A 110,006-nucleotide genomic window follows, 5' to 3' on the forward strand; every position below is an offset into this window, starting at 1 on the left:
ATATGGAGGATATGTTTCCAATTTCTTCGGCTTTTCTTTTGGAGTGCTAGCTTTACTGATTATTCTCATAGTAACAGGGAGACCGATTTTTTCAGGGATAACTTTAAGCAATATACTGGTATTATTATATATGGGTATTTTTATAAAGGCAATTGGTTATATATGCTATCTTGGTGCTATAAAGGAAACTTCAGCAATAACCGCATCAATGGTATTTTTAATAAAACCTGCATTGGCCACTATTTTTGCCATACTTATACTGGGTGAAAGTATAAAAATGAATATGGTTATAGGAATAATATTTATAATTGCCGGATCTTATGTTAAATTTAGTGCAGGTAAAAAAGAAAGTAGAAAATTAGCATCATGACTAAAATTGCTCAATTAAGTATACATGTCTAGTCAACAAAATAAGTAAATATCTCTTGATCTTAATATAGTATAGAATAATTATTTTAATTAAAGTTAGGTGTTATAATATGAATATCAGAGATCTGGAATATTTCGATTCTCTCTGTATAACTAAAAGTTTCACTAAAACCTCCAGACAATTTTATATATCCCAACCTTCTATAACTATGGCACTTCACAGACTTGAAAAAGAGTTGAATACAAAACTTATAATAAGGGATCATTCCCAAAATCAGATATCACTTACGAAATCTGGAGAAGTTTTAGAAAACCACATCAAAAATATATTATTTGAAATAAAAAAAGCTAAATCAGAAATATCTCGAATAAATGGTGACAAGATAAAATTAGGAGTTCCTCCTATAATAGGTGCATACTATTTTCCACTAATTTTAAAAGATTTAGTTAAAAATGGTTTGGATAAATGTTTCACTTTAGTAGAAACAGGCTCTGTAAAAATGAAGAAATTGCTGTTAAAAAGCGAGGTGGATATATCTTTTATAGGATCTATAGCTCCTATAAAAGAGAACACAATCAAATCCTATGTTTTAACAAGAGATGAATTTGCCATCTGTATAAATAGGAATCATCCTTTAGCTAAAAAAAGCACCCTAGATTTCAAAGAACTTTCAGGGGAAAAATTTATTTCTCTAGGTGAAGATTATGTACACAATCAGGTGTTAAAAGAATTATGCTACAAAAATAATATATCCACAAGTTATTTTTATAATACAGATGAAATTCAAACTGCGAAATCTCTTATAGCATCAGGCTTTGGAGTAGGATTAATGATACGTAAATCTGTTAAAGATATAGATACTATAAAGACATTATCGCTCAAAAATCCTATATATTTTTATATATCATTGGCATTTAAAAAAGATCATCATATGGTTTTACAAGAAAAAAAGATCATAAATATAATACTTAATTCAAGTAAAAAAAATTGATACTTGCCTTTATGCCGAGGATGATGAATCCCCGGCATTCAAATGAATATATAAAATATTTATTTTAGTTAAAGTTAGGAGTTGCAATTATGAATATTAGAGATTTGGAATATTTTAATTCTCTCTGCATAACAAAAAGTTTTACCAAAACTTCCATAGAGTTCCATATATCTCAACCTTCCATAACTATGGCTTTACATAGGCTGGAAAATGAACTGAATACGAAACTTATAATAAGAGATCATTCCCAAAATCAAATATCATTAACTGAATCAGGAAAAATTTTAAGAAGTCATATTAATAATATATTATTTGAAATAAAAAAGATAAAATCTGAGATAGCAAGAATAAATGGCACTAAGATAAGGCTTGGAGTTCCCCCCATAATTGGGGCATATTATTTCCCCATAATTATGAAAAACTTGATTAAAAACAGATTGGATAAATGCTTCAGTCTTGTGGAAACCGGCTCAGTAACTATGAAAAAACTTCTTATCAAAGATGAAGTAGATATGGCACTTATAGGATCTATTGAACCATTGGAAGATGACATTATAAAATCATACGTTTTGACAACAGATGAATTTACAGTTTGCATAAATAAAAATAATCCTCTAGCTAAAAGGAATAAAATAGATTTTCAAGAACTTTCAGGAGAAAAGTTTATTTCTCTAGGTGAAGGATATGTACATAATCAAGTTCTTAAAGATCTCTGCGGTAAAAACAATATATCAACAAAATATTTTTATCATACAGATAAAATACAAACTGCTAAATCTCTCATAGCATCAGGATTTGGGGTGGGGTTAATGGTACGTGAATCTGTTAAAGACATGAATGATATAAAAGCATTATCTCTCAGGGAACCCATAACCTTTTATATATCATTGGCATTCAAAAAAGAGCATTTTATGGTTTTGCAGGAGAAAGAAATTATAGATATAATACTTAAATCAAGCAAAAATTAAATATTATATCTTAAATATTTTCCTTAAATTACCAGCATAATAAAATTCACTTATGCACATCCTATTTATATAAGGTTATGTCAATATGTAAAAGTTATTAAATGTTTTATGTTTTTAATCAAGTGATTTTTAGGTGCGGTGAGGTTTTCCCATAAGGAATGCCTTTATCCACTGAATCCTAAAAGAACTTATCCAGGGATGTAAAATTGCTAAGCTTCCACTTCATGAAGTGTGAGCTTAGCAATGACAGCCATTGGATAAACTAAAATGTTATTTCTAAAATATATTGATACTTGCCTTTATGCCGGGGATGATGAATCCCCGGCATTTAAGTTTTCATTTAATTTATATCTATTAAAATATTCTTATTTTAAATTATTTAATTACAGGACAATTAGATTCCCTTGCTTTGGAGAAAGTCACGAAGTAAATTCATGCAGACATTCTTTCTGTATTCTGCTGAAACTCTACCTCTGATAGGGACAATTGCCTTATCATATGCTGCAAGATAATCTTCCTTGACAAACTTTGCCTCTTTTATGGTCTTACCTATAAGCATTGCATCAATATCCTTACGTCTTAACACCACATCGCTTACTGCACCAAATGCTGTCATGCAGTTAACAATCTTACCATTTTCTATATTAATAACAGCAGCAAAGGATACTCTGGAAATTGCCAGTGCATTTCTTGCGCCTACTTTTTTATAATAATAATTGTCAAGACCTGTTTTATCCATAAAAATCTCAACCAGCAGTTCATCTGGCTGAAGCGAAGTTTTATTTCTTCCAAGATAAAATTCAGTAATTGGAATAACACGTTCACCTCTGCTGCTCACAAGACGCAGTTTGGAGTCTGTAGCAAAAAAGATGAGTGCACTGTCTGCTTTGGGCGATCCATTACAGATATTGCCACCAACAGTACCAAGATTACGGATTGCCGGTGCTGCAATTTGTGATGCCGCTTCCTTTAAAATAGCTGGAGCCAGTTCACTTTCAATAATATCCGTGAAGGTACATGAAGCACCAATGCGAATATATTCTTCATTCTCTAAGATTTTTTTCATTTCAGGTACTTTATTAAGGAATAAATATGTGGCATTTTCATTTTCTTTAATCATCAAGTCAGTGCCTCCAGCATAAGGAGTAACATTCTCCTTTGTGCGGATGTCCAATGCTTCTTTCAATGACGATGCCTGATAACCATTTACCATAATCCTTTTCCCTCCTTTGCTGCTATGGAAATCGCATTAACTATGGCATTATAACCGGTGCACCTGCAGAGGTTGCCGGAAATACCTTCACGAATCTCTTCTTCCGTAGGATTTGGATTTTTAGCAAGTATACATTCAGAAGCAAGTACCATTCCAGGAATACAAAAGCCGCATTGTACGGCACTTACAGAAGCATATGCCCTGTCAATAACTGCATAGCGTTCAGTTTCGCGATAACCTTCAATAGTCATAACAGTACTGCCTTCAATGCTGCCCATGGCTACCATACAAGAGTTAACCAATCTGCCGTCAAGAATCACAGAACAGGCACCACATTCGCCTTCCTTACAGCCGCACTTTACACCTGTAATACAAAATTCATTTCGAAGTACATCAAGCAGCCTCTGATTTGCCCTGGCGGCAGATGTAACTTCCTTACCGTTAAGAATAAATTTTATCATTATTTAAGCACCTCCTGTAAAACCCTCATGGTATCTTCCGGTGTAAATGGTGCCTTGTTCAAGTTTACCCCAAGTGCATTTTCCATAGCTTCAACATAAGCTGGAGCAGCACCAACAAGAGGAAGTTCACCTGCACCTTTTGCTCCATATGGTCCGTGAGTATATGGATTGTTGATAATTTCAGTCACCAGATTTGGCACATCCACTGCTGTAGGAATAATGTAATCACTGAAGCTGTTATTTCGGATCATACCTTTATCATTGCAATTCATCTCTTCCATGGAAGCATAACCAATTCCCTGAAGATAACCTCCCTGCATCTGACCAAGTATAATATTCATATCCACAGGAACACCAACATCAAAAGTTCCCCATGCTCCAAGTATCTTTGTAGTTCCAGTAAGAGTATCTACTTCCACTTCAATGACATTAGTGGCCCAGGAATAAGTTGGATAAGCATCTCCATGGAATTTTTCAAGACTGAAGGGAATTACAAAATCAGGTTCAATAAAATGTTCCTCTATAATTTGTTCTTCTCCTGATTTCCATTCTTTCTTGAGTTTCTCTGCTGCACGCTGAAGCAATCCTCCCACTGTCATCAAAGAACGACTTGCTACAGTAGGGCCTGAATCAGGCACAAGATCCGTGTCCGGATTTTGAATTAACACTCTATCATAAGAAATCCCAAGGGTATCTGCAACAATTTTACTAAAAGTAGTTTTTAGACCTTGTCCTATATCCGAGTTGCTTGCCAGAATCTCCACAGTATCATCCGTATTTTTTCTGATCTTCACAACAGCCTTAATAAGGTCACGTTCTCCACTGCCGGTAAAACCACATCCATGATAAAACAAAGACATGCCAATTCCCCTGCGGTATCGTCCCGTCTGATTCTTGTACTGCTTGCGCTTTGCACGGTAATCAGTAAGCTTGTCAATCTGCTCGATCATTTCAGGCAGAGGTACATGGAAATGATATTTACCACTTGTAGAAGTAGCATCACCCTGCTTAACAATATATTTTTCTTTAAGTTCAAGTGAATCAATACCCATTTCTTTTGCAATATGATCCATCATCATCTCTACTGCAAAGAAAGTCTGAGGGGCACCAAAACCACGGTATGCACCGCAAGGTACAGTATTTGTCTTAACCGCACGTCCAACAACGCGAAGATTGTCTACGCGATATACACCGTTTGCACAAATCACACCACGCTGTAAAACAACTGGAGAAAGTGTGGTATATGCACCGCTGTTAAACAGAACATCTATATCCATCCCTGTAATTTCACCATCTTTAACAGCTACTTTATATGTGCAGATAGATGGATGACGTTTTGAAGTAAACTCCATATCTTCCCGTCTATCAAATATTACCTTTACCGGTCTATTTGCCTTTTTTGCAGCTACTGCAACCTGACAGGCAAGTATGGAGGGAAATGCTTCCTTGCCTCCAAATCCACCACCGGTAACATCCTGAATAATTTGAACATCCTTTGTTTCATATCCCAATGCCTTTGTAACTGCACCGTGAACATAATATGGACACTGCATAGAACCACGTACAGTCATTCGTCCTTCATGTGGATAGGCAATCATACCCTGTGTTTCAAGATAAGCCTGTTCTTGATAGCCAGTTTGGAAAGTCTCAACAAAAACATTATCAGCTTCTTTTAAAGCCTTATCCGTATCTCCTTTTGCATAGCTGTAATTAAAGAAAACAGTCTCAGATTTACGCATGTCCAGAACAGGTACTTTTTCTTCATATACTACAACAATCCCATTTAAAATTTTCTTAACTTCCTTAAGATCCGGTCCCACAACCATCAAAATGGGATCACCAACATATTCTACAGTATCCTCCACATAAACAGGAGTGTCATCAAGAACCACATGAACACGATTTACACCTGTTACATCATTTTTATCAACAACACAATAACCCTCAGGTAATTTAGGAATAACAATATCTTTAATACGTGCTTTTGCCTTGGCAGAGTGCAGCAGTTTTCCATAAACCATGTCGTCCATTACACGATCATCCACATATAAAGCACGGCCGCTTATTTTAGAATCATGATCTTTTTTCTTTACAGATTTACTTATATTTTCCATACAGTACCTCCTATACATTTAACTTGCAAGTGTCAAATAAATAACTCAGGATAAAATTTAATTCTCCATATAGTCCATCAGCCTGCTATAATCTTCCTTTGTATCTGCATCTATCATGCATCCAAGATCCTCCACAGGAACTGTTACTACCTGGTTTTCAAATTTTCTCCATATCTCCCTGAGACCTCCTTCTCCATTAAATCTAAGAATACAATCTATACACCTCCAGGAAATCAAGGGTGGATGTTTTCTATGTCCATCAATAGTAGGAAAAGCCACCATGGCATGTGTCTTGCACATGATCTCTTTTATCCCGATGAAAGTTTCAGTATTAATGGCCGGCATATCTCCTGGAAGAAGATAAAAAGCATCGCAGCTGTCCAATGAAGAAATACCAATTTTAACGGATGCCAGCATATCTGTGTCTGCATATTTTCGGTTATATACAAATGTTAACCGAGAATTATCATATTTATCACACAGCAAAGCTTCAATTTCTTCACCGCGATATCCCAATACTACAATGAGTTGATTTACACCAGCATGAAACATACTTTCAACACTGTGCTCAATAATGGTTTTTTCTTTCAATTTTAAAATGGGTTTAAATGCTCCCATACGACTGGATAAACCTGCAGCCAATATAATGCCGTTGATTTTCATTCAAATACCTACCTTTCTACACGGGCCAGTACTACGATGATTTCCTTTGTATACTATTTATTTTCTTGATTTTTTATAAAATGTGTCTTTTAACGGAAGCTGAGAACGGAATTTGCCATCCAACCTGTAATAAGCATGAGAACAAGCCGGTGCTGTGGGAATGAGACATAATTCTCCACATCCTTTTGCTCCATAAGTTTCAGGAATTTTTCCTTTGCTCTGTACAAGAATAACTTCTAGTTCAGGAGCTCCCTTTGATCTCATAAGTCCAAGCGTACCCAGCTTTGTCTTAGGGTATCCTTCCTCGACTTTAAATTCCTCTGTCATGGCATAACCTAATCCCATAACAATACCGCCTTCAATCTGTCCTTCAACGGACTGTATATTCACAGGTGTTCCCACATCATATGCAGCTACTACCTTTTCAACTTTCCCTTCACTATTAAGGATGACAACCTGTGCTCCATAACTATAACTTACATGACTGATTGGATTTTCTTTTATAGATCCCATTGGATCTGTCTTTGCAGAATACTCTCCATAAAATTCTTTACCCTCTAAGTCAGTCAGCTTTAATCCCCTATCCAATTCAGTTTTTAATTTTTCCGATGCCCGCCTTACAGCTTCACCAGTTACCACAGTCTGCCTGGAGGCTGTGCTAGTTCCTGAATTAGGTGTACGAATGGTATCCGCCCTTTCGTGGACCACAAGAGCAGGATCTATACCAGTCGTTTCACACAATACAGTAGCACACATTATTCCAATACCCTGTCCCATACATGCTGCTGAAGTCCGAACATGAACTTTTCCATCCTCAATAGATAAAATACAGCGCCCAATATCCTTATTTCCTACACCTGTTCCACTATTTTTAAATGCTATAGCAATACCTGCATATGGATTGGACTCATATACATCCTTAACGGCTTCCAAACATTCTGTCATAGCAACACTTTCATCCGCTACCTGGCCATTTGGCAATACCTGACCAGGGCGAATTGCATTACGATAACGAATTTCCCATGGTGAAATGCCCACCATTTCTGCCAATAAATTTATATTATTTTCAGTGGCAAAGCAGCTTTGTGTCACGCCAAAACCTCTAAAGGCTCCTGCCACAACATTGTTTGTATAAACTGACATTCCAAATATATCAATGTTTTGGTAGTTATATGGTCCAGCTGCATGTGTACATGCTCTTTGCAATACAGGTCCGCCAAGGGAAGCATATGCACCTGTGTCTGCAATAATAATTCCTTTCATACCCGTCAAATAACCGTTTTCATCACAGGCTGTTGTAAATTCCATTTCCATTGGATGACGTTTAACATGATAATCCAGACTTTCCTGCCTTGAAAACTTTACTTTCACCGGTTTTTTCGTATACCATGCCATTAACGCAGCAAGATGTTGAACACTCATATCTTCCTTACCGCCAAATCCGCCTCCAACAAGCTTGGTTTGACAATGGACTTTTTCTATTGGAATCTGAAGCATATTTGAGATTTCACGTTGTTCATCATACACAGACTGTGAACCAGAATACAATAAAATACCATCTTTTCCTTCCGGCATGGCAATTGCACATTCCGGTTCCATAAATCCATGTTCCTGAAAGGGTGTCTTATATTTTCTTGTCACCACGTATTTAGAATTTTTAATTGCTTCATCTGCATTACCACGCTGAAGAATGGCACGGCTCATAACATTTCCATCTTCATGGATTAAAGGTGCATCTGCCTTTAAGGCATCTGTTGGAGAAGTAACCGGTTTCAATTCCGTGTATTCTACTTCAACCAGTTTACATACTTCATCCAGTTTGTCCTTATGATATGTTGCTACTAATGCCAATGAATCCCCTACATATCTGGTGATTCCACCTTCAGCAATCATTACATCCCAGTCCTGCTTTATATGCCCGATAACATTATTGGGGACATCCTTTGCCAATAAAATTTTCACACAATCAGGATGAGCTTCTGCTTTACTGATATCAATTTTATTTACAACAGCTCTTGGATATTTGGAACGAACTGCTTTTGCATAAATCATTCCAGGCAATTCAATATCATCTACAAAGACACCTGTCCCATTTACTTTTTCTGCTGCATCCATACGTTTAAATCTCTGTGCCATTCCCAATTTACTTGGAGCAGCTGGAATTTCAAGATTACCTCTGAAATATTCTGCTGCCATTAAAATAGCTTCTTCAATTTTTTTATAACCGGTACAGCGGCAAATGTTCCCATTGATTGCTTTTTTTACTTCTTCCTTCGTCGGATTGAAGTTGACATCCAACAGTGATTTTGCACAAATTATCATTCCTGGAATACAAAAGCCGCACTGAACTGCACCTGCTTCTCCAAAACAATATTCATAAACCTCTTTTTCTCTATGACTTAATCCTTCAACAGTTAGAATCTGCTTTCCTACAAATCTTGATACTTTTTGTACACAGGCTTTTACAGCTTTTCCATCCACTAAAACAGTGCATGTTCCACATGCTCCTTCACTGCACCCATCTTTTGCAGAAGTAATTCTCAAATCATCTCTTAAAAAAAACAATAAAGGTTTGTCAATGCTGGAAACTACATCTTTACCATTAATATTTAGGGTAAACATAAATAACCCTCCTGCTTTATAATAGTTTAACAATTTGTTGTTACAATTATTATAAAGTAGAGGGTTAATTTCATCAAATTCTTTGTCAAAAGAACTTGCTTGATATGAAGTTCCAATTTCTAAAATAGTCTGTCAAATTCATCTTTTGCATATTGGCGTACCTTTTGTTCAAAATGTTGATATTTCTCCAAAAATGATCTGCCTTCTTTTGTCAAAAAAGTTTTTCCACCCCTGCTTCCTCCATGTTTTCTCTCAACCACTGCATATCCCAGTTCTTGTTCCAGCTGATTCAACATGTTCCATGCCTTGCTGTAAGATAATGCAATATGTCTGCATGCACTTCGTACGGAATGTGTTTCATTAATTAAAAGCAAAAGCAATTTTGTTCTTGAATTAAAAAACATGGCTTCTTTTTCAATACTTATTCTAACAAAGGGATGTAGAATATGCTGATTATGTCTTTTTAAAAGTTGATCCAATCGATCAATATCATCCATATCATGAAGAATACCTTCATCTTCTATCTCCATCCATTGCCTTTCGACTCCAATACTTTTAATAGCTCCCCTCATTCCCATATTCCCATTATATTTTAGAATTTCAGGGATCAATTCAGAAGATATCAAAAGAGGATGACCGGTTTTCCCATGATAGGATGGTAAAATCACCTTTGCACCACATTCCATCATCCTTTGAATGGTCTCTGGTGTAAACATGGGGATATTCACCGGATTGAATATTACCTGATCACATTTATCCTGTAAAAAATTCAACCCGATTTTTGCAGAATCAAACATCTGTGAGTTTTCATACTGCTGATTTTCCAAAAATATAACTCCATAATCAGCTAAGTCATGTTCAATTTCCTTGGCCTCGTATCCGGTGATCACCACAATCGGTGAAACTTCAACCTGCTGAAAGGTTAAAACAATTCTTTTTACTGCAGTAATGGAACCAATTTTCAATAGTGAATATTCTCCATTACCTTCTGATGTTTTCCCTGCTGCTACAATTATACCAGCTGTTGTTTTCTTTTCATTTTTCTCTATATTCATACCTCTTACCCCGTTTGGTTAGTGCCAAATTTGATCTACCCTATTTTAATTTTATACATTAGTTTAATAATTTTCAACTTATCTGTATATGTCAATACTAAAAACCTTATGACAATTTTTAGTCGTAAGGCTTCCATAAATAAATTTCATTCCTTTATAATTTTTTATTCTTCCTACAGATCTATTTCATCAATTCTGTTGGTATATGGCAATAACCGCCTGGATTTTTTTTCAGATACTTTTGATGGTATTCTTCTGCATCATAAAAATTTTCAAGTGGCAAAATCTCAGTTACAATTTCCTTTTTATAATTTTTTTGCTGATTTTTCTTGGACTCTTCTATTATTTTCACATCTTCCTTATCTATATAGTAGATTCCCGTCCTGTATTGATTTCCCCTGTCATTTCCCTGTCTATCCAGCAAAGTTGGATCTATTGCCTTCCAGTACAGCTCCAGCAATTCTTCAAGCCCTATGATTTCAGCATGGTATTCCAAAAAACAGACCTCTGCAAATCCCGTGCCGCCGCTGCATACTTCTTCATAAGTAGGATTTTCTATATTTCCGTTTGCATAGCCCACTTTTGTCTTTAACACGCCTTTTTTATGGTCAAAGTAAGCCTGAACTCCCCAAAAACATCCTCCTGCAAATACAATTTTTTTCATGAATCATTTCTCCTCTCCAATTTACATATATTTTGTTATTTGTAAATCTTACCAGTAATCATAATTAATATACCAAGTTATAATTATAATTTTTTATCTTTTTTAGTGATATTAATTGCTACAATTGCCAAAGTCGATAAAATTACAAATATCACGGAAATTGAAATAACAGAAAAGAGCCACTCTTTAAATGGTAATTTAAAAACTACATTTAAACCATATAATGGTGTTACAAATATAATATCAAACAATATACTTATTATAGAAAACTTAGAAAGACCAACTGCAACTTGAGCATTTTGATTAAAATAAAAAACACAGGCCTCTGCCTGTGTTTCCATTAAAATGAAAATGAACATAATAATTTACCCTTGCAGTAACATTGTTAAATGCCAATCTATTATTTTTTAGATATTTCATAGTTCTTTGTGGAAATTTCATATAACAAATTGATATTGCCCAGGCAAGATCCATTTTATTATATCCAATTATCATTTTATTTCTTTAACCCTTCCCACAATTCCATCCTCAAGCATAACTTTGATGCCCCGAGGATGAACCTGTGAATTTGTAAGAATCCTTTTCACTACACCCTCAGTTAATTTTCCTGAACGCTGATCTTGTTTTTGTACAACTAAAACTTTTATCCCCGGTTTTATATTGCTTCGTCTTGTTCCATCCATAATATTACTCTTCCTTCTTTATTTTTTTATATATCTTCACCATACACTCTGTATATATTGGTGTATTCAATAAATCAAATAAAAATTCCCTCCGAACTCATAGTCTGAGGGAACTTTAAAATCAAACATTTTAATAAGCACATTACTTCCATATACGGCCTAACACTATCTTTCTAGCTAAGTTAAAATTTTTATAATTTTATGGTTCTGGATTCACCCTTCATGTTATAAAATGTTGCTTCAGCTTCATCTGCACAGAAGATCTGGAAAATCGGATCGCCAACACTATACATTTTTCCGAGAGAAGGCATGACATCCAATGCTGCGCGTTTTGAATCCTCAGTGGTGATAAAGGTTGCCTTACCTTTTAATCTCAGCCATTCAGCAGTTTGAGATGTAGTAGATATCTCAAATTTAGGATTGGCTTTCAACTGTTTGTAAACATCTTTCTGGTTATTTGTAGAAAAGCAGAGTTTACCCTTGTATTCCATTACAAATCCAAATGGTCTAACCTTTGGTGTAGACCCATCCACTGTAGCAAGATAAAAAACATGATTGTCTTTTAAAAATTGTAAAACTTCGTCCATATTCTTTTTACTCCTTTCAATAATTGATGATATTTAAAATGGCAAGATTATATGTATTATTCATGAGGGTTCTCCTTTATCAAAAACGCTGCAACCATTTCTATACCAGGAGCTGTAAATTTATCTTTCAGCACGAATCTTATATTTGCCAATCCCTGAATAATCGAAAAATAGAGAATGACCATTTTATAAGCATCTCCATAAGCAAATTGCCCTAGTTTTTACCCTCTGTCAATCAAATGTTCTGTTTAATTTATAAGTATCATATCCTTTTCTATGAGCTGCTACATCTTTGGCATGGATATCCCCTTATAATAAATATATATTCATTATAATCTGAATATTAGTTTTTGTCAAATTATGAGAAAAACAAGCTTCTTCAAACCTTCTTATTACCATCATTAGATTTTAAAAATTGAGCATACCATTATATTGACATCCTCGGTCTATAATGATAGACTTACATTACAATAAGTCTATTATTATAGACCGAAAGGAGATATATTATGGAACAACTGAAACTTTGTGAAAGCGAATACCAATTTGCAAGTATTGTTTGGCAAAATGAACCCCTTGGCTCCGGTGAACTTGTAAAACTATGTAATAAAATCCTTGGCTGGAAAAAATCCACCACCTATACCGTTTTAAAAAAACTGTGTCAGCGTAAAATATTAAAAAATGAAAACGCAACAGTGACATCAATTGTAAAACAAGAGCAAGTACAGAGATTTGAAAGCCAGCAATTTGTGAACAGGACTTTCAACGGTTCCCTGCCTCAGTTTATAACAGCTTTCATGAATGATAAGAAATTGAACAGAAAAGAGGCTGAAGATCTGAAGAAACTAATCGACAGCTATGAGGAGGAATAAAAATGAAGCTTTTTTTACAGAAATTATTTATTGATATAGTGAACATGAGCCTTACAGCAAGCTATGTGATTTTGTTTGTTCTGGCCGCACGACTGCTTTTAAAAAAAGCTCCTAAAATTTTTTCCTACAGCTTATGGATAGTGGTTCTGTTTCGGCTAATCTGCCCCTTTTCTTTTTCCTCTGCTTTCAGTTTACTGCAAAAACAGGTTTCAAACTCAGGTAAAATAGAGTATATTCCTTCAAATATTGTGATGATGCAGCCTCAATCCTCTATTGGAATAAATGAAATGAGTTCAACCGTAAATACTTCCCTGCCTGTTTCCATCAATAACAGTGCCAGCTTCATGCATACAATTTTATTTGTTTCCTCCCTTACCTGGGTTCTGGGCATTGTTTTTCTGATGATTTACAGCATAATATCTTACCTACTGTTGAAACACAAGCTATGTACAGCCATACTTGTAAGAAATAATATATTTGAATGTGAAAACATTTACTCTCCCTTTGTCCTTGGATTTGTAAAACCCAGAATCTATGTGCCCAAAGGACTGCATAAAGAAGAGACAAGTTATATTGTAAAACATGAACAAATCCATATAAAAAGATTTGATTATCTTATAAAACCTGCTGCATTTCTGGTATTGTGCCTTCACTGGTTCAATCCTCTTGTATGGATTAGTTTTGTACTTATGAGCAAGGACATGGAAATGTCCTGCGACGAAAGAGTGTTGAAAGAACTTGGCACTGAAATAAAAAAAGATTATAGCACCTCCTTATTATCTCTGGCTGTAAGTAAAATAACTATAAACGGAAGTCCCCTGGCTTTTGGAGAAAACAATACAAAAACCAGGATTAAAAATGTACTTAATTACAAGAAACCTGTTTTCTGGGTGTTTTTAGCAGCTGTAATTATCATTGTATGTACGTGCATTGGACTTATTACCAATCCTTCCCCTATGTCAAAGGAGAAAAATAACTTTGCAGCAAAAGTATATAAATACAAAACGCCCTATATAGGTGACAACAACAAAGTGGTTAACATAGCAAAGGAACTGCCTGTACCAGAAACATTAAGTCATGCAAAAGTACAGCTTTTTACTGATAAGGAACCCTATGGCATGCAGATAACTTACCAAACCACAAATGACGTGAAGGAATCCTTTTTAAGAAAGGACAATCAAACCATTTTTGATGAAAATGCTGCTGTAATATTTGCCCTGGTGGGCAACGCCCAGTATGTTAACTTCGTCATTTCAACTGAAGGACATTTTAATCGTATAATTCAACGAAACAGGACTTGGGCAAACAACGTTATGGCCAGTGACTTATGGAAAAGCTCTGCTGATTTTAAAGGATTCAACAGAGTGTATAAAGAAATAATGAATAAATTTACAACTATTTATTCTCTACCTGTTTTGCTTGAAAGCGGTAAAAACACAAATATTAAAAGTGTAAGTGATGTACCTCCAACAGCCATTTATGATGAGGTAAAAAGCAATAGTGAAATTTACTATATATATAAAAAAGATGGAAAATATTATATAGAAAAACCCCATGAGTTTATAAATGAAATCACAAAAGAAAAATATGGAAAGCTTCATACACTTATTGTATCTCAGAACCTCTATGAAAATATGAAGCAGGAAGTATCCCTTGATGCCAAAAAATATTTCCTGAAAAAGACTCTTAAAGACAGCTGCATTCTTGATAATGATGGTTTAATCAACACTGGTAGCGAATTGGCAGATAAATTTATATCTGACACCCAAAATGGTAAAAAATCATCCATTAAAATTATTCATTCCTCAGCAGACAATTATATAGATATCACCAAAGTAATCTATGACGGCAAAAACTACTATGGTGTTAAATATATCCCAGCAGATTACTTTACAGGTACTCCCAGCTATTATTATGAATTTAGATTTAAATATATAAAAGCTCTGGATTTATCAGGCTATAAATTTGTGTACTTGTTGGAAGATAACAATGAAACCTTTAAGGATATAAATAATAGCATGCTCTCTAGAAACTCCAAGGACTGGGTGGACTCTCATTTTCTCTATGCTATAACAAAATAAATAAGTTTCAACATGTGTAATCATCCTGACTTGTTGAAACTTAGGTTCAGTTTCAACAAGATTATATTTATACTTATTATACAAAGGGCGGTTTTTTAAACCACCCTCTAATAAAAATATCTTTCTATACTTAAATTAACAAAGTGAATATAATTTTTGACAAATAATCATATTTGTAATTTCTTATCTATATTTATTGCCAACTTTCATAATGAACTCTTGTTTCATCAAATCTATCTATAAAATGGTTTTTCTCATCATCCGGGTATCCTACTGAAATTAGTGCAAATGGCTTAACACTATTCGGAAGATTGAATAACTTGCCTACATAATCCTCTCTCTCCTTAATAGATGCTACTCCAAGCCAAACTGCTCCAAGTCCCAGATCCGCTGCTTCTAAAAGAAGATTTTCTGCAGCTGCACCCATATCCTGTGGTACACAACCTGGAACTATCATCTTTTCTGTCCTTGATAAAAGGACAAAAGTAACTGCTGAATTAGCAACCATCTTTGAATAGTCACTTGTCTCAGATAATTTATTTAATTTATCCTTGTCCTGAACAACGATAAATTCCCAGGGTTGTTGATTTACTGCTGATGGAGCCTGCATTGCAGCCCTTAAAAGTTTTTCTATCTTTTCTTTTTCAACTGGCCTGTCTTCATACTTTCTTATACTTCTTCTCTTAAAAATTGTTTCCATTTTACTACCTCCATATTTCTAATTAATTTATTTACTTTCACAATTATATACAGTTAGCAACTAATGATAAATTTCTTTTCCAACTTAAGTGGATTATAAGAAAGTTTAGCCTTCCTAAGCCCTTCTATACCTAAATCTTGTTCTCTATTTATTATCTTCACATCACTAAAACATTGATCTATAAAAGTTTTATTAATAAAACTGTAAACTCCTTTGTAATTCACATCTCCTTTTTCCACATGAATTACCGCCAATTTATCATTGAGCTTTTCTCCCAGACTAAAGGCTACTACCTCATCCTCTACATAAACCGCTATTCCTTTTAAATTAAACTGCTCTATATTTTGAACAATATCTTTTATAGCTGCAGTTTCATAATAAATCATTTTATCATTATTATTGTTTTCACTATACCATTTTTCTGCAGCTCTTATTACCCCATGGATGACTTCTTCTCCTGATATCTCTTTTACTTCATAATCATATTCCTTGATAAAAGAATTATAATGATTTTTCTTTCCATGAAATTTCTTTCCCGAAAGTTTTATTAATTTCTCCGTTTCGTATAAATAATCAAAATTATCCCTATCTTCTTTAATATACATGCCCTGTTCTTCTACACCTAATGCCTTTATTTTTTCTATAAAATCCTCTTCCAAATCTTTAAATATATACTTCATTCCTTTTTCACTTTTATATTTTAATAGATGTTCTAGTATATCTTTTAAATTTTCCATTTTATACCCGAGGGGTTGCATAAAGTGATAATTTCCTTGAAAATCCTTTTTCTTTATAATCAATGCACCTTTATAGATTTCATACTGAACATCACAAGCATCTCTCCATATATATAAAGTAGTAAATGAATACTCACAACTTAAAAACTTATAAGGATATATATACTTTTGAAACAGATCTTTATCCTCTAAGGTAATCTTCTTAAAATTCATTATATCAACCTTCCATATATTATTTTCAATCACATATTTTCTTGGAAATAATTTAATTAGTTTTTATTAACCTAACTTTATTTTTTTATTAATTTGAGCTGCTATCTGATTTTCAACAAAATATTTATTAAAACATGAATTTCGTCTTCATCAAGGCTTTCCATCATTTTATCCACTAATTTTTTAATTTTCAAATCTTCAAAACCAGCTATGCATTTTCCCCTCTCTGTAAGAAATACATACTGCACTCTCCCATCTTCCTGACATTGTCTTTTATAAACACAGCCCAATTTTACAAACTTCTTGACCATCTCTGTAATGGATGGTTTAGATAGATTTAAAATTTCTGCCAATTTACTAACTGTAATACAATCATATTTGCCAATTTTTTTTATATACTCAATTTGGCGAAGTGTTAATTCTGACATATTAAGTTCATCAATTAATTTACAGGAACACTCTCCTTTTATTTTCATAAGTCCGCTGTAGGTTTCATATAATTTCTTTTTATTATCCAAATTATCACCTCGTTAGTTAATTAATTAGTTAGGCCTTACCTAATAATATATTAAGTCCTATTATATAACTTGTCAAATATATATTTTTTACATTAAATAATTATTTCAGCATTAATTTTAATTTCAGCAATTTTGCCCATTATACTTTTAGCATCATTCATATTATATTTAAACAATGTAGAAAGATTTCCACTAGAATATCCCCGAACTCTTTTTCTAAAAATAAAGGCATGTCAAAATTCTTTTCGATACGAATACACTTATTCGTACATATTCAATCTGCGGAGCCGGAAATAAGGTTTTTCATTACGTATAGTCAAGCTGTTTTTCAGTTCTACATCTGCATATAGGATTTGTTCCCTTTCATTGGCCTTTTCTATAACGTCTCCATTAGGATCGACTACAAGAGACTGTCCGATAAAATTCATATTTCCCTCTTGACCTACCCGATTGCACATTGCAATATAGACGCTGCTTTGCATTGCCTGTACACGGATCTCCCACTCAAACAGTTCCAGTGGTTCTCCTTCGATATTTGCAGTAGGTATCAAAATCAGATCTGCACCCCGGGCAACACAGGTTCGAATACTTTCCGGTAGATGACGATCAAAGCATATAACAATACCGATCTTTCCAAAATATGTATCATACACTTTAAACCCATCATCAGAAGGAGTGTAATAATCCTGCTCATAAAAGCATTGACTTTGCATAACATGTACCATCTTAGATATGCCCTGAAGCTCTCCTTTTCCATTGACAAATAGCGAAGCATCGTAATTCATGCCGTTTTCCTGAAGATATACATTTGGAGATGCCATAATGTTCTGAGCCTTGCATTTAGACGCTATCTGCTGAATATACTCATGATGGATAGTTAGCAAATATTGCTGACCATTCCGATTTTGATATTGCGGAAAAAAAGGGTAAAGCTGAAGTTCAGGGAAAAAGACCAGATCGGCTTTATTGGACGCTGCCAGTTCAATGGCTCGCAGTGATTTTTTCAGATTCTGTTCTATGATATTTTCCATTTCCATCTGTGCCAGTGCTATTCTCATTAAAATTCCTCCCCTATTTTTATTTTCATCATTCCTGAATTGACACTTCTCACAAAGAGAAGCTCCATTGCATCAAGCCCAATTAATTTTATACAAATTTAAGATGAGATTCACAGTAACATGCAAACTTTAGCCTCTCTATTTTAAAATTCGCATTTGCCAGTATCTTAGGCCAACATTTAACATAATCTATTATTTTATCTTTACTATCATTTGATAGACTGTCCCAGGATGGCATCGAAAAATCAGTTTCCTTTTTTTTCATCAGCCAGTATTCATGTTCATATTTTGCTAGAATATTTAATTCCTTTTCTGTAAATTCAATGATTTCAGGCTTTTCTTTTTCAGATACAGAGATTAGGTCATAGTAAACTTTGTATAGTATATCAGGAATGTGCCTTATATGATCTCTAATGGAGTTTTTTTGACCTTCACTAAGGGCCATCCAGTATTTATCCGGACTTAAATCAACTTCATCTTTGCTTTTGTGAATCATTATATAACTATAATTAAGAGCCACAGAAAGCTGCTCAACTTTTTCATTAAAAAATTCATCCCTCATCAAATGGCGAAAAAACTCATCTTCATCCACATGAAGTCTTAATTGATCCTTAGGAGGTAAATAAGATTGTTCCCATTTTTTTGCATTGGTTAACCTGCTCATTTCCAATATGGCTTCCATAGATCTTGATTCATGTTTATATCTGCTGACTTTCAAAAGTGCCCGCAGTACACCTTTGTCTATCTGTGCTTCTCCTCTTTCATTTATAAGATGTGGTACCTTGTGTTCCAGCAGAGATCTAAGCAGCATGGCTCTACGAATGATGAATAATTGATCCCAACGCTCATCCGTTTGATTTGGTCCTAGAATATTTACGTAACCTCTTAGTCTGCTTATAAAATCCGGACCCTTTGCGCTTTGAAATTCTTTAAAGAATTCTCTATATTCAGTTTTATTCTCAATATCTTCTCCGCAAAATTCTTTAAATGTACTGCTGGTACCTCCTGCAAATACAAAAATAGCTTTTCCAATAGGATGAATAGAATTATCTTCTCTAAATATGCCGTCCTGCATAGGTGCTAAAAAGTATTTTAGCCATCCCAGTTTTTTTTCAAAAGTTGAATCAAATTCATCAAAAAACACTAGAGGAATCTTCCCTACTAAAGAAATATCTCTTATTTTATGAAAGCTTATAATTAAATCCGATAATGTTTGAAATTGAGATAAATTAAAATCTAATTTTTCAATTAAATTTGGAGCTACACAAGACGCAACCTCTGTTACCCCAAAGGATTTTCCAGAACCTGGCGTTCCAAATACAGCAATAGAAAGAGGTCTGACCGTATTTTTAGAAAGAACATATTCGGACATAAGATTTTTAATACTCTTATAAGCTTCAAATTCATCTCTATCAACAGTTTTTAATTTACCAAATTGAGCTATGGGTATATATTCAAGAGCACTTTCTTCACCGTTTTTAACAATATCATAAGCTATTTCAGCCAAATTAGTAGAACTTTTATCTTTGATAATATACCAGCATGACTGACAGTTAGGATTGCTTAAACTAGGCACTTGAACGTCCTGTATATACTCTTTATATATGAAGTCATTTTCTCCTTCACTGAAAATTAAAGGATTAGGAAAAATATTTTCTACGATATTTTTACCAAAGCCATACATAAAGTATTTTTGTGCGGCTGTAATTCCCTCACGTATACCATCATCAATTGATTTGTCAAGAGATCTGTCTTTAAGCTTTCCCAAAGCAACAGATTTTGCAAGTCCAGCAACAAAACAAGAAGTCAGCCCATACATTTTACCTTGAGTTTCTTTTATAAAATCGCCTTCAAATGCATATGTCAAAAAATATAGTTGGGATTTAGCTTCTCCTTTATTTCTATAATAGTATATAGCACCTTCTAGACCTAATGGTACAATTAGGTGATTGCACTTCGACAGAAAAGTAAGAGTCGGGTTATTTTTTATTTGCCAAACAAAATCCAATGCCGTTCTTTCCCATGAAAGATTTTTACTTATGTTAACTTCCTTCGAACGCAGATCATCTCCATTTATAACTACTATAGTGTTTTCCATATGGAACTGTTCTAAATGTTTCCAAAGCTTAGTTGATTTAGAGGGATCATCCATTTTATATATAATCGTTGGATGATTGCCAGGCTCTTTTAAAGCTGAAGGCCAAAATTCTTCATTATTATTAAAACCATTATTTTCATCATCCAGTATAACCATACTGGCATTTTTATCATCATCTATAATAGGAAACAATTGGGGATCATTAAAAAGTATTTCTGTAAATCCTAAAAATTCCTTTACCCTATATACTTTATTTCTGTCTTTATCCTTGGATGTTGCAGGGAAAAGACCTAATTGTATAGTAGAGCTGAGAAGTCCCTTTGGTAAATGGTCTTTAGCATAATCTATTTTAGGAGAAATCACATTGGCTCCTGTAGATAATGCTACGAGTTTAGCTAAAAGTAAAGACTCTCCTTCAACTGTTCTATTATATATATGTGGATACTGCTGCCAATTCAAGTCACTGATATATTCATTGTTGATTTGCCAAAATAATAAGTTTACGCATACATCACCTGATACAACAATATTAAAATCCCTGATTTTCATAGCTGTAACTCCCTCTTTCGTTTATTTATAAAATTCCCCTTAATTATAACCCTATTGATTACTTTGCGTCATCAATGTTTTTTTAATAATTTTATAATTAATCCATACATATCTTCTTAAGTACATCAATTGCGCCTAGAGCCATGTCATCATTGTTGGCAATTACACAATAAGTCTGGAACGAATTATATTTTAATATTGAATATCATTTGCTGCATGATTCCAGTCCATCGGATTATCTGGAAAAAATATATAATGATCCACTGTTTAAGCAGTATCCATTGAATATGCTGTACAAACTAAAGACCACGGAGCAATCTCAAAAACATCATCCGGAAGGACGTTATGATGTAGTATTTTTCTGGCCTTGCCATATTTAAATTTACTCAAAGATTATTTACTTTCTCCTTTCTCACCGTTAAAGCAATTTTAATAAAATTCTTCACTTAAACCACCCTTTCTGATTGGCAATGACCTCCAGTAACCCCTACCTGTCAATAAACATATCATAATATCACAAGTTTATTCTCCCGCAATCAAATTCATCACATCACGCCGCATGCTTTGCGGAACTTCTTTTGTGGGCTTACCCAAGCGAACAAGCATCTGAATAGTGCCTCCATCTGGAACATAGTCATGATGAATGCTGCTATATGGCTCTTTCATTTCGGGGTATTCCTCCAGAACTTGACTTAGCGGCTGCATAACCAATCCCAACCGATGTGCTGTCAGTACCAATTTACTGTAAAGCATACCGCTTTTGATCTGACTGGAACGACTATTGTCCTTTGTAATAATCAGGGCATAGGCCGGTGTGTTATCTACCGATGTCCGGGTAGACTGAATAAACATATCCGATGCAGCTTTTCCGCTGTTCATGGATGGAAAGAGTGTGATCAAGCCCTGTGCAAGGTGCCGCATGATTCCCGAAGTACCCTGCCCCTCAACAGAAAAGCCATAACGATATTTGTTTTTCTGGTACTCATTAGAGCGAAAAATGGTTTCCGATTCCTTCATAACACGACTCACGCCAGCTTCGATGGTGGCTCCCTGCATTGCATAGCCGTTCAGTTTATCCATGTTTTCTCTATCCTGAAAAATTCTTATCGACATATCCGCATCGGCGTTGACACCTTTCAAGTGATTGATCTGTTCAAAAGTTACCTTAGTTGACATATATGCCATCCTGTTTGTATCCGGTAAAAACATGAAATCATAAAGAGGATTGCTTTGAGGACTCGTCTTTGTAATCGTAATTTTTGCCACCGGTTTGATTTTCATGCTTTCCGATAGTTTTTGCTCATTATAACCGCCATCTGGAAACAAGTCTATTGCAGTTTGATACCCTAATTCATCTCCGGCTATATTGACATACTCCAAAAAGGTACCTTGCGTAACCATCATTTGCCGTGCAAAAGGATCTACCTCGCTTGTCAATCGTTCACTGTCAGCGTATAAATAAAATACCATGGGGTTATTCTTGTCGAGCCTGATTTTCCACGGCTGCATGTTATGGCCATTTGAGGACAATAGGCCATGAGCCACAAGGCGTATCCTGGGATCGTGGAATTTTTGCGAGTAGGTCTTCTGCCAGGGATCCAGATACTTTGGTTTTTCAAAAATCCCGCTTATGCCCAGCAGGGATGCAAAAATGATAATAAGTAGTGCTCCAGCACATGAAAATATAATGACCATTGTTTTCTTTACCTTCCGATTACTCATCAATGATTACCTCCTTATAATATCTCATTTACAAAGTATTATAAACCCCTTGTCATAGCTATTCATACATAGAATACATATATCACGTCCTTAAAGAATCCACCTAGTTTATTGTAACCTATTCAGTAGTAGTTATGCTGTTCCGAGTTTGCTCTAAGCAATACTGATTTTTTTGATATATAGAAATGAAGCACTGTAAAACTAACTTGAAAAATAATTTTGCAGCACTTCCCTTTGAATTTAGTTCTCTTTGCTTTTTTCCCAAAAATTCAGATGTCCAGCTGTAAAAAGCTCTGCCGCTTTTGCTTCCCAGATCACCGGATCCAACTTTACATGGAAAACAAATTGACTTCTTTGAATATTTAGTATATTATATATTTATTAATCAACATTGTATCCAAATTTACTTCTTATATAAAGTAAGGTGATTTGATGTATACAGAAAATACAGTATATATAGTGGGTAATGCAAAAACTAATGTTGATAATGCTATTACCATTAGATTCAATTCGTTCTATATAGGTTTTGTGGTAGATTTAAATACAGATAAGATACTTGATTTGAATTCGTCTTCCACATTGAAGGCTACTGATGAATTTATAAGATCCCTTTTAATTAACAGAAGTCTTAAGGTTTTTGATAATGAATTAGAAAGACAGGTAATAAAAAGATATCATGGCTCCTCTCAGAGGGCCATCATTGTAGCTTATAAAGACGGAATTAAAAAATATAATGAAATCAAAAAAAAATATTTTTAATTTTACTGTTTTATTTATGATAAATAAGCTGCCCTTATTTTAAAGTGAATGAAAGCCAGTAAAAGCACTATTAATATTGTGCTTTTACTGGCTTTTTTATATTAATTTACAGGAGGTCATCTTAATGAAAATAAAAGATATAAAAATGAAAAAAATATCCGTTCCACTGAACACACCATTTAGAACTGCACTGCGCACTGTGGAAAGTATAGAAGATATTATAGTGGAAATATACACGGACACAGATAATATTGGTTTTGGAGAAGCTCCACCCACCGGGGTCATAACAGGAGACACAATTGGTGCAATAAAAGGGGCCATAGAAGATCACATAAAGAAGTCCATCATAGGTATGGATATAGAAAACTTTGAAGCTATAATGCAGAAATTAAACAGCTGTATTGTAAAAAATACCAGTGCAAAAGCTGCGGTGGACATAGCACTTTACGATTTATACGGTCAATTGTATAATACACCATTATACAAACTGCTTGGTGGATTTAGAAAAGAAATAACAACCGACATAACTATAAGCGTAAATGAACCTGAGGAAATGGTAAGGGACAGCATAAGTGCCATAAAAAGAGGATATAAAACTTTAAAAATAAAGGTAGGTGAAGATTCAAAAAAAGATCTGGAAAGAATGAAAGCCATAAGACAAGCTGTGGGATATGACATTGCCCTTAGAATAGACGCCAATCAAGGATGGAAACCTAAAGAAGCAGTAAATGTATTAAGAAAGATGGAGGACGCAGATCTTAAGATTGAATTTGTAGAGCAGCCTGTTACAGCACATGATATAGATGGATTGAAATTCGTTACAGACAACATATCCATACCGGTTCTAGCAGATGAAAGTATATTTTCTCCTCTGGATGCTCTAAATATTCTACAGAAGAGAGCCGCGGATCTAATAAATATAAAACTCATGAAAACAGGTGGATTATACAATGCACTAAAGATATGTTCTCTGGCAGAAATATACGGAGTTGAATGTATGATAGGCTGTATGCTGGAAGCAAAAGTAAGTGTAACAGCCGCAGTACACCTGGCCTGTGCAAAAAGCGTAATAACTAAAATAGATTTGGACGGTCCTGTTTTATGCAAGGAGGATCCAATAAAGGGAGGAGCGGTATTTAATGAAAGCAAAATAACGCTTACAGATAAACCGGGACTTGGCATAAAGTCAATACTCTATTAAAATTTTTCAAATTAAATTTTCTATATATACTAAATTCAGGAGGTAAAAAATGAGTACAAAAAATTAGGGGATGGAAAATATGCTGTACGAAAAAATAATGAAGTCAATTGATTTAAAAAAACTTAATTGTGCCTTTATGGTAGAAAATCTTAAAACAGGAGAAAAAATTGCTTACAACGAAAACATAGTAGTACCTTCGGCAAGTCTTATAAAGATACCCATAATGATGGAAATATTGGAACTGGTTAAAAAAAGTGATCTTTCGCTTAATCAGAGAATAACAGTTAAAGATGAGGTTAAAGTACCCTTCAGCATACTTAATCTTTTGGAAAGCGGAAACAGCTATACTTTAAAAGATATAATCACTTTAATGATAATACAAAGTGATAACACTGCTGCAAATATATTGATGGATATTTCAGGTATAAGTAACGTAAATAATTATATTAAAAATCTGGGACTTAAAAATACTGTACTTCAAAGGAAGATGATGGATTCAGATGCAAGAAAAGAAGGCCGGGAAAATAAGACCACTGCCGCTGATATGGTAAAGTTCTTTGAAATCATCTATAAAGGTGTAAAAATTGGCAATCCTTACAGTATCCTAATGAAAAACATATTGATCTCTCAATTGGACAACAGTGTTATGAGACTTTATATTCCAGACGATACCCTTATTGCACATAAGACAGGAGATTTAGATGGAATAAGTCATGATGCAGGCATAGTATATCTTCCCAATACGGATTACATTTTCTGCGGTCTTACATGGAATGCCCCTACTAACAACCTAGCACGGGACACCATTGGAAGAATTTCCAAAATAGTTTACGATCATTTTATAAACCAGAAACAGTAATTTACCTTACCTCTATTTCCGGAACTTTAACCCTTAAGATTGCCACCTATGCCTGCACACTGGAAATAGGTCATGCAATGTTCAGGCATGACCTCTGGATCTTTTAATTTTATATGATAGAACTCTCAATTCACAAAAAAAGGTGTACGTATATCTCCACCCTGATTTTGTTTTTCTCTTTTGCCTAGAGTTTTCAACAACCTGTGCCTTACTCACACCCTTTTACCATATCGGCAATGGAATAATCTGATGAACCTGTAATTATCTTGACATTTTTTTGAAAGCGTTCGTATCTAAAGCAGCAGTAGTCGAGAAAATCGTCACCGCTGTAATGTCTAATCATGGCCCATACCATCCAAAGCAAATCCTGCGCTACCATATAACATTTTATTTTTAATACTTCTGCAGGTGTGGGAAATTTTCCATAGTAGTCCAAAAGAAAATATTGAATTGCCTCTTGGGTTAATCTGGATTCAAGAATATACGCAGCTACATCCCAGCTTGGGTCGTTCATTCCAGAATATTCCCAATCCACAAGGTAAGTTCTGCCATTGTCATCCACCACAAAGTTTTCGGGCACTGTGTCGTTATGACAGGGAACAAAAATTGTATCTTTAATATTTCTTTTCATAAAATCAATCAGTTGTTTTTTAAGTGTAGAATAGTCAAAGAAAAAATCACCATTAAGTTGCTGAATAATATGTTCATATTTATTTAACTCCTTTTGCCAATCAAAAAAATTTGGGAAAAGTTTTGGGTTTGAATGAGTTTTTTTCATAATCTCAGAAACAGCTTTTAAATTTTCAGGATAACATGGACCAACTTGAGTAATGTTTTTACTGTCTTTGATATATGAGGTAATTTTGATTCCACTTATCTCATCAAAATAAATGCACTCAGAATTGATTCCAAGTTCTGAAACAATTTCTTCATTGAGTTTTTCCTTTTTTCTATCAATCATAAGATTAGTCATGGCGCCAGGCTGCCTGATAACATATTCAGTCTCTTTGATATTCATAATATAGTTATAATTGGTAAGTCCACCTGCGGGACGTGATTTATCAAATATTATACTATTATCTTTAAAAACAAGCCGTAACTTTTTTTGCACTAATTCTTCCATTTCCATAAATAATTCACCACTCATATTAAATATATTATTTAGCTATCAAAACCCAAACATTTGCTGGGAATTCTAATTATAGTTCACTGAGAGAATATTATAACAAGAATATTTCCAAACATCAACCTATTACAGCTGAAATATAAAATATGGAACATCAAATTAAATATTTTTAAATATAAAATAACAGAGTGTCGACAAAGTCAACACTCTTATTCTAAACAAATTAACCTGTTCAAAATGAATATGGATGCTTATTAATAACAATTTCGATAAATGCTTACTAATTCTTCTTTAGAAGCTTCCCTCGGATTAGTTGGGGTGCATCTGTCACCCATTGCCGTTTCAGCCATATGCTCAATCGTCTCTTCAAACTTATTCTGCTCAATTCCAAGAGCACGAATATTATCTTCAACACCAAGGGATTTTTTCAAATCAGTTACAGCCTGCATAAAACTTACAGCCCCTTCACGAACTGTTCTAGCTGGGAGCTGCAGAACTGATGCAAGTTTTGCGTATCTTTCAGCAATGGGATTGTTAATATTTCCACATAAATTTCCATTGTATTTCATTACCTCATTGAGTAATAATGCATTGGATCTTCCGTGGGAAATGTGAAAAGCTCCTCCTAAAGCGTGAGCCAAGCTATGATTAATTCCTAAACCTGCATTTGTGAATGCCATCCCTGCCATGCATGAAGCATTTTGAATATGATTTCGAGCCTCAGAGTCACCTGCATCCTTGTAAAGTCTTTCAATATTCTCAAAAACTAATTTTACTGCTTTTTCTGCAAGTGCATCTGTAAAATCTGTTGCATTTGTAGAAACATAAGCCTCAATACCATGAACCAGAACATCTAGTCCTGTATCAACCATTACACGCTGAGGAACATGCTGAATGCAAGTGGAATCAAGTATTGCTACATCCGGTGCAATAAAATCATCTACAATGCACACCTTTTCTCCTTTTGAAGTAATAACAGTAAAATCTGTCACTTCTGAACCCGTTCCACTTGTAGAAGGAATTGCAATAAATAAAGGTTTTTTCATTTTCTGTCCTGCTGAATTTGCCAAATTCCATGCAAAATATAAAATTCCCTTTGCAGTATCTATAGTAGAACCTCCGCCTATTGCAACAATAACATCCGCATTGCTTTCTGCATACAGTTTCATAGCATCTGCAATAACCTGTACATCTGGATCAGGACGCACTCCAGTAAAAACCACTGAATCCAATCCAGCATTTTTAAGATAATCCTTTGTTTTTTGAAGATATCCCAGCTTTTCTATAACAGAATCAGAAACAATAAATGCTCGAGAACCCTTAACCTTCTCTAAAAGCTGCAAAGATTGTTCATTAAAATAAATCTTGGATTTTAGTCCAAACTTGTTCTCCATTATTTTCCTCCCGTATCTTTTGTTATTAAAGTAATTTTATTGCACATTTTCATCTAATAAAAAGGAACGTACCTTGATTTGATTCACACAAATCTAGATACGTTCCTTAAAATATTATTTTAAATATATCACTATTAAGATAACATATCTGACTAACTATAAAGTCATTTTGTATGTTGGTTTAACTGACAAATTGCAGCCTACTCTTCTTCAATAGGCTTTTGAACCTTAGGAAGAATAGTTTCAACTTCAACATGTGGACGTGGTATTACATGAACGGAGATAAGTTCTCCAACACGCTGTGCTGCTGCTGCTCCTGCATCAGTTGCTGCCTTTACAGCTCCTACGTCTCCTCTTACCATTACTGTTACAAGTCCTCCACCTACAAGTTCCTTGCCAATAAGGTTCACATTAGCTGCTTTAACCATTGCATCTGCTGCCTCTATAGAACCTACCAGACCTTTTGTTTCAATCATTCCCAATGCATCATATTTCATTTTTTATTTCCTCCTAAATTTTATATAGTCTATTTTTCATCTTCCTTTGAAATTTTAGGGAGAATAGTCTCAACGTCCATATGTGGACGTGGTATTACATGAACGGAGATAAGTTCTCCAACACGCTGTGCTGCTGCTGCTCCTGCATCAGTTGCTGCCTTTACAGCTCCTACGTCTCCTCTTACCATTACTGTTACAAGTCCTGCGCCTATATGTTCTTTTCCAATTAAATAAACATTAGCTGCCTTGACCATGGCATCTGCTGCCTCTATAGAACCTACCAGACCTCTTGTTTCAATCATTCCCAATGCATCATATTTCATTTTTTATTTCTCCTTTCTTATATAACTACTTTATTATTGTAATTTTTGATACGTTACTTATTTCCATTGCATTTGCCTCTTCAGTATCAACATGACATTCTAAAGCAGAAGTATCATTTGACCTAATAGCTACATTGTTATAAATACCACCACGTGGTCCATCAACTTTAATGCTGACTATCTGTCCATCACTTACATTGAAATGGCGAGCATCTTCAGGTGTCATATGGATATGTCTTTGTGCAACAATGAGACCTTCTTTTATCTGAACGGATCCCTTTGGCCCAACTATAGTGATTCCAGGTGTGCCGTTTAAATCTCCTGACATTTTAACCTGTGAAATTGTTCCTAATTTAAAGGAATCCCCTCTTAAAATTTCCACCTGTGTCTTACTGCGTAAAGGTCCAAGAATTCTAATTTTTTCAATTGCACCTTTTGCTCCGCAAATTGTTAATGTTTCCTTACACGCATACTGTCCAGGCTGCTTTAAATCTTTGATTTTTGTCAGCTTACACCCTTCTCCGAACAAACTGTTAAAATCTGCTTGTGAGAGATGGATATGACGATTTGAAACTCCCACTGGAATTTCATACCTATCTTCTTTAGCCCCTTCAGAAGGCAAATTATCTTTCATAGCCTCCAGTAAAAGCTTCAGGACAGCTTCATACTTCTCCATTTTATTTAACTCCCTTCATTGCAGCTACTAATTCACTTACCAGTTTTGCAAGTTTTTCATTATTATCATTGTTATCTGGAACAGGATTTGTACCATAGCAATCTGCATCGTAGTTAACTTTGCTGTCACAATTACATTTTGCTACATATGAAGCAGGGCTTGTTGAATAACATCCTGCACCATTTCCTCCCGAAACTTCAGGATGGTTGAATGTTGGATCATCTGCTGCCAATGTACTGCAGTTCTTTATTCCATATGCCACTCTCTTTATGTTTATAAGGTGCATCGGGCTTACATTCTCAGAAACTGAACTTCCTCCCCATGTACCACAACCTAATGTGAATGAAGGCAGAAGTCCTGTGCTTGCTCCTGTTCCTCCCTGGCTTCCACCTGTATTTACAAGAATCCTTGATGCTGGTTTCCCTGCAAACTTCATTACCATGCTTCTGTCATTTGTATGAATGTTCATTGTATGTCCAAGTCCGTTCTGAAGCAGTTTCTTGCTCAGTTCACATGCTTCATGCCAGTCTTTTACTGTATAGAATGCAAGTACTGTTGTAAGTTTCTCGTAGGATAGTGGATATCCATCTCCTACTCCATCTTGTTTTCCTATTAAAACTTTTGTTCCTTCTGGTATTGATATTCCTGCTCCTGCTGCAATAACCTGCGGTGATCTTCCAACAAATTTTGCACTCATGCTGTGTCCGCCATTCTTAAAAAGTAAATTGCATACTTTTTTAGTTTCTTCAGTTGTCATGAAATATCCGCCCTGTTTCTTAAATTCTGCAACTATTTTATCATAATTGCACTCTTCTGCAATTACAGACTGCTCTGATGCACAGATTGTCCCATAATCGAAACTCTTGCTGGCTATAATATCTTTAACAGATTGATGTACATCTGCTGTCTTTTCTATATAAGATGGTGAGTTTCCTGCTCCAACTCCCAGTGCAGGCTTTCCTGAACTGTATGCAGCTCTTACCATTCCAGGTCCTCCTGTTGCTATTATCATTGCCACTTCTTTGCTCTTCATAAGCTCATTTGTAGCTTCCATGGATGGTGTTGTCACACTTCCTATGATATTTGCCGGAGCTCCCGCCTCTATTGCTGCATCTCTCATAAGCTCTATTGCCTTTGTTGTACACTTTAATGCAGCTGGATGTGGTGAAAATACAATTGCATTTCGTGATTTAATTGCAATTATTGATTTGAAAATAGCTGTAGATGTTGGATTTGTGGAAGGTACTATACCCATTACCAAACCAACTGGTTCAGCAATTTCTATTACCTTTTCAGCTGTATCCTCTTTTATTACTCCTATTGTCTTCATATCCTTAGTCGCATTATATACGCAGGTTGAAGCCATATGGTTTTTATAAGTCTTATCCTCAACTTTTCCAAATCCTGTTTCTTCTACGGCCATCTTTGCCAGTGAAACTGCATTTTCCTCTGCTACTCTCACCATGTTGCATAAAATTTTATCGATTTGTTCTTCAGTATATTCTGCAATCCGATCTGCCGCAATTTTTCCCAAACGTGCCAGATTTCTTGCTTCCTGTACAGAACGTAGATCATAATCAATATTTTCCAACTGTAATCCCTCCATTGTTCTTATCTATTGTTTTCATAATATATTTTTAATTTTTTTATAACCTTGTTAATTATATCCGTAGAATTTCTTGAATTCTGTAATCAGCAATTGCTTTCCCGCTTTAGAAATGGACCTTCCCTTGATACCAAAGTTCCTATATTTACGAGCAAGATTTCTAAGTTCTATAACCTTTAATTTGCTTAAAAGCTTAATAGTATTTTCTAATCCGCATTCAGACAGGATCTTGTCTACATCTTTTCTATTATGCAGTTTACTCAAATCCATTTCTAAAGAAGGGGTCGTATCCCCTGATAGTACTACTTCATCATTTTCGAAACTTTCCACTGCTGCATCTTCAGCTTGGAAAGCTTGTTCTTTAATAACTTCAACAGGAGCTTCTGCAGTTTCCTCTTTGACAACTTCAGAAGGAACCTTCACAGCTTCTTCTTCAATAACTTTAGCAGGGGCTTCTGCAGTTTCTTCCTTAATAATTTCAGCTGCTGATTCTATTTCTGCTGAAGCAGCGGTTGGAATATCCATATCTTTCAGTAATTTTGACGATATAATAGTGTCTTCTAAATACTCATGTGGACGGGGAATAACATGCTGTGAAATCAGTAGTGTGCTATTTAACATTCCAACTGCCGCTGCACCAGCCTCTACAGCTGCTTTTACCGCAGCTACATCACCAGTTACAGCAATCGAAACAAGACCTCCGCCTACATACATCTTTTCCAAAATATTAACATCTGCCGCTTTAAGCATGGCATCTGCACTCTCAATAGCTGCAACAAGTCCTTTTGTTTCGATTAACCCAAGTGCCTGCATCGCCTAATCCTCCTTACTTCTAACTTACAAGATCAGCCCAGTTAGCTGGATATGTAGCATAAAATAACTTAACCTTGTCAGGAGATCCCCAAATTACTTTAGATCCTGATGGCACACAAAGTACATCACCTGGATGTGCAGTAAAGGTCTTTCCATTAATGGTAACTGTCAAAGTGCCTTCAATAACATAATCAATTTCCTCATAAGTCAGTTCCCAGTCAAAGTCTGAGTGATCAATTGTCAGAAACCCTGCACTCATGGAGGCATCATCCTTGCTTATCAATTCCTGATAAAATACTTTGGCGCTTGGATTTCCCGTATCAAATACATCCATTTTTACTGAATTTCCACGAACCAGCTTCAAACCACTGCCGTCAGTTTCACAAACATATGGCTTATTGGAAAGCAAATCAATCATTTGTCCAAAAAGGCCCTTATCCTTCAAGATTTTAACCAGTTTATAAATAATATCACTGTCAATTCCATCATTACTGCAAACCTTTGTCAGTTCAGAAACTTTTTCTTCACAGGAATTCTTTGATTCACAAATCTTGGTTTCTGTAGAAAATTCTATTCCATAAGCCTTTGCTGCATCTCTAGCTGATGGTGTAATAATTCCATCAGTCTCAATATAAATTACTTTTTGTCCTTGATTTGCTGCTGTTTCTACATCTTTTGCACAAATTAATTTTTTCATTTCTTCACATCCTTTCATTTAAAGAAGAGCTGCTGTCATATCCGGGTGAATTTATTCAAAATTACAATCCTCATCAATTATTCCTATAACAGCTGCATCAACTGGAATGTCATCATTGCCCAGCATTCTTCGAGCTGACGATCCAGTGCACACAATAACCCTGTCTCCAATACCTGCACTGATGATATCTGCTACAATCAAATGCTGTCCTGCTCCAGTACCGCCAATTATTTCTGCCAGCATAAATTTCAGTCCATTTAATGATTCTGCTTTTCTCGTAGCCCATACATTATCAATCAGTCTTGCTATTAACATAAGTCTTTCTCCTTTTTAAATTACACTTAATCTCATAAATTGCTGATTCCACAGATGCCGTATCTCCAAAAATGGCAATCATTATCATGTTTTGCGGACAGCTTCCCCTTACATCTTTAACAGTGACGCCAACTGCTTTCTCAGCAATATCAGCCGCACAAATCATCTCTATCATCATGCCCTGCACGAGACCAACTGCATCAGCACAGATGGAAGTTTTATCCGTGCCATTTGCCATACGCCTCATCAGCATATCTATAGTGCCTTTTGAAGGAGATTTAATAATTCTAAACTCCATAGTTCTCTCTCCTATCCTATGCTTTCTTGTGTACAGCTAAGTGCTATACCCAAAGGAGTTACAAACATTGGATTTTTAGGTTTGTGAGTAAAAATACCAGTTCTCTTCTCTATAATTTTTTCAATACCACCCAGGCAGCATGTTCCTCCAACCAGGGATATTTCCTGAACATTATAGCCTTTAATATGTTGATTTATGATAGATGAAATTTTTTCAACTACAGGTCTTAATATAGGAAGTAATTCCTTGTGATTTTCAGGATTACGTTTATACAACTCTGCTTCCGAAAAAGGCATCTTATATGCACCTGAGATAACCAATGAAAATTGAGTACCTCCCGTTGGTTCATCCGCTATATAAACAACCTTTCCATCCTTCAAAATTGAAATTCCAGTAGTACCACCACCAATATCAACTACTGCTCCATCCTTGATTTTGAGGACTTTATTTGCAGCAGTAGGTTCATCCAGCACATTTGTCAATTCAAAACCAGCAGCCTGAACCACGTTTTTAACAGCTCCTGAATCCAGTTCATCTGTTCCCGGAGGAATTGCTGCAGCTCCATAAATCAGTTCTTTTCCAAGTTTTTCTTCAATTTCATGTTTCATTTCTCTCACAATATTAATTGCACCAATATAATCTACAACCATTCCATCTCGGACTACATCAGCATATCTGTAGGCCCCTGCCACCGGTTTATAGTTTTCATCTAAAACTGCTAATACAACACATGCAGTACCCAAATCAACTCCTGTATAATAAACAGAAGAGTTACCTACAATGGGATGTTCCACTACATGTTCAAAATCTTTTACAAACCTATCACAGAATTCAAAGGTTAAATTTCTCTTTGACATTTTTTACCTCCAATAATTGAACAAATCATTTGGGATAAGCTATTAATAACCTGATTAATCTTCCCTACAACATCTTTATACAGTTCACTCTTATAATCACCCTCAACCGTTTCTAAAACAGCTGGTTCAATTTCTCTAAGGGCACAGCGAAGTCTATGCAAAATCAAAATTTCTCTTCCCTTTTCCAGCTGCACATGAAACTCTGTAATTTCAAAGCAATCATCTACATTAGAGGAAAAATTATCAGTATTTATTCCAGTACATCCATTGCAGCAAAGGTTTCCTGTAGATCCTTTTCCCTTCATAGCATTTTTAATATTAGTAAATTGCTTTCCTAAATTAATAACGTTCTGTGCCAAAAAAACATCCCTGCCCAAAAGCTCTTCTTCAGTTATAAGAAATAATGCTTCCATTGACCCCATTTTGCTGTAAAGTTTTTTCATTCTCCAGTCATTCTGCTTATTAATAGATTCGGATTTATGCTCTTCAATAGGATGTAACTTTTCATCTTCAGTATTCTTTTTTACAGTTTTTCTATTTGTGTAAGAGCTCTTGCCAAATATATTTATTCCTTTATCCGCCAAAAATTGACGTGCTCCTGGCGTAAGCCTTGTCCCTGATTCTGCTTTGTAATCTGTAAAAGGTTCTTTTCTATATAAATCCCTCAAGTCAATTTCGGTAATAAATTTCATTTTAATCCCCCTTTACTTCTCTTTTAGAAACAAACATCTCTTTAAAATACCCATGCCTGCCCTGCTAGGAACACTAGTATTATGTTTTCTTTGTATATATTCTCTAATATAGTGACCACTTATCAATGTTTCACAACTGCAACAGGAAATTCATATTTCTTTATCCAGCTTTCAATTCTGTTCAATTGATCATTACTAAGGCTGGGATCACCTTCTATTGGATACTCCTTATCCAACTGTGAATATTTATTTACACCTAATTTATGATAAGGAAGCAAATCTATACCCTTAAAATTTTTGTAATCACGAAAAGGCTTCAAAAAATCAATTACACTTTCAATCTCATGCTGGCTGTCATTTATGCCTTTCAGCAGCGGCATTCTAACCTTAACATTATATCTTTTACGGAGAAGTTCTTTTAAATTATTTAAAATTCGTTCATTGTGAACTCCAGTAAGCTCATAATGTCTTTGAGAGTCCACATGTTTTATATCAAAGAGAAATAGATCTACAAATTCAGCCATCTTAAGTATGGTCTCCAATTTTGTATATCCACAGGTTTCAATAGCTGTATTAATTCCCTCCTGCTTGCACATCATAAGTAAATTAGTTGCAAATTCCGATTGCATTGTTACCTCACCGCCGCCTAGAGTAACACCTCCACCGGAAACATCATAAAATTCTCTGTCTTCTTCTATGATTTCCATTACTTCAGAAACAGTTTTTACCTCTCCCATAATTGATAATGCAGACTCTGGACAAACTTCCTGACATTTACGGCATCCCAGACAATCAATTTTACGATTGATTTCATGCTTCATGTCCCTTGAAATACCATGTATTCCAACTGGACAAACAGAAACGCAGGCACCGCAGTTAACACATGAGTTACTTTTAAACATAACTTGATATTTTCGTTCCAGCCCCTCCGGATTGGCACACCATCTGCAACGCAATGGACATCCCTTAAAGAACACTAACGTTCGTACACCCGGCCCATCATACATATTGTATTTTTGCACATTAAAAATGAATGCTTTTCTTTCAATTATTGCTCCCTTAGTATCACTCATACCAACCAATCTCCTGTTTGATTCATTTTCCATATCCAAATAAATAATTTAACTGCCCCTATCATCCGGCACACCCTTCAGCATACAAAATGCAGGCGGCAGATAAATCAATTTAAAATCAATAGATTATTTTATTTAAAAATGTGTCAGCATTGTTCTGCTTATAATCTCATCTTGAACATCTTTGCACAATTCAACAAAGAATGCACTGTAACCAGCTACACGAACAATCAAATCCCTGTACTGCTCAGGATGTTTCTGTGCTTCAAGCAAAGTATTGTTGTCCAGATAGTTGAACTGCATCTGTCCGTTCCCAAAAATGCAGGCTGTACGAAGCAGTGTAATAATTCCTTCTTCTCCTTCAGGGGTATCCAAAAGGCCTGCCATAAGTTTGAAGTTATGAACCATACCTATGTTCATGTTGTCGCAGGACATTTTTGATACTGATTTTATAATAGCTGTAGGTCCCTTGAAATCAGCTCCCTGTGTAGGGCTGATGCCATCCGACAATGGTGTCCAAGCTTTTCGTCCATTGGCACTTGCACCTGTCATCTGTCCAAATGGAGTATTGTTTGATATAGACAAGGTACCATGACTTAAAACAGAATATAAAGTCTTGAATTTTCTATGTTCCATTTCTGTAAAGTTAATTAAATCCGAAGCTATCAAATCTGCATAATCATCATCATTACCATACTTTGGAGCCTTCAGGCAGTCGTTCCTAATCTGTTCATATCCTACGAAATCAGCTTTCAATGCTTCATTTAACTGTTTAAGTGTATATTTTTTGTCATCAAATACAATCTTCTTTATTGCTGCCATGGAATCTGCATAAGTAGCAAGTCCACTCCATACGACGCCTGGTCCGAAGTTGTACATAGCTCCCCCCGCTGAAACATCTTTTCCATGTTCCATGCAGCCTTCATACATAATTGACATCAACGGCTTAGGAGCCAGATCTCTGTGGACACGCTGTGAAATAACTGTAGCAACGTCTGTCCATTTTGTAATGTATTTAATTTCTTCCTTTACAGCTTCATCAAATTCTTCATAAGTCTTGAACCTGTCTAAATCTCCCATGTCAGGGCAAACCTGTTTGCCATACCACAGAGGAACACCATGGTTTAAAACCAGTTCTACACAAATAGGCCACTGGGTATACGCAGTTGATGTCCACTGATATAAACGCCCAGCTTTTTGTGGCTCAACGCATCCCATTATGCAGTAATCTCTTGCATCTTCTATGGAAACTCCCTTTGCAAGCATCATCTTTATATGTGCATCATCAAAATGGCAAGCTGGGAATCCCATGCCGGCACGAACAACATCTACTATTTTCTTCAAATACTTCTTTGGTGACTTGGTATGAATACGGCAAGCCAGAGAAGGCTGATAAATTTTAACATGACGAACTGCATCCATCAAAAGATAAGTCAGGTCGTTTGTCGCATCAAGTCCTTCACGTGTGACACCACCTACACACATGTTTACAAAAGGCTGATATCCTGCAAAGAACTTGGAACCCCCTTCACTTGTAATCCACATCATCTCGGACATCTTTATAAGCATGCATCCAGCAAGTTCAAAGGCTTGGCGATTGTTCATTCTTCCTTCTTCTATGTCTGCCTTATAGAAGGGATACATGTACTGATCAACACGTCCTATGGACATACCTGTCTGATTTTCTTCAACTACAAGCAGTGATTCTATAGTCCAAACAGACTGGATTGCTTCCCAGAAAGTACGTGGTTTATGTGCGGGAACCCATGCATTTACTTCTGAAACTTTCTCGAGTTCAGCCTTACGTTTAGGATTTGTCTCTTTTGCTGCAAGTTCTGCTGCATAATCTGACAAACGCTTTGCATAAATCATAACTCCCTCTGTAGTATCTATAACGGATTTATAAAAATAGATCTTTTCGATATCATCAGGATTTTCATAATCCAATTTTTTTAAGTGTTCTTTTGCTTCTTTCTGAATGTCAAGCATTCCTTTTTTCATAAGAATTACATCATATCCAGGGTTTGAATCTCCACCACCGTTTATTGCATGATAAGAACAGTCTGAAACAAATGATTCACCTGATAATTCCCATACTCCTGCTTCACGATACTGATCTTCACAGTATTCATCAACTGATTTCCCCTCCCAAAATGGGAAAAGTTCTTCTCTCATAACCTTTTTATCCTCTTTAGAAATATAAAATGGGTCCTGAGGTCGCTCTCCAATAGTATCTATTTCATCAACCATCCATCTCCATGCAATATCCGGTGAAAAGGCCCCTGCACGAGGTGCTCCGCAAGGTGCTCCTACTATCAGTTCATTGTCCTGGATTACAAGTGGTGCAGTTTCGCAGCAATAACGAAAGCACTTGGCACGCAGTAAAATTTTAGGCATGCCCGGGTTTTCCTTTGCAATTTTTGTAATTGCCCTGGCACGATATGTTGTTATGGAAGGCTTCCATTTTAAATATGTTTCTTTTAATTTTTTAAGACGTTCTGTCATTGCATTTGGAATTTCACCATTATTTGCACAGGATTCTGCAAAATCATCAGTTTGTCCATTACTTTCTTTTGTAATTTCCGCTGAAATACCTTTAAACATCTTCAATAATGCAGCCTGTTCTTCTGCAGACATGTCTTTAGTTGCCTCTGCAAACTTATTTGAAAACTCACGAATATCCAAAATACTTACCTCTCTTCTTCTATAGATTATTTCAGATTCAACATCTGATATTTAAACATTGTCATTTTTCATGCAGTACATAAATGTGCATACTATTTAATTTCCTGCATGATCTTTTTTAAAATATCCTGAAGTATCTGCACATCCTCCGGCTTTTTTTCATCCGGATTTGATAGGTTATTAAAATTTTCTTTTTGATTTTCTAAATCTACATGAATAATATCTTCTACATTTCTTACACCATAACCAACTTTACGAATATAAATAAGGTTCATAGGTGACACATTATCAGAAGTCATTCCCTCTCCTGTTGATCCACTTCCCAAAGTCAAGGAAGGAAACAAATTAGTTGTGACACCCATGCCGCCAAAGGAAGCAGGTGTATTAACAAGTATTCTTCCTACAGGTTTTTTTAATGCAAATTGCCTAATTACTTCTTCATCTTTTGAATGTATTACAAGAGTATGTCCATTTTTCTCGCTAAGCAGCAGTTCAATACATTTTTCGCAGGCATGCATCCAATCGTCCTCAATATAATAAGCCAATACGGGACAAAGTTTTTCCTTAGAATAAGGATTGCCCTCGGAAACATACTTCTGCTCTGCAATCAATACTGTAACCTTATCCGCAACAGTAAATCCTGCTTTCCTAGCCAATTGCTGTGCAGATTTTCCCACTACCTGGGAATTCATGCTCCCATCGTAATGGAAAAACAGTGAACCAAGTTTTTGTGCTTCTTCCTCTGTCATGAAATAGGCCCCATTATTTTTTAATTCCTGTTTAACTTCAGCGGCAATACAGCTGTCAACAACAATAGATTGTTCTGATGAAGATACTATTCCATTATCAAAGGTCTTGCTGGTAATAATATCTTTAACTGCCTGTTTGATATCAGCTGTTCGCTCGATGAATGCTGGACCATTTCCAGTTCCTCCATAAATAACAGGTTTCCCCGATCTATATGCTGCCTTAAGCATTTTGCTAACACCTGTATTCATTATCAAGGAAGTAGACTTATGATTCATTAATTCAATGGTTCCGCTTGATGTTACTGTATGCAAATAAGCAAGAGCTCCTGCTGGCAGTCCATACCCCTCAGCTGCACGAACCATAATTTCAATGGTTTTGCAAATCGTTTTCTTTGCTCTAGGGTGAGGAGAAAAAATAATTGCATTTCCAGATTTTACGGCAATCAAAGCCTTATAGATTGTAGTTGATACAGGACTTGTGGCAGGACATAATGCAACAATCACGCCCATGGGCACACCTACATCCTTAGTCTTGTTCTGCTTATCTTCGTTGATAATTCCAACACAGCGCATTCCTCTAAGTTTAGCTGGCAAATACTCACTGACAAATCGATTTTTAATATATTTATCCTGCCATTTACCATAATCAGTTTCATCCTGAGACATCATGGCAAGTTCCCGGGCATGCTTTCCTATTTCTTCCGCCATACGCTCAACAATTTCATCTAACTTCTCTTGTGGGAAAGTTGCCAATAATCTCTGGGCTTCTCTGGCGTTTTCTACAAGAATCCGAGATTCCTGCATGGAAAGCAAATCATTGTCAATAATATTCATTTTTGACTCTCCTTTTACTTTTTATCTAACTACCTCAACTCAGTGTTTTTTAATTCTGTACGGTGCTGCTGTGTATCATCTACACATTAAGGAAGCAATTTGTCAAGTGAATAACGTGCAGTAATTTTTTGAAGATCTTCATGAGGACTTGCAATGACAACTGAACTATAAACTTCAGCCCCCATATCCTCCACAGCTTTTACTCCAGCATCCACAGCTGCCTTGCATGCTTCTACATCTCCAGAAACTAATACGGAAATATATCCTGAAGCCACATTTTCATAGCCAATCAATTCAACATCAGCGGCTTTGCACATTGCATCTGCGGCCTCCAAAACGAAAACCAAACCAAATGTTTCTATTAAACCTAAAGCTACATATTTGCTCATCTGTATTCCCTTTCCTTTACTTTATTTTACGCATCCACATCATGTACTGAAACAATATCCCCAACACCTCTGATAGGTCGAGGCATAACATTTTGCGCCGTCAATTTGCCTATTGCCGCAGCTGCAGCTGCTCCTGCTTCAACAGATGCTCTAACAGCAGCAACATCACCCTTAATCATAATCGTGACAAGAGTTGAACCTATGTTTTCATATGATATAAGTTCAACATCCGCAGCTTTAAGCATTTTATCCGCTGCCTCAATTGCAGGAACCATTCCCACTGTTTCCACAAGTCCTAGCGCTTCTTCTCCATAATACCTCACTTTATAATCCTCCTTTTCAAGCAAATACAATATTCTATTTGTTTGCCTCTGCTGAAAAATTATTTGAACAAATAAAATTTAAATTCAAGCTAAGCTGTCAATTCTAAATGAATTTATGTATATGCCTGCAACGCGTTTGATTCATAGTTAAAACATTTTCACTTCATAACAATATTAACTCAGCAAAACATTTTCATATGGCACAAAATGAAATATTTTGCTGGATAATATCCGTTAGTTATTTTTGATTTCTTGCACTATAGTTACATTTTTGCACTAAATATCATCAAATCCAAAACAACTTTTAATGTTACAATCTCCAACTCTTAGGAAGATATTTTTTTAACAAATCTCTGCCCTCTTCATTTATAGAATAATAAAGACACAGTGTTCCATCCTTCTCCAATTTTGCATCTGTATCCTTCACAATTCCATTTTCCCTCATGGACAATAAATGGTCGTTAATACTTGATTTATTAAATTGCCTTTCTGTTCCATATTCTGATTTTAGTCCTACCAGTACATCATCTGCACAAGCTTTATCAACTTTATCCAAATAATATAGCACTCCAAATCTTAAAGGTAATAAACTTCTCATTACTGCAGTTCCTCCTTTTTCCTTGAAAAAATAGCAAATGGATTCATGACAACCAGTATAGCACCAAAAGTACAAGCTAATGCACCAATTATAAGTGAAGGAGTTAAAGCTATTCCTGTTAAAATAACTGAGAATACCAGTCCCCACAAAACATAAGTTACATTCAATGCCATTCCTGGTGCAACTCCGATCATATTATTGGCCTTGTACCAAGTTAAGAAGGATACTGCTCCTGCTAAAGCCGCTCCTGCAATTATTATCAAAGTTCTAGGAGCTGTAAAAATCTGGGCAAACATTCCTATTCCTGCGATTATAGGCAAAACTATTATTATGTCAAAAATACCAGATGTTAACTCACGAATATTTATAGCTACCTCTGGATCTACTACGGAACTTCCAAATGAAGATATCATTCCTTCTGCTCCCCATCCAAAAGCTGCCCCGAAGGAGAATAATATTCCCAAATAGAAATGAGGATAACTGCCGCTTGGTGGTGTAATACTTATAATGAAACATCCCGCAACACATATTATCATACCTAAAGATATTCTCAATGACATCTTCTGTTTTAAAAATATACGGGCCAAAATGGCACCAACAACTGGACACAAAGCTGAAATAGGCATTGCATATGCACTTCCCGCAAACTGTATTCCTAGTAGATAGCATCCCATGGCAAATGGTCCACCAAGTATGGCTGCAACACATATCATAAATCCTGGGAATGTTTTTAATGTACGTCCAATTTCCGCAAATCTTCCTTTGATTATGTTGTATACAAGTAACCATAATGCTGTCATGCTGTCATTCATTGCTGCTGCAACCAACGGAGCAACTATAGCACTTGCCTTAAGTGTAAGCGGAGTCATTGCCAAAGCTACTCCTACTATTACGCTGTTAAGAGCAAAAGTTATTCCTGAAATCAATCCATAAATAGAACCCATTCTACTGTATTTTGCCTTAACTTTACGTTTGGCATTAACTATGGAAAGATCATATCTGTCATATCTAACTGCTTCTGCCATAATATTTATTTCCTCCAATTATTTTATTATTTTGCTGAGAGCACTCATTTAATACGTATTCAGACTTATTTTGATATTATTAAACTTCAAAGTATAATACGGCCAATTTTCTGTCAAAACATTGTTTTCTGCACAACTTTTAAGTAAGAATGTAAATTATATTTGTACAATCTATACAAAGCAGCCCCTTGCTATTAAATAGCTTAATTGAACACATGAAAAAAAGTCACAGGAACCTGCCATTCAATCACATTCACTTTATTAACGCCATCAACTATTTCCCGACAACATTAGAAATCATTTGCAAAGCTTTATGCATCATATTAATATATTAATATAATCTGATTATAAATTATAACAACTTCTTTTTATGTCATAAAACGACATATTTTACTTGTATAATATCTTGCTTTTTTAATGACATTTTGGACTATAGTTACTTTGTTGAACTAATAGTATTAATTTTCACAATCAAGTTCATAATATCTGTTGCATTTTTTTATAGAAACTAATAATATTTTGATTGCACAAAACTCTTTTATCATAAAAAAACATACCTGAATTTAGCTTTCGCAAACCCAAGTATGTTTCATATACCTCTAAGACAATTTTATATTTGGACTAATTATAAAATCAAAATCTATTTATAATCAATTTCTAATGAAAATTAGAGCAAAGATGCCAATAATCTGTCCGATGGCGAAGGTATAACCTCTGAATTTACCAGCAATCCCTTTTCTTCCGCAACAGCTTTTCCCGCTTCAACACCAGTCTCAACCGCAGCCACATCTCCAGTAAAAGTAAAGAACGACTTTCCGCCCAAGCCATTTCCCAATCGAAGTTCCAGGGGCTGTAATTCTGCAGATTTTAAAATTGCATCAGCAGCTATAACCATGGTTGCCATGGAAAAGGACTCCATGATTCCCAGAGCCTGGATTTCATCCGGCATAGTTGCACCAGTTATTGCTGGAAATACTGCTGGACTGACATTGGGTATAATAATAGAGTCCACTAAAAATTCTTCTGCCATTCTTTCACCTATACCTACTGAATCGTTAACTGCTGCAACATCACCTTGAACAATAGCAATATATTTCCCCGGGCAGGTAGAACCTGCTATAACTATTTCCACATCGGACATCTTCACCATTTGATCTGCTGCATATATGCCTCGGGCAATGCTTGTAAATTCCACCATTCCTATAGCCTTCCCCATATTATCCCCTCCTTATTGCAATAAAATCATTATCAACTTTTTCAACGGTACCTGATATACTTGTATGAATAGCAGCACCTAAACTATCTTCAGGTATCTTTCCAATTTGCTGTCCCGCATCTACATGGTCACCAACTGAAACAATTGGAACTGCTGGTGCTCCTACATGCTGTCTTGTGGCAATATGAACCATTTCAGGTTTTATTTCAACTTCCGTCATTGGAGCTGGCCTGTCAAAATCATATAAACCAAGTCTGGCAATAAGACGCTTACTTGGAATCAATCGATACTCACGGCTCCTGCGTGCATAAAATTTTGATTTTACAGGTTTATACCTGATATTCTCCTTTGTAAGTTTTTCCTTAAAATAGAGATTTGCCCATTTAGGATAAAGTCCTGCGGGACACGAAAACAGCTCACATAAATTACACTGACAGCACAGCTGGGCAATTTTCTGTCCCTCAGCATCCTTAAGTGCATAATTCATGGCTCTCATCATCTTATGAGGCTGCATATCATGCCCAAGCAGATACCGTGGACACATATCCGTACACATTCGGCATTGTTCACAGGTAGCCCTGTTCACTCTTTTTGCCTGCTCTATACTCACAGACTTCCTGCGTATCAGATGATGCTGCTTTTTCAATATTACAAATCCCTTGTTTTTCTTTGTAACATATCCATTTATATTACTCATGACAGATCCCATCATAGGTCCACCGTCAATAACTGCATAATTCTCAAAATTATCTATACCGCTCAATTTAAGCACATCTATAATAGGAGTTCCCACTGGAACTTTCACCGTAAAAGACTTAGGTATGTCCCCTGCAACTGTAATATATTTCTCCGTAACATGCTCTCCATGTCCAGCATGATAAATGTTCAATACCGTTTCCACATTAACTACTACACATCCAACTTTAATTGGTATTCCAGTTTCTGGAACAACCCTGCCTGTAAGTTCATAGACCAAAACCTGTTCATCACCTGCAGGATAGATATCAGGCAGCTCTTTTACTTCCACAAAATCCCCTGCCTTAAGTGCCGCAATTCTCTCACCAAGTATGGAAATTACATCCTTATGTTTTGACTTAATACCTATAAGCGCCTTTTTGGCACCAACTAATTTTCCAGCTGCCTGGAATCCTTTAATTATCTCATCTGGGAACAGGCCCATCAACTGCTGATCAACCCTTAAAAGCGGTTCACATTCAGCTCCGTTTAAAAGTATGTATTCCGCCTTTGATGTCAGTTTCACATGGGTAGGAAACCCTGCACCACCTGCACCAATAACACCAGCTTCTCTCACCATGTCAAGAAGACTCATTGTTGCACCCCCCGAATTTATTCAAAATTACAATGTTCATGTTGAATATATGGTACTTAATCCTTAATATATTTATTAATTGTAGATGCACCCTCTTCATTTGCATGATAATAAACCCTCAAAGAATCTGTCTTGTCCATTTCAAATCTGGTTTCTTCAAGAAGGCCATTGGCTTCAGCCGTCATTAAAGCAGAAATTACCGCATCTTTTTTAAGTGCCTTAAAATTTCCATATTCACTTTTTAAAGCATCAATAACATCTTCTGCACAAGCTTCTTTAACTGTTGTAAAATACTTCAAAATAGCATAATTAAGTGGCTTTTTCATACTACTCAGCCTCCTTTTTCTTGAATAAATCCATTGGATTCATAGATATTACCAGAATACCAAATACCATCAGTACAGCGGCAATCCAAGCAATTGGAGGTAAGCTCCAACCCTGCATGCCTCCAAATACCCCAAGTACTATCCAGCAGCAAAACGGTCCCCAGAATGAATAGGTACCATTGCAAGCCATACCAAGAGCTGCACCACACATACTGTTTCCTCTGTACCAGTTCATATAGGAAATAAATGCACAAAGACCACTTAAAGCAAACCAGAACATGGCAGAACCACTTCCAAATGCCTGAAACACAAGATTAGCTGAAAGTTTAACACTACCTGCCATCATACCAAAAATAGGCAGTAATATGATTAAATTTGAAATACCTGAAGTTACCTGGCGAATAGTAATACCAATTTCAGAATCAATCATGGATGTACCGTAACCAGCTACACAGCCTTCAAATCCCCAGCCAAGGGCAGCTATAAAAGCAATGCAAATACCCAAGAATGCACCTTTTGGAGCATCTGCACCAATACTTGTACTTCCAATCATAAAGCTTGCAATGACACAAATAGCAATTCCCAGCATCATACGCTTATTTAATTCCTGTTTAAATAAAATTCTTCCCAAAATGGCACCAATAGCAGGACAAAGTGCAGTAATAGGAATAACAATTGATCCGGCCATTTGAAGTCCAATAACATAGGCCGTACTGGAAATAGGCCCTCCTATAAGTGCTGCTAAAATCATTACACGACCAGGTGTAGTATTCAGACATCTGAAAAAATCTCCAGCTTTTCCCTTAATCCCTGCATAAATCAGAGCCCAAACAGCACTGCAGGAATCATTTACTGCACTGCCAAGGGCACCTAACATATATGTAATAACAAAAACGGACAAACCTGCTGTATTAGCTCCATTCCAGTCACTCCATACTCCTTTAGTCATACCCAATGTCATAAATGCTGAATAGAATCCGTACATAAGTCCTGAAAATAAAGCAATTGAAATACCCTTTTTAAAAAATTGTGATGATAACTTCTTTTTAGCAGCAATTGCAGCCATATGAGCATTTGCTCCTGTTACTTCACACATAAAACAAAACTCCCTTCTTTAATTAAAGCCAAAATTTTGGCGAAAACGTTTTAATAATATCTTAATAATTTTTATTTTACATTAAAATGCCTTTTTTTTATGGCATAAAGCACTGTGTTTCACTTGTACAATATCCCCTTGTTTCTTTATTTTTTTGTATTATGGTTACTTTAATTTGTATTAATATCACTATTTTTTTATTTTTTCACCAGATAAAAGAAATAATTAAATTTATTTCCATCAATTTAATAAAAACATTTTGCAATATTCAAAGCAAAATACAATTTATTTTCTTTAAATATTGCAAAATTATCACATTATATTGCAAAACTTATAAAATATAAAAAGACACATGTCCCCTATTAAAGCATGTATCTTTAAAATATTTTTTTAATCAATAAATTTTAAAAGGCAATTGTACTACTAATATTTTTTATCATATCAGCTATTGAATATTCCGGCCAAATTCTGATTGCATTTACATTCTTTTGAAAACGTTCATACCTGAAACAACAGTAGTCAAGAAAATCATCCCCACTGTAATGCCTAACCATGGCCCACACCATCCAGAGCAAATCTTGAGCCGCCATATAGCATTTAATTTTTAATATTTCTTCAAGAGATGGAAATTTACCATAATAATCCAAAAGTAAATACTGAATTGCCTTACTGTTCAATTTGGATTCAAGAATATATGCAGCTACATCCCAGCTTGGATCGTTCATTCCTGAATATTCCCAGTCTACAAGATAAGTTTTTCCATTTGGGCCTACAAGGAAATTTTCAGGCACTGTGTCATTATGACAGGGTACGGAAATTGTATTTTTAATATTTTTCTCCATAAAATCAATCAATTGATTTTTTAATACAGTATAATCAAAGAAAAAATCTCCGTTAAGTTCCTGAATAATTCTCTCGTATTTATCCAGTTCAATTGTCCAATCAAAAGAATTGGCCAATTGTTCACCGCTGGAATGGATTCTTTTCATAAGAGCAGAAACAGCTTTTAAATTCTTATGACAACAAGGGTCAACTTTAGCAATATTTTTGCTGTTTTTAATAAACAAGCTAATTTTTATTCCACTTACTTCATCAAAATAAACACATTCAGAATTAATACCAAGCTTAGCGGCAATTTTTTCATTAAATTTTTCCTTTTTTCTATTAATCATAAGATTTGTCATAGCACCAGGCTGCCTGATAACATATTCGGTTCCATTTATATTCATAATATAATTATAATTGGTAAGTCCTCCGGCAAATCGTGATTTATCGAATATTATGTTGTTATCATTAAAAATACTGCGCAGTTTTTTCTGCACTAAATCTTCCATTTCCATAAACAATTCACCACACACATTCCAATTTATTTATAAAATGTGACCTTTAAAAAATCTAAAATCATAAAAATTATTTTTAATTTATTGCCTTGGATACCTTCACATATTTCCTATAAGTCTGAGGTGTCATTTCCATCTGAGCACAAAACACCCTGTTAAAATAGGAGGGATCTGAAAATCCGCATTCTATTGATATTCTATAGGCAGGATAATTAGTTGTCTCCAGAAGCCTACAAGCGTATTGAATTTTTAAATTAATTACATATTTTGAAAATGATACTCCCATCTTTTTTTTAAAAACCCGGCTAAAATATTTTGGATTCAAAAATACCCTGGATGCAATCATTTCCAAAGTAATCTTTTCTCTAAAATGCTGCTTAATATATTCTACTGATTTCTCAATAAAATACTCATTACATTTTGTAGAATCAATGCTGTTTTGTTCAATTTTTTCACCTATCATTGAATGATATTTATATGTTGAGTCCATCATTTTTCGGAAAACCTGTTTAATTGTATTAGGTTTTACTGGTTTTAACAGATATTCAAAAACTTGAAGCCTAATGGCTTTCTGCGCATATGCAAAGTCCGAATATGCAGATAAAACAGCAACAGACACATCAGGCAAAAATTTTCTAATCTTCTCAATAGCGCTTAATCCATCCAGTTCGGGAATGAGCACATCCGTTATTATAATATTGGGTCTATACTGCTCTGCCAGATTGACAGCTTCTATTCCGCTTTCACAGGTCAACAATGTATCCTGAGGAAAGAGTTCTTCACGCACAATTGACTTAATAAATTCTTGTTCAAGCATTTCATCTTCCACAATTAATACCATACACATCTCTATCACCCCACAACAGGTTGGGCAGGAATCGTAATGGTTACTGTACTTCCACTATAATCAGACTTCACAATTTCCAATCCGTATTTCTCTCCGTAATATCGTTTCAACCGTTCGTCTGTACTTCGTAAACCCAGTCCTGATTTATTTTTAGATTCTCGTATGTTAAGTAAAGACTCTTTTGAAAAACCATTTCCATTATCCATAATGGAAATAACTATTTCTTTGTTGTATTGTTCAGCATAAATACTCAACTTGCCTCCATCTCTTTTGGGAGTAATTCCATGAATTAAAGAGTTCTCCACAATTGGTAAGATAACCATATTGGGTATCCTATAAGACTTAATATTTTCTGCAACATCAATATGGTATTCCAAACGATTTTTAAATCTCACCTTCTGAATATATAAGTATTTCTCAATATTATTTATTTCAGCACCAATAGTATGAAGCTGGTTGTCCTGTTTTAAATTGTATCGCAGCAAATCGGAAAGACAATAGATAAGTTTTTCTGTTGTGTGGGAATTCTCAAAATAAGCCACTCTAGCTATACAATTTAACGTATTAAACAAAAAATGGGGATTCACCACAAGAGACATGTTCTTCGCTTCTAAATCAATAATCTTTTTCTCCAAAATTTCTTTTTCGATTGATAACCTTTTTAAATTCTGGTGAAAATAATTATCTGATAAATCAAAAGAAACATTTTTAGCAATTTCACCAGCTAATCTCTGGTGTACCTCAAGTTTATTTAATTCCACCGTTTTAAGAGAGGAAATTGACTTTGCTATAATCTCCAATTCATCAGTTTTACTTGACTTGAAACGTTTGAAATCAATCATATATTTCTGGTATTCATTTTGTTGTAAATATACCTGCATACCTGCTACATAACCTAGAGTCTCATTGTCCACTACAATTGGAAAAAGTACGTTTTCAAGACCATGCTGACAGATAAATCTGCCTTTCTCACCAGATTTTATCCTGCTCATATAATCAGAACATACATGTCCTCCTTTTTTTTGACACAGATGGGTGCAAAAATCTGGAGATGGAATAAACTCCAGCAATATATCTCCTTCCGTATCTACCAAAAAAAGAGGGATATCCGACAATGATAAAATTCCACTATATCGATCATATAAATTTTTTGAGGATATCAACTTTTTAAGCGAATTATTAAATTTATTCATGCTTATAACACCTCTTCTGACGACCTATAGTTACACCCAAGAAAGAGATCAACTAGATTTTATTATATTTTTTATCATAATTTTATTATAATAAAAAAATAATAAAAGTAAACAAATATTTTGCAAAGTTTCTACAAATTTCGTCAAAATTCACTGAAATTTGTTCCTTAAAACTTTATCTTAGAAGTATTTCATTCATCTTTTACTGAACAAGTCTTATCTTCAATGTTCCAAACAGCTATTGTTATTGTTTATGATTTATTACATTTTATAGCTTCTTAGCAATATTTATTGTGTTTTTACTAAATTCTTTACCAATTGACATACTTCATAGTATCATAGGATATAATTATTTAATTGTAAATTCATTATACAAATTTAGTATTATAGTATCTATTTTTAGATTTTCATTGTATAAAATACTTTTTATTGTACAATTTCCACTTTGAAAAGCAATTATAAATTGCCTTTTAGATAATCATATCAAAAATGTAATTATGAGTCTATAAAATTTAGAATACATTTTTGTAAACTAATGGCTGCAGTTCTACATCAAATCCTATTGAAAAAGACCTGTTCATGAATTTTATTCACCAACAGATCTTTGATTTATATCTTTTCTAAAATTATTTCATTGAATCCATAATGCTGTCAGAAATTTCACCCTTGAAACCAGCATCATCCTCTTATCCTCTTCCATACTGGGTCTGAATGATATTTCCATTAAAAAGCCTTTTTTAAACTTTTTAATAGAAAATTACCAACGCAAATTTTAATTTTCCATTGAATCTCTTTTGAGAAACTCCAGCAAAACTTCTACACGTTCTCTTTGCTTTTTTTCTAAAAATTCAGGTGTCCAGTTATAAAATCCTCTACCGCTTTTACTTCCCAGATCACCGGATTCAACTTTACTCTGCATAAGCTTGGAGGGATCTTTATAATCACACAAATCTTTAAATAAATATGTTGATATATTATTAAATATATCAAGCCCCCCCAAATCTGCACTACACAAAGGTCCTGTAACAGGCAGTCTTCTTCCATGTCCATATTCCATGGCTTTATCCACCTCTTCCGATTTGGCCCATCCTTTTTCAACTATATACAGCGCTTCTCTAAGCAGTGCCAATTGAAGGCGATTCCCTATAAATCCCGGGCATTCTTTTTCCATACGCACACCTTTTTTTCCTATAAACTCCACCCATTTCATTGTTTCCTCCATTATATCCCCTGAAGTTTTTTCTCCTGGTACAACTTCTACCAGTGGAATTAACTGAGGCGGATTCCAAAAGTGTGCAACAACTACTCTCTCTGGATGCTTTGTATACCTTGCTATATCTGTAGGGCTAAGTCCTGATGTATTGGAAGCAAGAATTACTCCACTGCTGCAAATACTATCTAATTGTTTGAATATATTCTGCTTCAATTCTAAATTCTCAGCTACACATTCTATTACAAGCTCCACATTCTCGGCAGCTTTTTCAATAGCATTAACACCTTTTATCCTGCCTAAAATTTCCCTGCATTTATCCTCCGGAAGATTTCCTTCATTTTTCAAGAGCTCCAAACTGGATTTTATATTATTGAACCCCCTATTCAAACTCACGTCTGTTCTTCCATACATCTTTACATTTAATCCTGCTTCCGCAGAAAGCAGTGCTATACCATGTCCCATAGTTCCTGTTCCAAGCACACTTATGTTTTTAATACTCATTTTATTTCAGCTCCTCTTATAAATTTATCTATCTATACATTATATATAAATTTAAAATTCTTCGTAGGTTCTGGGATCCTGGTTGTTGTTTCTCCCTGATTCTCGGGTAAGTTCACAGATTATCTTCATCTCTTCTTCCGACAATTCAAAATCAAAAATATCAATATTTTCACATTGGTGCTGACCTGAAGATGCCTTTGGAATAGGAATTGCCCCAAGCTGCAGATGCCAACGCAATATTACCTGGGAAACAGTCTTTTTATGTGATTTTGCTATTTTGTCTATACTTTTCTCTTTAAGTATACTGTTGCCTCTACCCAGAGGACTCCATGACTCTGTTGTGATTTTATGCTCTGCATCCCAGATCCTCTCCTCCCGCTGATTAAAATATGGATGAAGTTCAATCTGATTTATACTGGGAACTATACCCGTTTCTTTTATCAATTGTTCTATATACTCCGGCACAAAATTACAAACTCCTATGGATCGAATGAGGCCCTGTTTTTTTAATTCTATCAAAGCCTGCCATGCTTCCACATATAAGTTCATTCTTGGATTAGGCCAGTGAATCAGATATAGATCATAATAATCCAGTCCTGCTCTAAACAATGACTCCTGAATTGTTGCAATCGCCTGTTTATATGAATGATGACGCCCGGGCAATTTGGAAGTGATCAAAAGTTTATCTCTTGATACAGAGCTTTGCCTGACTGCTTCACCTACAGCTCCTTCATTCTCATAATTAAATGCAGTATCGATCAATCTATATCCCATATCAATTGCACTTTTTATTACCTCTACTCCGTGAGTACCATTTAACTTATAGGTTCCAAAGCCAACAGAAGGTATTTTTAGCCCATCATTCAATTCTACTTCTTTAATTTTTCCCATCTTAATAAACACACTCCTAACTTTTTATGATTTTCATAGCTTCCATTTCTCATTATAATTATGCCCCAATATTATACGTCATTAATACATGAGAGAAAATAAAAAAGCATCAGCATTTTATCTTCAAAACACCCTGCTTTTGTTCAGTTCTCAAATCTTCTATACTAATTCTTTTACTTCCTTTGAATCCTTAGTATAATCAGCCAGCTTGACAAACTTTGTCTTTATTCTGTATATAACGGAATCACCTATATTCCCCTTAGCTATATTTTCTTTTAACACCGGATATCTAACACTTATTCCATCTACTGCACTGTTAAAATCATCATCGCTTTGCAGAACTTCTGATGCCTCTCCAGTTACAGAAACACTTTTAAAAGTATCATAGGTTTGATTCTCATTTTGAAAATAAAATGTAACCACTGGATTCTTTTTTATATGTCTGACTTTATTGGATTTTCTTCCTGTTTCGAAATACAAATTCACCCCATGGTTTGAAAATGCTCCCATAATTCTTGCATATGGTGCACCATCTTCACCTATTGTAATCAATAATCCTGTCCTGGACTGTTCTATATATTTTACTGCTTCATCTAACACTTCACTCATATGTAAAGCCTCCTTTTTTATAATTATAATTCAACAATAATATTAATACAATTTAATCTATAGATTGTACAGTGAAATGAAGAGAATTAACTTCTTGGAATATTTATTATATTACATATTTATTGATTAACAATTACATCTACCATTAGATTCAATTCCTTCTACATAGGTTTTGTAGTAGATTAAATACAGATATTTTAAAGTAATAGTATATCTTCCCAATATGGACTATATTTTCTGCTGTCTTACATGGGACGCCCTTATTAACAGCGTGACACGAAACACAATTGGAAAAATCTCTAAAATAGTTTATGATCATTTTTCACAGACTGTATAATGACCTGCATAAATATGCTTCTCATTGGAATACTAACTTTAGAGGTGATATGTATGTCTAAGAGTAAAAAAAATTCACAGGAAAAATCCAGCAGTACAGCTGATTCTATTCCCAAAAATAATCAGAATCAAAATCACAATGCCAAAAAGCAGGCCCTAGGACCAAATACAAAAAGATGATATACATGGACAGCTTATATATCAGTATTGAGGAGCACCTTCTTCATGATTTCAGGCCGTCAGATTATTTGAAAAAAATATGTTCGACTTCATCGTTTCAGCAATATCCATTTGATATGCTGTACAAATTAAACACTACGAAACAATCCCCAAAATATCATGGAGAGGGAAATGTATGGAATCATACTCTCCTGGTAGTAGATGAAGCCGCCAAAATAAAAATGAAAAGTAAAAACCCCAAAGTACTCATGTGGGCAGCACTTCTTCACGATATAGGCAAACCTTCTACAACAAAAAAAAGAAAGGGTAGAATAACATCCTATGATCACGACAAGGTGGGATCTAAACTGTCAAAAGAATTTCTGTCATGTTTTACAGAGGATAAAAATTTTATTTATGATGTTTCCAATCTCATCAGATACCATATGCAGATACTTTTTGTAATAAATAATCTTCCCTTTGCGGACATACAAGGTATGAAAAATGACACAGATATTGAGGAAGTAGCTCTTCTGGGTTTATGTGACAGAACAGGCAGATTAAACATGGACAAATTAAAAGAGGAGAAAAATATTGAAGAATTTCTTAAGAAATGTAAAAATCATGTATGCCGGCAAACATGATTTTGTATAAATAAGCTTCAATAAAAATCATCGGCTCAGGAATTTTACACATAAGCCGATGATTTTTTTAAAATCACTTCATTGACTGGATGATGCTGTCTGAAAGTTCCTCCATTGAACTAATATCATATTTTTTCATACTGGAACTCAATGATATCTTTTTATCTAAAACAGTCATTTCTTTCATCCCATCTAAAAATTCACCCATCAATTTTCCTGATTGAGGAGCCCATGATCCATTTTCCATTAAGGCAAAAGTACGTTTCTGAAGATTCAATGCCTTCATATCCATTAAATAATCGAGCATTGGGGGATAGATCTTCATATTATATGTGACACATGCAAGAACTAAATGGCTGTATTTGAATGTCTCGGAAATTAAATAGGATACATGAGTTTGTGAAACATCATACATGACCACATTTTTCATCCCTTTTTCCACTAATCCGGTTGCCAGACGGGTGGCAGCAGATTCCGTATTTCCATACATTGAGCCATAGACTATCATTACACCCTTTTCTTCAGGCTCATAACGACTCCACTTGTCATACTTCTCAAGAAAATATCCTAAATTATTGCGCCATACCGGCCCATGCAGGGGACAAATTTTCTTAATATCCAATTTACCGGCTTTTTTCAAAAGTGCTTGGACATTAGGTCCATACTTACCTACAATGTTTGTATAATACCTTCTGGCATCATCAATCCAATCACGCTCAAAGTCTACCTCATCATTAAAGAGCTTTCCGTCCAGCGCACCAAAAGTACCAAATGCATCAGCAGAAAATAATACACCATTTGTAGTATCATAAGTAACCATAACTTCCGGCCAATGTACCATAGGTGCAGTTACAAATACAACATTATGTTTTCCAAAGGACTTGGTATCACCTTCTTTGACTTCTATCACTTCTCCGTCTACACTAAAACCAAACTGCCTTATAAATACAGCTGCTTTTTTTGTACATATGATCTTTACATTGGGATAGCGGAGAATAACTTCCTCAATGCAGGCCGCATGATCTGGCTCTACATGGTTGATTACCATATAATCTAAAGTTCTGCCATGGAGAACTGCCTTGACATTTTCAAGAAACTGACGGCAAACTGACCAGTCTACAGTATCAAAAAGCACAGTTTTCTCATCCAAAAGTATATACGAGTTATAGGAAACACCTCTTGGAATTGGGTGAATATTTTCAAATAGAGCAAGACGATGATCACTGCCACCAACCCAATAAAGATCTTTATCTACTTTTCTAACACAATACATATTAATCCCCCTCGTTATATTTATTATATGTTCCTTTTAAAGCACTAAATCAGATAATATTTCTTCAGAAAAACCTTCATTCTTCAAATAATCTAGTAAGTGAAATATCTGTATCTTTCACTACATCATGAAGTACTGCACATGTAAAATCACTCTGTCAAGCATATAAATATACTACCTTTTTTGCTATAAAGTTAATTCTTTAACTTTATTATACAATACTTTTTATTTTAAATATATCTGATATGTACTAAAAATATCACCTCATAGACTTTTATCTATCTTTCCACCGTATTTTATAAGTATATTTTCAATATATTTATTTTTGCACAAATACAGTGGAGTATGCCCTACATTATTTTTTGAATTTATATTAAAACCAAGAGAAATAAGAACTTTTAAAAACTCTTCAAAGGTTTCAGTATTACAATTCAAGTAGTCATCATGCAAAAGAGTATTGTTATACTTATCAGTATGTTTGATATCTGCTCCATATTTTACAAGAAGGTTCAAAAGTTCTACAGAATAACTAAAACTGCAGTAAAAGACAGGGGTTTTACCTGATATATTTTCAGCATTTACTTTAGCTCCTCTATCTAATAATAATTGCACAACATCAATTTTAGGTTTTATTCTTGCACATATTCTATGTAAGGGTGTTTCTTTCAAATAGCTTTGATGGCTGTTGATGTCTGCACCGCTATTGATTAAAAGCTCTATTATTTTGAAATAATTGTTTTCACAATTATCTATGGCGAAATGAAGCAGACTCTTATCATCATATTCTTCGTTAACATCACCTCCATTTTTTATAAAAATTTTAAGTTCATCCAAATTCCCCTCACCTATTATTATTGAAATAGATTTTGGTCTTGAACCAAATAAAATATCATAAATTTTCATAATATTTACCTCCCAATAAATAACACCTGTAATTTTTCTCGTTCCTGCCTTTTAAGATATATCCATCTTAATATTAAATTTATCTATATATATTATACTTTATAACTACTTATATTTGAAATAATAAGTGATTCGGCAATGTAACAGAATCAAGTATAAGGGACAGTATACAAAACACAATGCCTATTATCATGGAATTGACTGTGTCTTTGCATTCTGCAGATAAAAACAGTGTAAAACTTACAGTTGCAAGAAGGATCAGCATGCCTGCAGCCGCAGTAACCATATGAAGTTCTCCCACACTTAAAGCCGACAGACAAATGCCTCCAATACTTTGAACTGAATGATTTAATAGATACATAATTTATAACCAAAAACATACCCCAATTTAATCTTTATAAATTGGGGCATGCCTTTTAATAATTAACTATTCTAATTTTATTTTTCAAAGAAAATCTTCATGTCATCCTCTACTGATCCTATACCTGCGATTCCAAAATTCTCCACCAATACTTTAGCTACATTTGGAGAAAGAAATGCAGGGAGTGTAGGTCCAAGGTGAATGTTCTTTACGCCAAGGTACAATAGTGCAAGAAGTACTATTACGGCCTTCTGTTCATACCAGGCAATATTGTATACTATAGGAAGCTTGTTGATATCATCCAGTCCGAAAACTTCTTTCAATTTCAATGCAATTACTGCCAGGGAATAGGAATCATTACATTGTCCTGCATCAAGTACACGAGGGATTCCACCGATATCACCCAATTGAAGCTTGTTGTATTTATATTTTGCACATCCTGCAGTAAGTATAACTGCATCTTTTGGAAGTGCTTTTGCAAAATCAGTATAATAATTTCTGGACTTTGCCCTTCCGTCACATCCTGCCATAACCACAAATTTCTTTATGGCACCTGATTTTACTGCCTCTACGATTTTATCCGCCAGTGCAAGAACCTGGTTATGGGCAAATCCACCTATGATTTCACCCTTTTCTATTTCAACAGGAGGTGCACATTTTTTGGCATGTTCAATAATTTGGGAAAAATCTTTTTCTTCTCCTATTTCACCTGGAATATGCTTGCATCCCGGAAATCCTGCTGCACCGGTGGTATAAAGCCTGTCTTTATAAGTGTCCTTAGGAGGGACTATACAGTTTGTTGTCATAAGAATAGGTCCATTAAAGCTTTCAAATTCTTCTTTTTGCTTCCACCATGCATTTCCATAGTTTCCTGCAAAATGAGAATACTTTTTGAATGCCGGATAATAATGAGCTGGAAGCATTTCTGAATGAGTATATACATCTACTCCCGTTCCCTCAGTCTGCTTTAAAAGCATTTCCATATCTTTGAGATCATGACCTGAGATAAGTATGCCGGGATTGTTCCTCACTCCTATATTTACTTTTGTAATTTCAGGATTTCCATAAGAAGATGTATTTGCCTTATCCAAAAGTTCCATACCGCTTACACCATATTTCCCGGTTTCAAGTGTCAACCCCACCAGATCATCCACAGTTAAACTGTCATCCAATGTTTTTGACAATGCTTTCTGTATAAATGCATCCACTTCCTCATTGTCTTTTAAGAGTACATTTGCATGTTCGCTGTAGGCAGAAAGTCCTTTTAAGCCATAAGTAATAAGCTCACGCAAGCTTCTTATATCTTCATTTTTTGTGGAAAGAACTCCAACTTCATCTCCTGCTGCTTTTGCTGCAAGCTCATTTCTATCTGAACTGTCCCAGATTGCTGCTTCTGGAAGGTCACTTTGATTGTCCAGCTGCTTTAGCAATTCTTTTTTCTTCTTCAAGGTTTTAAAAATTCTTGAAACTATCCTATCTTCATCAAAATTTGCATTTGTTATTGTAGTAAACAGATTAAGTGTTACCAGATGATTTATTTCACTGCTTACTTCTTTCCCCTCATCACGAAGTGCTGTGGTAACTGCGGATATTCCCTTTGTTACATATACAAGCAGGTCCTGCATGGCTGCTACTTCAGGTTTCTTGCCGCATACTCCTCCTTTGGTACAGCCTTTACATCCTGCTGTTTCCTGACATTGATAACAAAACATTTTATTTTCCATGATTATGTTCCTCCCCGTTTCTTTTTATCCGAGGGCTACCATTGCCAGCATTCAGCTTTGTAAATTCTGGAGATTACAAGCACTGCTATGCCCCTGGATAAGTTCTTCTAAGATTCAGATAGGAAAAGCATTCCTCATAAGCAAATTCCATCTGAACCTAATAATCACTTTATAAGTCTACATTAACAGTAATTTTAAAAAAGCTCTGTAACATAAGTTACAGAACCTTCTTTTTTTTATAAATTTCAAAAACACTTTCTCTATTTTGTGAAATTCATGTGTGTTCTCACAACTTGGAATAATTTTGTCAATTAATGCAATAGAAAACATTCCCCCTTAAGTCTTCTATTGTTATATATAGACAAAAGTATCACTGAAATTAAAAGTAAAAGACTCCATAAAGCTGCTTTAAGTAATAATAGTATAAATGATATAATGAGTATGGAAATTGCAATTTTGAGTTTAATACTGTGTAGCAACTTAAATCCAGCAGCTAATCCAATTATTGCATTAGATAGAAAAAATACATTGGCGCAAGTTACAATTTCATCCAGATTTATGAGGTTTGCAGCAGACAGAGATAAAACTACAAAATGTACACATATAAGTGTTATAATAGCATTAACAGGGCTTCCATATCTGTTTATATATGACAGATAAGCAGGCAGCTTATTGTTTGCTCCACGCTGTGCACTCATTCTTGAAACTCCTCCAACTATCATAAGGTAGGTACACATACAGAGTCCTGATACAGCAATAGTGATTACAGGTAAAGAAAATGAACCAAATAGCGGAGTCATGATTGCCAGTATATCGTGATTACTGGCAGATACATTCTGTATAGAAAGCGCAACAATAATATATAAGCTGATAATGATTATTAAACTTACAGTCATTGCTTTAATAAGTGTTTTTTTAGGATTTTTTATATCTTCAATATAGTTGCCTATAATCTCCCATCCTATGATTGCCCAGAATAAAAGTAAGAGGGTATATCCAAACTTAGAAAAGGAAAAGGATGTTTGTTGGGGTATCTGTATATTTGAAGCAAAAATCAGTGTATACATACTTCCGGAAAATAATAGTGCAGCTGTAAGTCCTGTTAATATTAGGGTAATTTTTGCCAGAGATTTTATACCATATATAAGAACTAAAGCACATATAATTTCCATCCCAAATGCGATCATTTCCACTTTCATATTTGAAAACAAGCTAAAGTTTTTTAAAAAAACTGCAGCTGTAATCAAAACTGCTGTAGGGCCGAAACAAACTGCGACTGTGAGAAAATTTGAAGTCAGTTCCCGAAAAAAATTTCCAAAAGCATTTCCAACTGCAATTGCAACACCTTCATTCCCGAGACTTTCCAGGCTCAAAAATATAAAAACATAGGCAAATATAATACCAAGCAGCATTATGATAATCCAGGCAGCTATTGCCCATCTCCCAACTAATTTGTAGGCAATGGGCGGCAATAGTATTATTCCTGATCCTAGTACCGGGCCTACTATGAGGCCGGAAAGTGTTATTGTTCCAATATTTTTACTTTTACTCATATTTTATATTTAGTGACAGAATGTAATAATAAAAATCAAACCTTCACTAAGTTTTACCTTCTTTCTTTAATTTTATTGCAGCCAGCTATACTTTTGCAAAAGTTTAATTAAAAAAATTCATTGAATTTCTAATATATTTATATTATCATAAGATTAACTATTAATAAAATTGAATTATTTGAAAATACAATTCGATTTTATTGAAGTAATTGGAGGCATAATATGGAGTTTAGAAATCTGATAACATTTTCTGAAATTGCCCATTTGAAAAGTTATACTAAGGCAGCAGAGGAATTAGGATATGCTCAGTCTACTATTACAACCCAAGTTCAACTTTTAGAAGAAGATCTTGGTGTAAAACTGTTTGAAAAAATCGGAAGAAAAATGCATCTTACTTCAAAAGGTGAAGTGTTTCTCAAATATGCAGAAAATATAATAAGTCTTACAGAGGAAGCTAAAGAAGCAGTAAGTGACGTAGATATTCCCCGTGGAACTTTAAGAATAGGAATTGTGGAGTCCTTGTGTACTATGAGACTTCCAGAATTGCTTAAAAATTATCATATGAAATATCCTGAAGTAGAAGTCATAATTAAAGTTGGAGTTTGTTCAGATTTAAGAAGTATGATTAAAAACAATATAGTTGACTTGGCATTTATTTTGGATAAACCAATTGTTGATCCAGATTTAATATGCTGTGTGTCCTACAATGAATCCATGACATTTTTAGCCTCTCCAGTAAACAGGCTTACTGGTAAAAGGCAAGTTACAATGGAAGATATTAAAGATGAGCCTTTAATTGTAACAGAAAAGGGCTGCAGCTATAGAAATATTTTTGAGAAAATGTTTCAAAAATCAGGTTTAAAACCTAACATAGCTTTGGAAGTTGGAAGTATTGAAGCAATTAAAAGTTTTACCATGAGTAATCTTGGAATAACCCTGCTTCCTGTTATGACTGTAGAGAAAGAACTTGAAAACGGACAGCTTGTTGGGTTTGATCTGGATGGATGCAGATTTAATATGGCGACACAAATACTATACCACAAGAATAAGTGGATAACAGCTGCAATGAGGACTTTTATATCAGAGGCTAAAAGTTAAACACTCAATAACTTTGCTTTTATAAAGTATTATAGAACTCTTTTAACTGGGCTTTTACTTCTTCTGAAAGATTATGCCATCTAATTTATTTTCTTAATATTTTCTGCATTGTTTTACCTTTAGCTAACTCATCAATTAATTTATCTAAATATCGGATTTGTCGCATTAATTCATCTTCTATTTCTTCCACCCTATATCCACAAATTACTCCTTTAATGAGTGAAGCATTCGGATCAATATGAGGTGCTTGTTTAAAGAACGTTTCCATATCCACTTCATTAATTATTTGTTGCTGTAATGAATGTTCATCATAACCGGTAAGCCAAAAAATTATTTCATTTACTTCTTTTTTTGTTCTTCCTTTTTTCTCTGCTTTTTGTATATAGAGCGGATAAATACTTGAAAAAGGCATTCTAAAAACTCGTGTTTTCTCCATTTTGAAATTCTCCTTTGCTTTTTATAAAAAATAATTGCCACATTTTATAAATAATAAATAGTTCCAAACTGTATCATAAATTACTATTTAACTGCAAATCATATATATATTTTTTACTTCACAATAATTTACCATTATTAATTAACTTATAAGTTAGTTATACTAATAATTTTTAGAAAACTGCTTTTAATAAATTTAATTTTAAAATAACTATTGCCTTCCAAATAAAATATGGCTTACTTACATTTCTTTATGATATTTGGAAAAGTACATCATATAGACCCCAAAAATGATCAAATATGCCGTAAATGCAAGTGAAATTATAAGTAAATCAGCCTTTAAAAAGCCATATATAATCACAAGAATACCAAATATTATTCCCATAACATCAAAAGCTTTTGCTTTGGATTTGTCTTCAATATTGAGATTTCGTTCATCCTTATGTCTTTTCCTAACAAAAAATTTATTATATATCCCGCTTATGACCAAATATACCGATGCAGATATTAAAATTGCAGATATAGTCTCCGGAGTATATCCTCCTACAAAAAACATACCCACCGATGAACTAATCAACAGTATAACTACTATTGCAATAAATACATAGTTAAAAGTTTTCATTTTCTCACATCTCCTTGTCATACTTAAAACGATAGTAAAGGCTATATCCTATGACAAACAGGTAGGCAAAAGCTAAAAGAAGAACAGCTGCAAAATCAACACCCATTAAAGCAAAAACAAGCATTAAAGCACCAAAAATAAATATCATCATATCATATCCCCTGGCCTTTGCTCTGTTCCCAATAGCAATATTACGTTCATCCTGCCTGTCAATTTCCATTTGCTTTTTAATATGAGGATAATCCTTTAAAGCCCTGAGGCTTATTATTCCTCCAGCACCATGTCCGAAAATGCCGCATCCCAATCCCATGCAGATATATGGCAGAGCCTTAAGCATTCCCCGTGGATCAACAACTGTTTTGACAAAATATGCTCCTATGCCCATCAACAGCAATCCAATTACAGTCATGATGTAATAAGTGCTTTTTTTCATTTTTCATCCTCCTCATAAATAAAAATTTCTTCAATATTCATATTAAAGTATTTTGCTATTTTAAAGGCCAATATTATTGACGGGTTATATCTGCCGTTTTCAAGGGAACCAATTGTCTGTCTTGACACTTCAAGAGCTGCCGCCAAATCTTCCTGGCTTAAGCCATGTTTCTTTCGTATTTCTTCCAGTCGGTTTTTCACATTTCGCTCCTTCTTATGGAAAGTGTGCTTTCCATATGTCAAGTATATCAGTTCTATTCAAAATGTCAAGTGTACTTTCCATAAAAAGCAGAAGCTGCCGATGTCAGTACAACAAAGTTTATGATACTTGCTGCTTTGGAAAACAATGATTCCCCAGGGCACGCATAATTAAAAAACAAATTATGCCTGTTATGGTATATGCAAATAAAATAGACGGCCCTGCCAGGTGAATGGATCTTCCTGATCCAAGAAACAATCCAGTACCAATTGCACCTCCTATTGCAAGTAATTGAACATGACGATTTTTTAATCCTCTTGATAGATTTTGATTTTGTGACATCTTTGTTGATTGATCCATTTTATCCCTCCATATAAATATTTTGCAATTGGAGATACAAATGGGAACAGATAAGATCTAAAATGAAGTAATTGATTATGTATTACTTTTATAAGATATGTTACCTTTTTCCTGTCCTTTTACCTGAGAGTTTCGTCCTGGGACTTTCTCCTTCGGTGCTCTTTTAAGAGTCTCTCCAAGGATTCATCTGAATTATTTTTTTACCGTTATATATTAATGTATATTCACTAAAAATGCAATATTTTTTTCATTTCTAATTGAAATAAAAATATTATCTTTCAAAATTATTGTACCAATAGCAAATTCCTGATCCTCGAAAAGGTATACAATGAAATTTCACAAAAGAAACCTTGAAATTAACTTCTATTGATGATAACTTAATCTATAGACACTAAAAATAAAAAAAGAAATGGTGTATTTATGAAAAATGATATGAAAATCAACAGATATCTGGAAAAAGCAGAAGAAGCTTTTGAACAAAACAACCTAATTAAATCACTTAATCTATACAATAAGGTTTATGAACTTTCAAAGGGTAAAGATGTAGATGCCATAATCAACCTGGCATTAATATATGACTTCTGGGGAAAATCAGAGAAAGTCAAGGAATATTATAAAGAAGCTTTAAGCATAGATGACTGTGAAGAAAGGGCTTATTATGGCCTGGCTGCAATATATGATGATGAGGGAAATTATGCAAAAGCTATAAAATTATATAAAAAAGCCATTTATATAAACCCCAGCTATCATAAAGCCTACTTTTTTCTGGCAAATGCCTATGACGTATCCGGTAAAAAAGATCTGGCAATATACACTTATAAAAGGCTGTTAAGCTTAAGTCCCCTGGATTTTTGGGCAAACTTAAACTTGGGTAGTATTTATGAAGAAAAAGATCAAAATGATCTTGCATATAAAAAATTTTCAAAGGCCCTTAAAATAAATCCTCATAATTATCTGGCCCTGTTCAATATGGGTGTAATCTGCTGTAAATTCAATATGGTAAAAAAAGCTGCTGGATTCTATGAAAGGGCTATTGAAAAAAACAAAAATTATGAATACAGCTACTTGAATTTAGCAGTAATCTATAAATATAAAGATACAGAAAGAGGTATAAAAATTTTATCCCGTGGAATTGACAACTGCAGTGAAGTCCATTTTCTGTATTATAACAGAAGCTGCTTTTACGCCTTAATAAATGAGAAAAACCAGGCCTGTGAGGATATAATCCAGGCTTTAAAATTATACCCCCAATTTTTAAAATATGTTCTGGAAGATGAAGAGCTTGAAAAAATAAGGCAATTGAATTCATTTAAGGAATTTATTCATAATTATATCTAAAAAGACTACATCAAGTCCATCTTCAACACCGCTTATATCTACAGTTTCCCTTATTGCATGTACAATTAATCCAATACAGACTCTTGGGGAAATTCTTCTTCAGGTACTTGTAAGCTATGGTGATGGATCAGAAAGTGCTGAACGCAAAGGTGTCAGTGGTTTTTAGAATAAAGAAGCTGAAACAAAATCCTTAATTCAGCTTAGGAAGAATCTAAAAATTGACGCTGCTTTTATTACATTTACTAATGATCCTGAATTGAATAATACTTTTGAGCTTTTTCCCCTTATAAAGACAAAATAAAATTAAGATAATAAATTTGAATGATGAAATCAATGTTAGAATAGCTTTGGCTGTACCTAAGGTAACAAATTTGTCTTCCAATGTATGGACTTTTAAAAAATATACTTTGGAGTGGTTTAGAAAATAATTATATATTATTTTACTTACTAAAATCTTCATAGATTTTATACCTGATTATGGTTGCATTGTATGAGTTCCGCAAACTAAAAAATGTATTTCTGGGCATCAGTTTGTCCCTACTAGATTAAGGATACTGAATTTATTTCAAGGGCAAAACATAATGACAATGGAAAAGATTATGATGGGTATATGGGAGTTAATAAGAAAATTATAATAGATAAGAGTAACTCCAACTCAAAGTAAAAGTCAGAGTTATCATCAATTACAGTTTAAATACGGAAATCATTTTCCTTAATTTCTCTGCACTTGCCTTTGACTGAGCTGCCTGTTTCATCACATTATCACTTAATTCAGCTACTTCTGAAGACATTTGTGCTATATTGGTGGTTCCCTGGGCACCTTCTTCTGATGCTGCAGATACTTCCCCCACAGATTTTACTATATCCGAAATAGATACAAGTAATTTCTCAGATATTATATTGAAATCATCCACAATTTTTTTTATTTCAAAAGAATCCTTGCTATATTGTTCCCCTGTATTAACTAGATTAGCATAATCAGGGACAACTTGTTTTTCGATAAACTTCATTATATCTTTGGAGCTATTTCTAAGTGCATCAACGGATTCAACTACATCTTTGGTGGTATTCTGAATTTGGATAGCCATATTTTGAGACGAATCAGCAAGCTTTCTGATTTCATCTGCCACAACGGAAAATCCTTTTCCAGCTTCTCCTGCACGGGCTGCTTCGATAGATGCATTTAATGCAAGCAAATTTGTCTGTGAAGTTATCTCCAATATTCCATTTGTCAATGACTTTATTTGTTCCACGGCTTTTGATTTTTCGATTGCCAATTGCAGCCTTTTATCTATATCTGCACTCATGTCATTTACATTCTGTTGAGATTGAACCGCCGAAGATTTCAAGGCATCAGCTCTTTTATTTATTTTTTTTGCAGATTCCAGCCCACTCTCAATTTCTACTGACATACTCTTAACGGTGTTTTTTATTTCAGATGCGGAATTGTTCATTTCTTGAGAAGATGCTGCCGTTTCTTCCATCCCGGCAGAAAGTTCTTCTGTAGTTGCAGATACATCACCAATCTTTAAATTTAAAGTACCTATATTTTTTTCCACATTGCTTATTGAATCATCCACACTTAAGGAATTATCCTTTACACCTTTTATTATGTTTTTAATTGATTGCTGCATTTTCCACATGGAATTTATCATCTTTCCAATTTCATCTTTGGATTTTGAATACTTTAAATCAATTTCTTCACCAAGATCTCCCTGTGCCAGCAAGTCCAATTGACCTTCAGCATATTTAAGTCCTTTGGTAATATAACCAACAATTAATATGATCACCATGATTACAACAACAAGTCCAATACAAGCTATAAGTATTATCTGTCTCAATTGAGTATAGAAATCCTTCAAAATATTGGCTACAGGAATATCTATACACAGACTCCAATTCATATCACAATCACCTAATTTTACGGGATATGCCACTCTAAAAACATCTTTTCCCGTAGAAATTGATTTCCCTAAAGTTTGAACTTTTTTACCCAATGATGTCTGATCTACAATGTTCTTCCAATCATCACCACTTTTTTTTGCATCACTCATTATCAGCTTGTTATCCGCACCATTAGCTACATATATGCCGTTTTTGGATAAAAGCTGGGCATATCCTCCCATAGGTTTTATGCTGCTGACAATCTTCTGGAATGTTTCAAGCTTATAGTCTATGGATATAACTCCCTGAAAATTTTTATTTTCATCTAAAATAGGTACAACTAAAGATGCCATGGATATATTACTGCCATTGACTTTATATACAGTAGGTTCCGTTACAAATACCTGTTTGCTTTTTTTTGTATTATTATACCAGGCCATATCTGTCTCGAAATTATAGGCGGCTTCAACATGAAAAGAACCATTATTCCTGGTTACATAAGGTATAAACAAGCCTTTTTCACCATATTCCGATTTTCCTGCATAAGAAGCATCCTGTCCGTCAAAAGCATTTGGTTCAAAAGCCACTGTAATTCCATAAATATTAGGATACTTATTTAATACATTCTTTTGCATATCAATAATAATATCCCTATTCTTAACACCTTTTCCCATTTGACTTATTATTGAATTTTTAAATGTATCAGCTATAGTTTCAAGTGTGGTAAAATGGCTGTCAATTTGAGAAGCATAGGAATTTGACATTTCTTCCGAAAGAGTCTTAGCCTGTACCATACTGTTATTATATAACCTCACTAACACTATAGAAAATGTAGTGACAAAAGTTATTAGCAGCAATAATCCAATTATAATACTAATTTTTACCTTTAAATTCATTTTTCGCAGCACAAATTCATCCCCTTTTTATATTGTAAGATTACATATATCGATAATACTTGAAAATAATTTTTCACTATTTTATATAGAAAAATTACAACAAGCAGCGGTAATCAAATTTAAAGAGAAAAGTATTAAATATTATAAAAGAGAAAAAGACATCTATAAAAGATTAGAACATGTAAACTTCTAAACAATCCATTCATGTTTATTGGGCTCAATTGCCAATGAAAGGAATTAGGAAAATGATTTCCTCTGAAATGAGTTTCTTTCACAAGGGTAGAAACAGCTTTCAAGCTTGCAGGACAACATATTGCATTCTATTTATATTCATTTTAAATATATTGTTTACCAATAAAAAATGTAAATTCCGAGCAAAAGTTCCTATTCATAACTTTCTGAAAACAACTATAAAGATTATTATATCAAGAATGCTCCTAAAGATCAACACATTTACCTCCCGTTGTATTGCTGACTTGCCATAATGTGAATTTATCATTTTCACGCTATTTAATTTTTTCACTCATTTTTAACCATCATGGGATCAATATTATATGTTGACAGCTTTTACAAGCCCCAAAAATAATATTATTAAAGTAGACATTATACAATATAAATAATATTATACAATATAAAGTTTTTACTGGACACAATAATGCTAAAAACATATATTAAATTTACAATAAATCATTTACTTTATATGATATTATAAATTATGGTAATCATAAAAGTATTTATTAATTGAAAATCTGTAAAAAGACATTGTAAAATTCTATATATCCATTTTCATGGACTCAATGATTAATTTTATCTTCAAATTAACTTATTGAAAACAACTATAAAAAAACACCTATTTATTTACAAGTAGATGCCTTTGACAATTATCATAGAAATCCAATTTGCAGAAAAAGCTTCACACTCTCGCTAAAACCAATGCATATTTTTCCCTATCTTTATTAGTTTCTGAAAGGGAATCCCTGTATTCAATATTAGGGTTGTCCACTCCATGAAGCATCATATTCATGTCACCAATTCTAAGCATGGTTCTATCCATGTCAAAGCCATTAAACATTTTATTATTGAAGTGTTCCTTGAATATTTTTTATAAAAGGGAAAACTTCCTGGGATACTATTCTATACATTTCTCCTGCTTCTTCATTTTTAAATCTGCTCCATCTTAAATACTGTTTGCCACTTGGAAATATTCCTTCAAAAGGTATACCCAGTAATTCTGCATCACTTTCAGCAGATATCTCATTGTCATCCAGCTCCTTTATAAATAGGAAATATGTAAATTGTTCTATAACCTCTAACGGATTGGTAATACCTCCAGTCCAAAATGTCTCCCAAATTCTATCTATTTTGCTTTTCAACTCACCTGTAATCATTATGTTTCCTCCAGTACTATTTATAATTCTGTAGTATAATTATTTCCTGCAAATATAGGCAAATTAAGTAATTTTTAAGGTTTAGATAAAGTTTGTTTAAAAGAAACTTCTCCACCCCAGCCTTAGAAAAGCTTGTCCAAACACCCAGCACCGCTTTATAAAACTGTAGTATTACACTGGCAGTGTTTGGATAAAAATAATTGCATCAACCCACATCAATGCAATTTATATTATAACTCTATTATTCTATATTTTCAAAACCTCTTATTATTAAACATATAATATTTTTCATATGCTGATTCATATATTGAAATGGGATAACTGCCCCTTCCAATATATGATATCTTCACCAAATACAACATATATTTCGTTAGAAAGACAGTACTACTGCCAATCTCAAATTAGGCAGCTAAAGTGTTGTATTATCAGTCCTTTGATTTTTTTTGAAGCTGACTTTCTGGCCTGCATTATATATTTTTACATTTTCTGCACCTGAAACAATTCTAAAGGCAAGCTGCTGGTCTTTAATCATAAATCCGGACAGATCTTCAATTCCATAGTTGAATAGTGCAGGCGCCAGGGGAGTCCCCGGACCCACCATGGTAATCCTTTCGGCATCTTTTGATAGTTCCAGCATTCTAGGCAGTGTTTTCTCCAGAATACATACATTAGTCAAATACACATAGTCACACTGGGGCAGCAGATATTCACAGGCAGCTATGGGATAATCCCCATCCTCCGGTTCCCATTCCATAATATAAAGCTGACATTTTGGAGCAAACAAGTTTTCCAGGTGTGGAAAATGTCCAACAACAGCAACCTTTTTATCCTTTATTTTATTTTGAGACATGATAAATGGATCAAACAGCCTATCCTCAACCCTCCTTGAACTGGAAAATTCTACTCCGTTTTTCTTTGCCACCTCAGCATTGTTGTAATATGCATTCATGGCAGCCACTCCAATAGAAGCCTCAGCCATATTCCATGACTTTACACAGGCTGCAATCTCTTTCAGCGGTGCTCCAATAAAATTTTTTGTAAACATGGGCATTCTGGTTTCATTAATAAGGTGAAAACCTGCAATTCCTGATCCCTTACCACTGCGGACATAGGACATTCCATTTCCGCATATAAGCTCATCAACTATGAAATTTTCCGGAATTTCATTGATTAAATCATCATATATTTCCCACATAATATACACCCCTTTTTATATAAGTAAATCTTCTGTTATTATCTCACCGTCACGGAGACGGTTGCGAAGCATCATCATCGTATTGTCAAGCTTTTCAATGGCCGCAAGGCTTTGTTTTTCGGCATCGGAGATTTCGATAATTTTGTGTATCCCGCCATTTTTGATTACAATACGTTTGTCAGCACTGATTGCCAGCAGGGGATCATGGGTGGAAACAAAAATAATCTTTTCCTTTTTCGCCAAAAGCTTTATGGCCCGGCGCCTGTCAATTCCCGCATTCTCAATTTCATCAATCAATACGATTGGTGATTCACTCATATAAGCGGTGTCTGCAACCATAAGAGCTCTGGATTGCCCACCGCTGAGCTGGGTCACTTTTGTGTTCCTGGAAAATTTTTCACCTGCCAGATGGTTCGCGCACTCAAAACACTTTTCCACCACCTTTCCGGTGTCAGGTGTTAATCTGCTTTTTGCATGCATCTCCAAAAACTCATTAACACTTAAGTCCATGACAAAATTCATATTTTGTGAAAGCTGGGCTACCAGCTTGCCATCCATGTCAAACCGCTGAAGTTCATCAACTTCTGCTCCATTTACAAGTATTTTTCTACCTGTAGGAGTATCACCCTGGGCAAGGCACTCGATGTCTCCCAGCAGCCGGCTTTTTCCGGATCCTGTGGGCCCCACTATACTGATTACCTCTCCTGTAGAGATAGTAAAATTGATATTTTCAGGTTCCTTTGATTTATTGAAGCCTCCTATAATGGATATGGATGAAACCTCAGCAGTTGAAGCCTCAGCCTGTGTAAATGTCAAAAGGAACTCACAAAAGTTCATGAAAATGCCAGACTTGTCCAAACCGAATTCACTTAAGTCCTCATCGTCAACTTTCTGAAGAGCCTTAAAAAGCGGCAATTCCTTTGGAATAGAATTCAATCGAAAATTGTCAAGAAAATCTGCAGCAATAGGGTATCTTAAGTACATCCTCAAGGCTCCTGCTGCTTACTAAATTCATTAATTCACTCATCACCATATTTTTCAAACTCCATTTTCTTCATCATTCCCAATTGGTACGAGTCCCCTATTTTCGTTTCCCCTGTACAATAGGAACATACCGCTGAAGGTGTTGTAAATTTAAGTTTCACATCTCTCAGGGTTTGAATATCCCTGGTTTGTTTCAAATATTTTGACAAAAGCAGTGTCCCTTGGCCAGTGATGCCATTGACAAATACCACCTTTGCAGATGAATTCATCTCCTTTATATTAAAAGCAAACACCTCACGCTCTGCCTGGGAAACGATGTCACTCTTTGTCACTGCAACTATATCCGCAAATCTAAGCATGGGGCCTATTTTTCTAGGAGTGTTTACACCTGACAGATTGTCTATGACACAGATTGAAAGTATCCCGCTAATATAGGGAGAACAACGATTACAGAGTCCGGCACTCTCTGTTATCAACATATCAAAACCGGATTTCACTCCCCACTGAACTGCATCTTCAATATTACTTACAAAATAATGGTCGGGACATATTTTGCCGGAAAACCCTGTCTCTACCGGAATGCCTGCTTCAGCATATCGAAGATTGTCAAATGAAGTGAGACAATCGAATTTTACAACACCAATACTGCACTTTGGCATATTCATACATTCAACAAGCTTTAAAATGACAGAGGTTTTTCCAGAAGAGGGCGGTCCTGCAACAGTTATAAGTTTCATTTCATTCCTCCTTGATAAACAGGATATTTTATGTTTTACTTAGTTTTTTATTACCCAAGACTTTGTATTTCTCTATATTTTTATTATTTTTTCAGCAGTGAATTTGCTGCCAGTGCTTTATACTGGTCTTCTGTCAGCTTGCTGTGATAAAACAACTGATAATATTTTGCTGCTTCATTATATACGTTGTACTTTGCCTTATCAGGATATAATAATTGAGTAATCCAGATCATCCCCATGTAACGGTTTACTGAAGGCGGGAAACCCATCCAATTGTACGGACCATTTGGAACTTCGTAGTATTTTCCATTTTTAATTGCGTCAAGCTTCTGCCATGCTGAATCTTTTGCCACAGTACTGTAAATGCTGCCCGGAGCAAAGAGAATTACATCAGGATTCCATGAAGTTATCTGCTCCATATCCACTGGATTTCCAGCTCCCTTGCCGGAAGGATTTTTAACAACAGCCACATTGCTGCTGACCATATCTAAAATTTCAGCATGAAAAGAACCCCTTGCAATCACATTAAGACCGTCAGTACCGGAACAGTACAGTAGTTTTACTCTTCCATTATCTCCCACAGATTTCATAATATCCTTGGTTTTTTTAAGGGTTTGTTCACAATACTGTGCCAAAGCTTCACCCTGCTGTTCCCGCCCAAGGAGCTTGCCCAGTGTTCTATAAGCCTGAGGCATGGTAGATGTGGTGGCATCAATATGAATGGTTGGAATACTGACCTGTTTGGAGATATTGTCCATATCTTTCACAATAGTAGACTTGGCTTCCCCAACATCAATAATGACCTATATTAAGTAAAGGTACATTTGTCAGCAGCGCAAGAAATATCCTCAAAGGCAATGTAATTGACATTATCAATGTTGACAACTGCAGTGTAATCGTAGTTGTTGATATTGGCATCCCTATAAAATCACTTATAACTACAAAATCTTTAAATAAAATGGGTATTGGAAAAGGCACTGAACTCTATGTTGTTTTTAAAACTGTATCTGTAATAGTTTATAAATAAGCAGTAGTTTTAAAATATAAATTTTTCACTGCAAAGCAGCTCTATTTCAATTTGCTTACTGGGAGTATATTTTTTAAAGATTGCACTTAAAGCTTCTGCCTTTGTTTTACTATTTTTATTGCAAACACCCAAACTCCACTAATGGGCATACTTTTGCCCTCTGTTATTTCAGACTTTATAATTCCTATAGGGCCAGGTATACTATTACCAGATTCCCTGCATTTTTATATTCTTTCTTCGTGATTGCTTATTAACTGAATTATTCAAGGATTAATACATACCATTTCACCGCCCGCTTTAAATATATTCATTTTTTTCCCTTCTTGAACTGCTTTCCAAGTAAGCTGCTGTTCAATTACTACAAAGCTTGCTATAAAATTCACTCCATATTTAAATAAAATTTTAGAAACTGGTACACTGGGACCTACTAAAACAATCTGAGCCTTCTTGGACAACTGAATCAATCTGGGCATTGTCCTGTTTATAAATGCTGCTCCGGTAATGAATACAAAATCCTGCTCTGGAAGTAAATACTCACAGGCCGGATCAGGATAATCACCTGCTTGTGGTTCTCTTTCAAGTATAGACAATTCACATATTTCATTAAATTTCTCAATATCCGGGAAATGACCAATAACTGCTACTTTTTTACCTGCCATATTGGGTTCCAATGCTTTAAAACCATTGTACTTTTCCGGATTATCTGATTTAACCATTGGCTCGCCAGTGATATCCATAACTTGTGATGGATTGTTAAATGCTGCGTTAATTGCAGCCATTCCCAGCGACGCTTCAAGCATATTCCATGATTTTGAATATGCCGCAAGCTTTTTAAGCTGCATTCCGGAAATATTGCTAAGTTCGCTTCCTTTTCTTCTGCCCCCTTTAACAGTCATAGCAATACCGATCCCTTTCTGTGAACGTACAAGAGTCCAAGAGGTTCCAATCATGCATTCAAGCACTGTTAGATCCTCGGGGATTTCATTAATGAGATCATCATATATCTGCCACATATTTTTCCCCCTTTTTCTAGATTTTTCTATACTAAGCACCCTTGACACAAGCCTGGCATAATACTTATCCATTCTTATGGGAAAACACCGGTTTATAAACTAATTATGTTGAAAACATTTTCAACATAACTCAACCTAGTCAGACCATACAAAAACAATATAAATTATTTAGATGATACCAATATTAGTGTTTTCTGTCAACATCAATATCATACTCATCATCTTTTATAATTTATTATTAATAGCTCTGTAATTTTTCCTCTTCTATTACCTACAGAATTTATATTTCTTTTAGAATAAACTTTTTTTATATTAAAATTTGAGTATAACTCATCAAAAAAAGTATCTTTCTCATCTAAATTTTTAGGATCTGAATTACTTAACATTACCTTTGCCCCTTTAGCATCCATCAATTTATAAAAATCTCTTAATAAAATCTGCGATTTATCGTTAAAATTACTTTTATTATAAGATGTAAAACCACCTACTGTTACTGGCCTATATGGAGGATCACAATACACAAACGTATTGGCATCAATATATTCTTTTAACTCACTAAAATCTTTATTTAGAATCTTAATTTTAAATCCTCCATTGCTATTTTTTAAGTTTAACAATCTAGATATCTTTCTCAATTGTATTTCATCAAAAAAACTTGGGTTTTTATATTTTCCAAATGGCACATTGAAATTTCCTTTTGAATTTTCTCTATACAATCCATTAAAACACGTCTTATTTAAAAAAATAAAATATGAGGCTAATTTTATACTACTACAATTATTATTAAAATTAGTCCTTATTTCATAAAATAATTTTTTTCTCTCTTTAGTGTCTAATTCCAAATATTTAGTCTTTAATCCTTGTATTTCTACGATTAAATCTTCTGGTTTATCCCTAATAACTTTATATAAATTTATTAATTTGGAGTTTATATCATTTATAATATATTCTTCAAAATAATTATTTTCTAAAAAATAAAAAAACACAGCGCCTGCCCCCACAAAAGGTTCAACATATCTTCTATATTGCTTAATATCTACAGGCAATTCTTTAATTATCTCATCCAGAAGTTGTGTTTTACCTCCAGCCCACTTTAAAAATGGTCTTATATTAGAATTCATAGTTATCATGCTTATTAAATTCACCTCATCACTTGTCTTTCAGTTCATTAATTATATGTTTTATTTCTTTATCAGTAATTTCTAAATATTCTTTATAACTATCAATTCCTATAAAAATTCTATTATTTTCTATTTATAATATCCTTAATCTCAACATTTGGATTGTGATATCTTCTGCGTCCGATTGTTTTTTTGCCATACTGTATTGCTTCATATGGACACCATTGAATACAGGCAAGACATCGTTCACAGTGATGCTGCCAGACCGGATGCCGGTCTTCAATTTTTATATTATCCACAGGACATACTTTGGCACATAGACAACAACCAGTGCATTTGCAGGTCACTACGAATTTTTCGTCCCATTTAGCGATATCTTTATATAGATAACTGCGATTCGTTATTTTACTCCATAGCTCGGCTTTTCTTTTAGCCGGATGCCGCTCACCATCTGCAATAGATTTGGCAGCTTTATCCACCTTACTTGCAGCAGCTTTTATTAGTTTCTGTACTTTGTCGGTATCGGGAGCTTGATAATTCACAATATAATTTCCTGGCATCTTTACCTCATCTGCATAGGATAAACTAATGCCTTTTTCTTGAAGAATATCCTCCAGCATACCTAACGTATTAGCTCCGTATCCTCCGAAATTTATAAATGCAAAGCAATAGGTCCCTTTGATTATACTAAGTTTTTTAATAAATTGTTTAACCAATCTCGGTAAACCATTATAGAAAACAGGAAATACGAAACCAATAGATTCACCCGAACCACCAATAGGCTCATTAGGTGGCTGTGTAGCCATTGACTTAATCGTGCAATCTTCTAGTTCTTTTGCAATTTGATGGGCGATTTCCAGCGAATTGCCTGTAGCAGAAAAATAATAAATTGTAGAACCCATACATCCCCCTCCTTTAAATTTCATTTATAAAAACTCTTCCTGAACTCATCAAGGTAACCATTAAGTTTTCCAAGAATTTTGTCATAATCCAAGTTATTGATTTATTAATTTCTAATATTTTGCAAAATATGATTCATAAAACCAATATTCGCCCAAAAATAAACTGTTTGCATATTTCAATATCCAACCCTTCTCTGAAATCTTGTTTTTTCTTCTGAGTTCGCTATTGTTTTGGAAATCTAAAATGACCTGTTATTCTGGGCATCCAGTACATAATTTCATCACCCTCTCTAGCACAAGGTGGTGCATTATGTATTATATATGGAATACCATCTGCTCTCCTTTTATCAGAAACTATAGCTATATGTTCACTGTGATCAAAAGTTACGATGTCCCCTGGCTGCCATTCCTTTAAATTCTCTATATCGTTAGGTTTCAACTCAGTAGTAATACTGGCTGCATATTTTTTAAAATAAACATAAAGATTGGACACTCTTCTAAAATCTATATTGGGATCGGGCTTACCCTGAATTTCTTTATAATCACCAGGATTATTCTTTATATCCTCATCTACCATGTCCTTTAAATTATATCCTGCATCTTTAAAAGCTCTCCACACTAAGTCAGTACATACTCCCTCATTTTCCGGAGGATACCCACCTACATAATAGCCACTTTTATATTTGACCTTTTTATGTGCTTCTTTTCTTGCTCCAAGAACTATATCTTCCTGATCCTTTATACCATCTTTATCTTTGTCTGAATTTATTAATACTACTCTTTGCTTTAACTTCTCATCAATTGTTTCATTCTTTTTTCCATTAGTTGTATTTTTAGTTTGCACCTTTGCTGTGTTTTTGTTGTAAAACATATTTTTTTGTGTGAAAAGTTTAAAGCCTATAGTAATTGAACAAATGAAAGCTAAAAACATTACAAAAAACTTTTTTCTCATTTTTTAACCCCTTGCCCCTTTTATTATAAAGAACATTTAAAAAATAGCTACTAGGAACTCCTTTTCTTTTATTTTATATCATTGGATTTTTCGTGTCTACATTTTTATACTAGCACCATTTTTTATAAAACGAAGCACTACCTTAATACTTAATGATAGTGCTTCGTAAAAACTTACCCTATTTCAATTTTATCTAAGTTATTGTCATCCTGTTCACCTGTCAATACATCGGCATCAACTTTTTTCTTAAGTGTCAGCATAACAACACCTGAAATTACCAATGACACAGACAAACAAATGTATGCCGTGGTATAAGACCCCGTACCATTTTTAATGAACCCGACAAAATACGGTCCAACCCATCCTCCCATATTTCCTATTGAATTGATTAACCCAGTGGCACCAGCTGCTGCCGGTCCGGATAAAAAGGATGTAGGAACCGTCCACCAGACTCCCATTCCTACATATACGCCTATGGCAGTAACACAGGTAAATATAAAGCTTAATACAGGATTGGAAACCATAGTTCCCAAGGCCATGCCAAAAGCGCCGATGAAAAGTGGAAGAGCTATATGCCATTTTGTTTCTCCCGTTTTTGAGGTAGAATTACCATTAAATATAAAACCAACAAGTGCTACTGACATTGGTATTATAATCAACCAGCTGACACTGGAATTACTCAATCCAGATATTGACTTTAAAACTGTTGGCAGCCAGAAACCAAATCCCCAGAATCCAGTAACCCACATAAAATATATAAAGCACAATTTAAGTACTGTCTTATCTTTCAATGCTTCCCACAATGTATATTTTTTTATAGAGTTTTTCACAGCAACTTCTTTTTCATAATCTGCTCTTATTTTCTTTCTTTCTTTATCATTCAGCCAATTGACATCTTCAGGCCAATCCTTCAACCAGAAAATAAGAATGATTCCAAATATAAAGGCCATGGATCCTTCCATGATGAACAACATCTGCCAACCTTCAAAACCAAAAGCTTTAATACCCAGGATTACTCCCGCTAAAGGAGAACCAATAATACTTGAAACAAGCATGGAAGTCAGTAAAACTGAAAGCGCCTTCGGTCTTTCTTTTGCATTAAACCATCGAGGCACAATAGCTGAATAACAAACTGGATAAAAACTTGCTTCTGCAGCCCCTACCAAAAAACGAACAACATAGAATTCAAGTTCTGTGTGTACGAATCCCATAAGACTGGTAACAATACCCCAGGTAAGCATAATCCTGACAACCCACTTGCTCGGACTTCGCTTTTCTGCAAATACAGTTCCAGGTACTTCAAATATCACATATCCAAAGAATAAAATACCTGCTCCCATTCCAAAAGCCTGGGCACTAAACCCCAAATCCTTGTTCATGGTCAAAGCAGCATAGGATATATTAAGTCTATCAATATATGCCAGCATTGAAGCGATGAACAAAGGTAAAACGACATTTAAATACTTTCTTTTAGTTACACTACCATTAGTAGTCATAATGTCAGCCCCCTTCTTTACTATACATATTTCTATTATATTATTACAAATTGCCCCAATTTTTCTAATATTCTAGTGCCAAATTATCCTCCTTTCTCACTTATACATATTTTAATAAATAAAAAAAATCTTTCGTCCTTATAAACACATTTTAATATGTTCATAAGGACGAAAGATTGACTTCCGCGGTACCGCCTTATTTGCAATTTGGATAAACCAATATTGCCTCTCAATTCAGATCAACTTCAAATAAAAATTTTATTCAATGTAAACCCTAACCATATATCGCTGGTACACGTCCTCCTTTACTTGGCAAAAGCCTTTCTACTTGGAAACTCCGGAGTGATTTCAGTATTCTATTAACACCAACTTTCACCAAACGCCGGCTCTCTTAAGTTAATAAACTAAATACTTCTTTCTCCATCACAGTCTATGTCTTTAATATATTTTTAAGTATATTATTTTCTTTTAAGGTTGTCAAATTTTTTTAAGTGATGATCGTTTCAATTTAATTTATTATAGGTTAAGAAATCATGGACTTCCCTCATACTATATTAAACTAGGCTCTTCTAAGAGATTTTTAAGTACACTGGTTAAAAATATTATTTTCCCAATATTGATTATACTACTATTTGCTGATGCTTCAAAAAGCCTGTATATTTCCACCATCGGCCTTATAAGCTCTCAGCTGTGGCATCTGATATACTACTTTTATGCTCCACCCCAATAATCTATGTGATAAAATATATTTTCAATAAAAATAAAATTCTTTATGGAATTTTGAAGCTAAACTTCCACAAACTTATAAGCTTGATATACTTTCATGCTTATATGCAGTATAATTTATGTATATGAAAGTACTCCAACGATAGCAAAACACAAAATGAGAGTTATCAGTAATTTTTCAGCTTAAATAGTTGACCAATTTTATAATTTAATTTTTCTAAACATATAAAGGTGGTTAAAGCTATGAATGAAACAATAAATAATAATGATAATGTAGCGTCAGCTAAAATTTATCATATAGATATTCCAGATACCCTGCTTAAAGAGTGGCAGAGTATAGTAGATCTCATCTCTCGTATTGCAGGAGTCCGTGCAGCCCTTATCATGAGAGTGCAGGATGGAGAAATCGAAGTATTTGTAGCCAGCGAGACTAAAAATAATCCTTATCGCCTGGGAAACAAAGAACATCTCATAGGTTCGGGACTTTATTGCGAAAGGGTCATCAATAAAGGCAAAATGCTGTTAGTTCCCAACGCATCAAAATCAAATGAGTGGAGAAATAATCCTGATATGAAATACAATATGAAGTGTTATTTAGGATTTCCCATCAGACTGCCCAATGGTGATTTCTTTGGAACAATTTGTATGCTTGATGACAAAGAGAATAACTTTTCACAAGATATGAAAGATTTCATGGAGAAAATGCGCAACTTGATTGAAGCCTATTTAAATCTGCTGCACTTAAGTATCACTGATCAGTTAACGGGCTTATATAACCGTACTTACCTTAATATAAAAGCAGCTAAAGAAATAAAAGGAGCAGACCTCAACAAAAAGGCTATTACAACACTTTTATTGGATATAGATCATTTTAAAAAAATCAATGATACCTTTGGCCATCTGGCAGGTGATGAGGTACTAAAGGATTTTGCTAAGATTATGATTTCTTCTTTGCGAAGCACAGATACAATTTTCAGATTCGGCGGAGATGAATTTATTGTACTGATGCCAGATACAGCTATCAGCGATGCATTAATCGAAGCAGAAAATTTACGTTTAAAAGTAGAAAACAGCCAAATCCGGCCTGACCTTAAAATAACAATCAGCATTGGAGCTGTAGAACGGATTTGTGGTGAATCTTTAGAGCACTGGTTTATGCGAGTAGACAAAGCTCTCTACAGAGTCAAATATGGCGGCCGCAATCAAGTTGTCCCATAGTGTTAGTGGAAAAACTTACCCAATTTATCAAAATAAAGAAGGACAGTTCCAATCTTTAGAAACAGTCCTTCTTTACACTCATCTCAATTTTTACTTAAAATCCTTTGATACCAAGCTATTTCCGTTCTATCTTCACAAAACACTTTACATGCCAGCAAATCAATACAATTAGAATAAGGCTTTATGTAAAATAGTATAATTTACAGTGGTTAGTAATTTTCTCATTATGCAGCAATAGTAATTACAGGTAAAGAAAATGAACCAAACAGCGGAATCATGATTACCAGTATATTATTAAACCATATTCTCCGGTTTAATAATATCGTCAAATTGTTTTTCTGTTAAATATCCCAATTCTACAGCTGCGTCTTTTAAACGAATTCCCTTTTTATGAGCAAGCTTTGCAATCTCTGCAGATTTATCATAACCGATATATGGATTAAGTCCTGTTACAAGCATCAGAGACTTATCCAGATTTTCCTTCATTTTATCCAGATTAGGTTTTATTCCCGATGCACAATTATTATTAAAGGAGATAATTGCATCTGACAACAACCTGACAGATTGTAAGAAATTATATATGCACATTGGCATGAACACATTCAGCTGGAAGTTCCCCTGTGAGGCTCCGAAAGAAACTGCAGTATCATTGGCCATTACCTGGCAGGCTACCATAGTAACAGCTTCACACTGTGTTGGATTTACCTTTCCAGGCATTATAGAGCTTCCAGGTTCATTTTCCGGAATAGTTATTTCTCCAAGACCGCATCTTGGACCGCTGGCATACCATCTAATATCATTTGCAATTTTCATCAAATCTGCTGCCAGTGATTTCAAAGCACCATGGGCATAAACCAAATCATCCTTGCTGGTTAAAGCATGGAACTTATTTTCCGCAGTGACAAAACCCGTGCCAAGGTAGCTGCTAATTTCTTCTGCTGCAATTTTTCCAAAGTCAGGATGTGCATTGAGCCCGGTCCCTACAGCTGTTCCTCCCAATGCCAATTCCCTTAGTCCTTCTATAGATTGTTTTATATTTTTCTCCCCTTTGATCAGCATCTGTTTCCATCCGCTTATTTCCTGAGAAAATGCTATGGGAACAGCATCCTGCAAATGAGTTCTTCCCGTCTTGATAACCCCTTTGTTTTCTATTTCAAGATGCTTCATGGTACTTTTCAATATTCCTATTGCCGGCAGTAATTTATTTTCTATTTCCATTACGGCAGCTATATGCATTGCCGTTGGAAAAGTATCATTTGAACTCTGAGACATATTTACATCATCGTTGGGATGAATGACTTTCTTCTCCAATATCTGGTTTGCCCTGTTGGCAATAACTTCATTTACATTCATGTTACTCTGTGTTCCGCTGCCTGTCTGCCAAACCACCAGCGGGAAATTATCATCCAGTCTGCCTCCATAAATTTCATCACATACCTGCTGAATCACCTTCATTTTTTCATCATCAAGTTTGCCCAGTCTATTATTGGCCTTTGCTGCTCCCTTTTTTAAAATACTGAAAGCTCTAATCACTTCTACGGGCATCCTTTCCCTGCCGATTTTAAAATTTTCAAAACTTCTTTGTGTCTGAGCCCCCCATAATTTATCTGATGGAACTTTCACTTCTCCCATTGTGTCTTTTTCTATTCTATAATTCATAAAAAATACCTCCTGTTTATTTTCTACAACCTATATTTAAATTGTTTTTCTAAAATTTTTTGTTTCCTGCATCAAGCCCAAGCAGTATCATAATCAATTTCATCTTTTCTTTCTATATCCTGAAATAATCAATTGATACCATGATTATACTATAATATAATAAAATTATAAATTCTATAAAAACATACTGGAGGTATTATAATGGTCAAGCATTTTTTGTTAGCCTATCATCAAGATCACATTCAATCAATGATAGAAGAAAAACAATATGCCAGAGTTCAATAAAAATTTCATTACTGTCATAAACCCTATTCTATCTCAATAAGTTTGTAATCAATATTACCCATACCGAGGGTATTCATGTATTCAATTTGATGAAGCCCACTGCGAGATTCAATAGGAAGAAGATTTGGGCCATGTGGTTCACCAGTATGCAATTTTATACCGACTTTTCCATTTACTCCTGAATTTATATAAGAATAAATCTTTACCAGACCTCTAACACTAATATTATTCGTAAAGAACACATTAGATTTATTGTTATCTGACAACTCGTCTTTAACTTTACCATCATTATTATCAGCCATCCTAAAATAATCTATATTAAGCACTGATCCTCCCGCGGTTTTCAAAAAATTACATGTTGAAACAGTATTCGTCATTATCCATTATCACCTCTACTTATATAAAATATTTTCATTTATTCTCCTCATCATTCCAGGTTACATTAATGATTTTCAAATGTACGTGCTACTTCTTCCAAATGCTTTGTAATCTCAATATGCTGTGGACAGATTTTCTCACATTTTTTACACTTAATACAATCAGATGCTTTACCATATGTTTTAGTATAATTATTATAATATAGATTGTGTACTGAAAATTGCTGATTCAATGCCTGTTTCTCTGCATTGTATAGCGCAAAGTATTTCGGTATTGCAATCTTTTTAGGACATCCATCTACACAGTATTGACAGGCAGTACAAGGTATTGCAATAGCTTTATTAATAATTTTAACTGCTTTGCTTACAATTTCGTATTCTTCTGAAACAAAAGGTTTAAATTCCTGCATATATCCTGTATTGTCAAGTAACTGTTCCATAGAAGACATTCCGCTTAATACCATCATCACATTCTCATGGCTTGCTGCAAATCGTATCGCCCAGGATGGTACAGACATATCCGGATGATATTCTTTAAATAACTTTTCTGCTTTCCCAGGTACTTTCGCCAATGTACCGCCTTTTACCGGCTCCATAACAATAACAGGTTTATTGTGTTTCTTTGCCACTTCATAACATTTTCCAGACTGAATACTTTCATTTTCCCAATCCAGATAGTTTATCTGTAACTGAACAAAATCCATTTCTGGATGTGCCGTTAAGATTTCATCTAATAAGTCAGCTGTATCATGAAAGGAGAAACCTATATTTCTTACTTTTCCTTCTTTCTTCTTTTTCTGAACAAAAGAAAATGCGTCTAATTTACTGGCAGTTTTATAATTATCTACACCAAGATTGTGAAGCAAATAATAATCAAAATAATCTACACCAACTTTCTCTAACTGTTCATTGAAAATTTTCTCTAAGTCTTCTGTTCTTTTTAAAAACATAGTTGGCATTTTTGTGGCTACTGTAAAAGAATTTCTTGGATGACGTTTTACTAATGCCTCTCTCAAAGCAACTTCACTTTTAAAATTATGGTACATGTAAGCCGTATCAAAATAAGTAAAACCTTTTTCCAAAAAAGTATCCACCATTTTATTTAATTGCTCAAAATCAATACTTGTCTGATCTTCTTTGTCTATAATTGGTAAACGCATAAATCCAAATCCTAATTTTTTAACCATAATGACACCTCTTCATCTATTATTTATATTTATATTTATACTTGCTATATAATACCTGCTCTTTTAAGCCACCCCGATATAGCAGTCTTTGAATTTTTCACATCTGAACCATATATACCTAGTCCTTTTTTAACATCAGCTCCACCAGAGGCTTTTACAATATCCGTCTCACTTCGTCTCATTCGACTGCCTCCATGCGTACAGTAATGTTGTTTGTATCTAGAACCAGTCAGTTATATTCGTAATAACAAAATGTATCCCATAAAAAATCAAGTTTGTCAATTATTTAAAAAACCATTATACAATTTCACCTCCTAATAGTTGATATTATAATACTTGGAGTTAACTCCAAGTCAAGTCTTTATGTCAAATTTTATCTAACTACCCTGCATGGATTCCCATATGCAAGAACATTATCAGGGATAGACTATGAACTAAACTGTTTTCGCTTCGAGACTTTTTCTGCTTCTTCTTGCGCTTCTTCAGTAGTATTGCAAATTTAGTTCTTTATTTTGTAGTAATAAATTCAATAACTTCCTCTCAGCAATGGTGTAACCTTACCTGAATAGTATATGCATAAAGCATGAAGTGCTCTGGTACAAGCAGTATAGATCAGCAGTCTTTCCTCCTCACAACTGTAATTTTCATCGCCTGCGTTATATATAAGCACCGCATCAAATTCTAATCCTTTAGCAAGATAGGCTGGAATAACCAAGGTATCACTTACAAATTCGTCATCATCCTTCATTATGGCTTTGACAGAAATCTTGTCTTTTAAGAAACTGTATACCTCCTGTGCTTCCCTTACAGTCCTTGTTATGATACCAATTGATTTGCACCCTTTTTCTTTATATATTTTAATATCATCAAAAAGTCTATCTTTTATAGCCTCTTCATTTTGAAAGCCAAGAACTAAAGGTTCCTCTCCTCTTCTTTCCACGCACTCATCTGTAATCTCCTCATTAAGCAGCCTTCTTGAAAACTTGGTAATTTCCATTGTGGATCTATAACTCTTTGTTAAATTTATTATGCAGGTATTATCTTTTGGAAATATATCTGATATATTACTATAATCTCCTACATTCATAAAGGGATTTATGGATTGATGTAAATCGCCCAGTATGGTGATACTGGCAGACTGAAAAAGCTGATGAAATATCTCATACTGTAACGGTGTATAGTCCTGTGCTTCATCAATAATAACATATTTGATTTCTGAGGTTTTTAGACGGTCTCCAATGGCACCTTTTAGATATAGAAGTGGCGGCTGATCCTCATAATTAAGTATTCCAGTCTTTAGATTTTCTAGAGTATAGCTTTTGATTTCATCAATTTCCGTCCCACAGTATTTATTATTTGAACCTGAGTAAAAAAACTCAAGTTTCTCAAAAAGTTTTTTATAAATATCCACCAAATCAAGTTCTGTGATCCTATTGATTTCATAATAAATATTCTTCATTTCTTCCTTTACAATAAGTGTACTTCGCTTCATAATTTCTGCTTTATCTATACAAGAATCCGAATCCTCAATATGGCTGGTTACTTCTTCCATCTGTAGTTTTTTATAAGGCTCTGCAAGGAACAAAATTCTTTTTCTTATCTTTTCAAGCCTCCTTTTCAGCGGAAGCCCTGAATAATCTTTAGAAAATAATTGTTGTATATCCTTAGAGGAAATTATCAAATTACCTCTGAAAATGATATCCGTAAAATTTCTATCCATCTTTTCCAGATAGGATACATATCCTTTTAATATATCTAAAAATTCCATGGAAGACTTAAATTTTATATTTCTGATTCTCTTTTGATAAGAATCCTGCTTCTTAGAGGTGAGGATATATTCCATCATCTGGCAATAGTTTTCCTTTATGAGATCATTGCCTAAGGCCCTATGCATATATTCCTTAAATGTAGTTTGGTACATATTGTCTTCTCCAAGCTGGGGCAATACATTGGAAATATAATCATTAAAAATATCATTTGGAGAGAATATCACTATATTTTCAGGCTTTATTTTATCCCGATGTTTATATAAGAGATAGGCAATTCTATGAAGCGCAACAGAGGTCTTTCCACTTCCAGCAGGACCTTGAACAATCAGATTTTTGTACTCTTCATTACGAATTACTTTATTCTGCTCTCTTTGAATAGTTGTTACTATTGTCTTCATTTTGCTATCAGTGCTTTTACTCAAGATATCCTGCAGCACTTCATCGTCTATCTTAAGATTGCTGTCAAACATATACTCAATTTTACCATTATTAATTTTATACTGTCTTTTCAGTGTAAGCTTTCCATCTACAATTCCTTCAGGACACTGGTAACCAGCCTCTCCAATTTCGTAATCGTAAAACATGCTGGAAACTGGTGCACGCCAGTCATATACGAGAATATCATAATTATCATTAATAAGATTTGAAATTCCAATATAACACTTTTCAGCTTTCTCCTCTCCATTTTCAAGGAAATCAATTCTTCCAAAATAGGGTGACAAAAGCATTTTCTCATATTTTTTCTCAAGTTTTCTTGTAAACTCATAGCTTCTCTTCTCTGTTTTCATTGTATTGATAAATTGCATAAAATCTACAATCTGTTCCAGTCCATTGCTTACGGAAACAGGACCTATATCCTGCCACAATTCCCTTTGTGTTTTAATGACATCCTTTTTAAATCTTTCTTTAAAATCATGTTTTTCATTAAACTGTTTTCGAGCTTCTTTAAGCACCTCCTGCAGCCATTCATTTTCGAGCTTCCATTTAACATCATTCTTATTCATGATATACCCCCTCCTTTTTGACGAATAACTAAGTAAGATTTTTTTCAAATACTGTTGACATCATTATTATAATAGTATATAATATAATTGGAGTAATATATTATATTTTCTTTATAATGATATTAATTTAATATATCACTTTTATTTTGTTGTGTCAATATAAAGACATGTGACAAGGTCTTTTTGCGGTGTAATTCATCGGCACTGATTTTAAATAAAACCATTCTATATTTCCCCCACCTTATAATAAAAAAGCCAGTCAAAGTGAAAAAACAATTCACCCCAGCTGTCCTATTATTACTTTCTATTCAATTTCACGCTCAATGTCAGTCCCGCCCAGTAATCTTACAATAATCCTCTGCCCGTCAAGCACCTTAATCTTCTCTACTATCATAAAACATAAATCCATATGAAATTATTCTATAGGATTGGATATATTACTCCACAAGAGTATGAAGATATTGGAAGAAGAAAATCAGCTGCCTGATAAAAAATCAACTACAGCAATTAAATTTTCAATTAGCCTTAAGAATAAATATATTCAATCTAAATGTATGTCAGGAACAATCGATATGCTTGCTCTGTATATCCTTGATATATATTTAGATTGAATTAAAATGATTAAAGGATTTTAAAATTTAAAAAATGTGTTTACTTTATTGGCATACATTATAAATATCAATTATTAAAAATTAAACAAATTATTAACAATATAGTTTTCAATTAACAGTATGGTATTATTAAAGTGTATCTTAAACAGGAAATAAAATTCTAGCTATATATATAGCTGATGTAAGCGTAACAGCGCTATAAATAGTTGATGCCATTACTTCCTGAGATGCAAAGTCCTGATTATTATCGCATTCAACAGCAATTAAAGCTGTATTGACAGCTGTTGGTACTGAATAAGAGATAAATGCTGTTTGTGCAATAACCCCTTTAAACCTAAATACATATATTAAAATCAATGCAAGCATAGGCCCTATAATAAGGCGGGTAAAAACTGCTATATTTACATTATTGTTTCTAAAATCAATTTTAGTCTTTGAAAGTTGAGCCCCTAACGTTATTAACGCTATTGGTACCAGCCCGCCTTTTATATATTCAATTGCAGGCCATAACGGTGTTGTAGTTATATCAATTTGAATATATTTAAGCAGTAATGCAGCGAGTATTACATATATAGATGGCATAGTAAATATTTGGTGCATTGAATCTTTTATATTCATATTAGCTCTTCCAGCATTGTAGAAACCAATTGTATTCATTGTAATATTCATAAACACAAGAATCATAATCTGAGCTGTAAGGGCTTGACTCAGATATGGTGTCTTACCATTAATTACAAAAGGTGCACTCCCAAAAATAAGAGTAACAAGAGACACGCCTATATTTCCTGTATTATTAAACATAATGGAATTTTTAAAGGCATTTTCCTGGCTTAAATCATATTTGCGAATTTTAGAAATAACCCTGGATATTAAATCGTTGATTATTAGATTCACTATACAAAAAAGTAAAATCATAAGCATGCCATAAGATAAATCAGTTGTATAAAGATTATAAAATATAAATCCAGGTACAAATATGTAAAAATTTAATTTACTAAGTGTAAACACACTTAGAGCAAATTTTTTGCTTATTATAAATCCTAATCCAATTAACATAAAAATAGGTATAATATTATTTCCTAATATATATAAAAAAATAGACATTGTTATATCCCCCATTTTATTTCAACACTTTTAAAAAGTTAATTTTTATAATATGTTAACCTCTTAAGAACATTATTTAAATATCCAATAATTTTCAAAGCCTTCAAAGTGTCTCCTGACAGCCTGTCAATAGATTTCATAATAATGTAATGACTTTTGCTTCTTGTTGCTGTCTAATCCGGTTCTTCCGTTTATCCACAGCCCACTTTTCCCCGCATCAAAAATACACTGGCACAAATCAAATCTTGATGGTTTAATATCATTTTCATAAAAAATAAGCATTGCACCCCCTCCAAAATATTTGTTCCATAATTGAACGCAACCATTCTCTCCTTATTTATTAAATTCTTAGCAAACTACTAAATTATATTTGTTTATTTACTTTCTTAACCTTTTTTTGAATAAAGGCTTGATTCCACCATTTTTCAAAATATTCATAGTATATTCAGACATCTTTTGACCTTGTACACTTGTTCCAGTAGTTTTATTTAAAACTACTCCATTAACAAGATTTACATCAAGAATATCACCTTCTTTTACTTTTTCACCTATTCCCGGACACACCATCAGTGGAAGAGCCAAGTTTATTGCATTTCTAAAAAAAATTCTGGCAAATGATTCAGCAAGCACTACACTAACACCAGCATGCAATAATGTTATAGCTGCATGTTCTCGGCTAGAGCCACATCCAAAATTTGTTCCTGCAACTATAATATCTCCAGCAGTCATGCGTTTCCTAAATGTTGGATCTACTCCTTCCATACAATGCTTTGCTATATCCTCAGGCTTTACAAGTTCTAAATATCTTCCAGGATATATTTGATCTGTATCAATATTTTTACCATAAACAAAAGCTTTTGCTGTTATTTTTTTTAACATTTTTCTACCTCCCCAATACTTCTCTTACATCAGTAATTTTACCAGTTAACGCTGCAGCAGCCACACTAGCAGGTGAAGCAAGATATATTTTGGCTCCTGTGCTTCCCATGCGGCCTGGAAAATTTCTATTTGTAGCTGTTATACATATTTCACCATTTGCAATCAGTCCTTCATGAGTTCCTAAACAAGGGCCGCAACCAGCTGCTGTAAAAGTTGCCCCTGCAGCCATAAGAGATTGTACATACCCAAGTTTGATTGCTTTTTGATATATCTCTGTTGATGCCGGTATAATAATGAGCCTTACGTCAGTATTTATTTTCCTGCCATCAAGGACCTTATATGCTTCTTCTATATCTTCCAATCTTCCTCCTGTGCAGGATCCTATAAAGGCCTGATTAACATTTACTTTTTTAACATCCTCTACAGGATAGACATTGTCAACACTGTCAGGTACTGCAATCTGTGGAGATAACTTACTTATATCAAAAACATGAGTCTCTGAATATTCAAAGTCAGCATCTGTTTCCTGAATCTCAAATTTCTTATCTGTTCTTTCCTTTAAATATTCTGAAACCTTATCATTTGGCTTCATATAAGCTGCCTTAGCTCCCATTTCTACTGCCATGTTACATATGGTCATTCTTTCTGCTACACCTAGATCATCAATATAACTTCCCGTAAACTCTATTGCTTTATATACTGCTGCATCTGATTTAAGTTTTCCAAGTATATAAAGAATAACATCTTTCGCATAAACTCCTTTTTGAGGTTGTCCATTTATTTGTATATTTATTACTTCAGGTACTCTAAACCAAATTTCTCCAGAAATCAATACCGTTGCCATATCTGTAGCTCCAAGGCCTGTAGCAAAAGCTCCAAAAGCTCCATGAGTAGTAGTATGAGAGTCCGTTGCAACAAGAATCATCCCTGGCCAAACCAGCCCAGCTTCAGGCATAACCTGATGGCAGACGCCTTTATTAATATCAAAATGGTATTTTAAATTTTGTTCCTTAGCAAAAGCCCTCATTTCACTATGATTTTGAGCAGTCTGTATAGTTGGTGCTGGAGCATAATGATCAAACACAAAAGCTGCCTTCTCATTATCCCAAACTTTCTTACCTCCCATTTCATAAAAAGAATATACCGTCTGAAGATAAAGATCGTTAATTTCAGCAAAATCTACTTTGCAAGTAACTATTTCTCCTGTTTCTACCCTATCTTTTCCTGCCGCTTTAGCTAGAATTTTTTCAATAGCATGCATCTGTTTTCCTCCTTAAAATTTTTTAATAAATCGGATTAAGTTTTAGGCAGACAAAATTGCAGTGTATGAGTATATGACGTAATTAATCTGCCTGTTTATTTCCGTAAATGATTACGCTATCTTTAATAATAGCAATAATCATGCCAAAATTTTATAAATCTGTTGTTTTACTTATTTTCCTTATAATAAAGTCAGCATTAAATAAAAGTAAACAACATGATTTTTATAAGGAATTGCATTTTGAAATCAAGCAATATCAATATTTACAAGAATTAAATAGTAGTTAAAACTATATTTATCTAAAATGATTTTACCTTATCTATAACAAGCAGCTGATGTATCAGTTACAGCAAAAGCAGTTGTTACATTATGTAACTATGAATTACATAATGTAGCAACTTCTTTCATTGTAAAAATCTATAAATTAAATAAAACATCACCTATGGAAAACTAAACAGTCCCAGTATAGTATATACTCCCAGTTTTACCTCTATTTTTCATTTAAAATGCGCCATAATTGCGTACGGCTAATTCCTAGTCTACTAGCTGCCAAAGTCCGGTTTCCCCTACATCCATTTAAAACTTTATTAATATGTCTTTTCTTAATTTTCTCTAAGTCATCGGTATAATCAAAATTATTTTCTTCATATCTGCAATTTTTACCTTCTAGCTTTTCATTTATTATTTTCTCTACAGCCTCACTAGTTATTATATTATCATTTAGCACCACAAGGCTTTCAATTATATTTTCCAACTCTCTTATATTTCCAGGCCAATGATAATGCTGTAATTTATTTAAAGCATCATTTGAGATTTTCACTGATTTTTTATTGTACTTAAATGAAATTTTACTTACAAAATAGTTACTAAGCAGTTTAATATCATCTTTTCCTCTATACCTTAGAGAAGGAACTTTTAATCTTAAAACATCCAACCGGTAATACAAATCTCTTCTGAATTTTTCCTTTTCAACCTCAATTAGAAGATTTTTATTAGTGGCAGCAATTATACGTATATCTATAGGAATTACTCTATTAGAGCCTACCGGTCTAACCTCTCTTTCTTGAATCACTCTTAGCAATTTACCTTGTAATTCAATATCAATATCCTCAACTTCATCTAAAAATATAGTTCCACCATGAGCTTCAGTAAAAAGCCCCACCTTACCTGCTTTTCTAGCTCCAGTAAATGCACCTTCATCATATCCAAAAAGTTCACTTTCCAATAGGTTTTGAGATATTGCAGTACAGTTTACTGCTACAAAAGGTCCATTTTTCCTCCGGCTTTCCAGATGTATTGCCTGTGCAAACATCTCCTTGCCCACTCCACTTTCCCCAACAATTAATACTGTACTATCAGTACCAGCATACATTTTTGCTCTCTCTTTAGTTTTAATTAAAGCTTCACTTTCACCTATGATTTCCGAGAAACTATATTTAGCTATATTGCCTTTATATAAGAGCTTGCCTCTAATTTTTTGCTCGTACTCTTGAATTTTAGTTATATGTTGAAATGTTTCTACAGCCCCAACTGTTTTATTATTTATAATTACAGGTACTCTATTAGTGATGATCTGGGTTTTTCCAATTTGAAACAGTTGCCCTAGTTCGGACTCAGTTTCATTTAAAACTTCGGGAAGCATTGTATTTGGTATTAATTCATCAACTGAATGTCCAATAGCCTTTTCAATGGGAACACCTAGTATTTTACTGGCGGCAGAATTAAAAGTAATAACCTTTTTAGTATCATCTATAGAAACTACGCCCTCACTGATATAATTTAAAATTGCTTCAAATTGCTCTGTTTTTTGTTTTTCTTTACGTGTACTTTTTATAATTCTTCTAGCTTCTTTGATGCTCGAATCCACTGTTACAGCACTAGTTTCTAATAAAACAGCTGGAATATTATATTTTAAAGCCAAATTTTCAGCAACTGTTCCTCCGAGAATCACATCTATTTTTTCACCAGAATTAATTAAATTTTTTACGTATCTTTCTCCATCATATTCATCATTGATATAATAAATATGTATATTTACATTTAAAATTTTTCTTAATAAGTCAACTCCTTCAATAATATTTTGAAATCCAATAATAAAAATATTTGGTCCATATTTTTTGGCGGTGTATACAGCATTTATCAAATCATAGGGTGAAACCTTCATTTTAATTACAGGTACTGATTGAACAGCATTTTCAATAATAGAAGCAGTACCTCCCCTGGATATTATAGCTTCTACGCCTTCTTTTTCTGCTAATTTGGCTATTTTAATCGATTGATTCAATAATGCTAGTTTTACATCTACATCATTATAACGAGCAGCTACTTTTTTAGCTGTATATTCAATTTTAAAATGTGGAGCAATAATTAAAATAGGTTTCATATGCATTCTCCTCTTAATGGCAAGACCTTCTAAAAAATCAGCTCTCCTGGTTTATAGCCCTCAGGCAATTCCTCTTCACTTAAAAATTTGAAATTGTCATCACGCAATATTGGTAAAAATGCTGCGTATGGAATCCTGGAAAACTCACAGGCATAATCACTGGCTCCAAACCATTTACCCTCTTTGCTGCTCAAGTTTAAATCTCTAGCAAATTTTGTATAGTTTGAACAATCATGAACTACTAAATCCCACTTTTCTTCATCTGCTATTTTCATGAATTTCAGAGTTAATTCCCTGCTCCAAATTGGAGATATATACCCCTGTCTGGAAACATACATGTTTTCCCCATAATAATTGTCTATGTTATTCTCATTCAAATGTAATTCTGCACAATTCATAAAATCAAGTTTTGTATCCAAGATAGCTTGCTTTTTCTTAAAAAAAGCTTCGAAAAACTCAGGAGTCATTGGAGTTTCAATACCTACATTTTTAATATATTTTTTCGCTTTTCCAATATTTTCAATCACTTTGTCCGAACAATTAGAAGCACCCAGGTTGAAACGTATCTCGTCAAGGCCCGCTTCACCTAATGCTTTCAATGTATCTGGCCTAGCTAAAATGCCATTTGTATATAGATGTTGATGAATTTTGGCATCACTAAATTTCTTTATTACCGGATAGTATTTTTCAATTTCCATGAATGGCTCCAAATAAACGTAGCAAATGCCAGTGGGTTTCTTCTGGATGGAAAGAAGTAAATCAATATCCTTGTCATAAAATCTTGTGCCTCCAATTTCCCACATACCTTCGCCAATTGGAGGAATATCTTCTAGTTCTCCATAATTATAACAGAACTTACACTCTATGTTACATTTGTTCGTTTTCCTGATTGCATTTAAACCAGTGCCCAACAGACAGGAACGGCATCCTTTTGGAAATTTACTTTCATTTCCCACAAAAAAAGTTCTATTCTGTAAAGTTTTCAAACTTTTAATTTTCGACATCAACGTATCATTTCTATGATCAATGGCTGCCTCGATTTGTGCAAAGGTAGCGTAAATTATTTCTTGTTGTTTTGTCATAATTTCCTCTTCCTCAGGCAATGTTGAAAAAAATTCAAACCATGACAACGCATCTTTCTTTGAAATTTTCATAATGTATCCTCCTCTAATTGATCTTCCTGAAGACTCAATCAAGTCTTCTTGATGTGCTTTTTAATAAAATTAACGTCTCCACACGGTATGAATCGGTTTTATATGCAAAAAACAACGTAGCTTCATAAAAAGTTCCCCCGATCCTTTTTTGATACATTGCCATTATACCATTTTTAGCTCCACAACAGTATGTGATGTAAAAAGCAATTTAATTAAAGAGCTGTAGTCCGAGCTTTTACTGCATTCCCATCAGTAAAAAATGCCCAATAAAAGTTATAGATGAAAGTCTTGAGTATCTGTTATTTATATCCAACCACGTACCTTAAAGCATGGTGTCAAATATTACAAACGAACTTCTGCCGGAAATAGAATCGTGGCAGCAGAGGCCACTTTCCAATGTTTATCCAATGGTCTTTATCGATGCTGTGCATTTTTCTGTAAGGGACAATAATGTAATACGTAAACTGGCTGCCTACGTTATCCTTGGTATAAGCGAAGAAGGAAGAAAGGAAGTACTTTCCATACAGATTGGTGACAATGAGAGCAGCAAATATTGGCTCAGTGTGCTGAATGAGCTTAAAAACAGGGGATATGAAGAATTTTCCATAATGTACGAAGGAAGACTTAAGTAACAAAAAAATTACATGTCAAGAATATCCTTTTTCAAGGGTATTCTTGACATGTACATAATTAATTACTATATTGTAATAAAGACATTAAAGTAGTTTCATCTACTTTGATTCTTTAAAATAATTATCAGAGATAGCTATTTACAGAAAAAATCTTACACTCTCATTTTTTCTTTTCATTTTTCCCCCTATATTTAATTCATCGATTATTAAAACAAAGTTAAATAATCTAGAGTACTTTATTATTTCAATTTCTCAGTTACTTGTGAGAAACTTACTGTTTCTTACTATACCAATTTCTAATAACTAATGTACTTTCTTCACTTGGGTAATATTGTTTATTATCGTCTTGTTTACCTATTGCAAATACAGAAAATCCTAGAAGCCATGGCTCATTCTCAAACTCTCTTCTATAAGCCTCAAAGCAATTAGCCTGTTCAACATTATTTACAGTGCTATTTTCATCTGGATTCCATGGATGAAACGATGCTTCATCAGTTTTAGGAAAACCAAGTTCTCCAAAGAAGATAGGTTTATTCCATTTATCATAAAAATTTTTTATTTCTTGTTTTATATTTTGGTTTCTAATTTGTCCATTCACAGATATCTGTGAACTTTCTATTGCGCTTACAAGATTTTCCACGGTATTTGTAGGATTATTTGTAAGCTCGAAATAAGCTGCAATAGAGATAAAATCTAGTTTTGAAAACAACTTATTATTTAGCTTGTTTTCATAGTCAGTAATACTTTTAGTATCCCATGATGCTGTATACCACCAATTGGTTCTATAGGTTACTAATCCTTTATAATAGGTTCTAACATAATCTATAGTATCACACCAATTCTTTTCTTCGAGTTCTATATTTACAAAGTTGCTCCCTATGTTTAGTGCATCTACATTGTATGGTACTGCAATATCATCTATTAGCGTTTTTAGTACATTTGTCTTCCAATTTAAAAAGAAAGTATTCATATTATCTGGATTCCAATCTGTTTCACTCTTCCCTCCCTCAGCTATCCAGGGATAGGGCTCTAGTATTATATTTATGTTTTTACCATTTAATTGTTTGATTAAGTCTATTGCTTTCTCTTCGCTTGATTTGTCAACTCTCATATCACTTGAAGAAAGATTATCTATTTCTATCTTTACAGGTATATTTAAAGTATTCAATTGAAACTTATCTATATCACTTAATACTTGTTCAGTGTTATAGTCTGTAGATAGATTGCCTGATTTAATTTTTTTCCGTTTAACATTTTATCTCCGTTACTCTTAATATTAAAGCTCAATTTGCATTCATTATTCAAAATCTTACCTTTAGTAGAATGTACCTGATTTCCAATGTTTAATGTATAGCTTTCTCCTGCTGTATATCCTCCTTGCGGAGCTGTCACTGTAACTGTTTTACTATCCTGTCCTAGCTGCAATCCTACATTTACTTTAGTGCCTTCACTGTCTGTTACTGTTATACCTTGTTTAGTTAAATCATCAAAACTAACTTCACTATTAAAGCTAACTGTCCATGCTTTGTTTGAATCTACTGTTTGGTTATCTGTAAAGTTTGCTGCCTGTACATTAAATGATATTAGAAAAAAAAGACTAAAAATAGCTGCTATTAAAATTTTATTTTTGAATTTGCCTATCATAAAACCTTCAATAAGGTTAAGTTGAGGAATGTAAGGTGGAAGGAACACAAGCTTCAATCGAGGGGTAGCCTCTAAGATTGATAGTGAATTTATCCGGCAGGACATAATTTTCTCCGACTACACAAAAAGAAACTCTGTTGTGGTTTACTATATTATCGCATTTATGCCTCTGTTCAGCACTGTGAAAATATATGGAATTGTCGGGATATAGTTTTAATTTTACACTATTTCATCTTTTAAATAAATTTCAAGCTTATGTCCAGAGCTTTTACCGAATGTGTGAGGGCTCCTATCGATATTATATCGACTCCTGCAGCAGCAATATCTCGCACATTTTCTTCAGTAACATTCCCTGAAGCTTCCAGGGCAAATCTTCCCTCTACAAATTTTACAGCCTTTTTCATCTCATTCACATCCATATTATCCAGCATTATCACATCGGCTTCGGTGTCAGCTGCTTCCTGAAGCTGTTTCAGGTTTTCCACTTCTACTTCTATCTTTACAGTAAAGGGAAGACTGTCCTTTATTTTTTCAACAGCTTTTTTTATGGAGCCCACTGCCTTTATGTGATTGTCCTTTATCATAACGTAATCCGAAAGATTCAGCCTGTGATTATATCCTCCTGCCACTTTAACCGAATACTTATCCAGCATCCTGAATCCAGGGAGTGTCTTTCTGGTATCTACTATTTTAACATTATAGTCCTTTACAAGTTCCACCATTCTTCTGGTTTTGGTTGCAATGCCGGACATCCTCTGCATTATGTTGAGGGCAACTCTCTCCCCCTTCAATATGGATCTGCTATTACCCTTTATTTCTGCGATGACACTGCCTTTCTCAACTCTTCCGCCCTCTTTTATTTTCACAGCAAATATTATGCTGTCATCTAAAATTTGAAATACTCTTTTAGCCACGTCAATACCTGCAGCAATACCGGATTCCTTAGAGATAAATTTACCCTGTGAAATCTGACCCTCAGGTATCAAATTATCAGTGGTTACATCTCCATAACCTATATCCTCCAGAAGTGCTTCCTTTATCAATTTGTCAACCATTAAAAAATTCAAACAAATCACCTCAAAACTCTATTGTCTTTAGAATAATTTTCAACATAGTTGCTTCCTATGGAAGTCCTGGATTTAAGAATTGAAATCACAATATTTCTGGCAATCTGATACATATTATATGTCTCTACGGCTTCCACACTTTTAAGACTTAAAGTCTCCAACTTAGAGAGTCTGTCCTCAATAATATTCAATGCTGCCTTAAGATCATCTATATTTCTTATTATTCCCGCATGTTTTTCCATAAGGACTTTTAAAGATCTTTTAAGCTCATGAAAATCAACTTCTTTATTTTTTTCATTCAAGCTGTCTTCATTTTTCAATTCCGGCAGGATGTACATTCTTCCACATGAAATTTTTTCAGAGATATCCTCTGCGGCTCTTTTCCCAAATACAAGAGCTTCAAGAAGAGAATTGCTTGCCAGCCTATTGGCACCATGTACTCCAGTACAAGCACATTCACCTACAGCATAAAGTCCTTCCATACTTGTTCTGCTGAAGAGATCCACTTCAATTCCGCCCATGAAATAATGTTCCGCAGGAGTGACAGGTATATAATCCCTGTACATTTCTATGGAGCTGTTTTCACATTCCCTGTAAATCTGTCTGAATCTGTTCTGGAGAAAATCTTTATCATACATGGTGGCATCCAGATATACATATTTAGATGATGCTTTATTCATCTGATCGAATATAGCCCTTGCAACAATATCCCTGGGTGCAAGCTCCATTCTTCTGTCATATTCCTCCATGAATCTCTTTCCCTCTACGTTTTTAAGTACTGCACCTTCTCCTCTTACGGCCTCGGATATGAGGAACAATCTATCATCTGTATCTCCTGAATAAAACGCTGTAGGATGGAATTGAACATATTCCATGTCCTTGAGTTTCACATCTGCCCTTATTGCCATGGCAATTCCGTCTCCAGTGAGCACATCCACATTTGTGGTTTTTGAAAAAAGCTGGCCTATTCCTCCTGATGCCATTATACAACACCTGGAGGTGAAATATACTGATCTGTCCTTATAAAATGCCGTCACACCACAGCATTTTCCCCTATTTTCCACAATATCCAGGGCAAATATATCCGAGATTATTTCTATATTGTCGGCACTTTCAGCATCTCTTATAAGCACGTCCATTATACCCTTGCCCGTGGAATCACCATTTACATGAAGTATTCTGGGTATGGAATGATTCCCTTCAAAAGATCTGTAGAAATTACCATGATCATCCCTGTCAAAATTCACGCCAAGTTCAATCAAATTCTTTACGGCCTGCCCGGATTCATCTACAAGCACCTTCACGGCTTCCACATTGTTCACATAACAGCCTGCATTTACAGTATCCTTTACATGAAGTTCCCTGTCATCATCTCCTATACTGGCAGCAATACCTCCCTGAGCCATGTAGGAATCCGAATCATCTATTTCTTTTTTACTGAGCACTGCTATCTTTAATTTTTTTGGAAGCATCAAAGCCGTGTAAAGGCCGGCTATTCCAGCCCCTATTATAACAATATCAACATATTTACCTTCACAGGGTTCACTTTTAAAATCAACCAAATATCTTTTCAATTCATATCACCAGCCTATTTTATAATCACTTAATCCCGATACCACTGCTTTACTCAATACACAACATTTTCTCCAGAGAGTTCTCAGCTTTTTTCCTGATATATTCAGGCACTGATATTTCGTACTGCATATTTAAAAGACATCTATAAACACTTTCAAGAGATGTCATTTTCATATTTTCACATACCAGCCTGGGGCTCATGAGATAAAATCTTTTGTCGGGATTATCCTTCTTCATTTTATGAAGCACACCTATTTCAGTACCTATGATAAATTCTGTATTTGAAGATTTATGGACATGATCAATTATCTGTGAAGTGCTTCCCACGAAATCAGAACTTTCCCTTATTTCCTCAGAAACTTCAGGGTGAACCAGTACTTCTGCTTCCGGATGCTCTTCTGATGTTTTTACAAGGTCCTCCACTGTTATTCTGGCATGGGTTATACAATGTCCAGGCCAAGGTATTATATGCTTTCCATTTACTTTTTCAGCTACATAACCGGCAAGATTTTCATCAGGCACAAACAGCACTTCATCCTCCTTTAAGCTTTCAACAACCTTGACTGCATTGGAAGAAGTACAGCATATGTCACTTATGGCCTTAACCTCTGCTGAAGAATTCACATAGCATACAACAGCTGCGTCAGGATATTTGCTTTTCATAGCCTGAAGCTGTTTTGCAGTTATAGAATCTGACAGAGGACACCCTGCATATTTTGAAGGAATCAGCACTTTCTTGTCCGGAGAAAGTATCTTTGCACTTTCCCCCATAAATCTGACACCACAGAATACTATAATTTTCTTGTTTATTTTTGCTGCCGCCCTGCTGAGGGCAAAGGAATCACCTACAATATCCGCTATATCCTGGACTTCAGGCACCTGATAATTATGCGCCAGTATACAGGCATCCCTTTCTGTTTTCAGTCTTTTTATTTCATTTACCAAAAAACTTTTATCCATTTTGTACTCCTAAAATAATATTTTATAATTAATGTATATACATCAGTATATACCTTTTTTATTTTTTAAACAATACTATCAGAAATACTTAATACAGCATATTTAAATAGATAAAAAAACAGTAGACTTTTTAAATCTACTGAAACAATTTTAACGTTTAAAAGACAGCATAAAGGTCAAAGTATTATCCTTATAAAATGCATTTATCCTGCCTGATTGTAATTTCATCAGCTCTTTTGCAACGACCAGACCCAAACCGGAAGAGTGTTTGGATCGATTAATATCAGCTTTTACGGTTAAAAAGACATGCTACAGCTTCCTCGCTTAAGGATTCAGAATCGTTGCTGATGCTGATATTAATATGCTTTTCTGTCACTCTTAATTCGACTTTGCAGTATGATCTGGCATAGCGTATGACATTTTGAAATAGATTCAAGAATACCCTATTGGTAATCTTTTCATCCAACAGCACCAATGGGACTTTTTCATCAAGTTCCAGCTGTAATGAGATGCCTTTATCCTCAAAATCCTGATAAAACAATAATAAACTATCACACAGCAGCTGATATAAGTTGATTGGTTTCGGAAATCAATTTATTTAATTTTTTAACTTCTGCAGTTAATGTGCGGATATTCATTCTGGTAAAATAACGTTTTATAAGACAGAGGATAGTTACAACTGCCAGTATATTTTTGAAGTTTATTCCAAAACATCTTACCCTGCCTGCCTTGAAAATAGTGCCCTTCTTTAACACTGAAAGGTGTAGGCACTTTACCCACAAACAATATATTTAATTCACTGCCCTGGGGTAAAATATCCTGAAGTGTTTCAATAGTTTCACCATCAACCTGTATTTGTATCCTATAATCAGTCATATATTTTCTCCTTCCTACATGCTTAAGAATCACTGGACTTCAATTCCCTTATACCACCGCTAAAAGACCAGCAATTTCTCTCAATGAAATCTATAAACTTATTGGAGAATTCGTCCTCTGAACAGTTTTCCGGCACTGATACAAATCCATTTATTTCAATTTCCTTGATATTGGCAAATTCTCTGTCTCCAGCTTTCTCAAGGATATTAAGTATCCTGTCTACAGCTTTGTGATACTTCTCCAATCTTCTGTAGTCCCTCTCTGAAGGGTTTGCAATCCTTGACAAATCGGTATTGTCACATAAATCACACAATTTTACATGGCAGGCTGTTTTATTTTTTATAACCCTGCTTATGTATTCGTCATAGGTTTCGCGCTCTCTTCTGGTCAGGGCATCCAGTGCAGACAGAACTTCCTCAGAAAAGCCCTGGGCTTTTAAATAATCCAGCGATATATCAGTGTCTTCTATTACATCATGAAGCACTGCACATATTCTCTCAGTTTCAGTTTTTCTTGAAAACATCACCCGCAGTGGATGCAGTATATAGGGCTGCCCGCCTTTATCAGCCTGACCTTCATGGGCCTTTGCAGCTATTATAATTGCCTTGTCCAGCATGATATCCTCTCCTCGTTATTATACTTTATTTACATTATATAAAAAGATCATCTGTACATCTCTCTTATTTTGTCTATAGTCTCTATAATATCCTCTCTGAATCTATCCGGACTCAAGACCTCCACAGACTCTCCCTGACTCAAGAGCCACATTTTTATTCCATTCCCGAATACCCTGGCTTCCACCATGTACTCACCCTGTTTCTCTTCTATCACTCTGGCATTAGGCAGCCTGTCTGAAACCGCCTCTATGGATCTGCCTGTATACCTGAATCTTACTCTTTCCAGCTCCCCTGCCTGCATGAACTGGATTAACTTTCTAAACTCCCCGTCTTTAAATCTCTTGCTGTAGTCCACCTTGTATTTCCTGTCCGTAACAATTAGTTTTTCAATTCTATCCACCCTGTAGATAGCAGGATATTCATAACTTTTGCCTTCTATTAAAGCTATAAGATAAAAATAATATTCAGAAAACAACAGACCCTGGGGATACAGGGTTCTTTTCGAAATTTCCTCCTCTATCTTTCCGCCTGTACCAATTTTAAAATACCCAATTTCCAGTATATTTTTATCTTTTATTGCAGCACTTATTTTCCAAAGCTTATCCAAAAGCCTTTTTCCATGTCTTGGAGAAACATAATTCATGAACTCGTTGCCTATAATGTACTTGATATTCTCCCTGTCCTTAGATATGCAATTATCAAGAAGTTTGTAAATTATATCTTTTATTTCTGCTTTTATAAAACCTCTGCTCTCTAAAAGCACCTTGGAAACTGCCAGAATTTCCTTTTCACTTAGATTTTTCTCCTGCCCGCCTTTTAAGATATATCCGCCTTTTTCTCTGTCCGATATAATTTCCTCTCCCATTAGCTCGCCATAGGATTCATCTTCTACAAATTTCTTTATGTCTTTTATATATCTGTAAAAAGTTCTTTCATTAATGTTGAATTTATCTATTACATCATTCTTTACAATTACTTTTCCTTCTTTTAGTTGATTGTAGATAGACAATAATACATCTGCTTTAAATCTTTCCATATACATGTACCCTTCCTTATGTTTCCTTAACATTTTATTAACTAATTATACATATATCTTTATAATTCCTTCTTTTTCTGCAATTTTTCCTTATACATTTCAAAATCTGCATTTTTTATTAAATCCTCCATAGAAATTCCACTTTGCATTCCTTTCCCGCACTCACAGAATCCACAGCTCAAGCTGAAATTATAATTTCCATTATTCTCATTGCGTTCTTTTAATTTTTCCTCAATTCTATGCCAAATTTTATAGACTTCCCCCATTGCAGTATCTAGAAATACCACCAGAAATTCATCTCCGCCCATTCTAATCACAAAATCAGTTCTTCTGATACTGTCTTTCAGAATTTTAACTGTATTTATTAAAAGCTTATCGCCTTCTTGATGTCCAAAGTTATCGTTTACTGCTTTCAATCCATCTACATCAACAAAGCAAACAACAAGATTTGTATTGCCTGTCTTTGACAAATTAAATTCCTTATCCAACAGCTCCAATCCTGATCTTCTATTTAATACTCCAGTCATAACATCTGTATCTGCATAATAATTCAATTTTTCTCTTTCCAAATACAGTTTTTCCAGTACAGCATCTTTTTTTCTTAAAATCTTGATAAGTGTTTCTTTGTCCATATCCTCATAATCCACACAATATCCCCACCCTCAATATTTATATTTCATATTCTAATTATATAATCTAATAATGACATTGACTGTCAGTAGCAATGAGGTTCCCTAGCAAAAAGTAAAAAGCCAGTTAAAGTAAATAAAATTACTTCTAACTGGTTTTCCTAATATATCTATTATTTTATTCCCCATACTAATGAATCCATATCACTGACATCTATACTATCCGGCTCAATATTGGGAGTATAAGATGATGGCATGGGCATACATTTTTCTTCCATCTCATATCCTGTTTGAAAATAGCAGTACAATTCATCCCATATGAGATATTTCCCCTTCATTATCAACATCCATCACAAAATTATTCATTTATCTATTTAATTTAGATTTTTTCATATTGAATTTCTCCTGTGAATTTTTAGCTTCTTTCAAATTCTGTACCACATTCTTTAATGATTCTATCAATTCTTCATCAAAAACTTTTTTAATATCTTCCAAGTGCATAGTTAAAGACCCTCTAAAAAATCATCTCTCCTGGCTTATAGCCCTCAGGTAATTCTTCTTCACTTAAAAATTTGAAATTGTCATCACGCAGTATTGGTAAAAATACTTCATATGGAATCCTGGAAAACTCACAGGCATAATTACTGGCTCCGAACCATTTACCCTCTTTGCTGCTCAAGTTTAAATCTCTAGCAAATTTTGTACAGTTTGAGCAATCATGAACTACTAAATCCCACTTTTCTTCATCGGCTATTTTCATGAATTTCAGAGTTAATTCCCTACTCCAAATTGGAGATATATATCCCTGTCTGGAAACATACATGTTTTCCCCATAATAATTGTCTATGTTATTCTCATTCAAATGTAATTCTGCACAATTGATAAAATCAAGTTTTGTATGTGGGTTTCTTCTGGATGGAAAGAAGTAAATCAATATCCCTGTCATAAAATCTTGTGCCTCCAATTTCCCACATACCTTTGCCAATTGGAGGAATATCTTCCAGATCTCCATAATTATAACAGAATTTACACTCTATGTTACATTTGTTCGTTTTCCTAATTGCATTTAAACCAGTGCCCAACAGACAAGAACGACATCCTTTTGGAAATTTACTTTCATTTCCCACAAAAAAAGTTCTATTCTCCAAAGTTTTCAAACTTTTAATTTTCGACATTAATGTATCATTTTTATGATCAATGGCTGCCTCGATTTGCGCAAAGGTAACGTAAATTATTTCTTGTTGTTTTGTCATAATTNCCAAAGTTTTCAAACTTTTAATTTTCGACATTAATGTATCATTTTTATGATCAATGGCTGCCTCGATTTGCGCAAAGGTAACGTAAATTATTTCTTGTTGTTTTGTCATAATTTCCTCTTTCTCAGGCAATATTGAAAAAAATTCAAACCACATCAACGCATCTTTCTTTGAAATTTTCATAATATATCCTTCTCTAATTAATCTTCCTGAAGACTCAATTCAAGTCTTCTTGCTGTGCTTTTTAATGAAATTACCGTCTCCACATGTTCCGAGTGCTGATGGTAGACAAGCACCATATAAAAGATGTAGTGAAGTTTATCTTATAAGCAATGTTATTCATAAAATTAGGCTTACCATTAAAAGTAAGCCACTTTTCCATTAAATAATTATGACGTTAAATAAGAATATTCCGTCTTAATATTAGAATTACCAAAATTAATTTCATTCGTTGATGGTATCCAGTCTTTTTAATAGTCTGTTGTATTTATCTAATTTAGCCCTATCCTCAACCTTAAATCCTGAATTATAGAAAGTAATACTACCATTGCCTTCATTTAATAAATTCATTTCTTTCAAAATTCTTTTTAAATTTTTTGCAGTACCAATGTTTCCATCGATTATATTAACATGTGATGGAAGTAATTTTCTAAACATATCCTTATAGTAAGAAAAATGAGTACACCCTAAAACAATAGTTTCATAATTATTTAAATCATATTTAAATAGCTGTTCTTTAAGATAAGGTAATACTATTTCTTCATTAAACTCAAGTTTTTCCGAAAATTGGACTAATCCTGGAAGAGGTAATAAGTCAACAACATGTTCATTATCTAATTTGGCAATAAGATTTTGCAGTTTTTCTTCCTTCACAGTCAAAGCTGTAGCAGTTACCAGAACTCGTTTATTTATGTCTTTGTTTTTCTCAATGGCAGGTTTTACAGCAGGTTCCATGCCAATGATTGGAATACTGTATTTAGCCCTTAACTCTTCGATTGCTACGCTTGTAGCAGTATTGCAAGCAATAACTATCGCCTTAACTCCCTGTTGGATAATAAACTCTACAGCATTAAAAATGTACTTTTTAACTTCGTCTTTCGGTTTGGGCCCATATGGAACATTTAATGTATCTGCATAATATATATAATCTTCATTAGGTAATATTTTTACTGTATCATACAATACAGTAATACCTCCGATACCAGAGTCAAAAAAACCTATTTTCATTTCTATTCCTCCAACAAATAAAATTTATATATAAATCTAGCATATGTATAATTTTATTATACTATAATATGTAGCTTACTGTTCAACATAATCTCACAATGATTACATATTACCTATAGCAAATTATACACTTTATTTATACTCAACTCAAAAAAATTTTAAAATCCTTATTTTGCTTTTTTAGAATTTGCAGGATACTCTAGTTCCAGAGAATAATCACTGTTTAATTCTTCAGTTATATAACATCTTACAGCGTCACTTAATACTCCAAGTCCGCTGTTATCAAAGTTCCCCTTGGTGGTTTTTTATCATAAACACACATCATTTTATCAACTCAAATCATTTTAATTCTGGATATTAAAAAAATCAGCTTACTACACCATTAATAAGCCAATTTAATATAAATATTTCATTCTGTTTATAATTATCTTACTTTAGTACTTTCCTTATCAACTCAATTTCATCAATATCTAAATCTGTCAATTCTTTTATTGTTTCGTTGTCCATACCTTTTTTTATTGCTCTCTTGACTATCTCTATAGTCTTTTCTTTTTTTCCTTCATCTTTTCCTTCATCTATTAAGCTTTTACCGAGTTCAGTCATTTTCAATTTCTCCTGCTGATTTTAAAACCTCATTATATAATTTTACTGACATTCTAAAACCGTTATCTATTAATACATCTAAATATTCCTTTACACTATTAATCTTTTTACACTCTTTTGCCAACAATAAGATGGCCATAAGTCCAATTGATCTTAATAATGCTGTTTCTGCAAAATGCCTAGCTGATCTATCATCTTCATCAATTATAGAGGTCTTTCCTTATTTTCTTCATAAAAACATTTTACTTACTCGTATTTTTTATATTAGTATCACACTTTTCTCATACATAAAAAAGTCTTCAATTACATCATCTAACATTCAAGATCTATACCAATACCTCTAGCTATCTTTCCTTTTAAGCTTGACTACCGTCTCCACGTGTATCAACGCTACTATGAGAAGACAATTTATTTACCTCGTTATTATCATGAGAGCACAATTTGTCAGTCTTATTTTTATCCTTAATATTTCTTCTCTGTGGTTTAAATTTATTTCCATTCATATTATTTTTCATACCCGTTTTATATACAAATGTAAGTTGTGATGGGTCCTTATTTCCATCTTCGTCATATCCACCAACAATCACCTTTTCTACAACACTTTCAAAAACATATCGGTCAAATTTATTTAGAACCTCATTTTGTTCCAATGTTTTCTTAAACTCTTTCAAACGACGCTTAATGTTCTTCTCATCACCTACTGTTTCTTGTAATTTCTGACGTTCGTTTAAAAGCTGTTTCTGCTTTTCCATCAATACAGAATACTTCGTCTCATACATATCCTTATCTATAACTTCTTCCAGAAGCATATCCACCAGTTTATTCTTCTTGTTTTCTATCGTACCTATCTCTTTTTCTACTTTAGCAAGCTGTTTATTTACAGTACTACTGCTTAGTGTGTCATCCATCCTTTGAAGGAATTCATTTAACACATCTTTGTTATCGCTACATAGCAGACGATAGCTTTCAACAAAAGCATCCTCAATTGCTTTCTCTGATATACCTTTGCTATCCGGGCAAAATTTTTTGCCCTTTTTGGTAGATGTTACACACTGCCAGATAATCTTGCTGTACTTGGAACTGCTATGCCACACACGCCTTGACAAATTGCTGCCACAGAATCCACATTTCAGCATACAGCTAAAAGCATATTTTCTACTGTACTTTTCTCTCTTTCCAACACCTACTGTTGTTCTGTTTTTACTTCTTCTATTGAGGATTTCATGTGCTTTTTCAAAGATTTCTTCACTTACAATTGGTTCATGGTGATTACGTATATAAAACTTATCTTCTTCTCCCATATTTTCAAGTCGTCTTTTTGAAATAGGGTCAACAGTAAAAGTTTTACCCAGTAACAAATCACCTTTGTATTTCTCATTTTTAATGATTCCAATAACGGTAGATGGTGCCCATGTTGAGCTGCCATATTTTGTCTTGTACCCAAGATTCTCAAGCTCATGTCCTATAACCGAAGCACCAGCACCATTAATATAACGCTTGAAAATGTACTTGACAATCTCCGCTTCTTCCTTATTTACAGTAATAGTCTTGTCTTCTGGATGATATTCATATCCAAGACAGCCTTGAAATCCTACCAATTCTCCACGTTTCATTTTCATTTTTAATCCCTTTTTGACATTGGAAGAAATGTTTTCAACTTCCTGTTGAGCTACAGAACTAAGTACAACAAGCAGCAATTCTCCATCCATCGTAAGTGTGTTTATTTTTTCATCTTCAAAATAGATGGCGATATCTTTTTCTTTGAGCATACGGACATATTTTAGTGTATCCAAGGTATTTCTGGCAAACCTTGAAATAGATTTTGTAATAATCATATCAATATTACCATTCATACAATCGTTAATCATACGCTGGAAATCTTCACGTTTTGTAACTTGTGTACCTGTAATTGCTTCATCTGCATAGATATCTACCAAGACCCATTCTTTATTCTTATTAATCAAATCAGTATAATAATTAACTTGTGATTTATAACTATTCAATTGATCTTCGCTATCTGTACTGACACGGCAATAAGCAGCAACACGCAAACGTTCTATCTTTTTCCCGCGTATTCGTTTTGTCAATGCATTTCTTGCTTTTATAACCTCAACTTCCTGCATATAACATCCTCCTTTGTGTCTACTGTTTATGTTAACATAAAAATGGTTCTTTCCGGAGTTAGTTGAATACAGAAAAAATATGATATAATGAGAATGGTCAATACAAATGAAAAGAGGCTATTTCATGGATGGATTTATTAAGATTTTAGATGAAAATTTGGATTATGTAGATTATAAAATTTCTGGTGGTGTATGTTACATTAAAGTAGTTTCAAACAGAAAAGTGGTGGCTTGTCCCTTCTGCGGCAAACCGTCTTCTCGAGTACATTCTACATATAAGAGAACCTTTCAAGACCTACCCATACAAGGAAACAAGGTCATTATTATACTTTTAAATCGTAAGATGTTTTGCGATAATCCAGAATGCGGTCACACAACATTTGCTGAACGCTTTGATTTCCTACAAAGTAAGGCAAAGAAAACAAACAGGTTAGAGAATGAAATCATAAATATTTCGCTGAACTGTAGTTCAACAGCAGCCTCAAAAATACTCAGAAAGAATATTGTAGATGTTGGTAAGAGTACCGTCTGCTGCCTCTTAAAAAAAAAGAAGAACCCATAGTTAATAAAGATGTGGTTATAGAGGTTTGTATTGATGATTTTGCCTTAAAGAAAAGAGAATCCTATGGAACCATTATGGTAGATATTAAAACACACCGAATATTGGATATGATCGATTCAAGAGAATATGAGACTGTTAAAGATTGGCTAAAATCGTATAAAAACCTTCGTATTATATCTCGTGATGGATCAATTACCTATCATAATGCAATTACGGATTCACACCCCGATGCTATACAGATCAGTGACAGGTTTCATTTACTAAAAAACTTGACTTCATATGCAGTAGACTATCTAAAGAAGAAATTCAAAACGCATATATCGATATCTCTGCCACATGGCGAAGATTTTACCGAAGAAGAATTTCATCCGCCTTCAAAAGCAGATGAAAATAGAAAATTGACATTAAAAGAAAAATATGATCAAATAGAACGTCTTCTTTCTTTAGGTTATTGTAAAACAAAGATTTGCCAAAGCTTAAACATGGACATCCGAGCTTATGATAAGCTGATTTCAATGACACCATATGAAAGGTATTTATTATTTCAAACCAAGTTGATGACAGTACATGATGAGAAAGTAAACCTTAAAATGAAACGGGTAAATGAGGTGCGTGAGTTAAAAAATGCTGGATGTAGCAATCGAGAAATATCCAGGCGTACAGGCTTAAATACCTCCACAATTAGAAAATATCTTGATGAAAATTTTAACCCTGTTCATGCATCTTATGGAAAGAAGAAAGAAGGTAAATTATCACCATTTATAAAATATGTGGATGATATGCTTACAAAAGGCATCATGGGATATGTTATAGAGAAAAAAATACGAGAATTAGGCTATGAAGGATCTTCTTCTACTATACGTCATTATATAGCAGACTGGAAAAGGCGCTGGAAGTTTTACTATGATAAGAGTCAAGAAAAAGGCATAAAAACAATAACTATAGAACGCAAAGACATTTTTAAGCTTTTATATAATCCAACGGAAAAAGTTAAGGCAATCAGTCAGGAACTTTTCGAAAGAATCTGTAGTGAAAATCCTTGTTTTAAAAAAATTCATGATATTATATGGAAATTCAAAAAAATGCTTATAGATAAAAACGTCGATGGACTTAAGAAATGGATCGATAATGCACAAAACCTCCAAATACGAGAAATAAGCAGTTTTGTTAATGGATTGGGAAGAGATTTTGATGCTGTCAGGAATTCAATTAAGTATGTGTATATGTCAATAACTTTTTAGGTCAAAAGGCCATCCAATTTTA

105 protein-coding genes, 8 pseudogenes, 1 riboswitch and 1 other annotated feature are annotated in these 110,006 nt (G+C 34.3%); of the genes and pseudogenes, 19 read left to right on the forward strand and 94 right to left on the reverse strand.

Going from position 1 to position 110,006, the window contains the following annotated elements; genetic code table 11:
• The 3 genes from AB8U03_RS11750 to AB8U03_RS11760 form a co-directional block, all read left to right on the forward strand.
• The coding region (locus AB8U03_RS11750; protein ID WP_369704748.1) for an EamA family transporter at positions 1 to 370 on the forward strand (370 nt) is incomplete at its 5' end.
• A 109-nt stretch (positions 371 to 479) separates the two neighbouring features.
• Entirely contained in the window at positions 480 to 1,361 is an 882-nt protein-coding gene (locus tag AB8U03_RS11755; RefSeq protein ID WP_369704749.1) for a LysR family transcriptional regulator, read from the forward strand.
• Positions 1,362 to 1,450: 89 nt separating this feature from the next.
• Positions 1,451 to 2,329, forward strand: a complete 879-nt coding sequence (locus AB8U03_RS11760) for a LysR family transcriptional regulator (RefSeq protein ID WP_369704750.1) — start codon at positions 1,451 to 1,453, stop codon at positions 2,327 to 2,329.
• A 394-nt stretch (positions 2,330 to 2,723) separates the two neighbouring features.
• Here AB8U03_RS11760 and AB8U03_RS11765 read toward each other — a convergent pair whose 3' ends face one another.
• From AB8U03_RS11765 to AB8U03_RS11815, 11 genes are all read right to left on the reverse strand, one after another.
• Positions 2,724 to 3,542, reverse strand: a complete 819-nt coding sequence (locus AB8U03_RS11765) for an FAD binding domain-containing protein (RefSeq protein ID WP_369704751.1) — start codon at positions 3,540 to 3,542, stop codon at positions 2,724 to 2,726.
• Positions 3,536 to 4,003 (reverse strand): (2Fe-2S)-binding protein, encoded by a 468-nt coding sequence (locus AB8U03_RS11770; protein ID WP_369704752.1) that lies wholly within the window; start codon positions 4,001 to 4,003, stop codon positions 3,536 to 3,538. The genes AB8U03_RS11765 and AB8U03_RS11770 overlap by 7 nt, the downstream gene beginning before the upstream one ends.
• Entirely contained in the window at positions 4,003 to 6,117 is a 2,115-nt protein-coding gene (locus AB8U03_RS11775) for a xanthine dehydrogenase family protein molybdopterin-binding subunit (protein ID WP_369704753.1), read from the reverse strand. Before AB8U03_RS11775 ends, AB8U03_RS11770 begins: the two co-directional genes overlap by 1 nt.
• A 57-nt stretch (positions 6,118 to 6,174) precedes the next feature.
• Entirely contained in the window at positions 6,175 to 6,780 is a 606-nt protein-coding gene (locus AB8U03_RS11780; RefSeq protein ID WP_369704754.1) for a nucleotidyltransferase family protein, read from the reverse strand.
• Positions 6,781 to 6,837: 57 nt separating this feature from the next.
• Positions 6,838 to 9,402 (reverse strand): selenium-dependent xanthine dehydrogenase, encoded by a 2,565-nt coding sequence (gene xdh / locus AB8U03_RS11785; protein ID WP_369704755.1) that lies wholly within the window; start codon positions 9,400 to 9,402, stop codon positions 6,838 to 6,840.
• A gap of 119 nt (positions 9,403 to 9,521) precedes the next feature.
• A complete protein-coding gene (locus tag AB8U03_RS11790; protein WP_369704756.1) occupies positions 9,522 to 10,457 on the reverse strand; it encodes an NTP transferase domain-containing protein in 936 nt (311 codons plus the stop codon).
• 181 nt (positions 10,458 to 10,638) lie between these two features.
• The gene (gene msrA, locus AB8U03_RS11795; RefSeq protein ID WP_369704757.1) at positions 10,639 to 11,121 is read right to left on the reverse strand and encodes a peptide-methionine (S)-S-oxide reductase MsrA; all 483 of its coding nucleotides are present in this window, start codon (positions 11,119 to 11,121) and stop codon (positions 10,639 to 10,641) included.
• An 83-nt stretch (positions 11,122 to 11,204) separates the two neighbouring features.
• Positions 11,205 to 11,480 carry a hypothetical protein gene (locus AB8U03_RS11800; protein WP_369704758.1) on the reverse strand — a complete coding sequence of 92 codons (276 nt, stop codon included), beginning with the start codon at positions 11,478 to 11,480 and terminating at the stop codon, positions 11,205 to 11,207.
• A 132-nt stretch (positions 11,481 to 11,612) separates the two neighbouring features.
• The gene (locus AB8U03_RS11805) at positions 11,613 to 11,804 is read right to left on the reverse strand and encodes a YwbE family protein (protein ID WP_369704759.1); all 192 of its coding nucleotides are present in this window, start codon (positions 11,802 to 11,804) and stop codon (positions 11,613 to 11,615) included.
• A 191-nt stretch (positions 11,805 to 11,995) separates the two neighbouring features.
• Complete coding sequence (locus AB8U03_RS11810) at positions 11,996 to 12,391, reverse strand: pyridoxamine 5'-phosphate oxidase family protein (RefSeq protein ID WP_369704760.1); 396 nt, start codon at positions 12,389 to 12,391, stop codon at positions 11,996 to 11,998.
• Between the two features lie 56 nt (positions 12,392 to 12,447).
• Positions 12,448 to 12,576, reverse strand: a complete 129-nt coding sequence (locus AB8U03_RS11815) for a hypothetical protein (RefSeq protein ID WP_369704761.1) — start codon at positions 12,574 to 12,576, stop codon at positions 12,448 to 12,450.
• Between the two features lie 321 nt (positions 12,577 to 12,897).
• Between AB8U03_RS11815 and AB8U03_RS11820 the strand changes: the two genes are divergently transcribed.
• Together AB8U03_RS11820 and AB8U03_RS11825 are read left to right on the forward strand one after the other, a co-directional pair.
• Positions 12,898 to 13,260 carry a BlaI/MecI/CopY family transcriptional regulator gene (locus AB8U03_RS11820; RefSeq protein WP_369704762.1) on the forward strand — a complete coding sequence of 121 codons (363 nt, stop codon included), beginning with the start codon at positions 12,898 to 12,900 and terminating at the stop codon, positions 13,258 to 13,260.
• A gap of 2 nt (positions 13,261 to 13,262) precedes the next feature.
• Complete coding sequence (locus AB8U03_RS11825) at positions 13,263 to 15,341, forward strand: M56 family metallopeptidase (protein WP_369704763.1); 2,079 nt, start codon at positions 13,263 to 13,265, stop codon at positions 15,339 to 15,341.
• 193 nt (positions 15,342 to 15,534) lie between these two features.
• Here the strand turns inward: AB8U03_RS11825 and AB8U03_RS11830 are convergent, their stop codons facing one another.
• The 5 genes from AB8U03_RS11830 to AB8U03_RS11850 all read right to left on the reverse strand — a co-directional run bounded on the left by AB8U03_RS11830 (position 15,535) and on the right by AB8U03_RS11850 (position 21,214).
• Complete coding sequence (locus AB8U03_RS11830; protein WP_369704764.1) at positions 15,535 to 16,041, reverse strand: nitroreductase family protein; 507 nt, start codon at positions 16,039 to 16,041, stop codon at positions 15,535 to 15,537.
• Between the two features lie 53 nt (positions 16,042 to 16,094).
• Positions 16,095 to 16,994, reverse strand: a complete 900-nt coding sequence (locus AB8U03_RS11835; protein WP_369704849.1) for a DUF2156 domain-containing protein — start codon at positions 16,992 to 16,994, stop codon at positions 16,095 to 16,097.
• Between the two features lie 98 nt (positions 16,995 to 17,092).
• Positions 17,093 to 17,509: a MarR family winged helix-turn-helix transcriptional regulator gene (locus AB8U03_RS11840; protein ID WP_369704765.1), complete on the reverse strand. Its 417-nt coding sequence runs from the start codon at positions 17,507 to 17,509 to the stop codon at positions 17,093 to 17,095.
• A gap of 260 nt (positions 17,510 to 17,769) precedes the next feature.
• On the reverse strand, positions 17,770 to 18,567 hold the full coding sequence (locus AB8U03_RS11845; RefSeq protein WP_369704766.1) for a carbon-nitrogen hydrolase family protein: 798 nt from the start codon (positions 18,565 to 18,567) through the stop codon (positions 17,770 to 17,772).
• A gap of 88 nt (positions 18,568 to 18,655) precedes the next feature.
• Positions 18,656 to 21,214, reverse strand: a complete 2,559-nt coding sequence (locus tag AB8U03_RS11850; protein ID WP_369704767.1) for a Ryanodine receptor Ryr — start codon at positions 21,212 to 21,214, stop codon at positions 18,656 to 18,658.
• 209 nt (positions 21,215 to 21,423) lie between these two features.
• On the opposite strand from AB8U03_RS11850, the gene AB8U03_RS11855 reads away from it, so the two are divergent.
• The gene (locus AB8U03_RS11855) at positions 21,424 to 21,594 is read left to right on the forward strand and encodes a hypothetical protein (protein WP_369704768.1); all 171 of its coding nucleotides are present in this window, start codon (positions 21,424 to 21,426) and stop codon (positions 21,592 to 21,594) included.
• Positions 21,595 to 21,736: 142 nt separating this feature from the next.
• On the opposite strand, the gene AB8U03_RS11860 is transcribed toward AB8U03_RS11855, so the two are convergent.
• The gene (locus AB8U03_RS11860) at positions 21,737 to 22,936 is read right to left on the reverse strand and encodes an Acg family FMN-binding oxidoreductase (RefSeq protein ID WP_369704769.1); all 1,200 of its coding nucleotides are present in this window, start codon (positions 22,934 to 22,936) and stop codon (positions 21,737 to 21,739) included.
• Positions 22,937 to 23,368: 432 nt separating this feature from the next.
• On the opposite strand from AB8U03_RS11860, the gene AB8U03_RS11865 reads away from it, so the two are divergent.
• The 3 genes from AB8U03_RS11865 to AB8U03_RS11875 all read left to right on the forward strand — a co-directional run bounded on the left by AB8U03_RS11865 (position 23,369) and on the right by AB8U03_RS11875 (position 25,755).
• Complete coding sequence (locus AB8U03_RS11865) at positions 23,369 to 23,695, forward strand: DUF3870 domain-containing protein (protein ID WP_369704770.1); 327 nt, start codon at positions 23,369 to 23,371, stop codon at positions 23,693 to 23,695.
• A gap of 124 nt (positions 23,696 to 23,819) precedes the next feature.
• Entirely contained in the window at positions 23,820 to 24,896 is a 1,077-nt protein-coding gene (locus AB8U03_RS11870; RefSeq protein ID WP_369704771.1) for a dipeptide epimerase, read from the forward strand.
• A gap of 79 nt (positions 24,897 to 24,975) precedes the next feature.
• A complete protein-coding gene (locus tag AB8U03_RS11875) occupies positions 24,976 to 25,755 on the forward strand; it encodes a serine hydrolase (RefSeq protein WP_369704772.1) in 780 nt (259 codons plus the stop codon).
• Positions 25,756 to 25,963: 208 nt separating this feature from the next.
• Here the strand turns inward: AB8U03_RS11875 and AB8U03_RS11880 are convergent, their stop codons facing one another.
• The 29 genes from AB8U03_RS11880 to AB8U03_RS12020 all read right to left on the reverse strand — a co-directional run bounded on the left by AB8U03_RS11880 (position 25,964) and on the right by AB8U03_RS12020 (position 53,287).
• A complete protein-coding gene (locus AB8U03_RS11880) occupies positions 25,964 to 26,902 on the reverse strand; it encodes a choline kinase family protein (protein ID WP_369704773.1) in 939 nt (312 codons plus the stop codon).
• Between the two features lie 233 nt (positions 26,903 to 27,135).
• Positions 27,136 to 28,275, reverse strand: a complete 1,140-nt coding sequence (locus AB8U03_RS11885) for a 1-propanol dehydrogenase PduQ (protein WP_369704774.1) — start codon at positions 28,273 to 28,275, stop codon at positions 27,136 to 27,138.
• A gap of 200 nt (positions 28,276 to 28,475) precedes the next feature.
• Positions 28,476 to 28,772: an ethanolamine utilization microcompartment protein EutM gene (gene eutM, locus AB8U03_RS11890; RefSeq protein ID WP_369704775.1), complete on the reverse strand. Its 297-nt coding sequence runs from the start codon at positions 28,770 to 28,772 to the stop codon at positions 28,476 to 28,478.
• 29 nt (positions 28,773 to 28,801) lie between these two features.
• Positions 28,802 to 29,095 (reverse strand): ethanolamine utilization microcompartment protein EutM, encoded by a 294-nt coding sequence (gene eutM / locus AB8U03_RS11895; protein ID WP_369704776.1) that lies wholly within the window; start codon positions 29,093 to 29,095, stop codon positions 28,802 to 28,804.
• A 25-nt stretch (positions 29,096 to 29,120) separates the two neighbouring features.
• Positions 29,121 to 29,771 (reverse strand): phosphate propanoyltransferase, encoded by a 651-nt coding sequence (locus AB8U03_RS11900; protein WP_369704777.1) that lies wholly within the window; start codon positions 29,769 to 29,771, stop codon positions 29,121 to 29,123.
• Position 29,772: 1 nt separating this feature from the next.
• Positions 29,773 to 31,362 carry an acetaldehyde dehydrogenase (acetylating) gene (locus tag AB8U03_RS11905; protein ID WP_369704778.1) on the reverse strand — a complete coding sequence of 530 codons (1,590 nt, stop codon included), beginning with the start codon at positions 31,360 to 31,362 and terminating at the stop codon, positions 29,773 to 29,775.
• Between the two features lie 66 nt (positions 31,363 to 31,428).
• Positions 31,429 to 32,190, reverse strand: coding sequence for a BMC domain-containing protein (locus AB8U03_RS11910; protein ID WP_369704779.1), 762 nt, complete (start codon positions 32,188 to 32,190; stop codon positions 31,429 to 31,431).
• 19 nt (positions 32,191 to 32,209) lie between these two features.
• Entirely contained in the window at positions 32,210 to 32,887 is a 678-nt protein-coding gene (locus AB8U03_RS11915) for a cupin domain-containing protein (protein ID WP_369704780.1), read from the reverse strand.
• 51 nt (positions 32,888 to 32,938) lie between these two features.
• Positions 32,939 to 33,202, reverse strand: a complete 264-nt coding sequence (locus tag AB8U03_RS11920; protein WP_369704781.1) for a EutN/CcmL family microcompartment protein — start codon at positions 33,200 to 33,202, stop codon at positions 32,939 to 32,941.
• On the reverse strand, positions 33,180 to 33,500 hold the full coding sequence (locus AB8U03_RS11925; protein WP_369704782.1) for a BMC domain-containing protein: 321 nt from the start codon (positions 33,498 to 33,500) through the stop codon (positions 33,180 to 33,182). Before AB8U03_RS11925 ends, AB8U03_RS11920 begins: the two co-directional genes overlap by 23 nt.
• A gap of 11 nt (positions 33,501 to 33,511) precedes the next feature.
• Complete coding sequence (gene eutJ, locus AB8U03_RS11930; protein ID WP_369704783.1) at positions 33,512 to 34,357, reverse strand: ethanolamine utilization protein EutJ; 846 nt, start codon at positions 34,355 to 34,357, stop codon at positions 33,512 to 33,514.
• Complete coding sequence (locus AB8U03_RS11935; RefSeq protein WP_369704784.1) at positions 34,339 to 35,049, reverse strand: ethanolamine utilization protein; 711 nt, start codon at positions 35,047 to 35,049, stop codon at positions 34,339 to 34,341. Before AB8U03_RS11935 ends, eutJ begins: the two co-directional genes overlap by 19 nt.
• Positions 35,050 to 35,171: 122 nt before the next feature.
• Positions 35,172 to 36,122 carry a choline TMA-lyase-activating enzyme gene (cutD, locus tag AB8U03_RS11940; protein ID WP_369704785.1) on the reverse strand — a complete coding sequence of 317 codons (951 nt, stop codon included), beginning with the start codon at positions 36,120 to 36,122 and terminating at the stop codon, positions 35,172 to 35,174.
• A gap of 135 nt (positions 36,123 to 36,257) precedes the next feature.
• Entirely contained in the window at positions 36,258 to 38,807 is a 2,550-nt protein-coding gene (gene cutC / locus AB8U03_RS11945) for a choline trimethylamine-lyase (RefSeq protein WP_369704786.1), read from the reverse strand.
• 92 nt (positions 38,808 to 38,899) lie between these two features.
• Positions 38,900 to 40,390, reverse strand: coding sequence for an aldehyde dehydrogenase family protein (locus AB8U03_RS11950; protein ID WP_369704787.1), 1,491 nt, complete (start codon positions 40,388 to 40,390; stop codon positions 38,900 to 38,902).
• Between the two features lie 86 nt (positions 40,391 to 40,476).
• A complete protein-coding gene (locus AB8U03_RS11955) occupies positions 40,477 to 40,779 on the reverse strand; it encodes a BMC domain-containing protein (protein WP_369704788.1) in 303 nt (100 codons plus the stop codon).
• 26 nt (positions 40,780 to 40,805) lie between these two features.
• Positions 40,806 to 41,102: a BMC domain-containing protein gene (locus AB8U03_RS11960; protein ID WP_369704789.1), complete on the reverse strand. Its 297-nt coding sequence runs from the start codon at positions 41,100 to 41,102 to the stop codon at positions 40,806 to 40,808.
• A 310-nt stretch (positions 41,103 to 41,412) separates the two neighbouring features.
• Positions 41,413 to 41,700, reverse strand: coding sequence for a hypothetical protein (locus AB8U03_RS11965; protein WP_369704790.1), 288 nt, complete (start codon positions 41,698 to 41,700; stop codon positions 41,413 to 41,415).
• Positions 41,700 to 42,725: a DMT family transporter gene (locus tag AB8U03_RS11970; protein WP_369704791.1), complete on the reverse strand. Its 1,026-nt coding sequence runs from the start codon at positions 42,723 to 42,725 to the stop codon at positions 41,700 to 41,702. Before AB8U03_RS11970 ends, AB8U03_RS11965 begins: the two co-directional genes overlap by 1 nt.
• Before the next feature lie 667 nt (positions 42,726 to 43,392).
• Complete coding sequence (locus AB8U03_RS11975; RefSeq protein ID WP_369704792.1) at positions 43,393 to 43,941, reverse strand: BMC domain-containing protein; 549 nt, start codon at positions 43,939 to 43,941, stop codon at positions 43,393 to 43,395.
• A 1-nt stretch (position 43,942) separates the two neighbouring features.
• The gene (locus AB8U03_RS11980; protein ID WP_369704793.1) at positions 43,943 to 45,271 is read right to left on the reverse strand and encodes a 4Fe-4S dicluster domain-containing protein; all 1,329 of its coding nucleotides are present in this window, start codon (positions 45,269 to 45,271) and stop codon (positions 43,943 to 43,945) included.
• A 56-nt stretch (positions 45,272 to 45,327) separates the two neighbouring features.
• Complete coding sequence (locus AB8U03_RS11985) at positions 45,328 to 45,597, reverse strand: hypothetical protein (protein WP_369704794.1); 270 nt, start codon at positions 45,595 to 45,597, stop codon at positions 45,328 to 45,330.
• 1 nt (position 45,598) lies between these two features.
• A complete protein-coding gene (locus tag AB8U03_RS11990; protein ID WP_369704795.1) occupies positions 45,599 to 46,693 on the reverse strand; it encodes a hypothetical protein in 1,095 nt (364 codons plus the stop codon).
• A gap of 404 nt (positions 46,694 to 47,097) precedes the next feature.
• Positions 47,098 to 48,033 carry a choline kinase family protein gene (locus AB8U03_RS11995; RefSeq protein ID WP_369704796.1) on the reverse strand — a complete coding sequence of 312 codons (936 nt, stop codon included), beginning with the start codon at positions 48,031 to 48,033 and terminating at the stop codon, positions 47,098 to 47,100.
• Positions 48,034 to 48,109: 76 nt separating this feature from the next.
• Positions 48,110 to 48,880 carry a response regulator transcription factor gene (locus AB8U03_RS12000; RefSeq protein WP_369704797.1) on the reverse strand — a complete coding sequence of 257 codons (771 nt, stop codon included), beginning with the start codon at positions 48,878 to 48,880 and terminating at the stop codon, positions 48,110 to 48,112.
• A gap of 5 nt (positions 48,881 to 48,885) precedes the next feature.
• Entirely contained in the window at positions 48,886 to 50,073 is a 1,188-nt protein-coding gene (locus AB8U03_RS12005) for a histidine kinase (RefSeq protein WP_369704798.1), read from the reverse strand.
• Between the two features lie 772 nt (positions 50,074 to 50,845).
• The gene (locus tag AB8U03_RS12010; protein ID WP_369704799.1) at positions 50,846 to 51,787 is read right to left on the reverse strand and encodes a 3-hydroxyacyl-CoA dehydrogenase family protein; all 942 of its coding nucleotides are present in this window, start codon (positions 51,785 to 51,787) and stop codon (positions 50,846 to 50,848) included.
• Positions 51,788 to 51,838: 51 nt separating this feature from the next.
• On the reverse strand, positions 51,839 to 52,678 hold the full coding sequence (locus AB8U03_RS12015; protein WP_369704800.1) for an aldo/keto reductase: 840 nt from the start codon (positions 52,676 to 52,678) through the stop codon (positions 51,839 to 51,841).
• A gap of 159 nt (positions 52,679 to 52,837) precedes the next feature.
• Positions 52,838 to 53,287, reverse strand: a complete 450-nt coding sequence (locus AB8U03_RS12020) for a pyridoxamine 5'-phosphate oxidase family protein (protein ID WP_369704801.1) — start codon at positions 53,285 to 53,287, stop codon at positions 52,838 to 52,840.
• Between the two features lie 390 nt (positions 53,288 to 53,677).
• On the opposite strand from AB8U03_RS12020, the gene AB8U03_RS12025 reads away from it, so the two are divergent.
• Together AB8U03_RS12025 and AB8U03_RS12030 are read left to right on the forward strand one after the other, a co-directional pair.
• A complete protein-coding gene (locus AB8U03_RS12025) occupies positions 53,678 to 53,803 on the forward strand; it encodes a hypothetical protein (RefSeq protein WP_369704802.1) in 126 nt (41 codons plus the stop codon).
• A gap of 5 nt (positions 53,804 to 53,808) precedes the next feature.
• Positions 53,809 to 54,426: an HD domain-containing protein gene (locus tag AB8U03_RS12030; protein ID WP_369704803.1), complete on the forward strand. Its 618-nt coding sequence runs from the start codon at positions 53,809 to 53,811 to the stop codon at positions 54,424 to 54,426.
• Positions 54,427 to 54,499: 73 nt separating this feature from the next.
• Here AB8U03_RS12030 and AB8U03_RS12035 read toward each other — a convergent pair whose 3' ends face one another.
• From AB8U03_RS12035 to AB8U03_RS12055, 5 genes are all read right to left on the reverse strand, one after another.
• Positions 54,500 to 55,699, reverse strand: a complete 1,200-nt coding sequence (locus AB8U03_RS12035; RefSeq protein WP_369704804.1) for an FprA family A-type flavoprotein — start codon at positions 55,697 to 55,699, stop codon at positions 54,500 to 54,502.
• 264 nt (positions 55,700 to 55,963) lie between these two features.
• Positions 55,964 to 56,602: an ankyrin repeat domain-containing protein gene (locus AB8U03_RS12040; protein WP_369704805.1), complete on the reverse strand. Its 639-nt coding sequence runs from the start codon at positions 56,600 to 56,602 to the stop codon at positions 55,964 to 55,966.
• Positions 56,603 to 56,711: 109 nt separating this feature from the next.
• Positions 56,712 to 56,963, reverse strand: a complete 252-nt coding sequence (locus tag AB8U03_RS12045) for a hypothetical protein (RefSeq protein ID WP_369704806.1) — start codon at positions 56,961 to 56,963, stop codon at positions 56,712 to 56,714.
• A 77-nt stretch (positions 56,964 to 57,040) separates the two neighbouring features.
• Positions 57,041 to 58,687, reverse strand: a complete 1,647-nt coding sequence (gene hcp / locus AB8U03_RS12050; RefSeq protein ID WP_369704807.1) for a hydroxylamine reductase — start codon at positions 58,685 to 58,687, stop codon at positions 57,041 to 57,043.
• A 311-nt stretch (positions 58,688 to 58,998) separates the two neighbouring features.
• Positions 58,999 to 60,240, reverse strand: a complete 1,242-nt coding sequence (locus tag AB8U03_RS12055) for an APC family permease (protein ID WP_369704808.1) — start codon at positions 60,238 to 60,240, stop codon at positions 58,999 to 59,001.
• 222 nt (positions 60,241 to 60,462) lie between these two features.
• On the opposite strand from AB8U03_RS12055, the gene AB8U03_RS12060 reads away from it, so the two are divergent.
• Positions 60,463 to 61,338 (forward strand): LysR family transcriptional regulator, encoded by an 876-nt coding sequence (locus AB8U03_RS12060; RefSeq protein WP_369704809.1) that lies wholly within the window; start codon positions 60,463 to 60,465, stop codon positions 61,336 to 61,338.
• Between the two features lie 85 nt (positions 61,339 to 61,423).
• Here AB8U03_RS12060 and AB8U03_RS12065 read toward each other — a convergent pair whose 3' ends face one another.
• The 5 genes and pseudogenes from AB8U03_RS12065 to AB8U03_RS12085 all read right to left on the reverse strand — a co-directional run.
• The gene (locus AB8U03_RS12065) at positions 61,424 to 61,774 is read right to left on the reverse strand and encodes a DUF2200 domain-containing protein (RefSeq protein ID WP_369704810.1); all 351 of its coding nucleotides are present in this window, start codon (positions 61,772 to 61,774) and stop codon (positions 61,424 to 61,426) included.
• Positions 61,775 to 62,014: 240 nt separating this feature from the next.
• Positions 62,015 to 62,395, reverse strand: coding sequence for a hypothetical protein (locus tag AB8U03_RS12070; RefSeq protein ID WP_369704811.1), 381 nt, complete (start codon positions 62,393 to 62,395; stop codon positions 62,015 to 62,017).
• A gap of 4 nt (positions 62,396 to 62,399) precedes the next feature.
• Entirely contained in the window at positions 62,400 to 62,828 is a 429-nt protein-coding gene (locus AB8U03_RS12075) for a DUF6442 family protein (protein ID WP_369704812.1), read from the reverse strand.
• A complete protein-coding gene (locus AB8U03_RS12080; RefSeq protein ID WP_369704813.1) occupies positions 62,825 to 63,028 on the reverse strand; it encodes a helix-turn-helix transcriptional regulator in 204 nt (67 codons plus the stop codon). The genes AB8U03_RS12075 and AB8U03_RS12080 overlap by 4 nt, the downstream gene beginning before the upstream one ends.
• Positions 63,029 to 63,179: 151 nt before the next feature.
• A pseudogene (locus AB8U03_RS12085) lies at positions 63,180 to 63,368 on the reverse strand (amino acid permease); the annotation flags it as partial.
• A 119-nt stretch (positions 63,369 to 63,487) separates the two neighbouring features.
• Positions 63,488 to 63,575: riboswitch (glycine riboswitch) on the reverse strand.
• Positions 63,576 to 63,806: 231 nt separating this feature from the next.
• On the opposite strand from AB8U03_RS12085, the gene AB8U03_RS12090 reads away from it, so the two are divergent.
• Positions 63,807 to 64,724, forward strand: a complete 918-nt coding sequence (locus tag AB8U03_RS12090) for a tetratricopeptide repeat protein (RefSeq protein WP_369704814.1) — start codon at positions 63,807 to 63,809, stop codon at positions 64,722 to 64,724.
• Between the two features lie 683 nt (positions 64,725 to 65,407).
• Here AB8U03_RS12090 and AB8U03_RS12095 read toward each other — a convergent pair.
• The 6 genes and pseudogenes from AB8U03_RS12095 to AB8U03_RS12120 all read right to left on the reverse strand — a co-directional run bounded on the left by AB8U03_RS12095 (position 65,408) and on the right by AB8U03_RS12120 (position 72,566).
• Positions 65,408 to 67,516: a methyl-accepting chemotaxis protein gene (locus AB8U03_RS12095; RefSeq protein ID WP_369704815.1), complete on the reverse strand. Its 2,109-nt coding sequence runs from the start codon at positions 67,514 to 67,516 to the stop codon at positions 65,408 to 65,410.
• 910 nt (positions 67,517 to 68,426) lie between these two features.
• Positions 68,427 to 68,892: pseudogene (locus AB8U03_RS12100) on the reverse strand (type I restriction-modification system subunit M N-terminal domain-containing protein); the annotation flags it as partial.
• A gap of 409 nt (positions 68,893 to 69,301) precedes the next feature.
• Complete coding sequence (locus tag AB8U03_RS12105; protein WP_369704816.1) at positions 69,302 to 70,087, reverse strand: Rossmann-like domain-containing protein; 786 nt, start codon at positions 70,085 to 70,087, stop codon at positions 69,302 to 69,304.
• Positions 70,088 to 70,102: 15 nt separating this feature from the next.
• Positions 70,103 to 71,120: pseudogene (locus AB8U03_RS12110) on the reverse strand (ATP-binding cassette domain-containing protein).
• Entirely contained in the window at positions 71,107 to 71,808 is a 702-nt protein-coding gene (locus AB8U03_RS12115; RefSeq protein ID WP_369704817.1) for a GTP-binding protein, read from the reverse strand. The pseudogene AB8U03_RS12110 and the gene AB8U03_RS12115 overlap by 14 nt, the downstream one beginning before the upstream one ends.
• A gap of 83 nt (positions 71,809 to 71,891) precedes the next feature.
• Positions 71,892 to 72,566 (reverse strand): ABC transporter substrate-binding protein, encoded by a 675-nt coding sequence (locus AB8U03_RS12120; protein ID WP_369704850.1) that lies wholly within the window; start codon positions 72,564 to 72,566, stop codon positions 71,892 to 71,894.
• Between the two features lie 47 nt (positions 72,567 to 72,613).
• Between AB8U03_RS12120 and AB8U03_RS12125 the strand changes: the two genes are divergently transcribed.
• The gene (locus tag AB8U03_RS12125; protein WP_369704851.1) at positions 72,614 to 72,835 is read left to right on the forward strand and encodes a TOBE domain-containing protein; all 222 of its coding nucleotides are present in this window, start codon (positions 72,614 to 72,616) and stop codon (positions 72,833 to 72,835) included.
• 263 nt (positions 72,836 to 73,098) lie between these two features.
• On the opposite strand, the gene AB8U03_RS12130 is transcribed toward AB8U03_RS12125, so the two are convergent.
• The 5 genes from AB8U03_RS12130 to AB8U03_RS12150 form a co-directional block, all read right to left on the reverse strand.
• Positions 73,099 to 73,920, reverse strand: coding sequence for a Rossmann-like domain-containing protein (locus AB8U03_RS12130; protein WP_369704818.1), 822 nt, complete (start codon positions 73,918 to 73,920; stop codon positions 73,099 to 73,101).
• 146 nt (positions 73,921 to 74,066) lie between these two features.
• Positions 74,067 to 74,978, reverse strand: a complete 912-nt coding sequence (locus AB8U03_RS12135) for a DNA adenine methylase (RefSeq protein WP_369704819.1) — start codon at positions 74,976 to 74,978, stop codon at positions 74,067 to 74,069.
• A 113-nt stretch (positions 74,979 to 75,091) separates the two neighbouring features.
• Complete coding sequence (locus AB8U03_RS12140) at positions 75,092 to 75,871, reverse strand: EFR1 family ferrodoxin (RefSeq protein ID WP_369704820.1); 780 nt, start codon at positions 75,869 to 75,871, stop codon at positions 75,092 to 75,094.
• Positions 75,872 to 76,094: 223 nt separating this feature from the next.
• The gene (locus tag AB8U03_RS12145) at positions 76,095 to 76,823 is read right to left on the reverse strand and encodes a DUF1287 domain-containing protein (RefSeq protein WP_369704821.1); all 729 of its coding nucleotides are present in this window, start codon (positions 76,821 to 76,823) and stop codon (positions 76,095 to 76,097) included.
• A 173-nt stretch (positions 76,824 to 76,996) separates the two neighbouring features.
• Positions 76,997 to 78,319, reverse strand: a complete 1,323-nt coding sequence (locus AB8U03_RS12150) for an MFS transporter (protein WP_369704822.1) — start codon at positions 78,317 to 78,319, stop codon at positions 76,997 to 76,999.
• Between the two features lie 161 nt (positions 78,320 to 78,480).
• Positions 78,481 to 78,755 (reverse strand) — a binding site (T-box leader).
• Positions 78,756 to 79,288: 533 nt separating this feature from the next.
• On the opposite strand from AB8U03_RS12150, the gene AB8U03_RS12155 reads away from it, so the two are divergent.
• Positions 79,289 to 80,263 (forward strand): sensor domain-containing diguanylate cyclase, encoded by a 975-nt coding sequence (locus AB8U03_RS12155; RefSeq protein WP_369704823.1) that lies wholly within the window; start codon positions 79,289 to 79,291, stop codon positions 80,261 to 80,263.
• Positions 80,264 to 80,557: 294 nt separating this feature from the next.
• Here AB8U03_RS12155 and fumC read toward each other — a convergent pair whose 3' ends face one another.
• From fumC to helD, 5 genes are all read right to left on the reverse strand, one after another.
• Positions 80,558 to 81,922 (reverse strand): class II fumarate hydratase, encoded by a 1,365-nt coding sequence (gene fumC, locus AB8U03_RS12160; RefSeq protein WP_369704824.1) that lies wholly within the window; start codon positions 81,920 to 81,922, stop codon positions 80,558 to 80,560.
• Between the two features lie 308 nt (positions 81,923 to 82,230).
• On the reverse strand, positions 82,231 to 82,584 hold the full coding sequence (locus AB8U03_RS12165) for a hypothetical protein (protein ID WP_369704825.1): 354 nt from the start codon (positions 82,582 to 82,584) through the stop codon (positions 82,231 to 82,233).
• 65 nt (positions 82,585 to 82,649) lie between these two features.
• Positions 82,650 to 83,774 carry an aldo/keto reductase gene (locus AB8U03_RS12170; RefSeq protein WP_369704852.1) on the reverse strand — a complete coding sequence of 375 codons (1,125 nt, stop codon included), beginning with the start codon at positions 83,772 to 83,774 and terminating at the stop codon, positions 82,650 to 82,652.
• Positions 83,775 to 83,815: 41 nt separating this feature from the next.
• A complete protein-coding gene (locus AB8U03_RS12175) occupies positions 83,816 to 83,953 on the reverse strand; it encodes a hypothetical protein (protein ID WP_369704826.1) in 138 nt (45 codons plus the stop codon).
• A gap of 344 nt (positions 83,954 to 84,297) precedes the next feature.
• A complete protein-coding gene (helD, locus tag AB8U03_RS12180) occupies positions 84,298 to 86,544 on the reverse strand; it encodes an RNA polymerase recycling motor HelD (RefSeq protein ID WP_369704827.1) in 2,247 nt (748 codons plus the stop codon).
• 452 nt (positions 86,545 to 86,996) lie between these two features.
• Between helD and AB8U03_RS12185 the strand changes: the two genes are divergently transcribed.
• Positions 86,997 to 87,155: a hypothetical protein gene (locus AB8U03_RS12185; protein ID WP_369704828.1), complete on the forward strand. Its 159-nt coding sequence runs from the start codon at positions 86,997 to 86,999 to the stop codon at positions 87,153 to 87,155.
• 141 nt (positions 87,156 to 87,296) lie between these two features.
• Here AB8U03_RS12185 and AB8U03_RS12190 read toward each other — a convergent pair whose 3' ends face one another.
• The 6 genes from AB8U03_RS12190 to AB8U03_RS12215 all read right to left on the reverse strand — a co-directional run bounded on the left by AB8U03_RS12190 (position 87,297) and on the right by AB8U03_RS12215 (position 93,936).
• A complete protein-coding gene (locus AB8U03_RS12190) occupies positions 87,297 to 88,259 on the reverse strand; it encodes an AEC family transporter (RefSeq protein ID WP_369704829.1) in 963 nt (320 codons plus the stop codon).
• 126 nt (positions 88,260 to 88,385) lie between these two features.
• Positions 88,386 to 88,541, reverse strand: coding sequence for a hypothetical protein (locus AB8U03_RS12195; protein WP_369704830.1), 156 nt, complete (start codon positions 88,539 to 88,541; stop codon positions 88,386 to 88,388).
• Positions 88,542 to 88,637: 96 nt separating this feature from the next.
• A complete protein-coding gene (locus AB8U03_RS12200) occupies positions 88,638 to 89,138 on the reverse strand; it encodes a 3-isopropylmalate dehydratase small subunit (protein WP_369704831.1) in 501 nt (166 codons plus the stop codon).
• A 4-nt stretch (positions 89,139 to 89,142) separates the two neighbouring features.
• Positions 89,143 to 90,399 (reverse strand): 3-isopropylmalate dehydratase large subunit, encoded by a 1,257-nt coding sequence (locus tag AB8U03_RS12205; protein WP_369704832.1) that lies wholly within the window; start codon positions 90,397 to 90,399, stop codon positions 89,143 to 89,145.
• 490 nt (positions 90,400 to 90,889) lie between these two features.
• Positions 90,890 to 92,782 carry a sigma 54-interacting transcriptional regulator gene (locus tag AB8U03_RS12210; protein WP_369704833.1) on the reverse strand — a complete coding sequence of 631 codons (1,893 nt, stop codon included), beginning with the start codon at positions 92,780 to 92,782 and terminating at the stop codon, positions 90,890 to 90,892.
• 29 nt (positions 92,783 to 92,811) lie between these two features.
• The gene (locus tag AB8U03_RS12215) at positions 92,812 to 93,936 is read right to left on the reverse strand and encodes a radical SAM protein (protein ID WP_369704834.1); all 1,125 of its coding nucleotides are present in this window, start codon (positions 93,934 to 93,936) and stop codon (positions 92,812 to 92,814) included.
• Positions 93,937 to 94,265: 329 nt separating this feature from the next.
• Between AB8U03_RS12215 and AB8U03_RS12220 the strand changes: the two are divergent.
• A pseudogene (locus tag AB8U03_RS12220) lies at positions 94,266 to 94,547 on the forward strand (transposase); the annotation flags it as partial.
• Between the two features lie 292 nt (positions 94,548 to 94,839).
• On the opposite strand, the pseudogene AB8U03_RS12225 reads toward AB8U03_RS12220, so the two are convergent.
• The 16 genes and pseudogenes from AB8U03_RS12225 to AB8U03_RS12300 all read right to left on the reverse strand — a co-directional run.
• A pseudogene (locus AB8U03_RS12225) lies at positions 94,840 to 95,808 on the reverse strand (glycoside hydrolase family 113); the annotation flags it as partial.
• Positions 95,757 to 96,317: an Ig-like domain-containing protein gene (locus AB8U03_RS12230; protein WP_369704835.1), complete on the reverse strand. Its 561-nt coding sequence runs from the start codon at positions 96,315 to 96,317 to the stop codon at positions 95,757 to 95,759. The gene AB8U03_RS12230 and the pseudogene AB8U03_RS12225, both read right to left, overlap by 52 nt.
• Before the next feature lie 131 nt (positions 96,318 to 96,448).
• Entirely contained in the window at positions 96,449 to 97,279 is an 831-nt protein-coding gene (nadC, locus tag AB8U03_RS12235; protein ID WP_369704836.1) for a carboxylating nicotinate-nucleotide diphosphorylase, read from the reverse strand.
• A 5-nt stretch (positions 97,280 to 97,284) separates the two neighbouring features.
• On the reverse strand, positions 97,285 to 98,853 hold the full coding sequence (locus tag AB8U03_RS12240; RefSeq protein ID WP_369704837.1) for an L-aspartate oxidase: 1,569 nt from the start codon (positions 98,851 to 98,853) through the stop codon (positions 97,285 to 97,287).
• A gap of 49 nt (positions 98,854 to 98,902) precedes the next feature.
• Positions 98,903 to 99,814, reverse strand: a complete 912-nt coding sequence (gene nadA / locus AB8U03_RS12245) for a quinolinate synthase NadA (RefSeq protein ID WP_369704838.1) — start codon at positions 99,812 to 99,814, stop codon at positions 98,903 to 98,905.
• A 606-nt stretch (positions 99,815 to 100,420) separates the two neighbouring features.
• Positions 100,421 to 100,690, reverse strand: coding sequence for a uracil-DNA glycosylase family protein (locus tag AB8U03_RS12250; protein WP_369704839.1), 270 nt, complete (start codon positions 100,688 to 100,690; stop codon positions 100,421 to 100,423).
• 196 nt (positions 100,691 to 100,886) lie between these two features.
• Positions 100,887 to 101,306 (reverse strand): annotated as a pseudogene (locus AB8U03_RS12255) (GTP pyrophosphokinase); the annotation flags it as partial.
• Between the two features lie 47 nt (positions 101,307 to 101,353).
• Positions 101,354 to 102,343, reverse strand: coding sequence for a helix-turn-helix transcriptional regulator (locus AB8U03_RS12260; RefSeq protein WP_369704840.1), 990 nt, complete (start codon positions 102,341 to 102,343; stop codon positions 101,354 to 101,356).
• 59 nt (positions 102,344 to 102,402) lie between these two features.
• Complete coding sequence (locus AB8U03_RS12265) at positions 102,403 to 102,990, reverse strand: GGDEF domain-containing protein (protein ID WP_369704841.1); 588 nt, start codon at positions 102,988 to 102,990, stop codon at positions 102,403 to 102,405.
• A 155-nt stretch (positions 102,991 to 103,145) separates the two neighbouring features.
• The gene (locus AB8U03_RS12270; RefSeq protein WP_369704842.1) at positions 103,146 to 103,310 is read right to left on the reverse strand and encodes a hypothetical protein; all 165 of its coding nucleotides are present in this window, start codon (positions 103,308 to 103,310) and stop codon (positions 103,146 to 103,148) included.
• 28 nt (positions 103,311 to 103,338) lie between these two features.
• A complete protein-coding gene (locus AB8U03_RS12275; RefSeq protein WP_369704843.1) occupies positions 103,339 to 103,473 on the reverse strand; it encodes a hypothetical protein in 135 nt (44 codons plus the stop codon).
• 13 nt (positions 103,474 to 103,486) lie between these two features.
• A pseudogene (locus AB8U03_RS12280) lies at positions 103,487 to 104,228 on the reverse strand (hypothetical protein); the annotation flags it as partial.
• Between the two features lie 444 nt (positions 104,229 to 104,672).
• Positions 104,673 to 105,455, reverse strand: coding sequence for a glutamate racemase (murI, locus tag AB8U03_RS12285; protein WP_369704844.1), 783 nt, complete (start codon positions 105,453 to 105,455; stop codon positions 104,673 to 104,675).
• A 429-nt stretch (positions 105,456 to 105,884) separates the two neighbouring features.
• Positions 105,885 to 106,073, reverse strand: a pseudogene (locus tag AB8U03_RS12290) (hypothetical protein); the annotation flags it as partial.
• On the reverse strand, positions 106,051 to 106,197 hold the full coding sequence (locus AB8U03_RS12295) for a DUF3368 domain-containing protein (protein WP_369704845.1): 147 nt from the start codon (positions 106,195 to 106,197) through the stop codon (positions 106,051 to 106,053). The pseudogene AB8U03_RS12290 and the gene AB8U03_RS12295, both read right to left, overlap by 23 nt.
• Before the next feature lie 217 nt (positions 106,198 to 106,414).
• Complete coding sequence (locus AB8U03_RS12300; protein WP_369704846.1) at positions 106,415 to 108,181, reverse strand: recombinase family protein; 1,767 nt, start codon at positions 108,179 to 108,181, stop codon at positions 106,415 to 106,417.
• Between the two features lie 124 nt (positions 108,182 to 108,305).
• On the opposite strand from AB8U03_RS12300, the gene AB8U03_RS12305 reads away from it, so the two are divergent.
• Positions 108,306 to 108,743, forward strand: a complete 438-nt coding sequence (locus AB8U03_RS12305; RefSeq protein ID WP_369704847.1) for a transposase family protein — start codon at positions 108,306 to 108,308, stop codon at positions 108,741 to 108,743.
• Positions 108,744 to 108,754: 11 nt separating this feature from the next.
• On the forward strand, positions 108,755 to 109,984 hold the full coding sequence (locus AB8U03_RS12310) for a transposase (protein WP_369704848.1): 1,230 nt from the start codon (positions 108,755 to 108,757) through the stop codon (positions 109,982 to 109,984).
• The last annotated feature ends 22 nt before the right edge of the window (positions 109,985 to 110,006 follow it).

The organism is Clostridium moutaii (assembly GCF_041205085.1).
Lineage (GTDB): Bacteria > Bacillota > Clostridia > Clostridiales > Clostridiaceae > Clostridium_B > Clostridium_B moutaii.

Bases quoted from the DNA above. Each gene is read 5' to 3' on its own strand.
- AB8U03_RS11755 (WP_369704749.1), top strand. From the start codon at position 480: ATGAATATCAGAGATCTGGAATATTTCGATTCTCTCTGTATAACTAAA.
- AB8U03_RS11760 (WP_369704750.1), top strand. From the start codon at position 1,451: ATGAATATTAGAGATTTGGAATATTTTAATTCTCTCTGCATAACAAAA.
- AB8U03_RS11765 (WP_369704751.1), bottom strand. From the start codon at position 3,542: ATGGTAAATGGTTATCAGGCATCGTCATTGAAAGAAGCATTGGACATC.
- AB8U03_RS11770 (WP_369704752.1), bottom strand. From the start codon at position 4,003: ATGATAAAATTTATTCTTAACGGTAAGGAAGTTACATCTGCCGCCAGG.
- AB8U03_RS11775 (WP_369704753.1), bottom strand. From the start codon at position 6,117: ATGGAAAATATAAGTAAATCTGTAAAGAAAAAAGATCATGATTCTAAA.
- AB8U03_RS11780 (WP_369704754.1), bottom strand. From the start codon at position 6,780: ATGAAAATCAACGGCATTATATTGGCTGCAGGTTTATCCAGTCGTATG.
- xdh (WP_369704755.1), bottom strand. From the start codon at position 9,402: ATGTTTACCCTAAATATTAATGGTAAAGATGTAGTTTCCAGCATTGAC.
- AB8U03_RS11790 (WP_369704756.1), bottom strand. From the start codon at position 10,457: ATGAATATAGAGAAAAATGAAAAGAAAACAACAGCTGGTATAATTGTA.
- msrA (WP_369704757.1), bottom strand. From the start codon at position 11,121: ATGAAAAAAATTGTATTTGCAGGAGGATGTTTTTGGGGAGTTCAGGCT.
- AB8U03_RS11800 (WP_369704758.1), bottom strand. From the start codon at position 11,480: ATGTTCATTTTCATTTTAATGGAAACACAGGCAGAGGCCTGTGTTTTT.
- AB8U03_RS11805 (WP_369704759.1), bottom strand. From the start codon at position 11,804: ATGGATGGAACAAGACGAAGCAATATAAAACCGGGGATAAAAGTTTTA.
- AB8U03_RS11810 (WP_369704760.1), bottom strand. From the start codon at position 12,391: ATGGACGAAGTTTTACAATTTTTAAAAGACAATCATGTTTTTTATCTT.
- AB8U03_RS11815 (WP_369704761.1), bottom strand. From the start codon at position 12,576: ATGGTCATTCTCTATTTTTCGATTATTCAGGGATTGGCAAATATAAGA.
- AB8U03_RS11820 (WP_369704762.1), top strand. From the start codon at position 12,898: ATGGAACAACTGAAACTTTGTGAAAGCGAATACCAATTTGCAAGTATT.
- AB8U03_RS11825 (WP_369704763.1), top strand. From the start codon at position 13,263: ATGAAGCTTTTTTTACAGAAATTATTTATTGATATAGTGAACATGAGC.
- AB8U03_RS11830 (WP_369704764.1), bottom strand. From the start codon at position 16,041: ATGGAAACAATTTTTAAGAGAAGAAGTATAAGAAAGTATGAAGACAGG.
- AB8U03_RS11845 (WP_369704766.1), bottom strand. From the start codon at position 18,567: ATGAGAATAGCACTGGCACAGATGGAAATGGAAAATATCATAGAACAG.
- AB8U03_RS11850 (WP_369704767.1), bottom strand. From the start codon at position 21,214: ATGAAAATCAGGGATTTTAATATTGTTGTATCAGGTGATGTATGCGTA.
- AB8U03_RS11860 (WP_369704769.1), bottom strand. From the start codon at position 22,936: ATGAGTAATCGGAAGGTAAAGAAAACAATGGTCATTATATTTTCATGT.
- AB8U03_RS11865 (WP_369704770.1), top strand. From the start codon at position 23,369: ATGTATACAGAAAATACAGTATATATAGTGGGTAATGCAAAAACTAAT.
- AB8U03_RS11870 (WP_369704771.1), top strand. From the start codon at position 23,820: ATGAAAATAAAAGATATAAAAATGAAAAAAATATCCGTTCCACTGAAC.
- AB8U03_RS11875 (WP_369704772.1), top strand. From the start codon at position 24,976: ATGCTGTACGAAAAAATAATGAAGTCAATTGATTTAAAAAAACTTAAT.
- AB8U03_RS11880 (WP_369704773.1), bottom strand. From the start codon at position 26,902: ATGAGTGGTGAATTATTTATGGAAATGGAAGAATTAGTGCAAAAAAAG.
- AB8U03_RS11885 (WP_369704774.1), bottom strand. From the start codon at position 28,275: ATGGAGAACAAGTTTGGACTAAAATCCAAGATTTATTTTAATGAACAA.
- eutM (WP_369704775.1), bottom strand. From the start codon at position 28,772: ATGAAATATGATGCATTGGGAATGATTGAAACAAAAGGTCTGGTAGGT.
- eutM (WP_369704776.1), bottom strand. From the start codon at position 29,095: ATGAAATATGATGCATTGGGAATGATTGAAACAAGAGGTCTGGTAGGT.
- AB8U03_RS11900 (WP_369704777.1), bottom strand. From the start codon at position 29,771: ATGGAGAAGTATGAAGCTGTCCTGAAGCTTTTACTGGAGGCTATGAAA.
- AB8U03_RS11910 (WP_369704779.1), bottom strand. From the start codon at position 32,190: ATGCAGGCACTTGGGTTAATCGAAACAAAAGGACTTGTTGCAGCTATT.
- AB8U03_RS11915 (WP_369704780.1), bottom strand. From the start codon at position 32,887: ATGAAAAAATTAATTTGTGCAAAAGATGTAGAAACAGCAGCAAATCAA.
- AB8U03_RS11920 (WP_369704781.1), bottom strand. From the start codon at position 33,202: ATGTTAATAGCAAGACTGATTGATAATGTATGGGCTACGAGAAAAGCA.
- AB8U03_RS11925 (WP_369704782.1), bottom strand. From the start codon at position 33,500: ATGGAGTTTAGAATTATTAAATCTCCTTCAAAAGGCACTATAGATATG.
- eutJ (WP_369704783.1), bottom strand. From the start codon at position 34,357: ATGTCAAAGAGAAATTTAACCTTTGAATTCTGTGATAGGTTTGTAAAA.
- AB8U03_RS11935 (WP_369704784.1), bottom strand. From the start codon at position 35,049: ATGAAATTTATTACCGAAATTGACTTGAGGGATTTATATAGAAAAGAA.
- cutD (WP_369704785.1), bottom strand. From the start codon at position 36,122: ATGAGTGATACTAAGGGAGCAATAATTGAAAGAAAAGCATTCATTTTT.
- AB8U03_RS11950 (WP_369704787.1), bottom strand. From the start codon at position 40,390: ATGAATATTATTGACAATGATTTGCTTTCCATGCAGGAATCTCGGATT.
- AB8U03_RS11955 (WP_369704788.1), bottom strand. From the start codon at position 40,779: ATGAGCAAATATGTAGCTTTAGGTTTAATAGAAACATTTGGTTTGGTT.
- AB8U03_RS11965 (WP_369704790.1), bottom strand. From the start codon at position 41,700: ATGAGAAGTTTATTACCTTTAAGATTTGGAGTGCTATATTATTTGGAT.
- AB8U03_RS11970 (WP_369704791.1), bottom strand. From the start codon at position 42,725: ATGGCAGAAGCAGTTAGATATGACAGATATGATCTTTCCATAGTTAAT.
- AB8U03_RS11975 (WP_369704792.1), bottom strand. From the start codon at position 43,941: ATGGGGAAGGCTATAGGAATGGTGGAATTTACAAGCATTGCCCGAGGC.
- AB8U03_RS11980 (WP_369704793.1), bottom strand. From the start codon at position 45,271: ATGAGTCTTCTTGACATGGTGAGAGAAGCTGGTGTTATTGGTGCAGGT.
- AB8U03_RS11985 (WP_369704794.1), bottom strand. From the start codon at position 45,597: ATGAAAAAGCCACTTAATTATGCTATTTTGAAGTATTTTACAACAGTT.
- AB8U03_RS11990 (WP_369704795.1), bottom strand. From the start codon at position 46,693: ATGTGTGAAGTAACAGGAGCAAATGCTCATATGGCTGCAATTGCTGCT.
- AB8U03_RS11995 (WP_369704796.1), bottom strand. From the start codon at position 48,033: ATGGAAATGGAAGATTTAGTGCAGAAAAAACTGCGCAGTATTTTTAAT.
- AB8U03_RS12000 (WP_369704797.1), bottom strand. From the start codon at position 48,880: ATGTGTATGGTATTAATTGTGGAAGATGAAATGCTTGAACAAGAATTT.
- AB8U03_RS12005 (WP_369704798.1), bottom strand. From the start codon at position 50,073: ATGAATAAATTTAATAATTCGCTTAAAAAGTTGATATCCTCAAAAAAT.
- AB8U03_RS12010 (WP_369704799.1), bottom strand. From the start codon at position 51,787: ATGAGTATTAAAAACATAAGTGTGCTTGGAACAGGAACTATGGGACAT.
- AB8U03_RS12015 (WP_369704800.1), bottom strand. From the start codon at position 52,678: ATGGGAAAAATTAAAGAAGTAGAATTGAATGATGGGCTAAAAATACCT.
- AB8U03_RS12020 (WP_369704801.1), bottom strand. From the start codon at position 53,287: ATGAGTGAAGTGTTAGATGAAGCAGTAAAATATATAGAACAGTCCAGG.
- AB8U03_RS12025 (WP_369704802.1), top strand. From the start codon at position 53,678: ATGTCTAAGAGTAAAAAAAATTCACAGGAAAAATCCAGCAGTACAGCT.
- AB8U03_RS12030 (WP_369704803.1), top strand. From the start codon at position 53,809: ATGGACAGCTTATATATCAGTATTGAGGAGCACCTTCTTCATGATTTC.
- AB8U03_RS12035 (WP_369704804.1), bottom strand. From the start codon at position 55,699: ATGTATTGTGTTAGAAAAGTAGATAAAGATCTTTATTGGGTTGGTGGC.
- AB8U03_RS12040 (WP_369704805.1), bottom strand. From the start codon at position 56,602: ATGAAAATTTATGATATTTTATTTGGTTCAAGACCAAAATCTATTTCA.
- AB8U03_RS12045 (WP_369704806.1), bottom strand. From the start codon at position 56,963: ATGTATCTATTAAATCATTCAGTTCAAAGTATTGGAGGCATTTGTCTG.
- hcp (WP_369704807.1), bottom strand. From the start codon at position 58,687: ATGGAAAATAAAATGTTTTGTTATCAATGTCAGGAAACAGCAGGATGT.
- AB8U03_RS12055 (WP_369704808.1), bottom strand. From the start codon at position 60,240: ATGAGTAAAAGTAAAAATATTGGAACAATAACACTTTCCGGCCTCATA.
- AB8U03_RS12060 (WP_369704809.1), top strand. From the start codon at position 60,463: ATGGAGTTTAGAAATCTGATAACATTTTCTGAAATTGCCCATTTGAAA.
- AB8U03_RS12065 (WP_369704810.1), bottom strand. From the start codon at position 61,774: ATGGAGAAAACACGAGTTTTTAGAATGCCTTTTTCAAGTATTTATCCG.
- AB8U03_RS12070 (WP_369704811.1), bottom strand. From the start codon at position 62,395: ATGAAAACTTTTAACTATGTATTTATTGCAATAGTAGTTATACTGTTG.
- AB8U03_RS12075 (WP_369704812.1), bottom strand. From the start codon at position 62,828: ATGAAAAAAAGCACTTATTACATCATGACTGTAATTGGATTGCTGTTG.
- AB8U03_RS12090 (WP_369704814.1), top strand. From the start codon at position 63,807: ATGAAAAATGATATGAAAATCAACAGATATCTGGAAAAAGCAGAAGAA.
- AB8U03_RS12105 (WP_369704816.1), bottom strand. From the start codon at position 70,087: ATGTGGGAAATATATGATGATTTAATCAATGAAATTCCGGAAAATTTC.
- AB8U03_RS12115 (WP_369704817.1), bottom strand. From the start codon at position 71,808: ATGAAACTTATAACTGTTGCAGGACCGCCCTCTTCTGGAAAAACCTCT.
- AB8U03_RS12120 (WP_369704850.1), bottom strand. From the start codon at position 72,566: ATGGACAATATCTCCAAACAGGTCAGTATTCCAACCATTCATATTGAT.
- AB8U03_RS12130 (WP_369704818.1), bottom strand. From the start codon at position 73,920: ATGGATAAGTATTATGCCAGGCTTGTGTCAAGGGTGCTTAGTATAGAA.
- AB8U03_RS12135 (WP_369704819.1), bottom strand. From the start codon at position 74,978: ATGATAACTATGAATTCTAATATAAGACCATTTTTAAAGTGGGCTGGA.
- AB8U03_RS12140 (WP_369704820.1), bottom strand. From the start codon at position 75,871: ATGGGTTCTACAATTTATTATTTTTCTGCTACAGGCAATTCGCTGGAA.
- AB8U03_RS12145 (WP_369704821.1), bottom strand. From the start codon at position 76,823: ATGAGAAAAAAGTTTTTTGTAATGTTTTTAGCTTTCATTTGTTCAATT.
- AB8U03_RS12150 (WP_369704822.1), bottom strand. From the start codon at position 78,319: ATGACTACTAATGGTAGTGTAACTAAAAGAAAGTATTTAAATGTCGTT.
- AB8U03_RS12155 (WP_369704823.1), top strand. From the start codon at position 79,289: ATGAATGAAACAATAAATAATAATGATAATGTAGCGTCAGCTAAAATT.
- fumC (WP_369704824.1), bottom strand. From the start codon at position 81,922: ATGAATTATAGAATAGAAAAAGACACAATGGGAGAAGTGAAAGTTCCA.
- AB8U03_RS12165 (WP_369704825.1), bottom strand. From the start codon at position 82,584: ATGACGAATACTGTTTCAACATGTAATTTTTTGAAAACCGCGGGAGGA.
- AB8U03_RS12175 (WP_369704826.1), bottom strand. From the start codon at position 83,953: ATGAGACGAAGTGAGACGGATATTGTAAAAGCCTCTGGTGGAGCTGAT.
- helD (WP_369704827.1), bottom strand. From the start codon at position 86,544: ATGAATAAGAATGATGTTAAATGGAAGCTCGAAAATGAATGGCTGCAG.
- AB8U03_RS12185 (WP_369704828.1), top strand. From the start codon at position 86,997: ATGAAGATATTGGAAGAAGAAAATCAGCTGCCTGATAAAAAATCAACT.
- AB8U03_RS12190 (WP_369704829.1), bottom strand. From the start codon at position 88,259: ATGTCTATTTTTTTATATATATTAGGAAATAATATTATACCTATTTTT.
- AB8U03_RS12195 (WP_369704830.1), bottom strand. From the start codon at position 88,541: ATGCTTATTTTTTATGAAAATGATATTAAACCATCAAGATTTGATTTG.
- AB8U03_RS12200 (WP_369704831.1), bottom strand. From the start codon at position 89,138: ATGTTAAAAAAAATAACAGCAAAAGCTTTTGTTTATGGTAAAAATATT.
- AB8U03_RS12205 (WP_369704832.1), bottom strand. From the start codon at position 90,399: ATGCATGCTATTGAAAAAATTCTAGCTAAAGCGGCAGGAAAAGATAGG.
- AB8U03_RS12210 (WP_369704833.1), bottom strand. From the start codon at position 92,782: ATGAAACCTATTTTAATTATTGCTCCACATTTTAAAATTGAATATACA.
- AB8U03_RS12215 (WP_369704834.1), bottom strand. From the start codon at position 93,936: ATGAAAATTTCAAAGAAAGATGCGTTGTCATGGTTTGAATTTTTTTCA.
- AB8U03_RS12230 (WP_369704835.1), bottom strand. From the start codon at position 96,317: ATGTCCTGCCGGATAAATTCACTATCAATCTTAGAGGCTACCCCTCGA.
- nadA (WP_369704838.1), bottom strand. From the start codon at position 99,814: ATGGATAAAAGTTTTTTGGTAAATGAAATAAAAAGACTGAAAACAGAA.
- AB8U03_RS12250 (WP_369704839.1), bottom strand. From the start codon at position 100,690: ATGACTGATTATAGGATACAAATACAGGTTGATGGTGAAACTATTGAA.
- AB8U03_RS12260 (WP_369704840.1), bottom strand. From the start codon at position 102,343: ATGGAAAGATTTAAAGCAGATGTATTATTGTCTATCTACAATCAACTA.
- AB8U03_RS12270 (WP_369704842.1), bottom strand. From the start codon at position 103,310: ATGAAGGGGAAATATCTCATATGGGATGAATTGTACTGCTATTTTCAA.
- AB8U03_RS12275 (WP_369704843.1), bottom strand. From the start codon at position 103,473: ATGCACTTGGAAGATATTAAAAAAGTTTTTGATGAAGAATTGATAGAA.
- murI (WP_369704844.1), bottom strand. From the start codon at position 105,455: ATGAAAATAGGTTTTTTTGACTCTGGTATCGGAGGTATTACTGTATTG.
- AB8U03_RS12295 (WP_369704845.1), bottom strand. From the start codon at position 106,197: ATGGCCATCTTATTGTTGGCAAAAGAGTGTAAAAAGATTAATAGTGTA.
- AB8U03_RS12300 (WP_369704846.1), bottom strand. From the start codon at position 108,181: ATGCAGGAAGTTGAGGTTATAAAAGCAAGAAATGCATTGACAAAACGA.
- AB8U03_RS12305 (WP_369704847.1), top strand. From the start codon at position 108,306: ATGGATGGATTTATTAAGATTTTAGATGAAAATTTGGATTATGTAGAT.